At 64.5% G+C, this 85,603-nt stretch carries 79 protein-coding genes and 1 pseudogene (1 of these 80 running past the window's edge); 45 read left to right on the top strand and 35 right to left on the bottom strand.

What is annotated here, in order from left to right; translation table 11 throughout:
* Both PNI01S_RS22265 and PNI01S_RS22260 read left to right on the top strand, forming a co-directional pair.
* A pseudogene (locus PNI01S_RS22265) lies at positions 1-189 on the top strand (acireductone synthase); the annotation flags it as partial.
* Between the two features lie 85 nt (positions 190-274).
* Entirely contained in the window at positions 275-466 is a 192-nt protein-coding gene (locus PNI01S_RS22260; RefSeq protein ID WP_024765432.1) for a PLDc N-terminal domain-containing protein, read from the top strand.
* Positions 467-541: 75 nt separating this feature from the next.
* Here PNI01S_RS22260 and PNI01S_RS22255 read toward each other — a convergent pair whose 3' ends face one another.
* Complete coding sequence (locus PNI01S_RS22255) at positions 542-1,069, bottom strand: dihydrofolate reductase family protein (protein ID WP_084359166.1); 528 nt, start codon at positions 1,067-1,069, stop codon at positions 542-544.
* A 67-nt stretch (positions 1,070-1,136) separates the two neighbouring features.
* Here PNI01S_RS22255 and PNI01S_RS22250 point away from each other — a divergent pair, with 67 nt between their 5' ends.
* Both PNI01S_RS22250 and PNI01S_RS22245 read left to right on the top strand, forming a co-directional pair.
* Complete coding sequence (locus PNI01S_RS22250; RefSeq protein WP_084359164.1) at positions 1,137-1,715, top strand: TetR/AcrR family transcriptional regulator; 579 nt, start codon at positions 1,137-1,139, stop codon at positions 1,713-1,715.
* Between the two features lie 24 nt (positions 1,716-1,739).
* On the top strand, positions 1,740-2,273 hold the full coding sequence (locus tag PNI01S_RS22245; protein WP_243778185.1) for a methylated-DNA--[protein]-cysteine S-methyltransferase: 534 nt from the start codon (positions 1,740-1,742) through the stop codon (positions 2,271-2,273).
* Here PNI01S_RS22245 and PNI01S_RS22240 read toward each other — a convergent pair.
* Entirely contained in the window at positions 2,270-2,746 is a 477-nt protein-coding gene (locus PNI01S_RS22240) for a methylated-DNA--[protein]-cysteine S-methyltransferase (RefSeq protein ID WP_084359160.1), read from the bottom strand. The genes PNI01S_RS22245 and PNI01S_RS22240 overlap by 4 nt on opposite strands.
* A gap of 2 nt (positions 2,747-2,748) precedes the next feature.
* Complete coding sequence (locus PNI01S_RS22235; RefSeq protein WP_084359158.1) at positions 2,749-3,654, bottom strand: DNA-3-methyladenine glycosylase family protein; 906 nt, start codon at positions 3,652-3,654, stop codon at positions 2,749-2,751.
* A 180-nt stretch (positions 3,655-3,834) separates the two neighbouring features.
* Here PNI01S_RS22235 and speE point away from each other — a divergent pair, with 180 nt between their 5' ends.
* The 3 genes from speE (at position 3,835) to PNI01S_RS22220 (ending at position 8,045) form a co-directional block, all read left to right on the top strand.
* Positions 3,835-4,695: a polyamine aminopropyltransferase gene (gene speE, locus PNI01S_RS22230; RefSeq protein WP_084359156.1), complete on the top strand. Its 861-nt coding sequence runs from the start codon at positions 3,835-3,837 to the stop codon at positions 4,693-4,695.
* Between the two features lie 286 nt (positions 4,696-4,981).
* A complete protein-coding gene (locus PNI01S_RS22225; RefSeq protein WP_084359154.1) occupies positions 4,982-7,060 on the top strand; it encodes an LTA synthase family protein in 2,079 nt (692 codons plus the stop codon).
* 199 nt (positions 7,061-7,259) lie between these two features.
* Positions 7,260-8,045, top strand: coding sequence for a sulfite exporter TauE/SafE family protein (locus PNI01S_RS22220; RefSeq protein ID WP_024765440.1), 786 nt, complete (start codon positions 7,260-7,262; stop codon positions 8,043-8,045).
* A 140-nt stretch (positions 8,046-8,185) separates the two neighbouring features.
* On the opposite strand, the gene PNI01S_RS22215 is transcribed toward PNI01S_RS22220, so the two are convergent.
* The gene (locus tag PNI01S_RS22215; RefSeq protein ID WP_037017623.1) at positions 8,186-9,202 is read right to left on the bottom strand and encodes an AraC family transcriptional regulator; all 1,017 of its coding nucleotides are present in this window, start codon (positions 9,200-9,202) and stop codon (positions 8,186-8,188) included.
* A gap of 130 nt (positions 9,203-9,332) precedes the next feature.
* On the opposite strand from PNI01S_RS22215, the gene PNI01S_RS22210 reads away from it, so the two are divergent.
* The 6 genes from PNI01S_RS22210 to PNI01S_RS22185 all read left to right on the top strand — a co-directional run bounded on the left by PNI01S_RS22210 (position 9,333) and on the right by PNI01S_RS22185 (position 14,722).
* The gene (locus PNI01S_RS22210; RefSeq protein ID WP_084359152.1) at positions 9,333-10,808 is read left to right on the top strand and encodes a flavin-containing monooxygenase; all 1,476 of its coding nucleotides are present in this window, start codon (positions 9,333-9,335) and stop codon (positions 10,806-10,808) included.
* Positions 10,792-11,739: an alpha/beta hydrolase gene (locus PNI01S_RS22205; protein ID WP_084359150.1), complete on the top strand. Its 948-nt coding sequence runs from the start codon at positions 10,792-10,794 to the stop codon at positions 11,737-11,739. Before PNI01S_RS22210 ends, PNI01S_RS22205 begins: the two co-directional genes overlap by 17 nt.
* Positions 11,736-12,497 (top strand): SDR family oxidoreductase, encoded by a 762-nt coding sequence (locus PNI01S_RS22200; protein WP_084359148.1) that lies wholly within the window; start codon positions 11,736-11,738, stop codon positions 12,495-12,497. Before PNI01S_RS22205 ends, PNI01S_RS22200 begins: the two co-directional genes overlap by 4 nt.
* A 33-nt stretch (positions 12,498-12,530) precedes the next feature.
* Entirely contained in the window at positions 12,531-13,214 is a 684-nt protein-coding gene (locus tag PNI01S_RS22195) for a VIT1/CCC1 transporter family protein (RefSeq protein WP_084359146.1), read from the top strand.
* A gap of 277 nt (positions 13,215-13,491) precedes the next feature.
* A complete protein-coding gene (locus PNI01S_RS22190) occupies positions 13,492-13,830 on the top strand; it encodes a ribonuclease E inhibitor RraB (protein ID WP_024765445.1) in 339 nt (112 codons plus the stop codon).
* A 187-nt stretch (positions 13,831-14,017) separates the two neighbouring features.
* A complete protein-coding gene (locus PNI01S_RS22185) occupies positions 14,018-14,722 on the top strand; it encodes a type 1 glutamine amidotransferase (RefSeq protein ID WP_065327620.1) in 705 nt (234 codons plus the stop codon).
* 160 nt (positions 14,723-14,882) lie between these two features.
* On the opposite strand, the gene PNI01S_RS22180 is transcribed toward PNI01S_RS22185, so the two are convergent.
* The 5 genes from PNI01S_RS22180 to ydcS form a co-directional block, all read right to left on the bottom strand.
* A complete protein-coding gene (locus tag PNI01S_RS22180; RefSeq protein WP_084359144.1) occupies positions 14,883-16,307 on the bottom strand; it encodes a gamma-aminobutyraldehyde dehydrogenase in 1,425 nt (474 codons plus the stop codon).
* A gap of 151 nt (positions 16,308-16,458) precedes the next feature.
* Positions 16,459-17,280, bottom strand: a complete 822-nt coding sequence (locus PNI01S_RS22175; RefSeq protein WP_084359142.1) for an ABC transporter permease — start codon at positions 17,278-17,280, stop codon at positions 16,459-16,461.
* Entirely contained in the window at positions 17,270-18,172 is a 903-nt protein-coding gene (locus PNI01S_RS22170; RefSeq protein WP_084359140.1) for an ABC transporter permease, read from the bottom strand. Before PNI01S_RS22170 ends, PNI01S_RS22175 begins: the two co-directional genes overlap by 11 nt.
* Positions 18,169-19,188, bottom strand: a complete 1,020-nt coding sequence (locus tag PNI01S_RS22165; RefSeq protein WP_024765450.1) for an ABC transporter ATP-binding protein — start codon at positions 19,186-19,188, stop codon at positions 18,169-18,171. The genes PNI01S_RS22170 and PNI01S_RS22165 overlap by 4 nt, the downstream gene beginning before the upstream one ends.
* Positions 19,189-19,463: 275 nt before the next feature.
* Entirely contained in the window at positions 19,464-20,636 is a 1,173-nt protein-coding gene (gene ydcS, locus PNI01S_RS22160) for a putative ABC transporter substrate-binding protein YdcS (RefSeq protein ID WP_089285848.1), read from the bottom strand.
* A 350-nt stretch (positions 20,637-20,986) separates the two neighbouring features.
* Here ydcS and PNI01S_RS22155 point away from each other — a divergent pair, with 350 nt between their 5' ends.
* The 4 genes from PNI01S_RS22155 to PNI01S_RS22140 all read left to right on the top strand — a co-directional run bounded on the left by PNI01S_RS22155 (position 20,987) and on the right by PNI01S_RS22140 (position 24,972).
* Positions 20,987-22,399: a circularly permuted type 2 ATP-grasp protein gene (locus PNI01S_RS22155; RefSeq protein WP_084359138.1), complete on the top strand. Its 1,413-nt coding sequence runs from the start codon at positions 20,987-20,989 to the stop codon at positions 22,397-22,399.
* A 2-nt stretch (positions 22,400-22,401) separates the two neighbouring features.
* Positions 22,402-23,352, top strand: a complete 951-nt coding sequence (locus PNI01S_RS22150) for an alpha-E domain-containing protein (protein WP_084359136.1) — start codon at positions 22,402-22,404, stop codon at positions 23,350-23,352.
* Entirely contained in the window at positions 23,349-24,158 is an 810-nt protein-coding gene (locus PNI01S_RS22145; RefSeq protein ID WP_037010443.1) for a transglutaminase family protein, read from the top strand. Before PNI01S_RS22150 ends, PNI01S_RS22145 begins: the two co-directional genes overlap by 4 nt.
* A 79-nt stretch (positions 24,159-24,237) precedes the next feature.
* Positions 24,238-24,972 (top strand): proteasome-type protease, encoded by a 735-nt coding sequence (locus PNI01S_RS22140; RefSeq protein WP_084359134.1) that lies wholly within the window; start codon positions 24,238-24,240, stop codon positions 24,970-24,972.
* 247 nt (positions 24,973-25,219) lie between these two features.
* On the opposite strand, the gene PNI01S_RS22135 is transcribed toward PNI01S_RS22140, so the two are convergent.
* Positions 25,220-26,023, bottom strand: coding sequence for a cytochrome c (locus tag PNI01S_RS22135; protein WP_084359132.1), 804 nt, complete (start codon positions 26,021-26,023; stop codon positions 25,220-25,222).
* 688 nt (positions 26,024-26,711) lie between these two features.
* Between PNI01S_RS22135 and PNI01S_RS22130 the strand changes: the two genes are divergently transcribed.
* The 4 genes from PNI01S_RS22130 (at position 26,712) to PNI01S_RS22115 (ending at position 31,981) form a co-directional block, all read left to right on the top strand.
* Complete coding sequence (locus PNI01S_RS22130) at positions 26,712-27,917, top strand: acetyl-CoA C-acetyltransferase (RefSeq protein WP_084359130.1); 1,206 nt, start codon at positions 26,712-26,714, stop codon at positions 27,915-27,917.
* Between the two features lie 161 nt (positions 27,918-28,078).
* The gene (locus PNI01S_RS22125) at positions 28,079-30,223 is read left to right on the top strand and encodes a 3-hydroxyacyl-CoA dehydrogenase NAD-binding domain-containing protein (RefSeq protein ID WP_065084139.1); all 2,145 of its coding nucleotides are present in this window, start codon (positions 28,079-28,081) and stop codon (positions 30,221-30,223) included.
* A 246-nt stretch (positions 30,224-30,469) separates the two neighbouring features.
* Positions 30,470-31,024, top strand: a complete 555-nt coding sequence (locus tag PNI01S_RS22120; protein ID WP_084359128.1) for a cysteine hydrolase family protein — start codon at positions 30,470-30,472, stop codon at positions 31,022-31,024.
* Between the two features lie 204 nt (positions 31,025-31,228).
* A complete protein-coding gene (locus PNI01S_RS22115) occupies positions 31,229-31,981 on the top strand; it encodes an amidotransferase (RefSeq protein WP_024765457.1) in 753 nt (250 codons plus the stop codon).
* A 181-nt stretch (positions 31,982-32,162) separates the two neighbouring features.
* On the opposite strand, the gene PNI01S_RS22110 is transcribed toward PNI01S_RS22115, so the two are convergent.
* Together PNI01S_RS22110 and PNI01S_RS22105 are read right to left on the bottom strand one after the other, a co-directional pair.
* Entirely contained in the window at positions 32,163-33,134 is a 972-nt protein-coding gene (locus PNI01S_RS22110) for a magnesium and cobalt transport protein CorA (protein WP_017516914.1), read from the bottom strand.
* Positions 33,135-33,226: 92 nt separating this feature from the next.
* Positions 33,227-33,448 (bottom strand): hypothetical protein, encoded by a 222-nt coding sequence (locus tag PNI01S_RS22105; RefSeq protein WP_084359126.1) that lies wholly within the window; start codon positions 33,446-33,448, stop codon positions 33,227-33,229.
* 284 nt (positions 33,449-33,732) lie between these two features.
* Here PNI01S_RS22105 and PNI01S_RS22100 point away from each other — a divergent pair, with 284 nt between their 5' ends.
* A complete protein-coding gene (locus tag PNI01S_RS22100) occupies positions 33,733-34,236 on the top strand; it encodes a macro domain-containing protein (RefSeq protein WP_084359124.1) in 504 nt (167 codons plus the stop codon).
* A gap of 106 nt (positions 34,237-34,342) precedes the next feature.
* Here PNI01S_RS22100 and PNI01S_RS22095 read toward each other — a convergent pair whose 3' ends face one another.
* Both PNI01S_RS22095 and PNI01S_RS22090 read right to left on the bottom strand, forming a co-directional pair.
* Positions 34,343-34,534: a hypothetical protein gene (locus tag PNI01S_RS22095; protein WP_024765460.1), complete on the bottom strand. Its 192-nt coding sequence runs from the start codon at positions 34,532-34,534 to the stop codon at positions 34,343-34,345.
* A 157-nt stretch (positions 34,535-34,691) separates the two neighbouring features.
* A complete protein-coding gene (locus PNI01S_RS22090) occupies positions 34,692-35,381 on the bottom strand; it encodes a crotonase/enoyl-CoA hydratase family protein (protein WP_038803681.1) in 690 nt (229 codons plus the stop codon).
* 237 nt (positions 35,382-35,618) lie between these two features.
* Between PNI01S_RS22090 and PNI01S_RS22085 the strand changes: the two genes are divergently transcribed.
* Positions 35,619-36,893: an aq_1923 C-terminal domain gene (locus PNI01S_RS22085; protein ID WP_024765461.1), complete on the top strand. Its 1,275-nt coding sequence runs from the start codon at positions 35,619-35,621 to the stop codon at positions 36,891-36,893.
* 22 nt (positions 36,894-36,915) lie between these two features.
* Positions 36,916-37,200 (top strand): GNAT family N-acetyltransferase, encoded by a 285-nt coding sequence (locus PNI01S_RS22080; RefSeq protein WP_024765462.1) that lies wholly within the window; start codon positions 36,916-36,918, stop codon positions 37,198-37,200.
* Between the two features lie 228 nt (positions 37,201-37,428).
* On the opposite strand, the gene PNI01S_RS22075 is transcribed toward PNI01S_RS22080, so the two are convergent.
* Positions 37,429-38,505, bottom strand: a complete 1,077-nt coding sequence (locus PNI01S_RS22075) for a 3-deoxy-7-phosphoheptulonate synthase (RefSeq protein WP_024765463.1) — start codon at positions 38,503-38,505, stop codon at positions 37,429-37,431.
* Positions 38,506-38,685: 180 nt separating this feature from the next.
* On the bottom strand, positions 38,686-39,105 hold the full coding sequence (locus PNI01S_RS22070; protein ID WP_024765464.1) for a PilZ domain-containing protein: 420 nt from the start codon (positions 39,103-39,105) through the stop codon (positions 38,686-38,688).
* Here PNI01S_RS22070 and PNI01S_RS22065 point away from each other — a divergent pair.
* The 5 genes from PNI01S_RS22065 to cysB all read left to right on the top strand — a co-directional run bounded on the left by PNI01S_RS22065 (position 39,104) and on the right by cysB (position 43,090).
* A complete protein-coding gene (locus PNI01S_RS22065; protein ID WP_084359122.1) occupies positions 39,104-39,490 on the top strand; it encodes a YbbN family protein in 387 nt (128 codons plus the stop codon). The genes PNI01S_RS22070 and PNI01S_RS22065 overlap by 2 nt on opposite strands.
* Positions 39,490-40,437: a putative 2-dehydropantoate 2-reductase gene (locus tag PNI01S_RS22060; RefSeq protein WP_084359120.1), complete on the top strand. Its 948-nt coding sequence runs from the start codon at positions 39,490-39,492 to the stop codon at positions 40,435-40,437. The genes PNI01S_RS22065 and PNI01S_RS22060 overlap by 1 nt, the downstream gene beginning before the upstream one ends.
* A gap of 17 nt (positions 40,438-40,454) precedes the next feature.
* Positions 40,455-41,366 (top strand): 5'-nucleotidase, encoded by a 912-nt coding sequence (locus tag PNI01S_RS22055; protein WP_065084144.1) that lies wholly within the window; start codon positions 40,455-40,457, stop codon positions 41,364-41,366.
* Between the two features lie 96 nt (positions 41,367-41,462).
* Positions 41,463-41,948: a universal stress protein gene (locus tag PNI01S_RS22050; protein ID WP_038803683.1), complete on the top strand. Its 486-nt coding sequence runs from the start codon at positions 41,463-41,465 to the stop codon at positions 41,946-41,948.
* A 167-nt stretch (positions 41,949-42,115) separates the two neighbouring features.
* Entirely contained in the window at positions 42,116-43,090 is a 975-nt protein-coding gene (cysB, locus tag PNI01S_RS22045; RefSeq protein WP_024765699.1) for an HTH-type transcriptional regulator CysB, read from the top strand.
* Between the two features lie 179 nt (positions 43,091-43,269).
* Here the strand turns inward: cysB and PNI01S_RS22040 are convergent, their stop codons facing one another.
* Positions 43,270-43,614, bottom strand: a complete 345-nt coding sequence (locus tag PNI01S_RS22040) for a hypothetical protein (protein ID WP_024765700.1) — start codon at positions 43,612-43,614, stop codon at positions 43,270-43,272.
* Between the two features lie 85 nt (positions 43,615-43,699).
* On the bottom strand, positions 43,700-44,434 hold the full coding sequence (locus PNI01S_RS22035; RefSeq protein ID WP_037007390.1) for a phosphoadenylyl-sulfate reductase: 735 nt from the start codon (positions 44,432-44,434) through the stop codon (positions 43,700-43,702).
* A 189-nt stretch (positions 44,435-44,623) separates the two neighbouring features.
* Here PNI01S_RS22035 and thrH point away from each other — a divergent pair, with 189 nt between their 5' ends.
* Entirely contained in the window at positions 44,624-45,241 is a 618-nt protein-coding gene (gene thrH, locus PNI01S_RS22030; protein WP_024765701.1) for a bifunctional phosphoserine phosphatase/homoserine phosphotransferase ThrH, read from the top strand.
* Between the two features lie 88 nt (positions 45,242-45,329).
* On the opposite strand, the gene pabB is transcribed toward thrH, so the two are convergent.
* On the bottom strand, positions 45,330-46,673 hold the full coding sequence (pabB, locus tag PNI01S_RS22025) for an aminodeoxychorismate synthase component I (RefSeq protein ID WP_084359118.1): 1,344 nt from the start codon (positions 46,671-46,673) through the stop codon (positions 45,330-45,332).
* 162 nt (positions 46,674-46,835) lie between these two features.
* Here pabB and PNI01S_RS22020 point away from each other — a divergent pair, with 162 nt between their 5' ends.
* The 7 genes from PNI01S_RS22020 to PNI01S_RS21990 all read left to right on the top strand — a co-directional run bounded on the left by PNI01S_RS22020 (position 46,836) and on the right by PNI01S_RS21990 (position 57,657).
* On the top strand, positions 46,836-49,544 hold the full coding sequence (locus PNI01S_RS22020) for a winged helix-turn-helix domain-containing protein (RefSeq protein WP_084359116.1): 2,709 nt from the start codon (positions 46,836-46,838) through the stop codon (positions 49,542-49,544).
* Between the two features lies 1 nt (position 49,545).
* Positions 49,546-52,269 carry a helix-turn-helix transcriptional regulator gene (locus tag PNI01S_RS22015; RefSeq protein ID WP_038803685.1) on the top strand — a complete coding sequence of 908 codons (2,724 nt, stop codon included), beginning with the start codon at positions 49,546-49,548 and terminating at the stop codon, positions 52,267-52,269.
* Positions 52,270-52,499: 230 nt separating this feature from the next.
* Positions 52,500-52,955, top strand: a complete 456-nt coding sequence (locus PNI01S_RS22010) for a DUF6160 family protein (RefSeq protein WP_024765703.1) — start codon at positions 52,500-52,502, stop codon at positions 52,953-52,955.
* 78 nt (positions 52,956-53,033) lie between these two features.
* Positions 53,034-53,795, top strand: a complete 762-nt coding sequence (locus tag PNI01S_RS22005; RefSeq protein WP_024765704.1) for a C39 family peptidase — start codon at positions 53,034-53,036, stop codon at positions 53,793-53,795.
* Positions 53,796-53,843: 48 nt separating this feature from the next.
* On the top strand, positions 53,844-54,848 hold the full coding sequence (locus PNI01S_RS22000) for a transporter (protein WP_024765705.1): 1,005 nt from the start codon (positions 53,844-53,846) through the stop codon (positions 54,846-54,848).
* 18 nt (positions 54,849-54,866) lie between these two features.
* Complete coding sequence (locus PNI01S_RS21995) at positions 54,867-56,465, top strand: outer membrane protein transport protein (protein ID WP_024765706.1); 1,599 nt, start codon at positions 54,867-54,869, stop codon at positions 56,463-56,465.
* A gap of 10 nt (positions 56,466-56,475) precedes the next feature.
* The gene (locus tag PNI01S_RS21990) at positions 56,476-57,657 is read left to right on the top strand and encodes a MalM family protein (protein WP_024765707.1); all 1,182 of its coding nucleotides are present in this window, start codon (positions 56,476-56,478) and stop codon (positions 57,655-57,657) included.
* Between the two features lie 176 nt (positions 57,658-57,833).
* On the opposite strand, the gene PNI01S_RS21985 is transcribed toward PNI01S_RS21990, so the two are convergent.
* The 6 genes from PNI01S_RS21985 to ppsR all read right to left on the bottom strand — a co-directional run bounded on the left by PNI01S_RS21985 (position 57,834) and on the right by ppsR (position 64,655).
* Positions 57,834-58,820 carry an alpha-L-glutamate ligase-like protein gene (locus tag PNI01S_RS21985; protein WP_024765708.1) on the bottom strand — a complete coding sequence of 329 codons (987 nt, stop codon included), beginning with the start codon at positions 58,818-58,820 and terminating at the stop codon, positions 57,834-57,836.
* Positions 58,821-58,823: 3 nt separating this feature from the next.
* Complete coding sequence (gene rloB / locus PNI01S_RS21980) at positions 58,824-60,359, bottom strand: osmotic stress tolerance membrane protein RloB (RefSeq protein ID WP_038803686.1); 1,536 nt, start codon at positions 60,357-60,359, stop codon at positions 58,824-58,826.
* Between the two features lie 4 nt (positions 60,360-60,363).
* Positions 60,364-60,906 carry a retropepsin-like aspartic peptidase RloA gene (gene rloA / locus PNI01S_RS21975; protein ID WP_024765709.1) on the bottom strand — a complete coding sequence of 181 codons (543 nt, stop codon included), beginning with the start codon at positions 60,904-60,906 and terminating at the stop codon, positions 60,364-60,366.
* Positions 60,907-61,189: 283 nt separating this feature from the next.
* Positions 61,190-62,083 (bottom strand): DUF2950 domain-containing protein, encoded by an 894-nt coding sequence (locus PNI01S_RS21970; protein ID WP_084359114.1) that lies wholly within the window; start codon positions 62,081-62,083, stop codon positions 61,190-61,192.
* Positions 62,084-62,093: 10 nt separating this feature from the next.
* Positions 62,094-63,674, bottom strand: coding sequence for a DUF3300 domain-containing protein (locus PNI01S_RS21965; protein ID WP_065084148.1), 1,581 nt, complete (start codon positions 63,672-63,674; stop codon positions 62,094-62,096).
* Between the two features lie 162 nt (positions 63,675-63,836).
* Positions 63,837-64,655, bottom strand: a complete 819-nt coding sequence (gene ppsR, locus PNI01S_RS21960) for a posphoenolpyruvate synthetase regulatory kinase/phosphorylase PpsR (RefSeq protein ID WP_017516884.1) — start codon at positions 64,653-64,655, stop codon at positions 63,837-63,839.
* 166 nt (positions 64,656-64,821) lie between these two features.
* Here ppsR and ppsA point away from each other — a divergent pair, with 166 nt between their 5' ends.
* From ppsA to PNI01S_RS21920, 8 genes are all read left to right on the top strand, one after another.
* Entirely contained in the window at positions 64,822-67,191 is a 2,370-nt protein-coding gene (ppsA, locus tag PNI01S_RS21955) for a phosphoenolpyruvate synthase (protein WP_038803688.1), read from the top strand.
* A 65-nt stretch (positions 67,192-67,256) separates the two neighbouring features.
* A complete protein-coding gene (locus tag PNI01S_RS21950; RefSeq protein ID WP_065084149.1) occupies positions 67,257-68,231 on the top strand; it encodes an alpha/beta fold hydrolase in 975 nt (324 codons plus the stop codon).
* 96 nt (positions 68,232-68,327) lie between these two features.
* Complete coding sequence (rraA, locus tag PNI01S_RS21945; RefSeq protein ID WP_024765711.1) at positions 68,328-68,816, top strand: ribonuclease E activity regulator RraA; 489 nt, start codon at positions 68,328-68,330, stop codon at positions 68,814-68,816.
* Between the two features lie 101 nt (positions 68,817-68,917).
* Positions 68,918-69,916 carry a divalent cation transporter CmaX gene (cmaX, locus tag PNI01S_RS21940; RefSeq protein WP_024765712.1) on the top strand — a complete coding sequence of 333 codons (999 nt, stop codon included), beginning with the start codon at positions 68,918-68,920 and terminating at the stop codon, positions 69,914-69,916.
* Positions 69,917-69,970: 54 nt separating this feature from the next.
* The gene (locus PNI01S_RS21935) at positions 69,971-70,219 is read left to right on the top strand and encodes a hypothetical protein (RefSeq protein WP_024765713.1); all 249 of its coding nucleotides are present in this window, start codon (positions 69,971-69,973) and stop codon (positions 70,217-70,219) included.
* Positions 70,220-70,221: 2 nt separating this feature from the next.
* Complete coding sequence (locus PNI01S_RS21930; protein ID WP_024765714.1) at positions 70,222-71,046, top strand: mechanosensitive ion channel family protein; 825 nt, start codon at positions 70,222-70,224, stop codon at positions 71,044-71,046.
* A 73-nt stretch (positions 71,047-71,119) separates the two neighbouring features.
* Positions 71,120-71,710 carry an RNA polymerase sigma factor SigX gene (sigX, locus tag PNI01S_RS21925; protein WP_024765715.1) on the top strand — a complete coding sequence of 197 codons (591 nt, stop codon included), beginning with the start codon at positions 71,120-71,122 and terminating at the stop codon, positions 71,708-71,710.
* A 108-nt stretch (positions 71,711-71,818) separates the two neighbouring features.
* Complete coding sequence (locus PNI01S_RS21920; protein ID WP_024765716.1) at positions 71,819-72,880, top strand: OmpA family protein; 1,062 nt, start codon at positions 71,819-71,821, stop codon at positions 72,878-72,880.
* 67 nt (positions 72,881-72,947) lie between these two features.
* Here PNI01S_RS21920 and cobA read toward each other — a convergent pair whose 3' ends face one another.
* From cobA to PNI01S_RS21870, 10 genes are all read right to left on the bottom strand, one after another.
* On the bottom strand, positions 72,948-73,685 hold the full coding sequence (gene cobA / locus PNI01S_RS21915; RefSeq protein WP_024765717.1) for a uroporphyrinogen-III C-methyltransferase: 738 nt from the start codon (positions 73,683-73,685) through the stop codon (positions 72,948-72,950).
* A gap of 36 nt (positions 73,686-73,721) precedes the next feature.
* Positions 73,722-76,436, bottom strand: coding sequence for a nitrate reductase (locus tag PNI01S_RS21910; protein ID WP_084359112.1), 2,715 nt, complete (start codon positions 76,434-76,436; stop codon positions 73,722-73,724).
* A 35-nt stretch (positions 76,437-76,471) separates the two neighbouring features.
* Positions 76,472-76,801, bottom strand: coding sequence for a nitrite reductase small subunit NirD (gene nirD, locus PNI01S_RS21905; protein WP_084359110.1), 330 nt, complete (start codon positions 76,799-76,801; stop codon positions 76,472-76,474).
* 56 nt (positions 76,802-76,857) lie between these two features.
* Complete coding sequence (nirB, locus tag PNI01S_RS21900; RefSeq protein ID WP_084359108.1) at positions 76,858-79,308, bottom strand: nitrite reductase large subunit NirB; 2,451 nt, start codon at positions 79,306-79,308, stop codon at positions 76,858-76,860.
* 272 nt (positions 79,309-79,580) lie between these two features.
* Positions 79,581-81,245 (bottom strand): bifunctional protein-serine/threonine kinase/phosphatase, encoded by a 1,665-nt coding sequence (locus tag PNI01S_RS21895; protein ID WP_084359178.1) that lies wholly within the window; start codon positions 81,243-81,245, stop codon positions 79,581-79,583.
* 147 nt (positions 81,246-81,392) lie between these two features.
* Positions 81,393-82,604, bottom strand: a complete 1,212-nt coding sequence (locus PNI01S_RS21890) for a nitrate/nitrite transporter (protein WP_084359106.1) — start codon at positions 82,602-82,604, stop codon at positions 81,393-81,395.
* Between the two features lie 319 nt (positions 82,605-82,923).
* Entirely contained in the window at positions 82,924-83,352 is a 429-nt protein-coding gene (locus PNI01S_RS21885) for a thioesterase family protein (RefSeq protein ID WP_024765720.1), read from the bottom strand.
* A 98-nt stretch (positions 83,353-83,450) separates the two neighbouring features.
* Positions 83,451-84,143 carry a polysaccharide lyase family 7 protein gene (locus PNI01S_RS21880; RefSeq protein ID WP_065084155.1) on the bottom strand — a complete coding sequence of 231 codons (693 nt, stop codon included), beginning with the start codon at positions 84,141-84,143 and terminating at the stop codon, positions 83,451-83,453.
* Positions 84,144-84,366: 223 nt separating this feature from the next.
* Positions 84,367-84,945, bottom strand: coding sequence for an ANTAR domain-containing response regulator (locus tag PNI01S_RS21875; RefSeq protein ID WP_084359104.1), 579 nt, complete (start codon positions 84,943-84,945; stop codon positions 84,367-84,369).
* 2 nt (positions 84,946-84,947) lie between these two features.
* Positions 84,948-85,603: the 3' portion of a CmpA/NrtA family ABC transporter substrate-binding protein gene (locus tag PNI01S_RS21870; RefSeq protein WP_084359176.1), read on the bottom strand. 547 nt of this gene lie beyond the right edge of the window; the window shows 656 of its 1,203 coding nt (coding positions 548-1,203); its start codon lies off the right edge, out of view; its stop codon occupies positions 84,948-84,950.

Below are 85,603 nucleotides of genomic sequence, written 5' to 3'. Positions count from 1 at the left end.
TACCGCCGCATCGCCGCCGCCATCGGTCTGCCGGGCGAAGACATCCTCTTCCTCTCCGACATCGTCCAGGAGCTGGATGCCGCGCAGCAGGCCGGCCTGCAGACCATCGGCCTGGCCCGCGAGGGTGGGGGACTGGAAGGCCACGACACGGTGGCAAGCTTCGCGCTGATCGACCCGGCGCGGGTTTGACCCCTGCCTTGAATGCACGCCCGCGCCGCTGCGGCGCGGGCAGCTATGCTGATCAGGCCGACATTCTCATAGAAGGATCTTCCAAATGGGCTCGACCCTCAGTGGCCTGATCAGCCTGATCATCTTTGCCCTGGATATCTGGGCGATCATCAACGTGGTGAAAAGCAACGCCGAGATGCCGATGAAGATCATCTGGATCCTGGTGATCGTCATCCTGCCGGTTCTCGGCCTGATCATCTGGGCGGTGGCAGGGCCGCGCGGCAACGTGCGGGTCTGAGCGCCATCCCGACTCCCGCAGGAGCGGGCCATGTTCGCGATAGCGCCCATGGAACGCTCCTGCAGGTCGACAGCCTCAGTCGAACCGGTAATGCATCCGCACGCAGCCCGGCTCGATCACCTTGGCCGACAGCAGCGTCGGCGACACCCGCAGCCCGGTGGCGGGGAATAGCGCAAAACCGCCGCCGATGATCTCCGGCATCACATAGATCTCCAGCTCATCCAGTGCCCCGCGCTCCAGGAAGGCCATCTGCAGCTGGCCGCCGCCGAGCATCCATACGTCGCCATCTTCCAATGCGCGCAGTTCCCCGATCAGCGCGTCGACATCGCTGCGGGTTTCCAGCGGGTCCTTCGGGTCGTCGATGGGGCGCGAGGTCACCACCAGCACGCGCTTTGCGCCATAGGGCCAGGGGCCGGGGTCGGCCGCGAGGAAGTCGTAGGTCGCGCGGCCCATGACCACGGTGCGGATGCGCTGGAGGAACAGGGTGTAGTCATGTTCGCCCAACTGCAGCTGGTCATGCCTGAACAGCCAGTCCAGCCCGTGTTCGGGCGTTGCGATGAAGCCGTCGAGGCTGGTGGCGATGTAGCCGAGAATTCTGGCCATGTTGCGTTTCCCTGGATAAGCTTTGTGCCAATATATAAATGAATGTTCATTTATAAAAGAGATTGGCATGGCTCGAACCAAGACAGTAAGCGACGCAGCGATACTCGACGCCGCCATGCAGCTGATGGTGCGCGCAGGACCGGAGGCGGTGACCTTCGCCGCCGTGGGCCGCGAGGTCGGGCTTTGCGCCGCGACACTGGTGCAGCGCTACGCGACCAAGGCGGATTTCCTCCGCGCCGTGTTGCTGCGCGCCTGGGACCAACTGGATGAGCAGACCGCCCGACTCGACGAGAGCACCGAGTTGAGCCCGGAAGGCGCGATTCGGATGCTGGTGGCGATGTTTCCGGTGGGCGAGGGTGAGACCGATTACGCGGAAGGGTTGCTGATCCTGCGCGAGGACATGCGCGATCCAGTGCTTCGTGAACGTGGTGCACGATGGGGCGCGTCGTTGGCCGCGGCATTGGGGCGGCGATTGAGCGATGATCCGCAACGGCAGCCGATTCTCGGCCGGCTGATGGCCAGCCAGTGGCAGGGTGCGCAGCTGTGGTGGGCTTTCGAACGTCGAGGCGATCCGGCGAGTGCCATCGGTGACGAGCTGCGCCGTTGGTGCGATGTCGTGCTGAAGGCGGAGAGGGTTGCGGGATAAGGCGCCGCGATGGAGACTCGTTCGATGCATTACTGCCTGATCGAAACAGACCTCGGCTGGTTCGGGCTCGCCTGGAGCCCGCAGGGAATCACGCGCGCCTATCTGCCGGGGGACTCCGTGCACAGCGTGCGCGAGCGCTTCGACAAGCTCGGCACCGAGACTGCCCAATGGCCTGCATTCATCGATGAAGCGCGCCGGTTGATCCTCGGTTATGCGCAGGGCGAAGCGGTGTCGTTCGAGAGCTTGCCGCTGGACCTGTCCGGCCAGAGCGATTTCCACCGCCGCGTCTACGACGACATTCTCCAGCTGGGCCGTGGGGAGACCACGACCTATGGCGAGATCGCCCGGCGCCTGGGCGATGTCGGCTTGTCCCGCGCGGTGGGGCAGGCGATGGGGTCCAATCCGATCCCGTTGATCATTCCCTGTCACCGCGTGCTTGCCAGCGGCGGCAAGACCGGTGGCTTCTCCGCGCCGGGTGGCAGTACGTCGAAGATGCGCATGCTGGCGCTGGAGGGTTTTCAGGACCCGCAGGCCGCACAGACCTCCTTCGATTTCTAGGCCTTTTCCAGCGCGCCCTCCAGGCGCAGCAACAATTCCTTGCGCGGCAGGCCGCCGGCGTAGCCGGTGAGGCTGCCGTTGCTGCCGATCACCCGGTGGCAGGGAACGATGATGCTGATCGGGTTGGCACCGTTGGCCGCGCCCACCGCGCGGATGGCCTTGGGCCGGCCGATCCGCCGCGCCAGTTCCGCATAGACAGTGGTATAGCCGTAGGGAATCTCCAGCAGCGCCTGCCAGACCTGGCGCTGGAACTCGGTGCCACCGGTGTTCAGCTTCACGTCGAAGCGCTGGCGCTTGCCGGCGAAATATTCGTCCAGCTGACGCGCTACGTCGTCCAGCAGCGGGCTGCCTTCGCGCCAGTCCGGCTGAGGGTAATGGCGCACCTCCAGGTCCATGTAGAGCATGCGCAGGCCGCCTTCGTCGCCGGCCAGCAGCAGGCGGCCGGTGGGGCTGTCGTGGTAACGGTAGTGCATGGTCATCCTCCGGTGCGGCCGACCTGGGAATAGGCGTGCCACAGATAGACGGCGGCATAGGCGCGCCACGGCCGCCAGGCTTCGGCGCGACGTTGCAGCTCGCGGGCGGTGATGCCTTCCGCGCCCCACACCGGCGACTTGAGCAGGCCCAGGTCGGCGGCGGGGAAGGCGTCCGGATCGCCGAAGGCGCGCAGGGCGACGTACTCCGCCGTCCACGGACCAATGCCGGGGAGGGCGCAGAGGCGCTGTACCAGGTCGTCGGCGCCGTCGTTCACGTGCAATTCCAGCGCGCCGCTGGCGCAGGCGGCGGAGAAGCGCTGCAATGTCTCCACGCGCTTGCCGGGCATGCCGATGCCGGCAAGGTCAGCTTCGGCCAGGGCCTCGGGGGTGGGGAACAGCCGCGTTGGCCGGCCTTCACAATCGCCGGGCAACGCTTCGCCCAGGCGCTGCACCAGGCGTCCGACGATGGTGACGGCGGCCTTCACCGTGACCTGCTGGCCGACGATGGCGCGCACGGCCTGCTCGAACGGGTCGAAGGCGGTGGGCAGGCGCAGGCCGGGCGCCTGCAGTAGCAGTGGGGCGAGCAGCGGGTCGGCCTGGAAGTGCTCGGCGATCTGCAGTGGGTCGCTGTCCAGGTCGAACATCTTGCTCACCCGCGCCGCCAGCGGTTGCGCATGCTGCGGCGCCAGGTGAATGTCCAGTTCCAGTTCGGCGCTGTCTTCCAGCGGGCGAACGCTGAACCAGCCGATATCGCCGCCCACGCGCACACTGCGGGCATAGCGGCGCGGCGACAGGCATTCGACGCCGGTCAGGCTGCGCAGGGCGAAATGCTCGTGGAACTGCTGCCAGTCCCAGGGCGCACGGTAGGGCAGGCGAATGAGTTGGGGAGTGGGGGGCGTGTTGGTCATGGGGCGACATTACCCGTTGCCGGCGATGCTGTCCTCCCGCGCCTGACTTTCAAATTCCCCAGGAAGGCTGGCGCCGACGGCAGGGTTCGACCTGTCATCGATGGGCACGTAGAATGCGCGCCTCTTTCGGGGCGGCCCGGCCGTCCCCTCCTATTGTCTTGTCCCGACGGGAGCGCACTCATGCACGATTACCAGGAAACCCTCTACGACGGCTATGGCCAGCGTTTCAGCGTCGACAGGATGCTCCACGAGGTGCGCACCGAGCACCAGCACCTGGTGATCTTCGAGAATGCCCGCATGGGCCGGGTGATGGCGCTGGACGGCGTGATCCAGACCACCGAGGCCGACGAGTTCATCTACCACGAGATGCTCACCCACGTGCCGATCCTCGCCCATGGCAACGCCAGGCGCGTGCTGATCATCGGTGGCGGCGACGGCGGCATGCTGCGCGAGGTGTCCAAGCACGCCAGCGTCGAGCACATCACCATGGTCGAGATCGACGGCACCGTGGTCGACATGTGCAAGGAGTTCCTGCCCAACCATTCCCAGGGCGCCTTCGACGACGCGCGGCTCAACCTGGTGATCGACGACGGCATGCGCTTCGTCGCCACCGCCACGGAGAAGTTCGACGTGATCATCTCCGATTCCACCGACCCCATCGGCCCCGGCGAAGTGCTGTTCTCGGAGAACTTCTACCAGGCCTGCCATCGCTGCCTGAACGACGGCGGCGTGCTGGTGACCCAGAACGGCACACCCTTCATGCAACTGGACAGCGTGCGCAATACCGCCGGCCGCATGAACGGCCTGTTCGCCGACTGGCACTTCTACCAGGCGGCGGTACCGACCTACATCGGCGGTTCGATGACCTTCGCCTGGGGTTCGACCAACCCGGCCCTGCGCCACGTCGACGTGACCACCCTGGCCCAGCGCTTCGCCGCCAGCGGCGTCCAGACCCGCTACTACAACCCGGCTATCCACCAGGGCGCCTTCGCCCTGCCGCAGTACGTGCTGCAGGCCATCGGCAAGCCGGCCAACGACTGATCGTCGTGCAAGCGCGGGGACAAACCCCGCGCCACGACATTTTCTTCACGCGCTCTATGGCACTCTGCCAGCCCTTGGGCGGTCCCACATGCGCCGATTCACCCTTGCATCATCCCGAAACGATTGGCATGCCAGGCTTAATGTCCGCTTAAGCGGCGCACTTTAGAATGCGCCGCCGCTGCTTTTGCGGTGTAATGCCGCAGCCTTTCGCGCTCGCGCGGGCAGCCGCTCTGTCCGGCAATGGCGATGCGCCTTCGACCCCGAACGTTCACAACGGAACCTAGAAATGGGCCAATCAGAAGTCCTGTCCAACCGCCAGACCGGTGCGAGCCTCACGCGGCCCACCCTGTCCGGCCACCTGGCGTTCACCGCGCTCAGCGTCCTAGCGCTGATGGTGATGTTCACCCTGCTGCGTGTTGCGCTGCTCATCTACAACCGCGAGCTGATCGGCAGCACCCCGGCGTCGACCTTCGTCGAGGCCTTCATCACCGGCATGCGCTTCGACATCCGCGCGGTGGTCTACATCGTCGCCCCGCTGGTGTTCGCCATCGCCAGTGTGCGCGCCATGGGCTGGCGCTGGCTGTGGAAGACCTGGCTGACCATCGCCGCGAGCATCACGCTGTTCCTCGGCGTGCTGGAAATGGATTTCTACCGCGAGTTCCACCAGCGCCTGAACAGCCTGGTGTTCCAGTACATGTCCGAAGACCCGAAGACGGTCATGAGCATGATCTGGTACGGCTACCCGGTGGTCCGCTACCTGCTGGCCTGGGCCTTCGCCACCTGGATTCTGTACCTGCTGTTCCGCGGCATCGACCGTGCGACCCGTCCGCAGGCTTCCGGCCCATCTGCCGCTGCCTGGTATATCCGCGTGGCCGTGCTGCTGATCGTGATCGTGCTCTGCGTGCTGGCCGCTCGCGGTACTCTGCGCCAGGGCCCGCCGCTGCGCTGGGGCGACGCCTTCACCACCGACTCGATGTTCGCCAACCAGTTGGGCCTGAACGGTACCCTGAGTCTGATCAAGGCCGCCGAGAGCCGCTTCCTGTCCGAAGACCGTGACAATATCTGGAAAGCCACCCTGCCGGTGGACCAGGCGCGCGACGTGGTGCGCCAGATGCTGGTGATGCCGGACGACAAGCTGGTCGACGCCGATGACGCCGCCGTGCGCCGTGACTACACCCCGCCGGCCGATGGCACACTGCCGATCAAGAACGTCGTGGTGATCCTCATGGAAAGCTTCGCCGGCCACTACGTCGGTGCGCTGGGCGGCAAGGGCAACATCACGCCGTACTTCGACAAGCTGAGCAAGGAAGGGCTGCTGTTCACCCAGTACTTCTCCAATGGCACCCACACCCACCAGGGTATGTTCGCCACCATGGCGTGCTTCCCCAACCTGCCGGGCTTCGAGTACCTGATGCAGACGCCCGAGGGCGGCCACAAGTTCTCCGGCCTGCCTCAGCTGCTGTCGGCGCGCAAGTTCGAGGACGTCTACGTCTACAACGGCGACTTCGCCTGGGACAACCAGTCCGGCTTCTTCGCCAACCAGGGCATGACCTCGTTCATCGGTCGTAACGACTTCGTCAACCCCGTGTTCTCCGACCCGACCTGGGGCGTGTCCGACCAGGACATGTTCGCTCGCGGCAACGAGGAACTGGACAAGCTCGAAGCCACCGGCAAGCCGTTCTATGCCCTGCTGCAGACCCTGTCCAACCACGTGCCTTATGCACTGCCCAAGGACCTGCCGGTGGAGCGCGTGACCGGTAACGGCAGCCTCGACGAGCACCTGACCGCCATGCGTTATTCCGACTGGGCGCTGGGGCAGTTCTTCGAGAAGGCGAAGAAATCGCCCTACTACAAGGACACCCTGTTCGTGGTCGTCGGCGACCATGGTTTCGGCAGCCCCGAGCAGCTGACCGAGATGGACCTGTTCCGCTTCAACGTGCCGCTGCTGCTGGTTGCTCCGGGCATCCAGGAGAAGTTCGGCGCTACCCGCGACACGGTTGGCACCCAGATCGATATCGTGCCGACCATCATGGGCCGCCTGGGCGGCGAAGTGCGCCACCAGTGCTGGGGCCGCGACCTGCTGAACCTGCCGGCCGGCGACAAGGGCATCGGCGTCATCAAGCCGTCGGGCAGCGAACAGGTGGTCGCCGTGATTTCCGGCAACCGCATCCTGATCCGTCCGAAGGAAGGCGACATCCGCGTGTATGACTACAAGCTGGGCAGCGACTTTGGCGTGAAGCGCGTGGATGGCGCGACCGACCAGGAGAGCCTGCGGGTACGACTGGAGTCCTTCATCCAGACTGCGACCAAGAGCCTGCTGGACAACACCGCTGGCGTGGTGGACGGCAAGCCCGACGCGAAGTGATGAGGTAGTTCAGTGAAAAGGGGCCTTCGGGCCCTTTTTTCATGGGCAAGGGTTTTGCCTTTTATTGGAGCGAGGGTGCCATGCGGTAACACGAGGAAGTTATAAAGTAAGACCACATCGGTCTAAAGGATTATAAGAAAAGTCAGTATCCTCCCGGCCACACCACGAGGTGATCAGTTTCGCCAGTCAGGACGCGTAGATGGATTTCGGCAATATCGGGTTTGTAGTCGCGGGTCTTGTCGTAGGCTTTATCGTTGGGATGACCGGTGTCGGTGGCGGTTCGCTGATGACGCCCATCCTGCTCTGGTTCGGTATCAACCCTGCCGCCGCGGTAGGCACCGACCTGCTCTATGCCGCTATCACCAAGTCCGGCGGCGTCCTGGTTCACCGCAAGAACGACAACATCGACTGGCGCATCACCGGCTGGCTGGCCCTGGGCAGCGTCCCGGCTGCCGCGTTGACGTTGCTGTTCCTGCACAGCCTGCATACCGACACCGCGGCCATGAACGCGGTGATCAAGAACGCCCTGGGCGTCGTGCTGCTGCTCACTGCGCTGGCCGTGCTGTTCAAGAAGCAGGTGCTGGCCTTCGCCCAGCGTCACGCCGGGGACAGCTTCCACTTCAGCGGCCCCCGGCTGAATACCCTGACCGTGATCACCGGCGCCATCCTCGGCGGCATGGTCGCGCTGACGTCCATCGGCGCCGGCGCCCTGGGTACGGTGGCGCTGTTCATCCTCTATCCCTTCCTCGCCACCCGCCGTCTGGTGGGCACCGAGATCGCCCACGCTGTGCCCCTGACCCTGGTCGCCGGCCTCGGCCATGCCAGCATGGGCAACATGGACTGGGGCCTGCTGGGCTACCTGCTGATCGGCTCGCTGCCGGGCATCTACTTCGGCAGCCACCTGGCCGGGCGTATTCCGGACGGCGTGCTGCGCCCGTGCCTGGCGATCATGCTGGCAATGATCGGCTACAAGCTGGTCTTCTAAAAAACCGTCTACGATCTGCTGCGCGTCGGCCGTAGGGCGTTGGAAAGCGCCCTCAGATGCTCATTTACAGAACGTAAACTCCGCTCTTCGGGCGTTCTCCGCCTACCACGGCTCTGCTCGCAAGATCGTCAGCAGATTTTCTAACGGCGGCGGAAACGCCCCGGCGTCACGCCTTTCCAGCGACGGAAGGCGTGGATGAAGTTCGACACCTCGCCGTAGCCGAGTCGCTCGGCGATTTCCTCCAGACGAATTGCCCCCGTGGCCAGCAATTCCTCGGCCAGCGCCTGGCGCACCTCGTCGAGCAGCGCGCGATAGCTGCTGCCTTCGCCTTCCAGCCGGCGCCGCAACGTGCGCGAGGTCATGTGCAACTCATCCGCCAGTTGCTCCATGTCCGGCAGCCGCCCCGGCGTGCCCAGCAGGCGGTCGCGGATCTGCCCGGAAAGCCCGGTGCGTACCTGGCGCCGGGCGAGCAGGGCGCGGCATTGCTCCTCGCAGCGCCGCGCCACTTCCGGATTGGCGCCCGGCAGCGGCATTTCGAGAATGTGGCTGTCGAAGACGATGCGGTTTTCCGTCTGGCCGAACAGCGGTTTCACCCCCAGTTCATCGATATAGGGCTGCAGGTCGGCTGGCGCCTCGCGGCGGAAAAGCGCCTGGCGAATCGGCGGCGGCTGGTTGGTGAGGTCGCGCTGGATGCGCAGCACACCGCCGCCGTCGCGGTCGATGAGGAAGTCGCGCAGGTCTTCCGGCACGGACGTGTCGTCCAGCACCAGGTGCGCTTCGCCGTCGTGTTCCTCCAGGGTCATGCGGTGGAAGGCATAGGTCAGGTCGAGGTAGCGCAGGCCCAGGTGCGCGGCACTGAGGAAGGTCGAGCTGCTGAGCATCGCGAAGCCCCAGATGCCGTAGGCGTTGAGGTGGTAGCGCAGGCCGGCCTTGAGCCCGATGCCGGGGCGCTGGCCGATGTGCCGGTTGATGTTGCGCAGCAACTCCAGTTCCTGGGTGGCCTCCACCTCGGCGCCGGGATCGGCGAGCACGCCGATGTCCAGTCCGGTGCGGCCCAGGCACTGTTCCAGGGTCATGCCATGGTCGAGGCCGAACTGGGTCATGAGCTGCACGCTGATGGCACTGCGCCGGGGGGAGCAGGCTGGGGTAGCAGGCATCGAAACCTCGGGAGTCAGGGTGACCGAAAGTCACAATTTTCTGTCCGACTATGCCATAACCCGTGGCGGGAAGTCGCACTAGGATGTTGTCATCCGCCGCTGCGCGGACATCAGAACCGGGAGCACAACAATGACAACATCATCCCGTCGATCGGCCGCCCCGCGCGTGCTGATCATCGGTGCCGGCTTCGCCGGCCTGGGGTTGGCGATCCGCCTGCAAAAGGCCGGGATCGACGACTTCCTGATCCTCGAAAAGGCCGCCGACGTCGGCGGCTGCTGGCGCGAGAACGTCTATCCGGGCGCTGCCTGCGACGTGCCTTCGCACCTGTATTCCTTCTCCTTCGAACCCAAGGCCGACTGGTCGCGCAAGTTCGCGCCCCAGGCGGAAATCCTCGACTACGCGCGGCACTGCGCCGATAAATACCGCCTGCGCGAACGCATCCGCTTCAACTGCGAGGTACGCGAGGCAAACTTCGATGAAGCCGCCGGTGAGTGGCGCGTAACCTGCGCAGATGGCGAAGAGCTGCGCGCGCAATCGCTGGTCTGCGCCCTGGGCCAACTGAGCCGCCCGTTGATCCCGAAGCTGCCGGGGATCGAGCGCTTCCAGGGCAAGGCCTTCCATTCCGCGCAGTGGGACCATGGCACGCCATTGGACGGCAAACGCGTGGCCGTGGTCGGGACCGGCGCCAGCGCCATCCAGTTCGTCCCGCAGATCGCGCCGAAAGTCGCCGAGTTGCTGCTGTTCCAGCGCAGCGCCGCCTACGTGATTCCCAAGCCGGATCGCCCCTACGCCGGCTGGGAGCGCCGCATCAAGTCGCGCCTGCCCTGGCTGCAGCGTCTGGATCGTGGGCTGAAGTACGTGCAGCACGAGGCGCGGGCGCTGGCCTTCACGGTTTTCCCGCCGATGATGAAATTCATGCGGATCAGCTTTCACCTGCACATGCGCAAGAGCATCGCCGACCCTCAGCTGCGCGCGCGGCTGCAGCCGGATTACCCCATGGGCTGCAAGCGCATCCTGATCAGCAACGACTACTACCCGGCGCTGGCGCGCAGCAACGTGAAGCTGGTCGATACCGGCATCCGTGAGGTTACTGAAGACGCCATCGTCACTCGCGACGGCCAGCGTCATCCGGTGGATACGATCATCTACGGCACCGGCTTTGCCGCCACCGAGTTCCTCGCGCCGATGCGCATCACCGGCCTCGCCGGGCGCGAGCTGAACCAGGCCTGGAGCGACGGCGCCGAGGCGTACAAGGGCATTAGCGTCAGCGGCTTCCCCAACTTCTTCATCCTCTACGGACCGAACACCAACCTGGGGCACAACTCCATCATCTACATGCTGGAGAGCCAGTTTCCCTACGTACTCGGCTGCCTGCAGCGCATCCAGCGCGAGGGCCTGAAGTACCTAGACCTCAAACCGCAGGTACAGCAGGGCTTCAATCGCCAGTTGCAGCACGACCTGCAGCACACCATCTGGGAGCGCGGTTGCAGCAGCTGGTACAAGACCGAAAGCGGCCGCAACACCGTCAACTGGCCGGGCTTCACCTTCCGTTACCGCCAACAGACCCGCCAGCCGGAGTTCGCCGACTATGACTGCATCCGTTGAGCCCGTGGTACCGCTGTCGACCCGCCAGAAACTCCTGACCGCCACCCTGCGTGGCACGCTCAACCTGCTGTTCCGCGGGTTGATGGGCCCGCAGTTGCCGGTGAAAGCTCAACGTGCATTGCTGCGCGGGCTGACGGCCGCAACCCTGACGCCTCGCGGCGTGCATCGTCAGCAGACGACGCTGGGCGGTGTCCCGGCCGAGGTCTGGCGTCCCGATGGGGGCGGCGAGGGCAGGGTGATCCTCTACCTGCATGGCGGTGCCTATCTGGTTGGCTCGCCGGCGACCCACCGGGCGATCACCGCCAACCTGGCGCGGCGCTGCCAGGCCGAGGTGTGGGTGATCGATTACCGCCTGGCGCCGGAGCACCGTTTCCCGGCCCAGCGCGAGGACGCGGTGGCGGCCTACCGCGCCTTGCTGGACAAAGGCATCCCGGCATCCGCCATCGCCGTCGCCGGGGATTCCGCGGGGGGCCACCTGACCCTGCAACTGGCGCTGGAGGCGAAGAAGCAGGGGCTGCCGGTGCCGGGCGCGCTGGTGACCTTCTCGCCGGTGACCGATCTCTCCGCCGAGCATCTGCACGCGCCAACGGCCGGCGATCCGCTGATCACCCGCGCCTGGATGGACAGCGCCATGGAGATGTTCTGCCCGCCGGGCATGCCGCGCGCGGACGCACAACTGTCGCCGCTGCATGCTGATCTCACCGGCTTGCCGCCGTTGCTGATCCAGGTCGGCGAGGATGAAGTGCTGCGCAACGACAGCCTGCGCTTCGCCGACGCGGCGCGGCGGCATGGCGTGAGCGTCAGCCTGCAACGTTTCCCCGGCTGCTGGCATGTGTTCCAGGCTCACGCCGGCCTGCTGGACGTGGCCGACCGGGCGCTGCAGGACGTTGCCAACTATCTCGCCGGCCATCTGCAGGGAGCACGCCGATGAATTCCATCCTGATCAGCGGTGCCGCCTCCGGCATCGGCGCCGCTACCGCGAAGCTCTTCCACCGCAATGGCTGGCGCGTCGGTCTGATCGACCTCAATCCCGAGCCGCTGGAGAACCTCGCCGCCGAACTGGATGGCGCCTGGCAAAGGGCGCTGGACGTTACCGATGCCGAGGCCGTAACGGCGGCGGTGAACGCGTTCGCCGAAGCCAACGGCGGCCACCTGCGCCTGCTGTTCAACTGCGCGGGCATCCTGCGCTTCGGGCGTTTCGAGGACATCAGCCTCGCCGAGCACAACCGCATCATCGCCATCAATGTGCAGGGCGTACTCAACTGTTGCTATGCCGCGCTGCCGTACCTCAAGCGCACGCCGGGTGCACAGGTGCTGAACATGGGCTCGGCTTCTGGGCTGTATGGCGTGCCGCAGATGGCCAGTTATTCGGCCTCGAAGTTTGCCATCCGTGGGCTGACCGAGGCGCTGGAGCTGGAGTGGCGCGAGCTCGGCATCCGCGTCGCCGACCTGATGCCGCCGTTCGTGCGCACGCCGATGGTCGCCAGCCAGACCTTCGAGCCCCCGGTATTGCGCCGCCTGGGCGTCACCCTGGTCGCCGAAGACATCGCTCGGGCCGCCTGGCGCCAGGCCCGGAGTGGCGGCGTGCACCGACCCATCGGCGCGATGTTCCGCGCCATGTACTGGTCCGGTCAGCTGTCGCCCCCGGCGATCAACCGCTGGGTGATGGCCTGGCTCAGCCGTGCCTGAGTAGACTGCAGGGGCGGCGAAGGAGGCCGTCCCATGCAGCGAATCCCCGAACCCCAGCCCTCTGTCTGGCAGCGAGTGCTGCAGGACATCACCACACCGTTCGACCGGATCAGCGAGATGACCTACGGGGTGATCATGACCCTGACCATCATCTCGGTGATTTCTGCTGCCAGTGGCGGTGCGAGCCGACAGGACCTGGTCGTCGCCGCATTGGGCTGCAACATCGCCTGGGGCGTGGTGGATGCCCTGATGCTGCTGGTGCGCCTGCGGGTGGAGCGGGTGCACCAGCACGGGCGGCTGCGCGCTTTGCGGGGTGTTTCGAGCGACACCGACTTTCGTGAAGGGCTCGACGAGTTCCTGCCGCCCAGGCTGGTGGCAGTGCTCCACCCGGATGAGCTCTGGAACCTGCGCCAGCGGCTGATGGCCTCGGAACTGGGGACCGGTCAGCCGCGCGGTGGCGGTGCCGCTGTCTGGCTGGCGGCGTTGCTGATCGTGCTGCTGGTGAGCGGCATCACCCTGCCGCTGATCCTGCCGTTGTGGCTGGTGCCGGACGAACTGATGGCACTGCGCATCGCCCAGGGCATCGGCGTGGTCATGCTGTTTGGCCTGGGCTGGCTGCTCAGCCGCTGGTCCGGTGACTCCCCCTGGCCGGGTGCGCTGGGCTTCACGGCCCTTGGCGTTGCCATGACGGGCCTGTGCATCGCGCTGGGCGGCTAGTGCCGCGGGATTGCGCCATCCGCCGCCTGTCGCCGCCGAGCGGAGCAAAGCGTCAAAGTAGCGGCAGGTCGGGCGCCGAGACGCTACGCTGAGAAATGTGGCCGGTATATTTCCGTTGCGCCGCTCGGCGCGTTCGGCGGAGTTGGCCACCATTTCGGGGGACGTTGCGGCATTTGACGTTTCCTGGCGGCACACTGAAGTGCCCGGAACGCGACCGCCAAGGCCGCGTTCGTTGGCGGGGAATACACTCTGAACGTCTCGACAGGAGGTGCGTACCATGGAAAAGCCCCTCTCGGAGGATATCAGCGTCAACGTGTTGCGCCGGATGAAGGAAGGTGGCTTCGATTTCGCACGCATTCATCCCATCGACTTTTTCGCCATCTTTTCCGATGAACAGAACGCCCGCAAAGCTGCCCGGCAGTTTCGCGGCGAATCGCTGAGAACCCAGGTCGAGGCCCGCGATGACGGCGGCTGGAGCCTGCAGATCAGCAAGGTGATGTTCGCCACCCACGCCGCCATCGGTGATTTCGAACACGATCTTGAGGAGGTCGTGGTGCCACTGGGCGGTATTCTCGATGGATGGGGCGTGACCCAGGAGGTCACTTCCCTGCGCTAGCAGCACGTCGTTGAGCCGCCTTTCATGGCGGCCGATCTTCTACCCGCGAAACCAGACAGCGCGCCGTCGCCAGCAGTGACGGCGCGCTTCTTCACGTCGGCAAAGGCGGCGATGCAAGAAGGACCTTGCGGACACGCCCGGTTCCCCCGGCGCCACCGATGCGGCAGACTGCCGCGCGGAGGTGACCATGACCGATATCCTGATCCTGACCCACGTCGATTTCTGCCCGCCCGGCCATCTGGGCGTGGTGCTCGACCGTCTGCAATTGCCGTTCGACGTCCGCCGTGCCGACCTGGGCGAGTTGCAAGGCTACGACCTGGAACGGCCCAGGGCCGTCGCCATCATGGGCGGGCCGATGAGCGTGAACGACGACCTGCCATGGCTGCGCGACGAGATCGCAGCAATCCGCCGCTTCATCGAGCGCGACGTACCGATGATCGGCCACTGCCTGGGCGGCCAGTTGCTGGCCAAGGCGCTGGGCGCGGACATCCGTCGCCTGCCGTACACCGAACTGGGCTGGCAGCCGATGCGCCGCCAGGAAGGCCAGAGCCCGTGGCTGGCGCACCTGCCCGACGAATTCCCGATCTACCAGTGGCACGGCGATACCTTCGACATCCCCGAAGGCGCCACGCGCCTGCTGTCCAGCCCCTGGTGCGAGAACCAGGGCTTCAGCTATGGCGATCGCATCCTCGGCCTGCAGGGCCACCCGGAAATGACCGAGGAACTGGTGAGCGATTGGGTCAACGGTTTCCCGGAATACCTCGATCCCAGTCAGCCGAGCCAGGAAAGCGCAGCAGTCATGCTCGACGGTCTGCCGCAGCGAGTGGCGGCGATGAACCAGGTGGCGGAAGGGTTCTATCGTCATTGGTTGAAGCTGGCCGGGTTGATCTGATCCGGCGATCTTGGTGCGGCGGTGGGACATCGCGGACAGAGTCCGCTCCCACGCAGGAGCTGGCTTTTCGTAGGAGCGAGCTTGCTCGCGAACAACCCCCGCTGCGGGGCTGGGGTTCGCGAGCAAGCTCGCTCCTACAGTGTCTGCATGTGTGTGCGACTCAATGCTTGAACATGATGTGCCGCGCCACGGTGTAGTCCTCCAGGCCGTACATCGACAAATCCTTGCCATAGCCGGACTGCTTGAAGCCGCCGTGGGGCATTTCGCTGCACAGCATGAAATGCGTGTTCACCCAGGTGCAGCCGTACTGCAGGCGCGCCGCGACTCGTGAGGCGCGTCCGACATCCTTGGTCCACACCGACGAGGCGAGGCCGTAGTCGGAGTCGTTGGCCCAGCGCACGGCCTCGTCCGCATCGCTGAACGGCGTCACCGACACCACCGGGCCGAACACCTCGCGGCGGACGATCTCGTCGTCCTGCTGGGCGTTGGCTACCACCGTGGGTTCGTAGAAGAACCCCTTGCCGCTGACCATCTTGCCGCCGGTGGCGATCTGGATGTGCGGGCTGGCCTTGGCCCGCTCGACGAAGCCGGAGACGCGGTCGCGTTGCGCCGCAGTGATCAGCGGGCCGAGTTCGGTGTTCGGGTCGTTCTGCAGGCCGGTCTTCAGGCTCGATACTGCGCTGGCCAGATCGGCGACGAAGTTGTCGTAGACCTTCTTGCCGGCGTAGATGCGGCAGGCGGCGGTGCAGTCCTGGCCGGCGTTGTAGAAACCGAAGGTGCGAATACCGGCGATCACGTCCTGCAGGTCGGCATCGTCGAAGACGATCACCGGGGCCTTGCCACCCAGTTCCATGTGCAGGCGTTTCACGCTGTCGGCGGCGCTCTTGATGATGGCCTTGCCGGTGCCCACCGAGCCGGTCAGCGAGACCATGCGTACCAGGTCGTGGCTGACCAGCGGCGCGCCCACGCTCGGGCCACGGCCGAAGACCAGGTTGACCACGCCGGCGGGGAACAGCTCGGCGATGAATTCGGCCACGCGCAGGGCGGTCAGCGGCGTTTGTTCCGACGGCTTGAGCACCACGCAATTGCCGGCCGCCAGCGCCGGGCCGAGCTTCCACGCGGCCATCATCAGCGGGTAGTTCCACGGCGCGATGGAGGCGACCACGCCTACCGGGTCACGGCGGATCATCGAGGTGAAGCCCGGCAGGTACTCGCCGGCGGCGGAACCGGGCAGCACGCGGCAGGCGCCAGCGAAGAAGCGGAACACATCGGCGATGGCCGGGATCTCGTCGTTGAGCGCAGCGGCGTAGGGCTTGCCGCAGTTGTCCGATTCCAGCCTGGCCAGTTCCTCGGCGTGTTCCTCGATGCGGTCGGCCAGGCGCAGCAGGAGCATGGCGCGATCCTTCGGCGCGGTCTGAGACCAGCCGTCGAAGGCCGCGTCGGCGGCGCGCACGGCGGCGTCGACCTGGGCTTCGCTGGCCTCGGCGATCTGGCCGATCATCTCGCCGGTGGAGGGGTTGAGGACGTCCAGCTTCGGGCCTTCGCCGGCAACGAACTGGCCGTTGATCAGGAGTTTGGTTTGCATGGGGCTCCTCCTTCAATGGGTTTCCCCTCACCCCAGCCCTCTCCCGGAGGGAGAGGGGGCTGTCCTCTGCACAGTGGTATCCCGCTGCACGGATGCTCCCTCTCCCTTCAGGGAGAGGGCTGGGGAGAGGGCGCTTCGCAAAACGCCAGAGTCATTTCCCGCTCCCTGCCACATCGCTGGTCCCGCGTGTCAGGTAGTACGCGCCGAGTATCGGCAGCATGGTGGCGAGCATCACCAGCATGGCCACCACGTTGGTGATCGGCACGTCGCGCGGGCGGGTCAGCTGGTTGAGCAGCCACAGCGGCAGGGTGCGTTCATGGCCGGCGGTGAAGGTGGTGACGATGATCTCGTCGAACGACAGCGCGAAGGCCAGCATGCCGCCGGCCAGCAGCGCCGTGGCGATGTTCGGCAGGATGATGTAGCGGAAGGTCTGCCAGCCGTCGGCGCCCAGGTCCATGCTCGCTTCGATCAGGCTGAAGGAGGTACGGCGGAAGCGGGCGATCACGTTGTTGTAGACGATCACCACACAGAAGGTGGCGTGGCCGATGACGATGGTCAGGAAGCCCGGCTCGATCCCCAGCGTCTTGAAGGCCGAGAGCAGGGCGATACCGGTGATGATGCCGGGCAGGGCGATGGGCAGGATCAGCATCAGCGAGATGCTCTCCTTGCCGAAGAAGTCGCGGCGGTAGAGAGCGCCGGCTGCCAGCGTGCCGAGGATCATGGCAATCAGCGTGGCGACGCAGGCGATCTTCACCGACAGCCAGATGGCGTCGAGTACGTCCCCGCGCTGAAACGCGATGCTGAACCATTTCAGGGTGAAGCCCTGCAGCGGGAAGCTGTAGGCCGACTCCTCGGTGTTGAAGGCGTAGAGCAGGATCACCAGGATCGGGAAGTGCAGGAACACTAGCCCGCCCCAGGCCGCCAGGCGCAGGAACCAGGAGGGGCGGTCGGTGGAATGTGCATCAGAGCGCATCGAAGGCCCCCAGCCGCTTGGCGATGGAGAGATACACGGCGATCAGCACGATGGGCACCAGGGTGAAGGCTGCCGCCAGCGGCATGTTGCCCACTGCGCCCTGCTGCACGTAGACCATGGTGCCGATGAACAGCCCGCTGGGGCCCACCAGTTGCGGGATGATGAAGTCGCCCAGGGTCAGGCTGAAGGTGAAGATCGAGCCGGCCACCACGCCGGGGAAGGCCAGCGGCAGGATGACCTGGAAGAAGGTCTGCCGCGGGTGCGCGCCGAGGTCGGCCGAGGCTTGCAGCAGCGTGGGCGGCAGACGCTCCAGGGCGGCCTGGATCGGCAGGATCATGAACGGCAGCCAGATGTAGGTGAACACCCAGAAGCGCCCGATGTGTGACGTGGACAGGGTGTTGCCGCCCACGCCGGGCACTTCCAGCAGCAGGTTGAGCAGGCCAAGCAGGTGCAGGTGCTCGATCACCCAGTAGAGGATGCCGCCCTTGGCCAGGATCACCGTCCAGGCGTAGGCCTTGACGATGTAGCTGGCCCACATCGGCAGCATCACGGCGATGTAGAAGAAGGCTTTTTCCTTCGGCCCGGCATAGCGCGCCATGTAGTAGGCGATGGGGAAGGCGAGGATGGCGCTGGCGATGGACACGGCGATGGCCATGCCCAGCGTGCGCAGGACGATGTCGTAGTTGGCCGGGTTGAACAGTGCCTGGTAGTTGGCCAACGTCAGGTCCGGCGTCACCGCCATGGTGAAGTCGTCGAAGGTGTAGAAGCTCTGCCACAGCAGGGCGAACAGCGAGCCGATGTAGATCACGCCGAACCACAGCAGCGGCGGGATCAGCAGCATCAGCAGGTAGAGTGTGCTGCGCCGGTAGAGGAAGGTGGAGATCGCCCTCATGACGGCGGTTCTTCCAGCAGCGGCACCAGCGCGCTACGCGCCCAGGAGGCGGTCACTGCGTCGCCGGGTTTCGGGCGCTGTTCCTCGCGCTCGCCGTTGGGCAGCGCGGCGACCAGGCGCACACCGTTCTCCAGTTCGATCTCGTAGCGGCTGCTGGCGCCCATGTACTGCACGTCGAACAAGGTGCCACTGACCTCCAGTTCGCCCTCACCGGCGCGGCCGAAGCGCACGTGTTCCGGGCGCAACGAATGTGGGCGGGACTCGCCGAGCAGGCGTTGGGCGAGATCGCCGCGCAGCACGTTGGCAGTACCGACGAACTCGGCGACGAAGCGCGTGGCAGGGCGACGGTAGAGGTTGCCCGGAGTATCGACCTGTTCGATGCGGCCCTTGTTGAACACGGCCACTCGGTCGGACATGGACAGCGCTTCGCTCTGGTCGTGGGTGACGAAAATGAAGGTGATGCCCAGCTGGCGTTGCAGTTTCTTCAACTCCACCTGCATCTGCTCGCGCAGCTTCAGGTCCAGTGCGCCGAGGGGTTCGTCCAGCAGCAGCACACGCGGGCGATTCACCAGGGCGCGGGCGAGCGCCACGCGCTGGCGCTGGCCGCCGGACAACTGCGCCGGCTTGCGCTTGCCGTATCCGGCGAGGGCGACCATCCCCAGGGCTTCCTCGGCGCGGTGGTAGCGTTCGGCCTTGGCCACGCCTTTCACCTTCAGGCCGTAGGCGACGTTGTCCAGCACGTTCATGTGTGGGAACAGCGCGTAGTCCTGGAACACCGTGTTGACGTCGCGCTCGTAGGGCGGCAGGCCCGCGGCTTCGTTGCCGTGGATGCGGATGGACCCGGAGGTGGGTTGCTCGAAGCCGGCGATCAGCCGCAGGCAGGTGGTCTTGCCGGAGCCGGACGGGCCGAGCATGGAGAAGAACTCGCCGTCGCGGATCTCGATGGACACGCGGTCGACGGCGCGCACCTCGCCATAGTGGCGGCTCACGTCGGTGAACTGGACGGCTGTGGTCATGCTGCGGGCTACCTGCGTGGCGGGGGCTGCATCAGAAAAGGTAGCGCATGGGGGCGGGGGTGCTTGCCGACTTGTGGGTGAGGTGGGGCATTTGTAGCGGCGACTGTTTTCTGGAGAGGTTTGTGCCAACGCATCCCCTCACCCCCAGCCCTCTCCCTCAGGGAGAGGGAGCCGTCCGTGCCGGCTGATGGCAAGGTTTCATCCTGCACCGAACGGTTCCCTCTCCCGCTTGCGGGAGAGGGTTAGGGTGAGGGGCTTTTGATCCGGCAGGGGGATCACCTCCCACCCATGATCGCAATGTAGTCCTGCGTCCAGCGGCTGTACGGCACGCACTGCCCCTGGGCGCACTTGGCCTGCGGGGTCTTCCAGAAGGCGATGCGGTCGAACTGGTCGTAGCCATTGCTCGCGCAACCCTGGGCGCCGAGCAATTGGCTGCCGGTGCAGCCGGCGGGGGCGGCGGGCACCGAGCCGAACCAGGCGGCGACATCACCCTGAACCTTGGGTTCCAGCGACCAGTTCAACCACTTGTAGGCGCACACCGGGTGCTTGGCGTCCACGTGCATCATGGTGGTGTCGGCCCAGCCGGTGACGCCCTCGGTGGGGATGGTCGAGGAGATCGGCTGCTTCTCGCCCTGCAGCGCGTTCACCTGGTAGGGCCAGGAACCGGAAGCGGCCACGCCTTCGTTCTTGAAGTCGCTCATCTGCACCGTCGCATCGTGCCAGTAGCGATGGATCAGCTTCTGCTGTTCGCGCAGCAGCTTGAGGGCGGCGGCGTACTGTTCCTCGTTGAGTTCGTACGGGTCCTGGATGCCCAGCGCGGGCTGGGTGGTCTTCAGGTAGAGCGCCGCATCGGCGATGTAGATCGGGCCGTCATAGGCCTGCACGCGGCCCTTGTTGCTCTTGCCGTCGGGCAGCTTCTGCTCGCTGAACACCACGCTCCAGCTGTCGGGCGCCTTGGGGAAGACCTTGGTGTTGTACATCAGCACGTTCGGCCCCCATTGGTAGGGCGTGCCGTAGTGCTGGCCATCCACCGTGTGCCAGGGCGCGTCCTGCAGGCGCTTGTCGACGTTCTTCCAGTTGGGCACCAGGGCGATGTTGATCGGCTGCACGCGCTTGCCGTAGACCAGCCGCAGCGAGGCATCGCCGGACGCGGTGACGAGGTCGTAGCCACCCTTGGCCATCAGGCTGACCATTTCGTCGGAAGTGGCGGCGGTCTTCACGTTGACCTTGCAGCCGCTGTCCTTCTCGAACTGGCTGACCCAGTCGTAGTTCTTGTCGCTCTCGCCGCGCTCGATGTAGCCGGGCCAGGCAATGATATCCAGCGCCCCTTCGGGGTTGCCGAGCTGCTTGAGTGCTTCTGCCGCCTGCAGCGAGGCGCTGGAGAGCAGGCTGACGCCGGCGAAGGCCAGTGCCGCGGCTTTCACTAAGGACAATTGCACGGATGACATGGACGGACTCCTGTTGTTCTTCGTGTGGGAGCCACTGCGGAACCAGCGCGCAGAAAAATGGCACCTCCGTTGACCGCTGCATGTCCATAGCGAATGGGCACGCTCTTGCAGCGTAGTTCCGGCCCCGGAGGCTGACAAGAAAGCCTCCGGCACCCCGCAAAGGCCCGCCGCATGGCGCTTGCGGCCCCAAACGGGGCGGGCCGGGGTGGCTGGCCGGGAAAAGTGCACCAAGCGGGTGCGTGGCCTCCGGGCAGCCTTTGCAAGTCATTGAACCAACAGGAAATCGACCTCTGGCACGGGCCTTGCGATGGCCTTCGCAGCCGAGGACGAGCGGCAACAAGGAGTAGAAGATGGCTCGGGTGTTCTATGACGAAATGCATGACGCCGCTGGCGCCTGCCGACCGCACTACACGGAGTTCGCCCGCTGGCTGGCGGACATGCCCGGCGAGCATCTGCAACAGCGCCGTCGCGAGGCCGACCTGCTGTTCTATCGCGCCGGGATCACCTTCACCCTCTATGGCGACGACCAGGGCACCGAATGCCTGATCCCCTTCGACACCATCCCGCGGAGCATTCCCGCCAGCGAATGGAAGATCATCGAGGCTGGCTGCATCCAGCGGGTACAGGCGCTCAACCTGTTCCTTGCCGACCTCTACCACGACCAGCGCATCCTCAAGGAAGGCCTGATCCCGCCCGAGCAGGTGCTGGCCAACGACCAGTACCAACTGGCGATGCAGGGCCTGGACGTGCCCGGCAATGTTTACGCGCACATCGCCGGCATCGATCTGGTGCGCGACGGCAACGGCGCCTACTACGTGCTCGAGGACAACCTGCGCACCCCCAGCGGCGTCTCCTACATGCTGGAGAACCGCAAGATGATGATGCGGCTGTTCCCCGAGCTGTTCTCCGCCCAGCGCATCGCCCCCATCGACCACTACCCGAACCTGCTGCTGGATACCCTGCGCAACTCCAGCCCGCTGGATAACCCCAGCGTGGTGGTGCTGACGCCGGGGCGTTTCAACAGCGCCTACTTCGAGCACGCCTTCCTTGCCCGCGAGATGGGCGTGGAACTGGTGGAAGGCGCCGACCTGTTCGTCCGTGACGAGCGCGTCTACATGCGCACCACCGCCGGCCCGCAGCAGGTGGACGTGATCTACCGGCGCATCGACGACGATTTCCTCGACCCGCTGGCCTTCAACCCCGACTCCATGCTCGGCGTGCCCGGCCTGCTGGCCGCCTACCGTGCCGGCAACGTGGTGCTGGCCAACGCCATCGGTACCGGCGTGGCGGACGACAAGTCGGTCTACCCCTACGTGCCGGAAATGATCCGCTTCTACCTCGACCAGGAGCCGATCCTGCACAACGTGCCGACCTGGCAATGCCGCCGCCCGCAGGACCTGTCCCACGTACTGGCGCACCTCCCCGAACTGGTGGTGAAGGAAGCCCAGGGCTCCGGCGGCTACGGCATGCTGGTCGGCCCGGCGGCTACCACGGCGGAAATCGAAGCCTTCCGCGCGCGGCTGATGGCGCGGCCGGAGGCCTACATCGCGCAGCCGACGCTGAGCCTGTCGACCTGCCCGACCTTCGTCGAGAACGGCATCGCCCCGCGGCACATCGACCTGCGGCCCTTCGTGCTGTCCGCGCCGGACAACGTGCGCCTGGTGCCGGGCGGGCTGACCCGCGTGGCGCTGCGCGAAGGCTCGCTGGTAGTGAATTCGTCACAGGGTGGCGGCACCAAGGACACCTGGGTGGTGGAGGACTGATCATGCTGAGCCGTACCGCTTCTGATCTCTACTGGATGTCGCGTTACCTGGAGCGCGCCGAAAACCTCGCGCGCATGCTCGACGTGTCCTACTCGCTGTCGCTGATGCCCCAGGACGGCCGCGGCGATGGCCTGGAAGAGCTGGCCATGCCGCTGCTGATCACCGGCAACCTCGACGCTTATCTCGCCCGCCACGGCGAGCTCCACGCCGAGCGCCTGCTGAACTTCTTCGCCCTGGATGCCCAGAACCCCACCAGCATCTATTCCTGCTTCGGCGCCGCCCGCGCCGGGGCGCATGCGGTGCGCGGGCGCATCACCACCGACATGTGGGAAAACATCAACGCCACCTGGCTGGAGATGCGTGATATCGCCCACCAGGGCCTGCTGCGCTACGGCATCAGCCACTTCTGCGAATGGGTGAAGGACCGCTCGCACCTGTTCCGCGGCGCCACCTTCGGCACCAGCATGCGCAACGACGCCTTCCACTTCATCCGCCTGGGCACCTACATCGAGCGCGCCGACAACACCTTGCGACTGCTCGATGCGCGGCATCAGGTGCTGGGCAAACACAGCGCCGGCCCGGCGGAAGGTTCCGCCCGTGGTTACTACCAGTGGACGGCATTGCTGCGCGCGCTCTCGGCCTTCGAGGGTTACACCGAGCTTTATCGCGATGCGCTGAACGCACGGAACATCGCCGAACTCCTGCTGCTGCGCGAGGACGTCCCGCGTTCGCTGCTGGCCTGCGCCGAGGAACTGCGCCAGATCCTCGCCAGCCTGCCGGGCGCCAACGGTCGGCCGGCCCAGCGCATGGCCGCCGAACTGGAGGCACGGGTGCGCTACACCGGCATCGACGAGGTGCTCGGCGCCGGCCTGCACACCTGGATCACCGACCACATCGGGCTGGTTCGCCAGCTCGCCAACGCCATTCACAGCTCGTACCTGGAGGCCGCATGAAACTCTCCATCCGCCACGACACCACCTACCGCTACGAAGACCAGGTGCGCGCGAGCATCCAGTACCTGCGCCTGACCCCGCAGGAAAGCGAGCGCCAGCACGTCCTGGACTGGCAACTGCACCTGCCGCGCCCGGCGCACCCGCAGCGCGATGCCTACGGCAACATCCTCCATGTGCTGACCCTCGACGAGCCCCACGAGGCCATTGCCATAGCCGCTCACGGCAACGTTGAAATCGACGTGGAGAACGAGCGCGAGCACGATCACCTGTCGCCGCTGCCGTTCCTGCGTGGCACGCGCCTGACCCAGGCCGACGGCGCGCTGCAGGAGTTCGCCCGTGCCCAGTGTGCCGAGCGGCGCGACCGCAAGGCGATGATCCGCCTGATGCAGGCGCTGAACGAGCGCATCGCCTACGTGCCCGGTTCGACCCAGGTGGACAGCACCGCCGCCGAAGCCTTTGCGGCCGGGCAAGGGGTCTGCCAGGACCATGCCCACGCCTTTCTCGCCTGCCTGCGCTATCTGAGCGTGCCGGCGCGCTACGTTTCCGGCTACCTCTACACCGACAGCGAAGAGCACCTCGCCAGCCATGCCTGGGCGGAGGCCTGGCTGGACGACGCCTGGTACAGCTTCGACGTGACCAACGTGCTGGACCGTCCTGAACGCCACCTGAAACTGGCGGTGGGCCTGGACTACCTCGACGCTTGCCCGGTGCGCGGCATGCGTCGGGGTGGCGGCGGCGAGCAGATGCACGCCCGCGTCACCGTGGCGCCTGGGCATCTCCAGCAGGCCCAGCAGATGCAGCAATGAGCGGGCGTGGCGAAAGACCGGGCACCGGCTTAAGATCGGTGCCAGCTTTCCCGTTCCCTGAACCTGCCATGAGAACGCCATGACCTATTGCGTCGCCATGAACCTCGCCCAGGGCCTGGTCTTCGTTTCCGATTCGCGCACCAACGCCGGCGTCGACAACATCGCCGTGTTCCGCAAGCTGCACATCTTCGGCACACCCGGCGAGCGCCTGATCGTGGTGCAGAGCGCCGGCAACCTGGCCACCTCGCAATCGGTGATCAGCACGCTGCGCCTGCGCATGGGCAGCGACGGGCCGAACCTGGGCAATGTCGAGAACCTGTTCGAGGCGGCCCGGCTGGTGGGCTCGACTCTGCGCGAGGTGGTCGATCACGATGAGAACATCGGCCAGAACCAGGGCGTCGACCTGGGTAGTTCGTTCCTGGTCGGCGGCCAGATCGGCCAGGAAGTGCCGCGTCTGTTCAACGTCTATCCGCAGGGCAACTTCATCGAGTCCTGCCGCGACACGCCTTACTTCCAGATCGGCGAAAGCAAATACGGCAAGCCGATCATCGACCGCGCCATGAGCTACGCGACACCGCTGGAACAGGCGCTGCGCTGCGCGCTGATCAGCTTCGACTCGACCATCCGCAGCAACCTCTCGGTGGGCATGCCGCTGGACCTGCTGGTGTATCGCGAAGGCAGCCTGGAGGTGCCGGCGGGGTATCGTATCCAGGAGGGCGATTCGTATTTCGAGGGCATTCGCGGGCAGTGGGGCGCCGGGCTACGTCAGTTGCTTGGCGAACTGCCGGCGCCGCCGGGGGATTACTGGCACTGACGTTTCGCTGCGGGGCGGGTTCGCGAGCAAGCTCGCTCCTACAGGGATGCATCGGTGCAGGGATGTAGGAGCGAGCTTGCTCGCGAACAGCCGCTACGCAGGCCTTGCCGATCAGCCCCAGGCGTTAACCTTCCGTCCCGCCAGACGATTCAGTAGGTAGGGCGGATAACCTGGAACAGGTTATCCGCCGATATCGATAAGGCGGATAACGCTGGCGCGTTATGCGCCCTACAAAGAGCCCCGGCTTCTAGCCGCCAACCTTCACCTTGCGCCCCGCCATGTGCTTCAGGTAAGCGACGATCTCATCCAGCTCCTTGTCGCTGATCGCATCCGTCGCAAACCCTTTCATCCGCGCTTCCGGCCAGTGCCGCAGGCTCTGCGGGTCGCGGATGTACCGCTTGAGATAGCCCGCGGCGAAGTATTCGGTCGGGTTGTGTGGGATGTTCAGGTCCGGACCGAACTGCGAATCCCCGGCACCGTTCAGGCGGTGGCAGGCCAGGCAGTTCTTCTGGAACTGGACAAAACCGTCCTGCACTGGCTTCGGTGCGCTCTTCGCCGGCAGCAGCGCCGGGAAGCGTTCGGCCAGGGGCTTCAGGTAACGGATGCTGGCAACCTGGAACGGCCACTGCTCCGGGCCTATGCCGGCGGCCTTGGGATCGCTCCACACAAGGTAGAACGGCCCGGCGGACGGCTTGCCGTCGCCGAGTTTCGGCCAGGGCCTATCGGCTTCCTCGATGGCCAGCCAGGCGCGCGAGCCTGTGTTCTCCAGCAGCGGCGCGGCTGGCAGCTCGGCGGCGAATCCATCGAGGGCCACCGCCTGCAGGTGATCACCGGGCTTCACGCCTTTGAGCAGCGCGGCCAGTGGCACCGCGCGGTAACGCATGGTGCGGTTGTAGGAAACGTCGGCGGGAATCTCGATGTCCTGCGCCTGGGGATCGGCCAGCAATTGCTCACTGGTCAGGCTGTGCTTGCCATCGGGCAGTTCGAGGGTGAGCGTCGCGGCGAAAGCGGTGGGGCAGAGCAGGAGCAGCGTCAGCAGCAGTGGGCGCATGGTCGCATCCGTGGCGGAGTGGGCCGCGGAACATTAGCAGAGGAGTGGGCGCCGCAGGAGATGGGTGGCTCCCGCGCTGCGTTGACCGTGGCGCGCGGATGGCGGCACGCGGTACGCAGCGACGGGGTAGCCGGGTGTTGGCCCTAGCCGACCAGACGACTCAGATTGGGGATGATCAGTACAACGGTGGTTGCGAAGACGATCAGGCTTGCCTGACGCCACTTTCTCGATTGTTTGTCCATGATGTCCTTCCGCCTTTCTTGTTCTTGGCACGGCCACCCACGGCCTGTTGATAGTGGCGCGCATGCCTTGGCTTCTGGTTACTCCCGCCGAGCCGGCAAAACCCGGCAACGGCACTTTTCGCATCATCTGCACGCTTTTCATTCACTGCATAACGGAGTCTAAGCCTAGTGCTGCGCGGGCTTAGACCATCTTGCAGCAAGTGATGCAGCTTCAGGCATATTCCCTCTATATGACTGGAACGTGACAACGCGGTTCAGCTTTTCGACCGCTCGTCCGTTCCCGCCGAAAACCCCTTTCCAGAGCTTTCGGCTCGATCACCTCCGATCGGTCGCTGAGCGTGGCGGTCAATTTCGCTGAGCGCTGCGGTCATTGCTCCCTGCCGATACGCCGCTAAGGTAGGCCGACACGCCACGCCTGCGTGACGACAACTCTAAGAGAGAACGCCATGACCGAAGCATTCATTTACGACGCGGTGCGTACTCCCCGCGGCAAGGGCAAGAAGGACGGCGCGCTGCACAGTGTCAAGCCGGTCAACCTGATGGCCGGCGTGCTGCGCGCACTGCAGCAGCGCAACCAGCTGGATACCGCCCAGGTCGACGACATCGTCCTGGGCTGTGTGACCCCGGTGGGCGACCAGGGCTCGGACATCGCCAAGACCGCTGCGCTGGTGGCCGACTGGGACGAGCAGGTCGCCGGCGTGCAGATCAATCGCTTCTGTGCCTCGGGTCTGGAGGCGGTCAACCTGGGCGCTATGAAGGTGCGTTCGGGCTTCGAGGACCTGGTGGTGGTCGGCGGCGTCGAATCCATGTCCCGCGTGCCCATGGGCTCCGACGGCGGCGCCTGGGCGCTGGACCCGGAAACCAACCTGCACACCAGCTTCGTGCCCCAGGGCATCGGCGCTGACCTGATCGCCACCCTGGAAGGCTTCAGCCGTGCCGACGTCGACGCTTTCGCCCTGCGCTCCCAGCAGAAGGCCGCCAAGGCCCGCGCCGAAGGACTGTTCGCCAAGTCCCTGGTGCCGGTGACCGACCAGAATGGCATCGTCCTGCTCGACCATGACGAGTTCATTCGCGGCGACTCGACCCTCGAAGGCCTCGGCGCGCTCAAGCCCAGCTTCGAGATGATGGGACAGATGGGCTTCGACGCCAGCGCGCTGCGCAAGTACAGCTTCGTCGAGCGCATCGAGCATGTACACACGCCGGGCAACAGCTCCGGCATCGTCGACGGCGCCACCGCCATGCTCATCGGCTCCGAAGCCAAGGGCCGCGAGCTGGGCCTGAAGGCCCGCGGGCGCATCGTCGCCACCGCGGTGACCAGCACCGACCCGACCATCATGCTCACCGGCCCCGCGCCGGCAACCCGCAAGGCGCTGGCCAAGGCTGGGCTCAAGGCCGAGGACATCGACCTCTATGAAGTGAACGAAGCCTTCGCCTCGGTGGTGATGAAGTTCATGAAGGACATGGGCGTGCCGGAGAGCAAGGTCAACGTCAACGGCGGCTCCATCGCCATGGGCCACCCGCTGGGCGCCACCGGCTGCATGATCCTCGGCACCCTGCTGGACGAGCTGGAGCGGCGCAACCTGCGCTACGGCCTGGCCACCCTCTGCGTGGGCGGCGGCATGGGCATAGCCACCATCATCGAACGTATTTAAGGATCGATCATGGGCAACTGCGCTCGGCCATGCCGCGTTGGAAGCTCTCCGGGAATGCTCATTGGCTACAGCCAACTCCGCTTCCCGAAGAGATTCCGCCCTGCCTGACCTTCGCTCGTGACGCCCCTGAAGCGATCCCCCAGCATGGGAAGAAAACAAAAATGACTGACGCCATCCGTTACGAGAAAGGCCAGGACAACATCGTCGTCCTGACCATGGACATGCCTGGCCAGAGCGCCAACACCATGAACGGTGTCTACCGCGAGGCCATGGCCGCCACTGTCGCGCGCCTGGAAGCCGAGAAGGACTCGATCGCCGGCGTGGTGATCACCTCCGCGAAGAAAACCTTCTTCGCCGGTGGCGATCTCAATGAACTGATCAAGGTCACCAAGGCGGACGCCAAGGCCTTCTACGAAGGCATCCTGGTGCTCAAGGGCCAGCTGCGCCGCCTGGAAACCCTCGGCAAGCCCGTAGTTGCCGCCATCAACGGCGCGGCGCTGGGCGGCGGCTGGGAAATCTGCCTGGCCTGCCACCACCGCATCGCCCTGGACGAAAGCCACGTCCAGCTCGGCCTGCCGGAAGTCACCCTGGGCCTGCTGCCCGGTGGCGGCGGGGTAGTGCGCATGGTGCGCCTGCTGGGGCTGGAGAAAGCCCTGCCGTATCTGGCCGAAGGCAAGAAAGTGCGCCCGGACCAGGCGCTCAAGGCCGGCCTGATCCATCAGTTGGCCTCCAGCCGCGACGAGATGCTGAGCAAGGCCCGCGAGTGGATCGCCGCCAACCCGGCCGCCAAGCAGCCGTGGGACAGCGCCGGCTACAAGATCCCCGGCGGCACGCCGTCCAGCCCGGCCGTGGCACAGATGCTCGCCATCGCCCCGTCCGTGCTGCGCGACAAGACCAAGGGCTGCTTCCCGGCACCGGAGAAGATCATGTGCGCTGCCGTGGAAGGCGCCCAGGTGGACTTCGATACCGCGCAGCTGATCGAGGCGCGCTACTTCACCGAGCTGACCACCGGCCAGGTGGCGAAGAACATGATCGGCACCTTCTGGTTCCAGCTCAACGAGATCAACGCCGGCAAATCCCGTCCGCAAGGCATCCCGCCGCAGCAGACGAAGAAGGTCGGCGTCGTCGGCGCCGGCATGATGGGCGCGGGCATCGCCTACGTCTCGGCCGCCGCCGGCATCGAGGTGGTGCTCAAGGACGTTTCCGTCGAAGCGGCGGAAAAGGGCAAGGCGTACTCCGCCGGCCTGCTGGACAAGAAAGTCGGCAGGGGCCAGATGACGGCCGAGAAACGCGACGCCTTCCTCGCCCGCATCAAGCCGACGGCCAGTGACGCCGATTTCGAAGGCTGCGACCTGATCATCGAAGCCGTGTTCGAGGACCGTGGCCTGAAGGCCAAGGTCAGCGCTGCTGCGGAAACCGCCGCGCTGCCGGACGCGGTGATCGCCTCCAACACCTCGACCCTGCCGATCACCGGCCTGGCCGAAGCCGTGGCGCAGCCGCAGAAATTCATCGGCCTGCACTTCTTCAGCCCGGTGGACAAGATGCCGCTGGTGGAAATCATCCGCGGCGCGAAGACCGACGACGCCACCCTGGCCCGGGCCTTCGACTACGTCCTGCAGATCAAGAAGACCCCGATCGTCGTCCATGACAGCCGCGGCTTCTTTACCTCCCGCGTGTTCGGCACCTTCACCAACGAAGGCCTGGCCATGCTCGGCGAAGGCGTGTCGGCGGCGATGATCGAGAACCAGGCGCGCCAGGCCGGCATGCCGGTAGGCCCGCTGGCGATCAGCGACGAAGTCTCCATGAGCCTGATGACCCATATCCGCGAGCAGACCCGCAAGGACCTGGAAGCCGAAGGCAAGCCATTGCCGAAGCATCCGGCCTTCGCCGTGGTGGACCTGATGGTCAACGAGTACAAGCGCCCGGGCAAAGCCGCCGGCGCCGGTTTCTACGACTATCCGGCCAACGGCAAGAAGCATCTGTGGACTGAGCTGAAACAGCGCTTCGAGAAGGCTGACGCGCAGATTTCCGCCGAGGACGTGCGCGACCGCATTCTCTTCGTGCAGGCTATCGAGACGGTGCGCTGCGTGGAGGAGGGCGTGCTGACCTCCACCGCCGACGCCAACATCGGCTCGATCTTCGGCATCGGCTTCGCGGCCTGGAGCGGCGGTGCGCTGCAGTTCATCAACCAGTACGGCCTGAAGGACTTCGTCGCCCGCGCCCAGTACCTGGCCGAGCAGTACGGCGAGCGCTTCCTGCCGCCGGCGCTGTTGCTGGAGAAAGCGGCGCGGGGCGAAAGCTTCTGAGTCGGTTCCTTCGAGAGCCCCTCACCCTAACCCTCTCGCGGAGGGAGAGGGGACCGTTCGGCGCAGGGTGAAACCGTGGCATCAGCCGGCACGATCCGCCCCCTCTCCCTCTGGGAGAGGGCTGGGGTGAGGGCAATCGACTTGCACGGACTTTCAACCGCTCTCTAAAACCGGCCCGCATGGCCGGTTTTTTCTCGTCTGCGCAGCCCATAGAATGGCGTCTTTCCGCCCATCAGGACCGCACCGATGACCGCTCCCGCCCTGTTGATCATCGATATGCAGAACGGCATGCGCACCAGCCCCGAGTCGCGCAACAACCCGCAGGCCGAACGGCGCATCGGTGAGCTACTGGCAGCCTGGCGCCAGGCTGGCTGGCCGGTGGTTCACGTGCGGCACATTTCTCGTACACCAGGCTCACCGTTCTGGCCCGGCCAGCCCGGCGCGGAATTCCAGCCGGAGCTGGCGCCGCTGAGGCACGAGCACGTGGTGGAGAAGAACGTCCCCGACGCCTTCATCAACAGCGCCCTGGAACGCTGGTTGCGCGTGCGCGGCATCGAATCGGTGGTGATCTGCGGCGTGAGTACCAACAACTCGGTGGAATCCACGGCCCGCACCGCGGGCAACCTGGGCTTCTCTACGCAGCTGGCGGCGGATGCCTGTTTCGCCTTCGACAAGCGCGATTTCAACGGCGTGCTGCACAGCGCAGAGGAGGTCCACGCCATGTCCCTGGCCAACCTGCAAGGCGAATACGCGCAGGTAGTGGACGCGAACTCGGTTCTGCGCGAGCGGTCATTGGACTGAATCCTTGCCAACCGGCCGTCACCCTTGTGCGCCGGTGCAATTGAAGGAAGTCGGTTTTTCCGGTATTTCCCCTGAAATTCCTGCACAAGAATCGGCTTCGGCATCTTGTGCGGTGAAAAAATAGGGCGTAATTTTCACGCGCGTTTCATCAGTGTCAGGATAACCACTCTTATCAGCCGCCAACCCCCCAGGAATCACCCCTGCATGTCGTTGCACATCTGCATTCTGGAAACCGACATCCTCCGCCCCGAACTCATCGATCAGTACAAGGGCTATGGCTGGATGTTCCAGCAACTGTTCGCCAAGCAACCCGTTCCGGCCGAGTTCAAGGTCTACAACGTGGTGGAAGGGCATTACCCGCCCGATGATGAGAAGTTCGATGCGTACCTGGTGACTGGCAGCAAGGCGGACTCCTTCGGCACTGATCCCTGGATCCAGACCCTCAAGGACTACGTACTCAAGCTCTACCAGCGCGGCGACAAGCTGCTGGGCGTGTGCTTTGGCCACCAGTTGCTGGCGCTGGTGCTGGGCGGCAAGACCGAGCGTGCCAGCCAGGGCTGGGGCGTGGGTATCCACGACTACCGCATCGAGGAGCAGCCGGAGTGGATGAGCCCGTCGCTGGGTGATGGCCTGACCCTGCTGGTCAGCCACCAGGACCAGGTCACCGAGCTACCCCACGGCGCGCGCCGCATCGCTTCCAGCGATTTCTGCCCGAATGCTGCCTACGCCATCGGTGATCAGGTGCTGTGCTTCCAGGGCCACCCGGAGTTCCAGAGCGACTATTCCCAGGCGATCCTGGAACTGCGCAAGCACATCTTCAGCGAGCCGGTGTTCCAGTCCGGTATCGATAGCCTTGCGCGCCCGCACCAGGGGACGGCGGTGGGTGAGTGGATGATGCGCTTCGTCCAGCAGGGCAGCGACGAGAAGAAAAGAGCCGAGAAGAAAAGCGCGGCCTGATTTCTGCCGTGCTGACTGAAAACGCCGCTCAGATGAGCGGCGTTTTCGTTTGTGCAGATGTCAGGCTGAACAGTTTTTGTAGGATGGGTGGAGCGCAGCGACACCCATGCAGGCCGATGCGTGTATCGCTGCGTTCCACGCCATCTTACGTTCCGCGTCGCCGAATGGCCGCCGATGGTCTCTATAGCCAATCCGCCTGCTTGAAGCTGATGTATAGCCCGACGCAGCCCAGCGCCAGCAGCCCCATGATCAGGAAGTAGCCGTAGTGCCAATGCAGTTCCGGGATGTATTCGAAGTTCATCCCGTAGATACCGGCCACGGCGGTGGGGAAGGCGAGGATGGCCGCCCAGGCAGCGAATTTGCGCTGCACCACGCTCTGCCGTGAAGACTCCAGCGCCAGCCCGACTTCGATGGTCTGGCTGGCGACATCGCGCAAGGTAGTGAGGTCTTCCAGCAGGCGGTTCACGTGGATCGCCACGTCGCGGAAGTAGGGCCGCATCTGCTTGTCGATGAAGGGGAAGTCCAGGCGCTGCAGTTCCTGGCAGATTTCCACCATGGGCGCGGCGTAGTGCTTGAGCTTGAGTACCTCGCGGCGCAGGCCGTAGATTTTCTCGATCTGCTCCTGGGTCAGTGACTTGCGCAGTACTTGTTGCTCCACTTCCTCGATCTCCTCGCGTATGGCCTCCACCACCGGTTCGTAGTTGCTCATCACGAAATCCAGCAGGGCGTAGAGCACGAAGTCGGTGCCATGGGCCAGCAGCAGCGGCCGGGCTTCGCAGCGTTGCCTGACCTGGGCATAGGACTGGGAGAAACCATGGCGTGCACTGATGATGTAGCCGATGCCGGCAAACAGGTGGGTTTCGACGAACATCAGCCGGCTATCGGCGCGGATCGGCGAATAGATGACGATGAACAGCGCATCGCCGAAGGTTTCCAGCTTCGGCCGGCTGTGCTTTTCCAGGGCGTCGGAGACAGCCAGTTCGTGGAGATTGAACTGCCGTTGCAGGTTGAACATTTCTTCCGGCGTTGGCTCCTGCAGGCCGGTCCAGACGAAGTGATCGGGCTGGCAAGCCCAGCGATAGCCGTCCTCAAGCGGGATGTCGGAAACCTTGCGGCCCTTGCTGTAGACGGCGGAAGCGATGACTCGGCCCATGCTGAAACCCACGCTGCTATCGGATCGGTCGGGAATCGTTCTGCAGGATTTGAGTGTTGGCCAGCCTGGCGAGACGCGCCAGTGACGTGCAGTCAGGAGTGGGGAGTGAGGGCGGCATGGATACCTTGCAGCGCGACGGGCACCGCCTGGTTGAATCGCTCGAAGAGCCCGTTGCGGTCGACATTGTCCACTGGAGCACGGCGGGCGCCGTCGAAGCCGGCAGTGAGCGCCGTGACCACCAGGATCACGATGGTGTAGAGCCCCAGGGCAGCGAGGGCGCCGTTGCGGGCATAGCGGTGGGCTTGGCGGTTCATGCTGGCGACTCGGGTTCCGGGATGGGATGGCCCAGTGTCGCTTTGGTTATTTCGATTGAATAACGATGATGGTTGGTTCCCGGTATCAGGCGAATTGATAGATGGCGGTGCAACGGCCAGGCGCAAGGCTGCGGGTGGCGGGACCTCGTCGGATGTTTCCGGGACTCTGGCGGTCTTCATGGCTGCTTGACCCTCGTCAAGGAGGGGGAGGCTACCGGGCGTAGCTTGGATATCAGGTGGTGGCGCGAAGCTGCCACGGACACCCCGGACGCAAGGAACTCCCCATGATTCGATACGTTGAAGGCGACATTCTGCTGAGCAAGGCCCAGGTCATCGCGCACGGCATTGCGCCGCAGGACCATTTTGACAGCGGCCTGGCGCTGGACTTGCGCGAGCGCTGGCCGTCGATGGTTCGCGACTACCGTCATGCGTCGCACTCGAATGCGCCCAAACCGGGTGCGATCTGGATCTGGTCGGGCGTGGACGCCGATGGCTCCACCCGCTGCATCGTCAACCTGCTCACCCAGGGCATGCAGGGCGAGGGGCGCGGCGCAAAGCCAGCCGGAGCGACACTGGAGAATGTCAGCCATTGCCTGAAGGATTTGGCCAAATACCTGCAGAGCGAGCGCATCGAAAGCGTGGCTCTGCCCTGTCTGGCAACAGGGGTTGGCGGGTTGGAGTGGAAGGAAGTCAAGCCGCTGGTGGAGCGTTACCTGGGAGACCTGGCCGCCACTGTGTGGGTCTACGAGACCTACCGCCGGGGAGTCGAGGCCGCCGAAAGGCCCTGAGGCTGCGTCATCGACTCTGAAAAGCCCGGCTTCAGGCCGGGCTTTCGGCTTCGGGCTCGACTGCATGACGTCACCTGCTGCAGGCGGCTGGAGGGGCGTAAAGGTCTTAGCCCTGCTTGGCAGCGGCTTCGACATTCACCTTGCTGGCAGACTGCTCGGACTGTTGCTGCTGGATGGCGGCCTGGGTCATGTGAACCATGCGGTCCTGCATCAGCGGGGACTCTTCGGCGAAGCTGGCTTGAGCGGCAAAGGCAGTAGCGGCGGCCAGAACGCTGGCGGCGATGATGTTAAGTTTCATGATGAACACCTCCGGTTGGTTTTGCTTGGGTTCATCTATAGATTAATGCGTAATAATTTTTGAAAAATAGCAAACAGGATTAATCAGTGTTGCTTTTTGGGTAATAATTTGGGCATGAAAAAGCCCGGCACAGGCCGGGCTTTGCGTTCTCAGGCGATCAGGCCAGGTGGTTCTTGTCCAGCTCGATGGACTTGTCGAGGGTTTCCAGCAACTGCTTGCGCACCTTCAGCTTGGTATTGCGGTGGGCAGTCATGTTCAGCTTCTTCAGGTGCTGTGCGGCTTCCAGGGCGGCGGCCTGGAGCTGTTCTGCCGGCACCACCTTGTCGAGGAAGCCGGCATCCACGGCGTCACGCGGGTTGAACATCTCGGCATTCACCACCGAGCGGGTGAAGGCGGAGCGGCGCAGGCGATCACGGGCCAGCTCAATGCCGACGTGGTGCATGGTCATGCCGATGGCCACTTCGTTCAGGCCGATCTGGAACGGACCATCGACGCCGATGCGGTAGTCCGCCGAGAGCAGAATGAACGCGCCTTTCGCTACTGCGTGGCCGGTGCAGGCGACGATGATGGGGAAAGGGTGGGAAAGCATGCGGCGCGCCAGGGTCGAACCGGCAGCGACCAGATTCACGGCGTTTTCAGGCCCGGAGGTCATCACCTTGAGGTCATAGCCGCCGGAGAGGATGCCGGGCTGGCCGGTGACGATGACGATGGCGCGGTCCTTCTCCGCCTGGTCCAGGGCCTGGTTGAAGGCTTCGATGACCGCGGGAGAGATGGCGTTCACCTTGCCGTTGTTCAGGGTCAGGGTGGCGATGCCGTCTTCGAATTGGTAGCTGATCAGCTCACTCATGGCAGAGAGTCCTGGGTTGGAGTCCGTGGGTTGAAGTGGGCCAGAACATACTGACGCGGACCTGGAGCGTAAAGCGTTTTGACTGACTGGTGGGTCATCCAGCGGCCACTAAATTCGGGCGATATCTGTGCGCTGTGCACGCAAATTCTCGCAGCTCTCATAGAGAGGTCGAGGGTGTGCTGTTAAGCTGCCACTATCCCTGCGCCCCGCTCTCGCACAATCCAGGATGTGCCTTCCATGTCGAAGATTCTCAAGTGGTCCCTCTTTGCCGTCGTCGCGATCGCCCTGATCATCAAGGCGTCGCTCTGGCTCTCTGTGCGCAGTGTGGTGAACGACGCAATCGCTCGTGTTTCGCCATTCATGGAGATCACCTACGGTGGCATTTCCTCGTCCTTCGACGGTCGGGTGGGGCTGCAGAATGTGGTGATCAGGGTGCCAATGGCCGGTGACAGCCTGAAGGTTTCCCATGCACAGTTGAAGTTCAATGGCCTGCGCGAACTGCTCAGCTTCAAGGAGCGCCTGGGCGAGGGCAAGCTGCCGGAGCAGATGGCGGTGGACCTGAAGGGCGTTGAACTGCAGATTCATGGCCCGTTCATGCAGTCGCTGTACGCCCAGCCGGCGGAGAAGAGCGCCTTCACCGCCATGAGCGAAGTGGCCTGCGGCAACGTACGCAACATCGGTGTCGATGAGTTGCTGCAGATGGGTTACCGCACCCTCGAATCGGACATCGAGTTCTCCTACCGCCTGCAGCCGGGCGCGCAGACCCTGACCTTCGACCTGCGTAGCGACACCCGCGACATGCTGGACATGCACACCAGCATGACGCTGATGAACGTCTCCGAGCGCCCGGGCGATATGCGTGTGAACCCTCCGCGGGTGTCTCAGGTCGTCGTCGAGATGAATGACAACCAGTACCAGCGCCGAGTCAGCGAATTCTGCCGGGGCAAGCTGGGCGTGGACCAGAAGGCGTATACCGCGCTTTCGCTGGAACAGTTCGACAAGGCGCTGCGCCAACAGCGTATCGCCCTGGACAAGCCGGTGCTCGAGGCTTACGGCCGTTACCTGGAAGACCCGCGCTCGCTGCGCGTTGAGCTGACCCCCAGTGAGGGTATGGCCTGGGACGGCCTGCAATTTTTCGAGCCCAAGGATGTGATTCAGATGCTGCATCCGGTCGTCTTAGTAAACCAGCAGTCGGTTACACCGCTGGGATTCGCCTGGGTCGACCCGCTGAAGAAAAAAATCACGCCGGAAAGCCAATATCAAATGGTTTCGGCCCAAGAAACGGTTGAGTCGCAGGCCAGAACGCAGCAATATGAGTTCGTTAGCGTTGAAAGCCTTGTCCAGTACACCGGCAAGCGCCTGCAGTTCATCACGTTCGATGGTGCCTATTACCAGGGTGTGCTGCACAAGGTGGAGAACGGTCGAGCCTATATCACGGTCCTGATGGGGACCGGCTCGGCAGAAATGTTCCTCCGCCTGAACAAGATCAATCAGGTGCGGGTCATGTTGTGAGGCCCCCGGAAGGAGAGAGCAAGTGAGTGAGTCGTTGTCCATCCAGCATGATGAAACCAGCCACCAGTTCGTAACGACTGTTGATGGTCATCGCGCCTATCTGGCCTACATGGATCTGGGCAAGCAGACGCTCGACATCTATCGCACTTTCGTTCCGGACAGCCTTCGCGGCCGCGGCATCGCCGCCGCCCTCACCGAACACGCGCTGCAGTTCGCCGAGCGCAAGGGCTACAGCGTAATCCCGTCGTGCTCCTATGTGGAGCGTTACCTGGAGCGCCGCCAGCGCCACACTGATACTGCGCTCTGATCATCAGGGCGCAGAAATGAAAAGCCCGGCCAATGCCGGGCTTTTTTATGCCTGATGGAATTCCATTTCCGGCAGAAGTTCTGTAGGAGCGAGCATGCTCGCAAACGGTGTTTCTACCCAGCGTCAAGCGATTCGCGAGCAGGCTCGCTCCTACAAAAAGCACCGGTGCAGAATTTGCCAAAGAAAAAGCCGGGCATCTGCCCGGCTTCTTCCTATCCGCTCGAAGCGTCAGCCGCGCTGGCGCTTGGGCAGGACGTCCTTGAGCTTGGCATGCATGCTGCGCACGGCCTTCTCGGTGGTGTCCCAGTCGATGCAGGCGTCGGTGATCGACACGCCGTATTTCAGCTGGCACAGATCCTTCGGGATTGGCTGAGCGCCCCAGCCCAGGTGGCTTTCGACCATCAGGCCGACGATGGAATTATTACCTTCGGCGATCTGGTTGGCGACGTTGTCCATCACCAGCGGCTGCAGGGCCGGGTCCTTGTTGGAATTGGCGTGGCTGCAGTCGACCATCACGTTGAGCGGGATCTTCGCCTTGGTCAGTTCCTGCTCGCACAGGGCGACGCTGACCGAGTCATAGTTCGGCTTGCCGTTGCCGCCGCGCAGCACCACGTGGCCGTAGGCGTTGCCCTTGGTGGTGACGATGGAGACGCCGCCTTCCTGATTGATGCCCAGGAAACGGTGCGGGCTGGAAACCGACTGCAGGGCGTTGATCGCCACGGTCAGGCTGCCGTCGGTGCCGTTCTTGAAGCCGACCGCCGAGGACAGGCCGGAGGCCATCTCGCGGTGGGTCTGGGATTCGGTGGTGCGCGCGCCGATGGCCGACCAGCTGATCAGGTCCTGCAGGTACTGCGGGGAGATCGGGTCGAGCGCTTCGGTGGCGGTGGGCAGGCCCATCTCGGCGAGGTCGCGCAGCAGCTGGCGGCCGATGTGCAGGCCGTCCTGGATCTTGAAGGAGTCGTCCAGGTACGGGTCGTTGATCAGGCCCTTCCAGCCGACGGTGGTACGCGGCTTCTCGAAGTACACGCGCATCACCAGGAACAGGGTGTCGGAGACTTCCGCGGCCAGCACCTTCAGGCGCTCGGCGTATTCGTGGGCGGCCTTGATGTCGTGGATCGAGCAGGGGCCGATCACCACGAACAGGCGGTGGTCCTTGCCGTCGAGGATGTCGCGGACGACCTGGCGGCCATTGGCGACGGTGCGCAGGGCGGCATCGGTCAGGGGGATTTCGCGCTTGAGCTGCTCCGGCGTGATCAGTGTCTCGTTGGAGGCAACGTTAAGGTCGTCGATCTGTAAATCAGCCATCGTGGTACTCAATCAGGTCACGGGTGCCGGCCGCCAGAAATCCCCGTGCGATGGGGCGCAGGCAAATGTGTCGCTAAGGGGAACCCGAACCTTAACCGTTCAGGCGTGACCTCGACAATGGCTCGATGCAGGAAAGTGCCCGCAACACGGGCATTTGCGCAACTTTCTGCGCGACGTCGATCAGACCGCGCAAAACAATGGGAAGTCCGCGGCGTTCTGCGCGATCCACTCCAGTGCCAGGTCCTCGAAAGGCAGGCTGTTGCCGCTGGCCCGCTCCCGCTGGCGGCGGTACTGCTCGATCTGGCAGACCTGCTCCACCATGCGTGCCCGGAAAAGCGTGTCCTCGTCGATGAAGGCGATGCCCACGCGATAGTCGCTGGCCTGCTTGCGGCTCCAGGCGATGATGCCGGGGTAGCGGGCGGAGTCGCCCAGCAGGGGGATGCGCAGTTCGATGGAGGTGCCGCGGCGAAAGCCCCGTGGCGAATTGCACGCGACGCCGCCCAGGCTGATATTGTGCAACCGCTGGCGCGGCAGGAAAGTCTGTTTGCGGATGACCAGCTCGACCGGAAAATCGCAAGGGTGACGCAGGAACTGACGCATGACGGAACGCTCCGACTGCAATCTTTATAGTGGTGGCACCTTGAGTATAGTGCCGGCCCTGGAGCTGACCGACCTGGATGCCGACCGCCGGCTGCTGGAGCTGCCGGGCGTGTCGCTGCTGATTTTCACTGGTGAAGGCTGCTCCACCTGTCGCTGGGCGCGGCAGGCTCTGCCGCAGTTCCACCTGCCGGTGGCTCGCCTGTGCTGGATCGATGCCGGGCACAGCGGCGGCCTGGTCGAGCGCTACGAAGTCTTCCACCTGCCTTCCCTGTTCCTGGTGCGTGACGGCCACTTCCTGGGCGCTATCCATGCCCCCCTGCGCCCCGAACCCCTGATCCAAGCCCTGCGCGATGCGCTGTCGCGCCCTGCTGAGGAGTTGCCTTGATGAATCTGCGAATCGGCATCATCGGAACCGGCGCCATTGGCGGTTTCTACGGCCTGATGCTGGCCCGTGCCGGCCACGACGTGCATTTCCTGCTGCGCAGCGAATACCCCGCTGTCGCGCAGAACGGTCTGCGCCTGAACAGCCAGGTGCATGGCACGCTGAGCCTGGCGCCAGTGAATGCCTATGCCGACGTGGCGAAGATGCCGCCCTGCGATTGGCTGCTGGTGGGCGCCAAGACCACCAGTAACGCCGACCTCGCGCCGCTGATCATTCAGGCCGCTGCACAGGGGGCGAAGGTCCTGCTGCTGCAGAACGGCCTCGCCGTGGAAGACCAATTGCGGGCTCTGTTGCCCGAGCACATCCATCTGCTGGGTGGACTGTGCTTCATCTGCGTGCATCGCGCCGAGCCGGGTGTGATCGAGCACCAGGCCTTCGGCGGCGTCAACATCGGCTATCACTCCGGCCCTGCCGACGAGGCCGAGGCGCGCCAGGCGATAGTGGAGGAGGGCGCCGCACTGTTTCGCAGCGCGGGCCTGGACTCCAACGCCATGCCCAACCTGGAGCAGGCGCGCTGGCAGAAGCTGGTCTGGAACATCCCCTACAACGGCCTCTCCGTGCTGCTCGACAGCGGCACGCGGGCGATCATGGACAACCCTGACAGCCGCGCCCTGGTCGCCGAGCTGATGGAAGAAGTCATCGCCGGCGCCGCCGCCTGCGGGCATTCGCTGCCTCCGGGCATTGTTGGCGCCATGCTCAGCTCCACGGATGCCATGCCTGACTACCTGCCGAGCATGTACCATGACTTCGCCCAGCGCCGACCGCTGGAGCTGGGCGCTATCTACGCGGCGCCACTGGAAGCTGCACGCCGGTCCGGGTGCGAACTGCCGAAGATCGAGGCGCTGTATCGCGGGCTGCGCTTCATCGACGCGCGCAACCAGGCTCGCTGACGAACGCCGGGGGAAGCATGGCAAAAGGGTTGGGCGACAAGCTGGTGGTGGCTATTTCCTCGCGGGCGCTGTTCGATCTGCGGGAAAGCCATCAGGTCTATGAAAGCGAGGGTGTCGAGGCCTATCGCCAATACCAGATCGCCCGCGAGGACGAAGTCCTGCCGCCAGGCGATGCATTTGCCTTGGTGCAGAAGCTGCTGGCCCTCAATGGCGGGACCGACAGCGCGCCGGTGGAGGTCATCCTGGTCTCGCGCAACAGCGCCGACACCGGCCTGCGCGTGTTCAACTCCATCCAGCATTACGGCCTGGGCATCTCGCGCGCCGCCTTCGTCGGCGGTCGCAGCCCCTATCCGTACCTCAAGGCGTTCAACTGCCACCTGTTCCTCTCGACCCACATCGAGGACGTGCGCAACGCATTGGATGCCGGCTTCGCCGCGGCAACCATCCTCTCCGGCGGCACCCGCCGGGAGGCCAATGGCGAGCTGCGTTTCGCCTTCGACGGCGATGCCGTGCTGTTCTCCGACGACTCCGAACGCGTCTACCAGCAGGGCGGGCTTGAAGCCTTCCAGACCCACGAGCGCGAGTCCGCCCGCGAGCCGCTGGGCGGCGGGCCGTTCAAGCCCTTCCTGGCGGCGCTGAACCGTGTGCAGCAGGCCTTCCCGCAGGAGTCCTGCCCGATCCGCACGGCTCTTGTCACTGCGCGGTCCGCCCCGGCCCACGAGCGGGTGATCCGCACGTTGCGCGAGTGGGATATCCGCCTGGACGAATCGCTGTTCCTTGGTGGTCTGGACAAGGCCGCTTTCCTCGAAGCCTTCGCCGCGGACGTGTTCTTCGACGACCAGCCGATGCACTGCGAGAAGGCTCGGGAAGTGGTAGCCACCGGCCATGTCCCCCATGGTGTGAGCAACGAGAAGCAGGTCGCCGGATAGCCGCTGGGCCGCGACATCCGGCCTTCTCGGAGCGATTCGCGTTCTCCTGCTACGCTGCTGGATAGGCCCCGCCGCGCAGGCAGTCGAGGAGGCCGCATGATCCGATCGATTCTTTACGCCACTGACCTCGGTCTCTACGCCCCCTATGTCCTTCAGCACGCACTTTCTTTGGCCCGTGCCTACGGAGCCGAGGTGTATGTCGTGCACGCGGTGGAGCCGCTGGGGCTGTTCGCCGAGTCCGTCCTGCAGACCTATCTGGACGAAGGCACGCTGAACGAGATGCGCACCCATGGCCTGGCCAACGTCATGGGCAGCATCGAGCAGCGGGTGATGGAGGGGTTCCGCGACGAGTTGGGGGAAGCGCGCCAGGATGCCGAACTGATCCGCTCGGTGCGCGTGGTGCAGGGGGATGCGCCGATGGTGATTCTCGATGAAGCCAAGCGCCTGGGCGTCGACATCATAGTCGCCGGCAGCCACAGCCACGGGGAGGGGCTGAACACGCCACTGGGGCGCACCGCCGGGCGACTCGTGCAACTGGCCGAGGTGCCGGTCTACCTGGTACCGATGCTGCAGCACCGTTGAGGGCTTTGTGACGATACGTCGGGCAAGCCCGGAATTTGTGTAGGGCTTTAGACGAATGGCATGCAGGGCAAAAAAAAACGTCTAGTTTTATTCCTTAAACCATTAATATGGTTATAAAACGACAAGCCCCTGATCGCGGGTCGCGACATTCATTTCGAGGAAAGTCCATGAAGCTTCAGCAACTGCGCTATATCTGGGAAGTCGCGCACCACGATCTGAACGTCTCCGCTACCGCCCAAAGCCTCTACACCTCCCAGCCCGGCATCAGCAAGCAGATCCGCCTGCTGGAAGACGAGCTGGGTGTCGAAGTCTTCGCCCGCAGCGGTAAGCACTTGACCCGCGTTACCCCGGCCGGTGAGCGCATCATCACCACGGCCGGCGAGATCCTGCGCAAGGTCGAAAGCATCAAGCAGATAGCCCAGGAGTTCTCCAACGAGAAGAAGGGCACCCTGTCCATCGCTACCACGCACACCCAGGCGCGGTATGCGCTGCCTGGCGTGATCAGTGGTTTCATCAAGCAATATCCGGACGTCTCCCTGCACATGCACCAGGGCACGCCCATGCAGATCGCCGAGATGGCCGCCGACGGCACCGTCGACTTCGCCATCGCCACCGAGGCCCTGGAGCTGTTCGGTGACCTGATCATGATGCCCTGCTATCGCTGGAACCGCTGCGTGATCGTGCCCCAGGGCCACCCGCTGACCAAGGTGCCGAAGCTGACCCTGGAGCTGCTGGCCGAGCAGCCCATCGTCACCTACGTGTTCGGCTTCACCGGCCGCTCCAAGCTGGACGAGGCCTTCAACCAGCGCGGCCTGGTGCCCAAGGTGGTGTTCACCGCGGCCGACGCCGACGTGATCAAGACTTACGTGCGCTTGGGCCTGGGCGTCGGCATCGTCGCGCACATGGCAGTCGATCCGAAGCTGGATAGCGATCTGGTGATGCTCGACGCCAGCCACCTGTTCGAATCCAGCGTGACCAAGATCGGCTTCCGTCGCGGCACCTTCCTGCGCGGTTTCATGTGCGACTTCATCGAGAAGTTCGCCCCCCACCTGACCCGCGACCTGCTGGCCAAGGCCGTGCAGTGCCATAACAAGACCGAGCTGGATGAGCTGTTCGACGGTATCGAGCTACCGGTCTACTGATTGCGTTCATAGCAGCGAGAAGCCCGGCATCTGCCGGGCTTTTTCATATCAGCCTATGCGCTAGCGCAGTATCGGGAATGCTCGGGCGCGTGCGATCCGAACCGTCGGCCATGGGGAAGCTTCCTTGTGTCTCAGGGGCGGGAAGAACTGGCCCATCAAGAAAGCGTCAAGGCTGAGGTTTACAGGCGATCCAGATCGTCGCGCCGCGCCAGTTCAGCGAGGGCCTCGCGTGAGTCCAGCGGTAGCTCTCCACGGCCTTCGAGCACCTCGTGGAGGAAGCTCATGAACACCGTGTAGACCACCTCGCGGCCGTCATCGTGACGAACCACGAAGAACGGTGCGGTGTCCACGCCGTACTGTGCGGCAACCAGCCAGCCGGTGCTGGCGGGGTTGCGCTCGTCGGCGACCAGGGTGCGGTCGATGCGGCTCAGGTAGCCGCCCTTGACCAGGCGTTCGTGGACTTCGCGGCACTTGCGGCAGTCCTGGCCATCGGCCAGGACCTTTTTCACCAGGGTGATACGCATGGGATCGACTCCGCCGCAGGCGTGGAGGAGTCCGATCCTGTGCTGCGGGTAGACAAGGAATTTTCCGTCAGTCGAGGGTAAGGCTTCAGGCCTTGCTGATCAAATTACCGGCGTGCAGGCCACACTCTTTCTGCGTGGCTTCTTCCCACCACCAGCGGCCTTCGCGCTCGTGCTGGTTCGGCAGCACGGGGCGGGTGCAGGGCTCGCAGCCGATGCTGATGAAGCCGCGCTCATGCAGGCTGTTGTAGGGGATTTCCAGCATGCGGATGTAGGCCCAGACGTCTTCGCTGCTCATGTTGGCCAGCGGGTTGAACTTGACCAGCGGCTTTTCCGGAGTGGAGAAGGCTCCGTCCAGCTCGACCACGGCGACCTGGCTGCGGGTGCCGGGGCTCTGGTCCTTGCGCTGCCCGGTGGCCCAGGCGGTCACGGTGGAGAGTTTGCGCTTGAGCGGCTCGATCTTGCGGATGCCGCAGCACTCGCCGTGGCCGTCCTTGAAGAAGCTGAACAAGCCCTTTTCCTTGACGAACGGCTCCAGCAGGCGAGGGTCCGGGGTCATCACCTCGATGGCGATACCATAGTGCTCGCGGACCTGTTCGATGAAGCGATAGGTCTCCGGATGCAGGCGGCCGGTGTCCAGGCTGAATACCTTGACGTTCTTGTTGAGCTTCCAGGCCATGTCCACCAGCACCACGTCCTCGGCGCCGCTGAAGGAAATCCACAGGTCGTCGCCGAAGTGCTCGAAGGCAAACTTCAGGATGTCCTGTGGGGATTTGCTGGCGTAGCTCGCGGCGATTTCCGCGATATCGAACGGGAGGCTCATCAGGCGGTATTCCTAGTTTTAATGGCGCAGTGCGCTCTGTGGGCGCGATGGTAGCAAAGAGGGGGATATGCCCCTAAATAACCATCAGGAAGGTCGACTGATGTGTTTGGGTATAAGTGCCGCGTTGCGCCGCTTGGAGCGAGCGGCTAGAGTGCCGCCTCTCAAGTCAATCCTGCGGGGAAATCGTTCGTGGAAATCGCCTGTCTCGACCTGGAAGGGGTTCTGGTTCCGGAAATCTGGATCGCCTTCGCTGAAAAAACCGGTATCGAAGCGCTCAAGGCGACGACTCGCGATATTCCGGACTACGACGTGCTGATGAAGCAGCGTCTGCGCATTCTCGACGAGCACGGCCTTAAGCTGTCCGACATCCAGGAAGTGATCGCCACCCTGAAGCCGCTGGAAGGCGCCGTGGAGTTCGTCGACTGGCTGCGCGAGCGCTTCCAGGTGGTGATCCTTTCCGACACCTTCTACGAGTTTTCCCAGCCGCTGATGCGCCAGCTCGGTTTCCCGACCCTGCTGTGCCACAAGCTGATCACCGACGAGACTGATCGCGTGGTGGATTACCAGCTGCGCCAGAAGGATCCGAAGCGTCAGTCGGTCATCGCCTTCAAGAGCCTGTACTACCGTGTCATCGCCGCTGGCGATTCCTACAACGACACCACCATGCTCTCCGAAGCCCACGCCGGCATCCTGTTCCACGCGCCGGAAAACGTGATTCGCGAGTTCCCGCAGTTCCCGGCGGTGCACACCTATGAGGACCTGAAGAAGGAATTCCTCAAGGCGTCCAATCGCCCCCTCAGCCTGTAAGACCGGCTGTGATGAAAAAGCCCCGCGGATGCGGGGCTTTTTCTTATCGGCTTCTTTTTCTGTAGGTAACTGGCAATCCCAGCGAGCCTCACAGGCTTTCCAGTGTGCGCAGCAGCACGCCCACCTTGGTCAGCGACTCCTCGTATTCTTCCTCCCAGTTGGAGTCGGCCACGATGCCGCCGCCGGCCCAGCAACTGGCCTGGCCGTCCTTCACCAGCACGGTACGGATGGCGATGGAGCTGTCCATCTCGCCACGCACGTCGAGATAGAGCAGGCTGCCGCAGTAGATGCTGCGCTGGGTCGGCTCCAGTTCATCGATGATCTGCATGGCGCGAACCTTCGGTGCGCCGGTGATGGAGCCGCCGGGGAAGCTGCCTTCGAGCAGGTGCAGCGCATCCTTGTCGGCCGCCAGTTCGCCGCGCACGCTGCTGACCAGGTGGTGGACATTGGGGTAGGTCTCCACTGCGAACAGCTCGGGTACACGCACGCTGCCCGGCCGGCAACTACGGCCCAGGTCATTGCGCAGCAGGTCGACGATCATCAGGTTCTCGGCGCGGTCCTTCTCGCTGGCGAGCAGGGCTTCGGCGTTGTTCCGGTCGGCCTCGGGGGTATTGCCGCGCGGGCGGGTACCCTTGATCGGGCGGGTTTCCACCTGGTTGCCGTGAAGCTGGATGAAGCGCTCCGGCGACAGGCTGAGGACGGCGCCTTCAGGCAATGCCAGATAGCCGGCAAACGGCGTAGGACAGGCCTCGCGCAGCGCGCGGTAGGCCAGCCAGGGGGAGCCGCTGCAGGGGGCGCGGAAGCGCTGGGTGTAGTTAACCTGATAGCAGTCGCCGGCCAGGATATAGTTGTGCACTCGCTCCAGCGCTTCGCGGTACTGATCGCGACTCAGGTCCGGCCGGAATGGCGCACCCAGCCGGAAGGGCGGCAGGGCGTCGCCATCATGAGCCGCTTCGAACAGCCTGATCAGGCGCTCCCGCTCGTCCGCCGCCAGCGCCGGATGGAATACCAACCGGCTGCTGCGTTCCTCGTGGTCGGTGAGCAGCGCCCAGGCATACAGGCCCAGGCGCGCATCGGGCAGGGCGAGATCATCCAGGTTCGGTTCGGGCAGGTGCTCGATGCGCCGGCCAAAGTCATATCCGAGATATCCGATCATTCCGCCGACGAATGGCACATCGACAGTGTCGGGTACTCGAGCTTCGCCCAGGCTCTGCAGGGCGCTTCTTACTCGAGCGAAAAAGCGGTTGGCCGATTCTCCGGCCAAAGGTGCCAACTCTGCCAATGGCCAGGCGCTCAGAAGGTCATAGCGTCCACGTGTGGCAATGGGTCGACCGGCGTCCAGGAGGACGGCGCCGGGTGCCCGATGGATCAGGGCGAAGCGTTCGCCCGGGTCTTCCTGGTAGGGAAGCGGGTGCAAAAAACAGTCAGGCATGGGTAACAGCGTGCAGGCAAATGAGGTGATCAGGTCGGCTGAAGTATCGATCCTAGAGCTATTTCTTCAGTTTACGTAGGAAGGGCATTCTGATAAGAAGTGACGAATCCCACGCGGACGATGCTCCGTACCAACAACGATAATGACATAGGGATACAGGCCGTGGATGTAGTGCTCGAACCCGCAGCCGGCAGCCTTCTGCGCTCCAGATTAACACCCCCTCGGGTGCCTGCTGATTATTTGATTCGTCCCGCGGTACAGAATGCCCTGGACCGTCATCCTTATGCCTCGATACTGCAGTTCTGCGCGCCGGCCGGTTTTGGCAAGACCACCGCGCTGGCGGCATTGGCCGGCAAGCGTGCGAGCGAAGGCCACCAGGTCGCCTGGCTCTCCCTGGAGAGTGACGACGACGATCCCGGCCGTTTCTGCCTGAAACTCATCCAGGCGCTGGCCACTGCCGTGCCGGGCATCGGCGAGGATGCGCTGGGCTACGTGCGCAACACCATGCGCGTGCCCGTGGTCGCGGTCATGGAAAGCCTGCTGATGGACCTCTCCCGCGACGAGCGCAAGGTCCTGCTGGTACTCGACGACCTGCATGAGATCACCCATTCCGACGTCTTCGCCGGCCTCAATCGCCTGGTGCAATACGCGCCGCCCGGCCTCACCCTGGCCATCGGCAGCCGTTCCCAGCCGCCGCTGAACCTCGCCACCTGGCGCGCCAAGGGCCTGCTGCTGGAAATCGGCCAGGACGAGCTGCGCCTGTCCCGCGACGAAACCCGCGAATACCTGGCCCGCGATGGCCTGCAACTCGAAGATAGCTGCCTGCAGTCGCTACACAACCAGACCGAAGGTTGGATGGCGGGGGTGCACCTGGTCAGCCTGTGGTTGCGCCAGCAGTCTGGCGCGCCGGAGGACCTCAAGCTGCTCAGCAGCGACAAGGCGGCGGTGGGCGATTACCTGCTGCGCGCGGTGTTCGAGCGCCTGCCCGCCGATGTGCAGGACGCACTGCTCTCGCTGGGGATTGCCAATCGCCTGAACGGCGACCTGGCCAATACCCTGACCGGTCGCCAGGATGGCCAGGCGCTGCTGGAGCACCTGGACAGCATGCAGCTGTTCCTCCTGCCGCTGGACCGGGATCGCCAGTGGTACCGCTTCCACCAGTTGTTTGCCGACTTTCTCCGGGCCCGCCTGCGCGAGCGCGACCCGGAACGCTTCAAGCAACTGCACTTCAACGCCAGCCTGTGGTTCACCAATCACCACATGCCGACCCTGGCCATCGAGCACGCCTGCCTCGCCGAGGATCCGGAGATGCTCGCTGCGCTGGTGGACGGCTGCGGCCTGGAGCTGATCAACCGTGGCCAGCTGTACCTGATTTCGCGCTGGCGCAAACATGTGCCCAACGAGATCGCCGAGCGCTACCCGATCCTTGTGCTCAGCGACGTCTGGACCCGCGCCACGGAGCTCAGCCTGCCCGAGGCCAACCGCATGATCGACGAGCTGCTGGCGCGCTGGGGCGACTCGCGCGGCAGCGGCCCGATGGGCAACCAGTACCTTTCGGCACTGGCAGTGAAGGCCGTGCTGGCGCTGCAGAAGGATGACCTGGAGCAGTGCATCACCCTGGCGCGCAAGGTGGAGAGCCAGCTGGGTCAGAACTCGGCGTTTCTCGAGGGAGCCATCCTGCTGATCGCGGCCTTCGCCCAGGTCGTGCGTGGCCAGGCGGAGCAGGCACGTCGATTGATGGGGTTGGCGCAGCAGCGCAACCACTTCCTCGACGGCCGCTACCTGCACATGCAGCAGTGCACCATCGAAGTGGTGCTGGCGCTGGAGCAGGGCCAGGTCAAACAGGCGCAGATGCTCATCGAGCGCGTGCGCGAGCAGGCCATGCCGCTGTTCGACAAGCGCTCCCAGGCGCTCGCCCTGCCGGCCATCGCGGAAGCGCTGACCGCCTACTACCGTACCGAGCTGGACGGCCTGGAAGAGCGGCTGCGCTGGGCGCTGGGTCGGGTCGATGTGGTCAATCCCATCGACCTCTACGCCCAGGGTATGCAGTGCCTGGCGCGCATCCAGCGCCTGCAGGGGCGCGGCAAGGAGGCGCTGGCCACGCTGGGTCTGATGCAGACCCTGGCCTCGCGCAACCAGTCCTGGCGCTTCTTTGCCATGGCAGTGGGCGAGGAGATCAACCTGATCCTCCAGGAAACTGCCACTGATCGCTGCAAGCGCGCCGAGCAGCGCCTCAAGGCCATCGACTGGGCCAAGCTCGCCAGCCACTACAAGCAGATGCCGTTCAACCCGGTGCTCTGGGTACAGGGCATCAGCCGGGTTCGCCTGCTCCAGGCGCGCGGGCACTTCAGCGAGGCGCTGCACGAAATCACCCAACTGCGCGGCATGCTGCAGCCGGGCTGGCACGGCCTGCAACGGCTGCGCCTGGACCTGCTGGCGGCCTTGAGCTACCAGCGCCTGGGCTATCAGGAGCGCTCCCACAGCCTGCTCGGCCAATGCCTGGTCGGCGCCGAGCGGGAGGGGGTGCGGAGCATTTTCATCGAGGAAGGCGAGGGGATTCGCCAGTTGCTGCAGCAGCTGGAATCCACCGAGCGACAACCGGCACTGCAGGTCTTCATTCGCGGAATGTTGACCGTCTGGCCGGGGCAGGAAGCACGCAGGTCACCCGAGGTGCTCGAGGAAGGTCTGACCGACCGCGAGCGCGAGGTGGTATGCCTGGCGGCCCAGGGACTCTCCAACGAGGAGATCGGCCAGCAGCTGTCGCTGGCCCTGGGCACCGTCAAATGGCACCTGCACAACATCTACGAGAAGCTCAAGGTGCGCAATCGGACCCAAGCGATACGCCGTGCCCGCGAGCTGAGTCTGCTCTGACATGACGACCCTGACCACACTGCCGCAGCAGCCCATGCCGCTGCTGCGCACCAAGCTGTTCCCGCCGCGCACCGACAGCGATTCGCTGCTTCCGCGCCGCGCCCTGATCGATCGCCTGTACGCCAATCGCCAGCAGCGCGTGCTGATCCTCAGTGCACCGGCCGGCTTCGGCAAGAGCACCATTCTCAGCCTGTTCCGCCAGCGCCTGATGCAGAGCGGGGCACGGGTCGCCTGGATGTCCTGCGACGAGGGTGACAGCGAGCCGCAGCGACTGGTGCAGTACCTGGTGGCGAGCATTCGCAGTGTCGAGGCGGACTTCGGCACCAACACCTCGAACCTGCTGCAGTCGGACATGACCCTGCCGCTGGAAGGCATCATCGACGCCTTCCTCTCGGATCTCAGCCGCCTCGACGGGCCGCTGTACCTGTTCCTCGACGACTTCCACCAGATTCGCCACCCGGCCCTGGCCCACGGCGCGCGCTACCTGATCGAGCACCTGCCGGACAACATTCGCCTGGTCACCAGCACCCGTTATCGCCCGCGCTTCCTAGTGGACGAGCCGGGCCTGGCGCCGTGGGCCTTCTGCCTGAGCGGTGACGACCTGCGCCTGACCCGCGAGGAAACCGACACCTTCCTTACCGAACTCAAGGGCCTGGCGCTGAGCGACAGCGAGCTCAAACTGCTGCACAAGCGCACGGAAGGCTGGATCACTGCGCTGCATCTCGCGGCGCTGGCGCTGGCGCGCAATCCGGATCGCGCGGCGCTGCTCAAGGGGCTCTCCGGTACCGAGCGCGACCTCGCCGATTACCTCGCCGAGGACGTGCTGCGCAGCCTGCCCGAACCGCTGCAGCAGTTCCTCGACCAGACCTCGGTGCTCGACGAGTTCTGCGCCGAGCTGTGCAATGCGCTGACCGGGCGCCGGGATGGCCTGGACATGCTGATGCGGTTGCAGAATGAGCAACTGTTCATCATCCCGCTGGACGACCAGCGCGAGTGGTTTCGTTATCACCACCTGTTCGCCGAGTTCCTCCAGGGCCGCCTGGCGCGCAACTCCGACCCGACACCGCTGCTGCACGCCGCGGCTCGCTGGTGCGAGAGTCGCGACATGGCTGACCGCGCGATCAAGTACGCCCTGCGCGCCCGTGACTATGCGTTTGCCGCCGACCTGCTGGAGCGCCAGGGCGCCAAGCTGATCGCCGGCAACCGCGTCTACGGCATTCTCGGCATGCTCAGCAGCATTCCTGCCGAGGTGATCCGCGAACATCCGGTGTTTCAGATCTTCTACGCTTGGCAGCTGGCCTTCGAGCAGAAGTTCGCCGAGGCCGAGGCGCTGATCGAAGAGCTCAGCGTCCGGCTGCTGCAGGGCCAGGGCAAGGTGCGCCACTTCGGCATGGCCGAGTTGCTCGCCGTGGCCCAGGTGCTGAAGGCGCTCGTGCTGCTCTACCAGGACAAACTGGAGGCTTGCCTGAAGGTGGCGCGCCAGTGGCTGGCGCTGGTGCCGGGCAGCCAGCCGGTGTTTCGCGCCAGCCTGTCGTGCATCCAGGCGGCTGCGTATGCGCTGCTGGGTGACTATGCCGAGGCGGCCAACGCCATCGGTGTTGCCCGTGATTGCCTGCGCATGGCCGATAGCGAATACCTGCAGGTCGTGGTCAGCATGATCGAAGCGCTGATCTGCAAGGAACGCGGCGAACTGGAGCGCGGCCGGACCATTGCCGAAAGCGCGCGCAGCCGAGTGGAACGGGTTTTCGGTCGGCGCAGTCGGGTCGGCGGACCGCTGTCCCTGGCCTATGCCGATTTGCTGTATGAGCAGGATCGCCACGCGGCGATTCTCGCCGAATTGCCCTTGGCCACCACCTGGCGCGATGTCGCCACGCCGGTGGAGCTGATCAGTCGTGGTCAACTGGTGATGGCCAGGGCGCGTTTCTTTGCCGGTGAAGCCGAACAAGGGTTGGCCCAGCTCGACGAATGGTTGGTTGGCCTGCAGTCGCCGGGCTATGAGCGTGTGCATGCGTTGGCCATGAGCTGCAAGGTGCAATTGCTGCTGTGGATGCGCCGGCCGAACGAGGCCGAGCGTGTGTGCCTGCAACTGGCGGGGCATCTCTCCGGGCTCAACGCCGAGCGCTATGCCGACGCTCACTCCGCACTGGTGATGGCCGAGGCGCGCCTGGCTCTGTCAGAGCGCCATGCCGAGCGTGCCCAGCAGCGTCTGGAATCGTGCCTGGCGGGCTTTACCTCACTTTATCAGCGCGACCGGCGGCTGCGTCTTTCGCTGTTACTTTCTGTGGCGTATTGGCAGAAAGGTAACAGCGAAAAAGCCTTCGCTTTGTTCGCTCCCACCCTGGAAGAAGCCTGGAACCTGGGCTACCGGCGGCTGTTCCAGGACGACGCGCTGTGGCTGCTACCGCTCTGGGATGCCTGGAAGGTAGCTGAACCCAAACGTGCCTCGGCCTGGCAGGGGGTTGCGGAAATGCTTCGCGAGCAGTGCCGAAGGCTGTCTGTCGATCCGGAAAGTTTCGAAGAAAATCAGGATGTTAGCCATCGAGAGCGGGAGATTCTGCGGCTCGTGGCGGCGGGCTTGTCGAACCGCGACATCGCCCAGGCGGTGCATTTGTCGGAGGCCACCATCAAGTGGCATCTGCACAACCTGTTCGCCAAGCTCGGCGTGCGCAGTCGGACTCAGGCGGTTCTCAAGGGAAAGAGTCTGGGATTGCTGAGCGAAGCTTGAGTCAGACGGTTCGTTTGCGCCATCCCTTGGATGGGCTGGCAGGTTCACGGCGGGTCAGTAGCTTGGAGATCAGGACGCGAAGCTTCGTGCTTCACGAATCCATACCTGCGGCGCCTAAGGAAGAAGTCGTGGGTCTGGAAGATCGGCAGCAGCCGGTCAACCTGCAGCGGGGTAGGACGCCCCTTGCAGTGCCTGGGGCAACCCCACCTGAACACTGGAGATTTATAACAATGAAAATCAAGCAACTGGTTCTTGCAAGCGCAGTTCTGGCCGCTCCGTTCCTGGCACATGCCGACATGAAATCCATGGATGACGCTGCACTGTCCGGTATCACCGGCCAGGATGGCATCAGCATTTCCGGTACCTTCAACGCCTCCATCGGCGCCATCACCTACAAGGACGCCGATGCCGGCGGCGGTTCCCTGGTCCTGCAGGGTATCCATCTGCCGAGCGTGACCATTGCCGACAACGCCCCGATGACTGTCGACGTGGTGACCACCAACATCACCCCGTCCGGTGGCGGCACCGCTGTTGCAACCCAGCAGCTCGCCATCGGTCTGCCCACCGTGACCGGCGACGTTACCATCGACGCCGTCAAGGTTGGCACCACTGGAGCCAGCATTGGCTCGCTGACCGTTTCCAACCTGAACCTGGCTGGTTCGACCGTGAAGGTCTGGGGTCACTGATCCCGAGGTTGTACGCGCGGTAACCCTTGCCGGCGCCTGCCGGCAAGGTTTTTCCAGGATTGAAGCGAAGGGGGCTGGATGTTCGAGATTCTGCTGGGAAGCCTGCTGGGTCTGTTCGGTTTTACCCAGGCGGTGGATACCAAGCCGCAGCAGCAGGGCACAGTGAATATCTCGCAGCCGCTCACGCCCAACGGACCGTTTCGCGAGTCGGTGCAACTTGAACCGATGAGCCAGGTGCAGTTCCGCAACGTTATCCGCCAGGCCTATGACTACAGCTGTGGCTCGGCGGCACTGACCACGCTGCTGGATTACTACCTGGGCCGCAATCTGGAAGAGCGTCAGGTCATGGAAGGCCTGATCAAGTACGGCGAGGCCGACAAGATCGTCCAGCGCCGTGGTTTCTCGCTTCTGGACATGAAGCGTTATGCCGCTGCACTCGGCTACAAGAGTGGCGGCTTCCGTGCCGAGTTCTCCGACCTGGACTCGCTCGAACACCCGGCGCTGGTGCCGATCCACTATGCCGGCTTCAAGCATTTCGTCGTGGTCCGCGATGTCTACAACGACCACGTCTTCGTTGCCGATCCTGCCTTGGGCAACATCAGTTTCACCCGCGCCCGTTTCGAAGAAATCTGGGACCAGAACGTGCTCTTCGTCATCTACCCCAGCGGCCAGGAGCCCAAGAACGCCCTGGAGCTGCGCGAGGCCGACCTGCGTCTGGTGGATGACCGGACCGTCAGCCTGCTGGCATTCCGCGAATTCCCGGAGATGAGCAAGCTCACCCAGAACCAGATTGGCGAAGCCGCCACGAAGGGGGATGTTCAGTACATCCGGCGCAAGTGATCGCCCGATCGGCCCAGACGAATAAGAACAAGACCAGGGGATAGCAACATGGATTTCAAGGGGTTTGCGTGCGTTGCCGCTCTGGCCTTGCTGGTAAGCACCAGCACCATCGCCGAAGAAGCGACAACCGAAGACGCGCGTGACGCGCTGGCCAAGAAGGACACCGATGCCGACAGCGCCAAGGCGCTGGAGCAGGTGTTCCAGGCCGCCGAGAAAAGCTACACCCTGCTCAAGAAGGGTGAGCGCCAGCTGACCTACGGCTTCGACTACACCCTGATGCGCGACACGCGCCTGCAGGCCGTGCGCAGTGGCGAGAACGTCTACAGCGTACTGGCCCAGAGCGAGGCGCAGCACACCTTCACCAATTCCTTCACCTTCGACTACGGCATCTGGGACAACCTGACCTTCAGCATGCGTCTGCCCTTCGTTGCCAAGTACGACACCGAGCGTGACATCCATGCCTACAGTCTGGGCGACGTTTCCGCGACCCTGCGCTGGCAGCCCTGGGCGGCGCGTCGCGGCCGGCCGGTCACCACGCTCTACGCAACCCTCGGCCTGCCCACCGGCGACAGCCCGTACAAGGGTAACGTGCAGGACGACGTTTCCACCGGCAACGGTTTCTACAGCCTGGGCGCCGGTGCCAACATGTCCTACGTGATCGACCCGGTCGTGCTCTACGGCTCCCTCGGTTACACCTACAACATGAAGGTCGACGACATCCACCAGAACCAGTACGGCGAAGAACTGGAGAAGGTGGTGCCGGGCGATACCCTGAACTTCGCCATGGGCATGGCCTACGCACTGTCCTACGACGTTTCCCTGGCCACCTCCTACCAGATGGCCTACTCGTTCAAGAACAAGTACTACTTCAACGACCGTACGGTCGAGGCACCCGAGCAGACCAGCGCGATCATGAACTTCTCGCTCGGCCTGCGAACATCGCCGGACTACATCGTCAACGTGAACGCCGGTTTCGGTCTGACCGAAGACTCGCCGGATGTACTGCTGGGGGTTTCCCTACCCCTGGATATCCAAGGCCTCAAAGCCCAGTAACCGACGAGCGACTACCACATGACTATGCGCATTTCGCCCCTCGCGGTGGCGATGGCAGGGGTGGGGTTTGGCTGGGCGACGCTCGCCAACGCCCAGTTGGCCAACGACCTGACCATCGGCAACCCCAAGGCCATGGCCATGGCCAACGCGGTCACGGCCGACTCCACCGGCATCGACGCGGTGCACTACAACCCCGCCGCCCTGACCAAGCTCAAGGGTCGCCAGACCCAGATCAAGCTGATCACCGGGGTCATGGACATCCGCGCTGGTTTCAAGGCACCGCCGGACTATGGCTCCGCCGCATTCGGCCTGGACGACGACCCGGTGGCCGGCCAGAACAGCCGTACCCTGACCCCGACCATGTACCTGCCGGGCCTCGGCGGCATGACCGACATGCCGCTGCTGGTGGCGCCACTGGCGGGGCTGTCGATCAACCCGCCCGGCTCCAAGTTCACCTTCGCCACCAACGTCTACGCGCCCCAGGCGCTGGGCTATTCGCGCGACTCCGACAGCGACCCGGCGCGCTACGAAGGCCGTCGCGTCTCGCTGCAACGCATCACCTACTTCTCGCCCTCGGTGGGCTATGAGGTCAACGACACGCTGTCGGCGGGCCTGTCGATCGGCTTCTCGCACCAGGCCATGGCCCTGGATACCGACTTCCGCAACCCCGGCCTGCTCACCGGCCTGCTGCAGACCCTGCACGACACCACCTGCGTGCCGGGCGCACAGGAAATCGTCGAATTGGTGTTCAACGTCTGCGGTGGTCGCATCGGCCCCTACGATTCGCTGGCCAACCTCAAGCTGGACATGCAGCAGACCCTGTCGCCGAGCTTCAACCTCGGCGTGCTCTGGGAGCCCTACGACTGGTTCGCCTGGGGCGCGACTTACCAGAGCGAGTCGCGCATGCACCTCAAGGGCAAGTACCGCGTCGACTACACCAAGGACTGGCAGGGCTTCTGGTCCGGCATGCAGAGCTCCGTGTTCGGCGCCTTCCTCAGCCCGCTGTTCCCCTATGGCAATGCCGAGGAAGAGCACGGTGTGGCGACGCTGAACATGGTCAACCCGGACAGCTTCTCCACCGGCATCAAGGTGCGTCCGTTCGACAAGTGGCAATTCAACTTCGACCTGAAGTGGACTGACTACAGCGACTGGAACAAGCTGGAAATCGAGTTCGACAAGGAGCTCGACCTGCTGCGTATCGCCAAGAACTTCGCGCCCAACGGCGCCACCGACCACAGCATCATCCTCGACCGCGGCTACCAGGACACCTGGAGCTACGCCATGGGCATGCAGTACGACGTCAACGACCGCCTGCAACTGCGCGCCGGTTACGAGTACCGGCCCTCGGCGATTCCCAAGGACAAGGCGGATGCCCTGGTGCCCATTGGCGATGCCAACCTCTACGGCCTGGGTCTGGGCTATCAGTGGGACAAGGACACGGTGATCGACCTGGGCTTCAACTACTTCGTCTCCAAGCAGAGCATCAAGGCGGGCACCAGCTGCAACCTGAACTGCACCGGCATCGACAACCTGGTCTACAACCCTTATGCCGGACTCGATGTCAGCACCACGGTGAAGGCCTACGTCTTCGCCATGACTTACCGCACCACCTTCTGAGGGCATGAACATGGGCAGGCTGACCCTCCTGATCTCCTGCATCGCCGCCGCCGGCCTGAGTGCGTCGGCGCAGGCCGCCAGCGGCCGCTACCTGTCGTGGGTCGACGACAGCGGCCAGGTGCACAACACCTTCGTCGACGACAGCTATGCCAAACAGCAACGCCAGGCGGACAAACGCATCGACCGGAGCGACCGAGCGCGGTTGATCGACGTCAGCGCTACCCAGTGGCCGGGAAGCCGGCCAGCGGGGGAGAGCAAAAGGCGCTATTTCACCTGGGTCGATGCCCAGGGCAACCTGCAGAACAGCTTCTACGCCGCCGGCCAGGTCGCGCCTGGGCGTGCCGACTATGTGCTGCCCAACGGTGATCATTCTTCCGAGTACATCGATGCCGAGTCCTATGAGGACCGCGGCTTCGTCCGCAGCGAGAACGGCAGCCCTTACTTCACCTGGGTCGACGACAAGGGCCAGGTACGCAACTCGCCGATCACTGCGCAGCAGCGCGGCGAAACCTTCCGTCGTGGCGAACAGGGCGGCAGCCAGATCGCCTTCACCGAAGGCCGTCAGATCGACCTGAAAACACGCCCGAGCAACTTGCCGGGGCTCGATGGTGCAGGCGAGCAGACCGACGCCATGAAGGCACTGCTCAAGGGCAGCGGCAAGACCCTGGACGATCTCTACGTCGACCTGCAGCGGCGCTGCTGCGACCAGATGGGCGAGGGCGACTTCACCGAACTGTCGGCCGAGGAACCGCGTTATGAGGAGCTGAACAAGTTCTCGCCGAGCTTCGACTTCCCCATGGGCAAGAGCTACTACGTGGCGATGAAGTTGCCCAGCTCCCAGCGCGTCTACGGCCTGCGCGTGCGCAGCTTCGCCAATCACCAGGTGGTCTACCCGTCGCTGCTGTTCCTCGACGAGCAGAAACGCCCGACCCGGCTGGTGAGCGACGCGGTGTACAAGCTCAATCCGGAAACCTGGTACCGCTATGCGTTTATCGAGGGGACCATCCCGGTGCGTGCGAACCAGGGCGAGCGCTACGTGCTGTTGCTGACCACCGATGAGGACCGCAGCCTGCAGACTCTGGATAACAAACCGTACAAGCGCCCGCTGGAGAACCTGGCGGTGAACGAGGCGGGGATGAAGGTGCGCGATCACGGCGACCAGGGGGGCTTCGAGCTGGCGGTGGTGCGCTGAGCTGAAGCTCTTTGTAGGACCGAGGGGGACGCCTAGTTATTGCTCGCGAACCGCCCGACTGCGGAGTTGCCGGGGGATCCGTTCGCGAGCAAGCTCGCTCCTACAGGTAGATAGCGCAGCGACTACCCCATGAAAAAGCCCGGCATTTGCCGGGCTTTTTCCTGGGGCAGGGCGACTCAGACTTCCTTCGGATGAACATGGCCGAACAGCTGCTGGGAGAAGCGCACGCGCTCCTCCACAGTCTCCTTCACGCCCTTGGCTTCCAGCTCGGCGATATGCGCCTCCACGGCATGGGTGCGCAGGGTCAGGCCGCAGTCGTTGGCGATCTGGATGTTCAGGCCGGGCCGGGCGTTGAGCTCGAGGATCAGCGGGCCCTTATCCTGGTCCAGCACCATGTCCACGCCGATGTAGCCCAGGCCGCATAGCTCGTAGCAGCCGGCGGCGAGCTTCATGAAGCCGTCCCAGTTCGGCAACTGCACGCCGTCCACCGCATTGGTGGTGTCCGGATGCTTGCTGATCTTGTTGTTCAGCCAGGTGCCGCGCAGGGTCAGGCCGGTGGCCAGGTCCACACCCACGCCGATGGCGCCCTGGTGCAGGTTGGCCTTGCCGTTGGACTGGCGGGTCGGCAGGCGGAGCATCGCCATCACCGGGTAGCCCATCAGGACGATGATGCGGATGTCCGGCACGCCTTCGTAGCTGATGCTCTTGAAGATCTGGTCCGGGGTCACCCGGTACTCGATCAGCGCGCGGTCGCGGTGGCCGCCCAGGGAGTACAGGCCGGTGAGGATGCTCGACAGCTGGTGCTCGATTTCCTCGTGGCTGATGATCCGCCCGGAGACCGTCTTGTAGCGTTCCTCGAAGCGGTCGGCGATTACCAGGATGCCGTCGCCGCCGGCGCCCTGCGCCGGCTTGATCACGAAGTCGCTGCGCTCGCCGATGATTTCCGGCAGGCGTTCGATCTCCTTCTCGGTGGAGATGATCCCGTACATTTCCGGTACGTGGATGCCCGCTTCGATGGCGCGCTGCTTGGTGATGATCTTGTCGTCGACGATCGGGTACAGGTGCCGCTGGTTGTACTTGAGCACGTAGTCCGCGTTGCGTCGGTTGATGCCCATGATGCCTTTGGCTTCCAGGGCTTTCCATCGCTTGATCAGGCCGAACATGGCTTAGTCCTTGAGGAAGGCTTTGAAGCGGAACAGTTCGGTCAGGCGGTAACCGCGGTAGCGACCCATCGCCAGCATGAACGACACCAGGATCAGCAGCACGGCCGGGAAGGTGAACACGAAGTACACCAGTTCCGGTACGCGCATCAGGATGTGCGCCAGGGCGGCGGCGAACAGGGTGCCGATGGCAGCCTTCATGGCGTGGGCGGCGCCGCGCTCTTCCCAGGTGATCGACAGGCGTTCGATGCTCATGGTCAGGATCACCATCGGGAACAGGGCGACCGACAGGCCGCTCTCGAAGCCGAGCTTGTGGCTGAGCAGGCTGATAGCGGCGATCATCACCACCACAAAGGTCAGCACCACCGACAGGCGCGGCAGCATCTGCAACTTCAGGTGTTCCAGGTACGAGCGTAGCGACAGGCCCAGGGCGGTGATCACCGTGAACAGGCCGATGCCCCACTGCAGGCCGGTCTCGCGGAAGGCCAGGGCGATCAGCACCGGGGTGAAGGTACCCAGGGTCTGCAGGCCGATCAGGTTGCGCAGCACCAGGATCACCAGCACGCCGAACGGGATCATGATCATGATCTGGAAGGTCTGCTGGGTAGACAGCGGCAGGCCGTACAGCGAGTATTCGAGGAAGGCCGCGTCGGTGTTCTCGTCCGACAGCTTGGCCAGGCGGATGGCGTTCATCTCGCTGCTGTTCAGGCTGAAATTGACCGTCGCTTTCTTGCCGCCTTCGATGGACAGCAGGCTCTCGTCACCCAGCCACCATATCAGGCGGTCGTTGGGCAGGCCGCGTTCGCCGGTTTCCGGGTTGAAGTACAGCCACTCCTTGCCGTTGTAGCTGCGCAGCCAGAGTTCGGGTTGTTGCGGCTGGTTGGCGACCAGGCGGATGGTGTGCACACGCTCCAGCGGCACGTGGGCCACGGCGAGCAGGGTCTCGACCACGTGGGAGCGCTTGTCCAGGCTGGTATCGCCGGCCAGCAGCAGCTTCACGTTGTCGTCATTGAGGTTGTTGGCGCGCTTGATGGCTTCGCTGACGAAGGTCTCGACATCCGCCGAGTGCTGGCGGATGGGCGCGATCAGCGCTTCGGCGGCGATCTTGTCCGGGCCTTCGAGCGGCAGGCTGTCGCGGAAGATCGGGCCTTTCTCCTTGGCTTTTTCGCCGCTGGCGCCGGCATAGCGCTTGGTCAGCACCAGGCGGTAGTAGAGAGTCTGCTGGCCGCTGGCGCGGCGCGAGGACCAGGTCACCTTGCGGTTGCCGTCCGAGCGGTTGATGCCCACGCCGTAGTTGTTGGAGACGAAGCTCTCGTTGAGGCTGACGTAATCCTGAGTCAGCGGCGGCACGAACATCTGCACCTTCACCGGGGTCTTCGGCGTGGCGACGAACTCGACTTTGGCGTCGATGTTCCACAGGTCGTCGGTCTCGGCCTCGGTCATGGGAATGCCGAGGACGAAGATCTGGTAGGCAGTGATCGCGACGCCCAGCGTCAGCAGGATGGCGATCAGGACCTTCAGATGCAGGGTAAGAGAGCGCATGGGATTACTCGGCAGGTTTCGCTACGGGTTGGCAGCCGGGCTTGCCGGCAGCGTATTTCAGGCTCGGGTCGACCAGGGCGCCGAAACGCTTTAGCGCGTCGGAGCCGATCAGAAGCGGGTATTGGAAGGCGCTGCGGTCGGTAAGGTTCACTTCGATGGTGCGCAGGGCCTTGCCCATGCACAGCTCCAGTTCGATCACCGGGCGCGCGGTATAGGCCTTGCCTTCGTCAGGGTCGTAGTCGCCGTGGCGGCGCTTGATCTTGCTGATGCGCGCCAGGGGTTTCTCGATGGGCTGGCTGTCGGCGGTGTCGGTGGCCAGGTAGAAGCGCACCCAGGTCTCGCCGTCGCGCTTGAAGCGCTTGATATCGCGGGCGCTGAGGGAGGCGGTCTTGGCGCCGGTATCGAGCTTGGCGGCCAGTTCGATGTCCAGGTCGTTGATCCGTGCGTATTCGTTCAGGCCATAGACGGTCTTGCCGGCAGCGGCGCTGATGCCGGGAAGCAGAAAGATGCTCAGGAAGAGGAGCAGGGCAGTGGGCTTGAGTCTCATGGGCCTTGATGAGTGAGTGGCCGCAAAGCCTTGAAAAGAAACGCCCCGGTCGTCACCCCATATGGCTGTGGCCGGCATGCCGGCCGGCGGGACCTGGTGACGCCAGGCAATAGCGCGGCGAATTCTATCATGTGGTTTTTCGCTGGCGACAGTCGGTTGGCGCCTTGGCAGGGTATTTGTTTCAGGCTAATGACAGGCCGGCGCGTACCTGCCGAACAGCGAGGCGAGTGGCAGACTTTCCCCGTCCCGTCCGACCGCAGGAAGGCCGGACGGGTTCAGGGCGTCAGGGTTTTTCTTCTTGCGCAGTGACTTCGGTCCAACTGCTGTCCGGGTCGAAGCGGCTCATCTTCATGGCGATCTTGCCGCTCTCCGGGCCGAGGTTCTTCGAGAAAATCTCGCCGTCGTGGCTGATCATGAAGCTCATGACACCGCTGTCGCCGTACTTCACCGGCCAGGCGATCAGGGCAAAGCCGCGAGTCATCCTGCCGCCGATCTTATAGTCGTAGGCGCCACCCGGTGCCGATGGCCCCTGGGCGGTGAGGATGCGGTAGTGGTAGCCGTGCCAGCCGTCACCGGGCAGTTCGTCGCCGAACAGCGGGCCGAGCGGGCTCTCCTCGCCGCCTTCTTCCTCGGGCCAGTACAGGCCATCGTGGTATCCGTCGCTGCTGACGAATTTCTGTGCGTATTCCAGGATGCCGTCACCGTTGCGGTCGACCTCGGCGAAGTCCATCTGCGCATCGTGGTAGGCCTGCACGGCTTCCAGGGTCGACTCCTCGTTGCGACCGATGCGGCGGATGCGGATTTCCTCGCCGCCGGCCTTGGCGTTGAATGCCCAGCCTTTTTTCTCCTGCTCGATGGGCAGGGGCAGCGTCCAGGGATCGTTGCCCACCACCAGATGCGCGCGCCTCGCGTTGTCCTTGTGGATTTCGTGCTTGTCCCGATAGTGCGCGAGGAAGGCGTCCACCTCGTCGCGGTCGATACCTTCGGTGGGGATGTAGTTGTGCCAGTCATTGCCGAGCAGGGCAGCGAGGCGCTCCGGATCGGCTTTTTCGGTGCCGAGTGCAGCGATGAAAGCGTCGGCGGCGGCTTCCGGGGTGGGGAAGGACTCCTGCGCCAGCAGGAGGCCGGGCAACGCACCCAGGAGGGCGAGCGCCAGCAGGCGCGATGCGATATGCATGACTCGTCTCCTATCGGCGTCCGCCGCCACGAGGCGCGCGGGCAGGTCGTTGTACGGCATGCCCGGCGCGCGCCGCCTGCGGGCGGCTGGCAGCGGCGCGGCTGACTTGCCCGCGGTTGGCGAGCTCGCGGGTCTGCCGCGGATTGTTGGCGCCGGCGAAGGCGTTGTTGCGGGGAGCCTGGGTACGGGCGTGCTGCTGACGGGCCTGTTCACGAATTTTCTGGTTGTTCTGCGCCCTCGGTCGCTGCTGGGATTGTGCGTTGCGGCTCTGTGCCACGTTCTCCGCGCGCTGGCGGGCCTGGTTGACGTCACGCGGTTCGCGGTTGGCCTGCTGGGCACGCTGGAGGGCCTGCGGGTTGTCGCGCAGATCGCGGGTCGCAGCCTGGGCGCGCTCACGTGCCTGCTGATTGTTCGCAGGCGGTGCGACTCCCCGCTGGGCCAGGCTTTCCCGCGCGCGAGAGCGCTCCTGCGCCTTGGCCGAGTCGAAGCCGCGCATGGCCTCGCGCTGCTCGCCACCGGCAAGCCGGCGGTTGTACTGCTCGCGGCTGCGGGTATCGCGATAGGGCACGCCGTTGCGGTAGGTCGGGTCATGGCGCCAGGCGGTGCGATTGCCGTTGACGGTGCGGTTGCTGTTGAAGTCGCGGTTGACGTTGACGTTCCGGTTGCTGTTGAAGTTGTTGTAATGCTCCACGTCGACGTCGATCTCGTGGTCGTCCCAGTCGCAGTCGCCCCAGAGCGAGCCGACGATGGCGACGCCAGCGCCAAATGCCAGGCCGGTCGCCAGTGCAGTGGCTACCGGGTATTCGGGCGGAGGCGGGTAGTAGACCGGTGGGCTCGACGGATAGGCCCAGGTGCCGTAGACCTGCGTCGGGTTGTAGCTGGGGACGTAGACCACCTGCGGATCGGCCGGCTCGATGATGATGGTTTGCGCCGGCGCCGATTGCTGCACAACCGCGGTACCACCGCTGGGCGCGGGCTGAGCGGGAGCCGGCGACGCCGGTTTAACGGTGACGGTCTGCTGCTCATTCGACTGCAGGTTGCCGGCGGCCTGGGCCTGGCGACGCAGGCGCTGGATGGCGTCCATCACCGCATCAGGCTGGGCCAGGAAGGCATCGCCGACCCGCTGTACCCAGACCGGGTCCTGTCCCAGCGTCGCCAGTACCAGCGGGAAGGCAACCAGCGACTGGACGCTGGGGTCCCATGGCTGATTTGCCACCTGCTTTACGGCGTCGTCGCCACTGACTTTGGGGTTCGCCTTCGACCATGCTGCCGCGTCGGCCACATTGCCAGGATAGGTGGTCGCCATCAGCACCTGCGCCAGCAGAGAGTCGGGATACAGCGCGAGGGGCGCGAGCATCTGGTCCAGTTGCTCAGGGGTGAATACGGCCTGGGACTGTTGCTCTGCAGGGGCAGGGGCGGTGGCTGGTGGCGCGGGCGCAGCAGCCTGGGCCGGGGGCGGCGCTGGCACGGCGGTGGGCTGAGTGTTGGCTGGTGGGCTCGGGTTGGCCGCCTTGGCTTTGGGTGGTTTATCCGAATCGCAACCCGACAGCGCCAGCAAAACGACCAGAACCAGGTACTGACATTCTCGCATGGCGCTCTCCTGTGCCGTTGCAGTGGAATGCCCGCCCCATGACATAGGTCACGGGTAATTCGTGGGTCTGGAGAATGATAGGCGCAGCGGCGAGAAGCTGCCGAAAGATCAACGGCCGGTATGACCGGCCGTCGAGCGGAGAGGCGATGAGTCTCGGAGGGATTACTTCAGGCGGCGCTCGACACCTTTTTCCACCAGGATCTTCGCGGAGATTTCCTCCACCGAGAAATGTGTGGAATTGATGTAGGCGATGTTCTCGCGGCGGAACAGGTTCTCCACCTCGCGAACTTCGAACTCGCACTGGGCGAAGCTGGCGTAGCGGCTGTTGGGCTTGCGTTCGTGGCGGATGGCGGTGAGTCGGTCCGGGTCGATGGTCAGGCCGAACAGCTTGTGCTTGTAGGGCTTGAGCGCATTGGGCAGCTGCAGGCGCTCCATGTCCTCTTCGGTCAGCGGGTAGTTGGCCGCACGGATGCCGTATTGCAGGGCCATATAGAGGCAGGTGGGCGTCTTGCCGCAACGCGAGACGCCGACCAGGATCAGGTCGGCCTTGTCGTAGTAGTGGGTGCGGGCGCCGTCGTCGTTGTCGAGGGCGAAGTTCACCGCATCGATCCGCTCCATGTAATGCGGGTTATGGCCGATGCTGTGGGATTTTCCGACGGAATACGACGAGTCTGAGGATAATTCTTGCTCGAGCGGGGACAAAAAGGTCGAGAAGATGTCAATCATGAAACCGTTGGATTGCGCCAAGACCGAACGGATCTCACGATTGACGATGGTATCGAAGATGATCGGTCTTGCCCCGTCTGCCTCCGCAGCCCGATTGATTTGCTGTACCATGACGCGCGCTTTTTCTTCGGTATCGATGTAAGGTCGCGTCAGTTTGGTGAAGTTGATGTTCTCGAACTGCGCCAGAAGGCTCTGGCCGAGGGTTTCGGCAGTGATGCCGGTGCCGTCGGAAATGAAGAATGCAGTTCGTTTCATGTGCGCTGCGGGCCTTATTAGGTAGGATCGAATCCTGGTTATGATAGGCCCCACGTTTGCAAGGCCCTTTGCCGGGGCATTCTCACCCATTTTTCCGGCTCCGGCCAGAAGGGTGGGGCCGCTCCGACTCGTATGACCTTTTCCAACACTTAGTGGAGAGATCACCTTGGTAGAGTACGTAGTTTCCCTCGATAAGCTCGGCGTCCACGATGTCGAACATGTGGGGGGCAAGAACGCATCCCTGGGCGAAATGATCAGCAACCTCGCCGGTGCCGGCGTTTCCGTACCGGGTGGCTTTGCCACTACCGCCCAGGCCTACCGTGACTTCCTCGAGCAGAGTGGCCTGAACGATCGCATCCACGCGGCGCTCGATGCCCTGGACGTGGATGACGTCAACGCCCTGGCCAAGACCGGCGCGCAGATCCGCCAGTGGGTGATGGACGCCGAGTTCCCCGAGCGCCTCGATGCCGAGATCCGCAAGGCCTTTGCCGAGATGGCCGGCAGCAATGACAACATGGCCGTTGCCGTGCGTTCCTCCGCCACCGCCGAAGACCTGCCGGATGCATCCTTCGCCGGCCAGCAGGAAACCTTCCTGAACATCCGCGGCGTGGACAACGTGATCCGCGCGGCCAAGGAAGTATTTGCCTCCCTCTTCAACGACCGTGCCATCGCCTACCGCGTCCACCAGGGCTTCGACCACAAGCTGGTCGCCCTGTCCGCCGGCGTGCAGCGCATGGTTCGTTCGGAAACCGGCACCGCCGGGGTGATGTTCACCCTGGATACCGAATCCGGTTTCCGTGACGTGGTGTTCATCACTGGTGCCTACGGCCTCGGCGAGACCGTGGTGCAAGGCGCGGTGAACCCCGACGAGTTCTACGTCCACAAGCCGACCCTGGAAGCCGGCCGGCCGGCCATCCTGCGCCGCAACCTGGGCAGCAAGGCCATCAAGATGATCTACGGTGACGAAGCCAAGGCCGGTAAATCGGTCAAGGTGGTCGATGTGGAGAAGGCCGATCGCGCCCGCTTCGCCCTGTCCGACGCCGAAGTGACCGAACTGGCCAAGCAGGCCCTGATCATCGAGAAGCACTACGAGCGTCCGATGGACATCGAGTGGGCCAAGGACGGTGACGACGGCAAGCTGTACATCGTGCAGGCCCGTCCGGAAACCGTGAAGAGCCGTTCCAGCGCCAACGTGATGGAGCGCTACCTGCTCAAGGAAAAAGGCAAGGTCCTGGTCGAAGGCCGCGCCATCGGCCAGCGCATCGGCGCCGGTCCGGTGAAGGTGATCCACGACGTCTCGGAGATGGACAAGGTCCAGCCGGGCGACGTGCTGGTCTCCGACATGACCGACCCGGACTGGGAACCCGTGATGAAGCGCGCCAGCGCCATTGTCACCAACCGTGGCGGCCGTACCTGCCACGCTGCGATCATCGCCCGTGAACTGGGTATCCCGGCTGTCGTCGGCTGCGGTAACGCCACCCAGGCGCTGAAGGATGGCCAGCGTGTGACCGTGTCCTGCGCGGAAGGCGATACCGGCCTGATCTACGAGGGCGAGCTGGGCTTTGACGTTCGTCAGAACTCGGTCGATGCCATGCCCGACCTGCCGTTCAAGATCATGATGAACGTCGGCAACCCCGATCGCGCCTTCGACTTCGCCCAGCTGCCGAACGAAGGCGTGGGCCTGGCTCGTCTGGAGTTCATCATCAACCGCATGATCGGCGTGCACCCCAAGGCGCTGCTGAACTTCGCCAGCCTGCCTGCGGACATCAAGGAAAGCGTCGAGAAGCGCATCGCCGGTTACGACGATCCGGTCGGCTTCTACGTCGAGAAGCTGGTCGAGGGAGTCAGCACCCTGGCCGCTGCCTTCTGGCCGAAGAAAGTCATCGTGCGTCTGTCGGATTTCAAGTCCAACGAATACGCCAACCTGATCGGCGGCAAGCTCTACGAGCCGGAAGAAGAGAACCCGATGCTCGGCTTCCGTGGCGCCTCGCGCTACATCAGCGAATCCTTCCGTGACTGCTTCGAGCTCGAATGCCGTGCGATGAAGAAGGTCCGCAACGAAATGGGCCTGACCAACGTCGAGCTGATGGTGCCGTTCGTGCGCACCCTGGGCGAAGCCTCCCAGGTCGTCGATCTGCTGGCCACCAACGGTCTCAAGCGTGGTGAGAACGGCCTGCGCGTCATCATGATGTGCGAACTGCCGTCCAACGCCCTGCTGGCCGACGAGTTCCTCGAGTTCTTCGACGGCTTCTCCATCGGCTCCAACGACCTGACCCAGCTGACCCTGGGCCTGGACCGTGACTCGGGCATCGTTGCGCACCTGTTCGACGAGCGTAACCCGGCGGTGAAGAAGCTGCTGTCCAACGCCATCCAGGCGTGCAACCGCGCCGGCAAGTACATCGGCATCTGCGGCCAGGGCCCGTCGGACCATCCGGACCTCGCCAAGTGGCTGATGGAGCAGGGCATCGAGAGCGTGTCGCTGAACCCCGACTCGGTCCTCGATACCTGGTTCTTCCTCGCCGAAGGCCAGGCTTGACGTTTCCCTTACCATCCTGAGAAGGGCGGGTGATTTCACCCGCCCTTTTTTGTGCAATAGATTCCATGCAAAGCAGCAGTCAACTCTTTCCCGTCGCGCTCGTGAGCGCCGAACTGCGTGGCGACCTCACCGAGGACGTCTACCGCCTCAAGCCCAATAACAGCCCTGACTCCAGCGTCGAGCTGGCGGTCACCCGTCTCGGCCTTCCAGACGGGCGTCGAGGCGTACCGGTGATTCTGCTGCATGGCAGTTTCTCCAATCGGCGCTTCTGGTTCTCGCCCAAGGGCATCGGGCTGGGTGCCCACCTGGCGCGTGCCGGCTTCGACGTGTGGATCGCGGAAATGCGTGGCCACGGCCTGTCGCCGCGCAACGAGGACTACGACCGTAACCGGGTCGCCGACTACGCGCGCTTCGACCTGCCGGCCATCGCCAATTTCGTGGTCGAGCAGAGTGGCCAGGTGCCGCATTGGCTCGGCCACTCCCTGGGCGGCGTGACCCTCGCCGCCGCCCTGGGTGGTGGTTACCTGGGTGATCAGCAAGCGGCCAGTGCGGCGCTTTGCGGCAGCCAGGTCAGCCGCACCTACTGGCCGCTGAAGTTGCCCCCGGTGGCGTGGAGCGGGCGGTTCCTGCTCAAGCGCATGGGCGGCCTGTCCGGGGCCCGACTCAAGCGTGGGCCGGAGGACGAGCCGCTGGGCCTGGCGCTGGAGGCCCTGCACTGGTACAGCCTGTTCGGCCGTTTCGGCGAGAAGGGCAATGACTGGTGGGCCGGGCTGCAGAAAGTCTCCGTGCCCGTTCTGGCGGTCGGCTCCGATGGCGACATCCAGGACCCGGCCTGGGCCTGCCGCAAGCTACTGGAGCAGTTTGGCTCCGAGGTGCGTGAATATCTGCACCTGGGGCGTCGTCAAGGCTTCTCCGAGGATTTCGGCCACGTTGACATGCTGATCAGCAAGGGCGCCCAGCGCGAAGTCTGGCCACAGCTGCAGCATTGGCTGGAGCACGGTTGCCTGCCAGCGGGGCAGGGCGCTCTGGCGCAGGCTTGAGCTTGGCGTGGCAGGGAGTAGACTGTGACGCCATTGCGGCTTTCGGTCACATCCAGGCCTGAAACCCTGGCGGATTTCATCAAGAGGAGCGTCTCCATGCATTACGTCACCCCCGATCTGTGCGATGCCTACCCGGAGCTGGTCCAGGTCGTCGAGCCGATGTTCAGCAACTTCGGCGGGCGGGACTCCTTCGGTGGCGAGATCGTCACCATCAAGTGCTTCGAGGACAACTCGCTGGTCAAGGAGCAGGTCGAGAAGGATGGCAAGGGCAAGGTGCTCGTGGTGGATGGCGGCGGCTCGCTGCGTCGCGCGCTGCTGGGCGACATGCTCGCCGAGAAAGCCGCCAAGAGCGGCTGGGAAGGCATCGTGGTGTACGGCTGCATCCGTGACGTCGACGTGATCGCGCAGACCGACCTGGGCGTGCAGGCACTGGCCAGCCACCCGATGAAGACCGACAAGCGCGGCATCGGCGACCTGAACGTCGCCGTGACCTTCGGCGGCATCACCTTCCGCCCTGGCGAGTTCGTCTATGCCGACAACAACGGCATCATCGTTTCGCCTAAGGCGTTGAAAATGCCGGAATAATTCGAACCTTCCCACAAGGTTTCGAGTCAATGCCGGGAGCGGAAGCTTCCGGCATTTTTCATGGGGCTGCGTTCACACGATCTGGAGCGAGGGGAGAGGGCATGCAGCAGTACGAAAGCGGCACGGAGCGCGGGTTGATCGACGGCTTCGTGCTGGATGGCCATGGTGGCGGTCGGCGGATCACCCGTAGCGAATTGCCGCTGCTGGACCTCAAGCCCGAGGAAAGCCTCTGGGTGCACTGGGATCGCGGTGTGCCCGAAGCCCAGGCCTGGTTGCGCGAGTCCAGCGGGCTTAACGAGTTCGCCTGCGACCTGCTGCTGGAGGAGGCAACACGACCGCGCCTGGTGGACCTGGGCGGCGAGCGCCTGCTGCTGTTCCTGCGCGGGGTGAACCTGAATCCCGGTGCGGTCCCGGAGGACATGGTCTCGCTGCGGGTCTATGCCGAGTCGCAACGCGTGATTTCCCTGCGCTTGCGTCCGCTCAAGGCCGTGGCTGACCTGCGCGCCGACCTGGATGCGGGGCGCGGCCCCAAGACCGCGTCGGAAGTCGTCCTCTACCTGGCCCATTACCTCACCGATCGCGTGGATACCCTGATCGGCGGCCTGGCCGACCAGCTTGACGCCATGGAAGAAGCCATCGAGGAGGACGAGCGCAGCATTCCCGATCAGCATCAGTTGCGCACCCTGCGTCGACGTGCCGCAGGCCTGCGGCGATATCTCGCGCCCCAGCGGGAGATCTACTCGCAGATGGTCAAGTTCAAGCTGTCCTGGACGGTCGCCGACGACGCCGATTACTGGAACGAGTTGTACAACCGCCTGACCCGCAACCTGGAAGAGCTGGAGCTTGTCCGAGAGCGCATCAGCCTGATCCAGGAAGCCGAACATCGTCGAATTACCGAGCGAATGAACCGCACCATGTACCTGCTTGGTATCATCACCGGCTTTTTCCTGCCCATGAGCTTCGTGACCGGGCTTCTGGGCATCAACGTCGGCGGCATTCCGGGTGCGGATGCGCCTTATGGGTTCGTCGCCGCCTGCCTGTTGATCGGTGGTCTGGCGACATTCCAATGGTGGATCTTCCGCCGCCTGCGTTGGCTCTAGGTGTGACTTTCGAGGTGGTGGGGGCGTCAAGCACCTCACACAGGCGAGGTGCGTATGCACGACCCATTTGAAGAATCCTTGCGCGATCTGCTGCGAATGCCCCCGGAACAGCCGGGCGACGATTCGCGCCTGGACCGCGTGCTCAAGACCGCCAACCGCCAGGTGGGCGCGGGCGATCTGTTCAGCCTGATTGGGCACTGGTTCCAGGCCCTTTCCATCGGCGTGAGCAGTGGCGCCGCACACCTTGCACCCGTCTCGCGCCACGCGCAGAATTCCGCCCCTTCCGCTGACAAGGCCGACTGAACATGCAATTCGACATCTGGACGCAAAGCCTGCTCACCGCGATGAACACCCTGTGGGGCAAGCTGGCCGGGTTCATCCCGAACCTGCTCGCCGCACTGGTGATCGTGCTGCTCGGCTTCGTCGTCGCCAAGCTGCTGGACGCGCTGCTTTCCAAGTTGCTCGCCAAGCTCGGCCTCGACCGCCTGATGGCAGGTACCGGCCTGACCAAGCTGCTGTCGCGCGCCGGGATCCAGGTGCCGGTTTCGACCCTGATCGGCAAGATCATCTACTGGTTCGTGCTGCTGGTGTTCCTCGTCTCTGCCGCGGAGTCCCTGGGCCTGCAGCGTGTCTCGGCGACCCTGGACATGCTCGCGCTGTACCTGCCCAAGGTGTTCGGCGCAGCACTGGTGCTGATCGTCGGCATCCTGCTCGCCCAACTGGCCAACAGCCTGGTGCGTGGCGCTGCCGATGGCGTCGGCCTCGAATACTCCAACGGCCTGGGTCGTGTCGCTCAGTGGCTGGTCATCATCATCAGCATCTCGGTCGCCATCGGCCAGCTCGAGGTGAAGACCGACCTGTTGAACTACATCATCGCCATCGTGCTGATCACCATCGGTCTGGCCGCTGCGCTGGCGCTGGGCCTGGGCAGTCGCGAAGTGGCGGGGCAGATTATCGCGGGGATCTACGTGCGTGAGCTGTATCAGGTCGGACAACAGGTGAAAGTGGCGGATGTCGAAGGCATCATCGAGGAAATTGGTACCATCAAGACTATTCTGCTGACAGACGAGGGTGAGCTGGTGTCGATCGCCAACCGCATCCTGCTCGATCAGCGTGTGACCAGTCGCTGAAGATGATGACCGATTGCCGGTCCGGCTTCCCGAAAGCCGCGCCGGACGCTGACTTGACCTGGCCCGACCCGACTTGAACAAGCCGCAATCATTGTCCTTGCGCTATGACCCGCGCCAGCTCACCGATGAGGAGCTGGTGGAGCGTTCTCACGAGGAGCTTTACCACGTGACACGGGCCTATGAAGAGCTGATGCGCCGCTACCAGCGCACGCTGTTCAACGTCTGTGCGCGCTACCTGGGCAACGACCGGGACGCCGATGATGTGTGTCAAGAGGTCATGCTCAAGGTGTTGTATGGTCTGAAGAACTTCGAGGGCAAATCGAAGTTCAAGACCTGGCTGTACAGCATCACTTACAACGAGTGCATAACCCAGTATCGGAAGGAGCGGCGCAAACGCAGATTGCTCGATGCGCTGAGTCTGGATCCAGTCGAGGAGGCATCTGAAGAGAAGTCTCCGAAAGTCGAAGAACGGGGTGGGCTAGACCGCTGGCTAGTTCATGTCAATCCCATTGATCGGGAAATCCTAGTCCTTCGATTTGTAGCTGAACTGGAGTTCCAGGAGATCGCCGATATCATGCACATGGGGCTTAGCGCCACGAAAATGCGCTACAAGCGTGCACTCGATCGAATGAGAGAAAAGTTTTCCAATGTGACGGAATCTTAGTCGGGGAAATATTGTCTCTCTGTTTGGGAAGTTCTGATAAACTTGCCACCCAAGTTGTACGGCCTATGGTTGGACAACTTATTGACCACCAAGATGGGGATTTAACGGATGAAACTGAAGAACACCTTAGGCGTCGTAGTTGGCTCGCTGATCGCCACCGCCGCTGTCAACGCGTTCGCTCAAGGCCAGGGCGCCGTCGAAGTCGAAGCTTTCGGCAAGCGCTACTTCACCGACAGCACCCGCAACATGAAGAACGCCGACCTGTACGGCGGCTCGGTCGGCTACTTCCTGACCGACGACGTCGAGCTGGCTCTGTCCTACGGTGAGTACCACGACGTACGTGGCACCTACGAGACCGGCAACAAGAAGGTCCATGGCAACCTGAGCACTCTGGACGCCATCTACCACTTCGGCACTCCGGGTGCTGGCAACCTGCGTCCGTACGTTTCCGCCGGCGTTGGCCACCAGAGCCTGACCAACATCAACTCCGACAACGGTGGCCGTCAGAACCTGACCATGGCCATGATCGGCACCGGTCTGAAGTACTACTTCACCGAAAACTTCTACGCCAAAGCCAGCCTCGACGGTCAGTACGGCCTGGAGAAGCGTGACAACGGTCACCAGGGCGAGTGGATGGCAGGCCTGGGCGTTGGTATGAACTTCGGTGGCGGCGCCAAGCCGGCCCCGGCTCCCGAGCCGGTTGCTGAAGTCTGCTCCGACTCCGACAACGACGGCGTCTGCGACAACGTCGACAAGTGCCCGAACACCCCGGCCAACGTCACCGTTGACGCCAACGGCTGCCCGGCTGTGGCTGAAGTCGTTCGCGTTCAGCTGGACGTGAAGTTCGACTTCGACAAGTCCAAGGTTAAAGAGAACAGCTACGCTGACATCAAAAACCTGGCTGACTTCATGAAGCAGTACCCGTCCACCTCCACCACCGTTGAAGGCCACACCGACTCCGTCGGCACCGACGCCTACAACCAGAAACTGTCCGAGCGTCGTGCCAACGCCGTTCGTGACGTACTGGTCAACGAGTACGGTGTTGAAGGCGGCCGCGTAAACGCTGTTGGTTACGGTGAGTCCCGTCCGGTTGCTGACAACGCAACTGCCGAAGGCCGCGCTGTTAACCGCCGCGTAGAAGCCGAAGTAGAAGCCCAGGCCAAGCAGTAATCGGTCCGAGCTCCTGAGAAAAACCCGGCCTAGGCCGGGTTTTTCTTTGCCTGCAGGAAAGTGAGGCTCAGGCGCTACGGGCTAGTGTTGCCTGCTGCGCAGCGGCTGCGACTTCGCCGACCACCAGGATTGCCGGGCTCTTCAGGGCGAAGTGCTGGGCGTCTTCCAGCATGTCGCCCAACTGGCTGCGGTATTCGCGTTGGGCGGGCAGGGATGCGTTCTCGATCATCGCCACTGGTGTGCAGGCAGCCATGCCGCCTTCGATCAGCCCGTCGCGGATTTCCGCCAGTTTCGCCACACCCATGTACACCACCAGGGTCGTCCCGCCTTCGGCCAGGGCTCGCCAATTCAGCGGACTATCGTCCTGGGTGTGGGCGGTCACCAGGGTCACTCCACGGCTGACGCCGCGTAGCGTCACGGAAATGCCGCATTGGGTAGCGGCTGCCAGTCCGGCGGTGATGCCATTGATCAGTTCGCATTCGATTCCCCTTGCCTTGAGCCAGTCTGCCTCTTCGCCGCCACGGCCAAAGATGCACGGGTCGCCGCCTTTCAGGCGCGCCACGCGGCGACCCTGCCTTGCGTAGCGCAGCATCAGGCGGTGGATGAAGTCCTGTGGTGTGGAGCGGCAGCCGCCGCGCTTGCCGACGGAAATTACCCGCGCGGACGAGCAGTGCTCCAGCACGGCGGGATTCACCAGGTCGTCGATCAGCACCACCTCGGCCTGGGCCATGGCGCGGACGGCCTTCAGGGTCAGCAGATCCGGGTCGCCGGGACCGGCGCCGATCAGCCAGACTTTTCCACTCATGTCGTTTCCCTCAGGCTGCCTTCTTCGCGGCTCGCTTCAGGCGGTCGCCGCCAGCGGCTTGCGGGCCAGCAGGCGCTTGATTTCCGGTACGCAGGAGCCGCAGGCGGTCCCGCACTTGAGTTCGCATTTGAGGCCTTCCAGGTCCAGGCCCTGGTCAATGCCGGCTTGTATGCGGCGTTGGCTGACGTTCAGGCAGTTGCACAATGTCTTATCCGCGGCCGCCCCAGCATTGCCAGGGGCGGCGCTGAGCGGGGCGAGCAGCCAGCGGCGCAGCTCCTGGTCGGCGCGGCCTTCTTTCCACAATTCGCGCAGCCAGGCGCGGGCGGCGGTTTCGCCGGCCAGGCGCAGCGAGACAATTCGCGATTGTTCGATACGCACGCGTTTGCCGACGGTGCGGCGCGGGTCGTCGTAGGCCATGACCGGGCCATCGGACAGGCCGAGCAGAGTATCGATGCGGGCCAGCCACTCCGCGCTGGGTGCCTCGACGTGCGCAGCGCGGATCACCAGTGCCGGTCGCTCGCGGCCGGTGGGGCTGAAGCTGGCGTAGCGCAGGTCTTCGAACAGCGGGCGCAAGGCATCGAAGCGCTTCTGCACCTCGCCTTCCACCAGGGCGAAGAACTGCCAGGGCAATTCGATTCGACTGACCTCGACCGTGGCGTGCTTCAGTTCGGGTTGGCGTGATAGCGGGTCCACGGCAGGCAGGGTCAGGACGTTGATGCCGAGCCCCTTGAGATAGCGGTCGCCCCAGTGCATGGGCAGGAAGGCCTGGCCGGGGCGCAAACGCTCGTCGGCCTGCACCGGCAGCACCAGTTCACCGCGGCGGCTGTGCAAACGCACCAGTTGGCCGTCGCTAAGGCGTCGGCGGCGCAGTTCGTCCGGATGGAGACTGAGTACGGCTTCTTCTACATGGCCGAACAACTGCGGCGCTGTGCCGGTGCGGGTCATGCCGTGCCACTGATCGCGCAAGCGGCCGGTGTTGAGGATCAGCGGATAGCGCGCATCGCGCTTCTCCTTCGGTGCGCGATAGGGTTCGGCAATCAGCCGGGCGCGCCCATTGATGGTGGGGAACTGTCCGTCGCCATACAGGCGCTCGGTGCCGAGCAGCGCGCCGGGGCGGAAGGGCCACTGCTGCGGACCATGGGTGTCCAGCAGCGCGTAGTCGATGCCGGAAAGGTCTAGGTCGCGCTTACCGGTCAGCAGCTTGTATTCGTCGAATAGCGCGGACGGCGATGTGAAATCGAACAGGCTGGGCTCGCCGGGACGCAGGTGTTGCTCCAGGCGGCGGGCGAAATCGCAGACGATGCTCCAGTCCGCCCGGGCCTCACCGATGGCGGGAACGGCCGGGCGCACGTGGCTGATGCGGCGTTCGGAGTTGGTCACCGTGCCTTCCTTCTCGCCCCAACTGGCGGCCGGCAGCAGCAGGTCGGCGTACTGGCAGGTCTCGCTGCTGGTGAAGGCTTCCTGGACGATGATGAAGGGGCAGGCGGCCAGGGCTTCGCGCACGTGGGTCTGGTCCGGCAGAGATTGGGCCGGGTTGGTGCAGGCGATCCACAGGGCCTTGATGCGGCCGTCGCGGACCGCATCGAAGAGTTCGATGGCGCTCAGGCCGGGATTCTCCGGGAGCTTTTCGACGCCCCAGTAAGCGGCGACTTCCGCGCGGTGCTCGGCATTCGCGGCTTCGCGGTGGCCGGGCAGGAGGTTGGACAGGCTGCCCGTTTCGCGGCCACCCATGGCGTTGGGCTGGCCGGTAAGGGAGAAGGGGCCGGCGCCGGGGCGGCCGATTTGCCCGGTAGCCAGGTGCAGATTGATCAGCGCGCTGTTCTTGGCGCTGCCGGCGCTGGACTGGTTGAGCCCCATGCACCAGAGCGAGAGGAAGGCGGGCGCCTGGCCGATCCACTGCGCGGCACGTTGCAGGTCGCCCACGGCGATGCCGCAGATTTCCGCCACGGCCAGCGGGCCGTAGTCGCGCACCAGTGCTTTCAGCTCATCCAGGCCCTCGGTGTGGGTGTCGATGAAGGCGCGGTCGATCCAGCCTTCCCAGAGCAGGATGTGCAGAATGCCGTGGAACAGCGCGACGTCGGTGCCGGGCAGGATCGCCAGGTGCAGATCGGCCGCCTCCGTGGTGTCGGTGATGCGCGGGTCGATGACGATCAGCTTCATTTCCGGGCGTCGCGCGCGGGCTTCTTCCAGGCGGCGGAACAGCACCGGGTGGGCGTAGGCCATGTTGCTGCCGGCGATCATCACGCAGTCGGCCAGTTCGATGTCCTCGTAGCTACAGGGCGGGGCGTCTGCGCCGAGGCTGCGCTTGTAGCCGACCACCGCCGAGGACATGCACAGGCGCGAGTTACTATCGATATTGTTGGTGCCGATCAGGGCGCGGGCCAGCTTGTTGAAGGCGTAGTAGTCCTCGGTGAGCAACTGGCCGGACACATAGAAGGCCACGCTATCCGGCCCGTACTCGCGGATGGTTTCGGCGAAAACGCCAGCGGCGTGTTCCAGCGCCGTATCCCAGTCTGTACGGCTACGAGCCAGGCCCTTGCCCAGGCGCAGCTCGGGGAACTGCGCGCGGGCATCTTCATCGCCGGTGAGGTGCAGGGTCGAGCCTTTGCTGCACAGGCGGCCGAAGTTGGCTGGATGCTGCGGGTCGCCCTGTACGCCCAGGATGCGCTCGTCGTCGTGTTCGATCAGTACGCCGCAACCTACGCCGCAGTAACAGCAGGTAGATGCGGTGGTGCGACGGTTGTTGGTCATGGCGCAGCCTCGCTCTGAATCAGAAGCACGGGAAATCACGCGCAGTGGGCGAGGTTGCCGCGCAGGGCCAGCAGCACGCGGCCATCCTCGACCTTCGCCTCGTGGCGATGGGCGCAGCCCTGGTCGGGAGCCACGGCTTCACCGCTGGCCAGCTCTATCTGCCAGTTGTGCAGGGGGCAGGCCACGCGCTTGCCGTAGATCAGTCCCTGGGACAAAGGGCCGCCCTTGTGCGGGCAGCGGTCATCGAGGGCGAAGACTTCGTCGTCAGAGGTGCGGAAGATCGCGATGTCGCCCTGGGGGCCGGCGATGACGCGCGAGCCCAGCGGGTTGATGTCGTCCAGGGCGCAGATGTCGAACCAGTTCATGGGGTGTCTCCGGCAATCGGGTAGTAAGGGCCCCGATGGTGGGGCCCGGCGGGCACTCAGGCGGGCTCCAGCTGCTTTAGCGGAATCCGTTCGAATTCCTTCTTCAGCGGTTGCTGGGCGATGCGCTCCTGCCACGGGTCCTGCTCCAGCGACAGGGAGAATTGCAGGCGTGCATTGAGCGCCTGGCGGTTCTCCGCGTCGTCGAGCACGGCCTTCCTGATGTGCTGCATGCCGACCCGTTGCAGGTAGTGCACGGTGCGCTCCAGGTAGAAGGCTTCCTCGCGGTAGAGTTGGAGGAAGGCGCCGCTGTACTCGCGCACCTCGTCGGCGGTCTTGAGCTTGACGAAGAACTCCGCCACCTCGGTCTTGATTCCGCCGTTGCCGCCGATGTACAGCTCCCAGCCCGAATCCACGCCGATGATGCCGATGTCCTTGATGCCGGCCTCGGCACAGTTGCGCGGGCAGCCGGAGACCGCCAGCTTGACCTTGTGCGGCGACCACATGTTGAACAGGTCGTGCTCCAGGTCGATGCCCAACTGGGTCGAATTCTGCGTGCCGAAGCGGCAGAACTCGCTGCCCACGCAGGTCTTCACGGTGCGGATGGATTTGCCGTAGGCATGGCCGGAGGGCATGTCCAACTCCTTCCAGATTGCCGGCAGGTCATCCTTTTTGATGCCCAGCAGGTCGATGCGCTGGCCGCCAGTAACCTTGACCATGGGCACCTGGTACTTGTCGGCGACGTCGGCGATGCGCCGCAGTTCGGCGGCGTTGGTCACGCCGCCCCACATGCGCGGGACCACCGAGTAGGTGCCGTCCTTCTGGATGTTGGCGTGGGCGCGTTCGTTGATCAGGCGCGACTGCGGGTCATCCTTCGCCTCTCCCGGCCAGGTGGAGATCAGGTAGTAGTTGAGTGCCGGGCGGCAGGTGGCGCAGCCGTCCGGAGTGCGCCACTCCATGAAGCGCATGGCGGCGCTCAGGCTGATCAGGTGATGGTCGCGGATCGCCTGGCGTACCTGGCCGTGGTTGAGGTCGCTGCAGCCGCAAATGGCTTTCTCGCTCTTGGGCTTCACGTCCGCCGCGCCGCCCACGGTACTGATGAGGATCTGTTCGACCAGCCCTGCGCAGGAGCCGCAGGAACTGGCGGCCTTGGTGTGCTTCTTCACCTCGTCGACGCTGAACAGGCCGTTCTCCTGGATCGCCTTGACGATGGTGCCTTTGCACACGCCGTTGCAGCCGCAGACTTCGGCGCTGTCGGGCATGCTCGCCGCGCTGCTTTGGCCCTGGTGGCCGACGTCGCCCAGACTGCTTTCGCCGAACATCAGGTGGTCGCGGATCTGCGCGACGTTGTGGTTCTCGCGGATCTGCCGGAAATACCAGCCGCCGTCGGCGGTATCGCCGTAGAGGCAGGCGCCGACCAGCACGTCGTCCTTGATCACCAGTTTCTTGTACATGCCGCCGATGGGGTCGGAGAGGGTGATGGTCTCGGTGCCTTCGCCGCCCATGAATTCACCGGCGGAGAACAGGTCGATGCCGGTGACCTTGAGCTTGGTGGAGATCACCGAGCCCTGGTAGCGGGCGAAACCGAGCATGGCCAGGTGGTTGGCGCAGACCTTGGCCTGCTCGAACAACGGCGCCACCAGGCCGTAGGCGATGCCGCGGTGGCTGGCGCATTCGCCCAGGGCGTAGATGCGCGGGTCGTAGGTCTGCAGGGTGTCGTTCACCAGGATGCCGCGGTTGCAGGGCAGGCCGGTCTTTTCCGCCAGTTCGGTGTTGGGGCGGATGCCGGCGGCCATCACCACCAGGTCAGCGGCGATCACTTCGCCGTCCTTGAAGCGGATGGCGCAGACGCGGCCGCTGCCGTCGTCGATCAGCTCTTCGGTGTGGGTGTTCAGGCGGAAGTGGATGCCGCGCGATTCCAGCGCTTCCTGCAGCAGCTTGCCGGCGGTGCGGTCCAGCTGGCGCTCCAGCAGCCAGTCGGAGAGGTGCACCACGGTGACGTCCATGCCGCGTTGCTTGAGGCCGTTGGCCGCCTCCAGGCCGAGCAGGCCGCCGCCGATGACCACCGCGTGGCTACGGGTGCCGGCGGTGTCGATCATGGTCTGGGTGTCGGCGATGTCGCGGTAGCCGATCACGCCCTGCAGGCGGCTGCCCGGCACCGGCAGGATGAAGGGGTTGGAGCCGGTGGCGATCAGCAGGCGGTCGTACTCGGCCTCGGTGCCATCTTCGGCGTACACCTTGCGACGATGGCGGTCGATGCGGGTGACCTTGCGGTTGAGCAGCAGGCGGATGCCGTTCTCGCTGTACCAGTTGAGGTCGTTGAGGACGATGTCCTCGAAGGCCTGCTCGCCGGCCAGCACGGGGGAGAGCAGGATGCGGTTGTAGTTGGGGTGGGGCTCGGCGCCGAACACGGTGATGTCGTAGAGGTCGGGCGCGATCTTCAGCAGTTCTTCGAGGGTGCGTACGCCGGCCATGCCGTTGCCGATCAGTACGAGCTTGAGCTTTTTCATGTCAGGGCTCCGCGTCACGGAAAAATCACGGAAAACAAAAAAGGCGTCCCGCCGGTTACCCAGCGAGGACGCCTTTGTCCAAGTCCCGTTCGATCGGGAAGTGCGAGCCTCTTCGTTGAGGGACGCGCTTTTGTAGATTGTTGAAACGGTTATTGCAGGGGCTGTGCCAACTTGCTCGATCTCCGGTTTCCGGGGCTTTCAGGTAGATCGCCCGGAGAATCGTCGTTTTTGCTGCACTGCGGTGATGCGTTCTGGGCCGAACTGGTGCGCCCTTAGCCCTGGTGCAACAACCAGAGCAGCAACCCCAGGTTGATCGCCAGGGAGGCGAGGGCAACGCCGCGCCAGACTCTCAGCGGCTCGCGCTCCAGCAGGGGGCGCGGACGCGCTGGTGCCTGCCGTTCGCCTTGTTCCAGGGCGAGCAGGCATTCCTCGGCGGTCTCGAAGCGCTGCTGCGGCTGGGCGGCGGTCAGCTTTGCCAGCCAGTCGTCGAGCCAGGCCGGTATATCCGGGCGATAGCGGCTGGCCGGTGCGGGCGTGCCGAAACGCGGATGCTGGAAGGCTTCGATCTCGCCATAGGGGTATTGGCCGCAGAGCAGTCGATACAGCGTGACACCGGCGGCGTAGAGGTCCTGGCGCGCATCCGGCGGCGCGCCCTGGAAGGATTCCGGCGCCAGGTAGCTCGGGGTGCCGGGCAGGTCGTGCGGGTCTTCCTGCGACAATCCGGGGCAGTAGGCGAGGCCGAAGTCCAGCAGGCGCAGTTCGCCGTCGTCGGCCCAATGCAGGTTTTCCGGCTTGATGTCGCGGTGCAGGATGTTGCGCCTGTGCAGTTGGCCCAGGCCACGTAGCAGGCGCTGGGCGAGGTCCAGCCAGTCGGGCAGGTTCAGCGGGCCGTTGAGTTTCAACTGCTCGTCCAGCGTTTGCCCCGGATACTCACGCATCACGTAATAGAGGTGCTGGCGCTGCGGCAGGCTGTGCAGTTCGGGGAAGTAGCGGCCTTGCACGCGACGCAGAAACCATTCCTCCAGCAGCAGCGACTGGGCGGCTTCCGGAGAATCGCGCAGCGCTGGCGGCAAGGTCTTGAGCAGCCAGGGACGATTCTGCCGGTCGCGCACGCGGTAGATCAGCGACTGGCGGGACTGGGCCAGCTTGCCTTCAACCTGCCAGCCCTCGAATTCCTGGCCGTCTCTGAGCGAGGGCGACGCTGGCCAGTGGACGAGTTGGGCAAGGGCGTCGCCGAGGCTCGCGGGCGGCAGTTCGTCCACCTGCAGCAGCAGGGCGCTGGCGTTGTCCTGGCTGCCGGCCAGGTGGGCGGCGCTGACCAGTGCGTCGACGCAGGCTTGCAGGCTCTGTGCGTCCTCCAGCAGGCGCTGGATGGCACCGTCGCCCAGGGCGGCCCAGATGCCGTCGCTGACCAGCAGGAAGCGTTGCCCGGCTTCCAGTTCGCCGTCGCGGTAGTCCACCACCAGGTGTTGGTCGAGGCCCAGTGCGCGCTTGAGCACGTGTTGCATGCCGGGTTGTTCCCAGACGTGATCCTGGGTCAGGCAATCCAGAACGCCTGCGTGCCAGCGGTACAGGCGGCAATCGCCGACATGGGCAAGGGTGAATCGCCGGCCCCGCAGGACCAGCGCGGTGAGGGTGGTGAGCAGCGGCTGGCCGCCGCCGTTGGCCTGCAGCCAGCGGTTCTGCGAGATCAGCAGGCGGTCGAGGGCCTGGGCGACGGCCCAGGTCTCGGGAGTGGCGTAGTAGTCGGCGGCCAGCGCCTGCAGGGTCAGGCGCGCGGCCAGGCCGCCGTCGGCGCACTGGCTGACGCCGTCGGCGATGGCGAACAGGTGCCCCTTGCTGGCGGCCAGTCCGGCGGGCGGGGTGACCACCCGCAGGGCGTCCTGGTTCTCGGCGCGCGGGCCGGTGGCGCTGGCCTGGGCGAAGCTCAGGCGCAGCTCATTGCAGGAGCGAGCTTGTGACCCACAGGGAAGTGGGGAATGCCGAATATTGTCGGGAACAGAGTCGGCCTCGCGAACGCCTTCCTCGGTGACCTCCGCAGCAAGCGGTTCGCGAGCTAGCTCGCTCCTACAAGGGCGCATCGTTCAGACCCGCGCCGCGGTAACGGCCGCGCTGCCCCAGGTGGTACGCCAGCGAGCCTTCACCGCGTGCAGGCCGAACCAGGCCAGTACGCCGAGGCTGGCGAACAGCCAGAGGCCGATCTGGTAGTCACCGGTGGCCTGCTTGATCGCACCCAGGCCGGCCGTCAGGCAGAAGCCGCCGATGCCGCCGGCCATGCCGATCAGACCGGTCATCACGCCGATGGTCTGGCGGAAGCGTTGCGGCACCAACTGGAATACCGCTCCGTTGCCCGCGCCCAGGCTGAGCATGGCCACCACGAAGAGGCTGAGCGCGGCCACTGCGCTGGGCAGGTGGAAGCCCACGGCGGCGATGCAGATAGCGGCGACGGTGTACATCACCAGCAGGCTGCGGATGCCGCCGATGCGATCGGCCAGGGCACCGCCCAGCGGGCGCATCAGGCTGCCGGCGAAGACGCAGGCGGCGGTGTAGTAGCCGGCTTTCACCGGGTCCAGCTCGTACTGGTCGTGGAAGTAGCCGGGCAGGGTGCTGGCCAGGCCGAGGAAGCCGCCGAAGGTCACACTGTAGAAGAACATGAACCACCAGCTGTCACGGTCGCCCAGGGCCTTCAGGTAATCCGCCAGAGACTTGACCGGCGGCCGCTCCGGGGCGTTGCGGGCGAGCAGGGCGAACACCAGCAGGGTGGCCAGCAGCGGGATCAGCGCGAAGCCGAAAACGTTCTGCCAGCCGAAGGCGGCAGCGATGGCCGGGGCGAACAGGGCCGTCAGCACCGTGCCGGAGTTGCCCGCGCCGGCGATGCCCATGGCCTTGCCCTGGTGCTGCGGCGGGTACCACTGCGAGGCCAGTGGCAGCGCCACGGCGAACGAGGCGCCGGCCATGCCCAGCAGCACGCCGAGGATCATCGCCTGCTCCAGGCTGTGGATGCCCAGCTGCCAGGCGCCGAACAGCGCGCAGATGACGATGATCTGACCGAGGATGCCCGCGGCCTTGGGTGACCAGCGATCGGCCAGCAGGCCCATCAGGAAGCGCAGGATGGCGCCGGAGAGGATTGGCGTGGCGACCATCAGCGCACGCTGTTGGGTGGTCAGTTGCAGGTCGGTGGCGATCTGCACGGCCAGCGGGCCGAGGACGTACCAGACCATGAAGCTCAGGTCGAAATACAGGAAGGCGGCGAAGAGGGTCGGCGCATGGCCGGCTTTCCAGAAACTCGTGTTCATCGAACACCTCATCAGCAACGGTTGAGGGCTCCGGTCAGGCGCTCACGTGGCAGCCGCCGGGCTCGGGAAAGGTCCTGCTGAGCCCCTGCGCCGGGGCAAACGAAAAAGGCGTCGCTCCACCCACCGCAAGCTGCGGGTGTGGATGCGACGCCTTTGTCGTAGGTTGGGTAATCGCCGTTGACTACCGCCGCCCTTTACTGAGCAAGGTGCGGGCCAAGGTGACAGAACCCCGACGGATCAGGGCGATGCCGGATGAGGTGGGATCAGCAATGATCCAACGTGGGGCGCTCCGATGGATGGCGCGCGCCCTGCTGGAGCGTCAGGCGATCCAGTTGACGTTGGGGAAGGTGTCGCGGAATGCCGTCGGTATCTCCACGACCTTGCCGATCTTGTAGTCGAAGAACACGAAGCCGGACTTGGCCATCGCCACCAGGGTTCCGTCGGCCGGGCGGGTGATGCGGAAGATGATGTCGCCGCCGTACTTGTTGAAATCCATGACGCCGACCTCGAACAGCAACTGGTCGCGGGCGTGGGCTTCGGCGCGGTAGGTGGTGGCGAGGTCGGTGACGATGATGCCGGTCTCGCGGATGCCGTAGTCGAACAGGAAGCGCGCGCGGGCCTCGGAGATCATCGAGATCATCGAGTCGTTGCCCAGGTGGTTGGCGCCGTTGATGTCGGTGACGCGGACGGTGAGCTTGGTGCTGTAGATGAACAGTTCTTCGGGGAATTCCAGTTTCAGGCGGGCCATGGCGATCTCGGTGGCAAGGCGGCGGGTAGTGCGGATGTGCCGCGCATTCTACGCGCAGTCCGCTGCTCCCGCGCCTCATCAGGCCACTGAATGGCGGGTCAGCGATGCGCCATGTTCAGGTGGAAGACGGTCACCCGCGCACCCTCGCCGCTGTTGCCGTAGTTGTCGTTGATATAGGCCCCGGCCTTGAAGTAGAGCAGTTGCTTGGACCAGGTGGTGCTGAGGATCTTGCGGTAGTAGTTGGCGCGGCCGTCGGAGGTTTCCACGCGAATGGCCAGGTTGCCCACCGAGGTGACGCGCAGGCTGTAGTTGAAGGCCTGATCCAGCGCGATGTTGTCGATCAACGGGACATTGATGCTGGCCCTGTCGTCGGGGTGGTTGCGTACCAGGGCTTCGAGTCGCCCGCTCGCCAAGGTTGGCAGATAGTGGTACTGCAGCTTGACCAGTGGCTCGCCATCGCCGGTATAGGGCGAGCGGCTGTGGATCTGGCCGATGATGATCTTGTTCTTCGATGGCACCTGCTGGACGCTCATGGTCACGCGCAGCTCGTTGTCGCCCTGGTTGTAGTACCAGTTGGCGACTTCGCCGGCGGTGGTTGTCTCGCGCAGTTCACTGCGGGGATAGACGCTGTCGGAGGTGTGCGAGCCGGTGACGGGCACCCAGAAGACCAGCTGGTTGCCGTCTCTCTTGAAGTAGCGGCTCTGGTAGCCCCTGGCGATCTGCTCGGTGGTGACTTCGGTGGGGCGTGGGTCGGTGGGAACGCTGAGGTTCCAGGTGCTGAGGTCGATCATGGGCTTGCCCTTGCTGAGCCGCGTGTGCGGCGAGGTCGGGTGGGCGCCGAGGTGCCTAGCCGGCGGCGGCCACTGCGATGCGCCATCGAACCCTGCCGATGACGCTCCGGGGGCCCGGCCTGGAGCCGGGCGGGCGCAGCATAGGATGTTGCCGGGAGGGCAGGGGCCAGCTTGGCGGCTGGCGAAATGATCGCGCCGTGCCGTCGCTGGCAGATGGCCGGTCTCAGTGCCCGAGCATTTCATGCATCGCGATGATCTGTTCCGCCACCTGCGACAGCTTCTGCTGTCGGCCCATGGCCTGACGGCGCATCAGGGTGTAGGCCTCCGCCTCGGCGCAGCCCTTCATTTTCATCAGCAGTCCCTTGGCCAGCTCGATGCGCTTGCGCTCCGCCAGTTGCTGCTCGCGGGCCTGTAGTTGGGCGCGCAGGGCCTGGTCGCTCTCGAAGCGGGCCATGGCGACGTCGAGGATCGGTTGCAGGCGCTCGGCCTGGATGCCCTCGACTATGTAGGCGCTGACCCCGGAGCGGATGGCCTGGCGCATCACCTGCGGGTCGTGCTCGTCGGTGAACATGACGATGGGGCGTGGCTGGTCGCGGCTGACCAGCACCACCTGCTCCATCACGTCGCGGCCGGGGGATTCGGTGTCGATGAGGATCACATCGGGGCGCAGGGCTTCCACCCGCTGCGCGAGATCGACCGTGAGGCCGGATTCGTCGATCACTTCGAAGCCGCACTCCACCAGGGCAGCCCTGAGGCGCCCGACCTTCTTCGGGGTGTCGTTGATCAGCAGAACGCGCAGCATGCTCAACCTCGTTCCGCCAGGGCATTCAGCTCGAAGCTGCGGGCATAGCCGGCCGGATCGTTACCGTCCCAGAGGCGACCGTCGATCAGGGTGGAGGTGCGCATTTCGCTGTCCGGCACGCTGACACCCAGGGCGCTGGCGGCTTCGCGGTACAGCGCGAACTGCTGGACCTGACGAGCGATGCCGAGGTAGTCGACGTCCTCGCGCAACAGGCCCCAGCGGCGGAACTGGGTCATGAACCACAATCCGTCGGAGAGCCAGGGGACGTTCGCCTGCCCGTCGTTGAAGAAGCGCAGCGGGTGCGCGTCCTGCCAGGCGTGGCCGAGGCCGTCCTGGTGGCGGCCGAGCAGGCGCGGTTCGATGCTGGCGAGCGGGGCGTCGACATAGTCCTCGCTGCTGATCAGCCGGGCGGCGCTGCGCAGGTTGTCCTGGCTGGCTTCGATGAAGCGGCTGGCATCGAGAAGGCTCATCACCAGCGCGCGAGCCGTGTTGGGGTATTGCTCGACAAAGGCGCGGGTGGTGCCCAGAACCTTTTCCGGGTGGTCGGGCCAGATCTGCTGGCTGGTGGCGAGGGTGAAACCCATGCCTTCGTCCACGGCCAGCGCGCCCCAGGGGCCACCGGCGCAGAAGCCGTCGATGCGTCCGGCCCTGAGGTGCT

The organism is Pseudomonas nitroreducens NBRC 12694, from assembly GCF_002091755.1.
In the GTDB taxonomy this organism is placed as follows: Bacteria; Pseudomonadota; Gammaproteobacteria; order Pseudomonadales; family Pseudomonadaceae; genus Pseudomonas; species Pseudomonas nitroreducens.
This window is presented reverse-complemented; position numbering and strand designations above follow the sequence as displayed.

What these genes read in the sequence shown, in the direction of transcription:
- PNI01S_RS22110 (WP_017516914.1), bottom strand. Translation starts at nt 33,134, where the DNA reads ATGGGCCGAGTCATCGCTTCCGCCGTCTACAGCAAGGGCCGCAAGGTT.
- PNI01S_RS22175 (WP_084359142.1), bottom strand. Translation starts at nt 17,280, where the DNA reads ATGCGCTCTGATGCACATTCCACCGACCGCCCCTCCTGGTTCCTGCGC.
- PNI01S_RS22050 (WP_038803683.1), top strand. Translation starts at nt 41,463, where the DNA reads ATGATCCGATCGATTCTTTACGCCACTGACCTCGGTCTCTACGCCCCC.
- nirB (WP_084359108.1), bottom strand. Translation starts at nt 79,308, where the DNA reads ATGAAAAAGCTCAAGCTCGTACTGATCGGCAACGGCATGGCCGGCGTA.
- cysB (WP_024765699.1), top strand. Translation starts at nt 42,116, where the DNA reads ATGAAGCTTCAGCAACTGCGCTATATCTGGGAAGTCGCGCACCACGAT.
- PNI01S_RS22035 (WP_037007390.1), bottom strand. Translation starts at nt 44,434, where the DNA reads ATGAGCCTCCCGTTCGATATCGCGGAAATCGCCGCGAGCTACGCCAGC.
- PNI01S_RS21930 (WP_024765714.1), top strand. Translation starts at nt 70,222, where the DNA reads ATGCAATTCGACATCTGGACGCAAAGCCTGCTCACCGCGATGAACACC.
- PNI01S_RS22180 (WP_084359144.1), bottom strand. Translation starts at nt 16,307, where the DNA reads ATGCAAACCAAACTCCTGATCAACGGCCAGTTCGTTGCCGGCGAAGGC.
- speE (WP_084359156.1), top strand. Translation starts at nt 3,835, where the DNA reads ATGCACGATTACCAGGAAACCCTCTACGACGGCTATGGCCAGCGTTTC.
- PNI01S_RS22125 (WP_065084139.1), top strand. Translation starts at nt 28,079, where the DNA reads ATGACTGACGCCATCCGTTACGAGAAAGGCCAGGACAACATCGTCGTC.
- PNI01S_RS22090 (WP_038803681.1), bottom strand. Translation starts at nt 35,381, where the DNA reads ATGAGTGAGCTGATCAGCTACCAATTCGAAGACGGCATCGCCACCCTG.
- PNI01S_RS22070 (WP_024765464.1), bottom strand. Translation starts at nt 39,105, where the DNA reads ATGCGTCAGTTCCTGCGTCACCCTTGCGATTTTCCGGTCGAGCTGGTC.
- PNI01S_RS22065 (WP_084359122.1), top strand. Translation starts at nt 39,104, where the DNA reads ATGACGGAACGCTCCGACTGCAATCTTTATAGTGGTGGCACCTTGAGT.
- PNI01S_RS22055 (WP_065084144.1), top strand. Translation starts at nt 40,455, where the DNA reads ATGGCAAAAGGGTTGGGCGACAAGCTGGTGGTGGCTATTTCCTCGCGG.
- PNI01S_RS22095 (WP_024765460.1), bottom strand. Translation starts at nt 34,534, where the DNA reads ATGAAACTTAACATCATCGCCGCCAGCGTTCTGGCCGCCGCTACTGCC.
- PNI01S_RS22155 (WP_084359138.1), top strand. Translation starts at nt 20,987, where the DNA reads ATGGCTCGGGTGTTCTATGACGAAATGCATGACGCCGCTGGCGCCTGC.
- PNI01S_RS22010 (WP_024765703.1), top strand. Translation starts at nt 52,500, where the DNA reads ATGAAAATCAAGCAACTGGTTCTTGCAAGCGCAGTTCTGGCCGCTCCG.
- ydcS (WP_089285848.1), bottom strand. Translation starts at nt 20,636, where the DNA reads ATGTCATCCGTGCAATTGTCCTTAGTGAAAGCCGCGGCACTGGCCTTC.
- PNI01S_RS21880 (WP_065084155.1), bottom strand. Translation starts at nt 84,143, where the DNA reads ATGATCGACCTCAGCACCTGGAACCTCAGCGTTCCCACCGACCCACGC.
- PNI01S_RS22115 (WP_024765457.1), top strand. Translation starts at nt 31,229, where the DNA reads ATGTCGTTGCACATCTGCATTCTGGAAACCGACATCCTCCGCCCCGAA.
- PNI01S_RS22260 (WP_024765432.1), top strand. Translation starts at nt 275, where the DNA reads ATGGGCTCGACCCTCAGTGGCCTGATCAGCCTGATCATCTTTGCCCTG.
- cmaX (WP_024765712.1), top strand. Translation starts at nt 68,918, where the DNA reads ATGCAGCAGTACGAAAGCGGCACGGAGCGCGGGTTGATCGACGGCTTC.
- PNI01S_RS22185 (WP_065327620.1), top strand. Translation starts at nt 14,018, where the DNA reads ATGACCGATATCCTGATCCTGACCCACGTCGATTTCTGCCCGCCCGGC.
- PNI01S_RS22215 (WP_037017623.1), bottom strand. Translation starts at nt 9,202, where the DNA reads ATGCCTGCTACCCCAGCCTGCTCCCCCCGGCGCAGTGCCATCAGCGTG.
- PNI01S_RS22140 (WP_084359134.1), top strand. Translation starts at nt 24,238, where the DNA reads ATGACCTATTGCGTCGCCATGAACCTCGCCCAGGGCCTGGTCTTCGTT.
- PNI01S_RS22000 (WP_024765705.1), top strand. Translation starts at nt 53,844, where the DNA reads ATGGATTTCAAGGGGTTTGCGTGCGTTGCCGCTCTGGCCTTGCTGGTA.
- PNI01S_RS22190 (WP_024765445.1), top strand. Translation starts at nt 13,492, where the DNA reads ATGGAAAAGCCCCTCTCGGAGGATATCAGCGTCAACGTGTTGCGCCGG.
- cobA (WP_024765717.1), bottom strand. Translation starts at nt 73,685, where the DNA reads ATGAGTGGAAAAGTCTGGCTGATCGGCGCCGGTCCCGGCGACCCGGAT.
- PNI01S_RS22245 (WP_243778185.1), top strand. Translation starts at nt 1,740, where the DNA reads ATGCATTACTGCCTGATCGAAACAGACCTCGGCTGGTTCGGGCTCGCC.
- PNI01S_RS21875 (WP_084359104.1), bottom strand. Translation starts at nt 84,945, where the DNA reads ATGCTGCGCGTTCTGCTGATCAACGACACCCCGAAGAAGGTCGGGCGC.
- pabB (WP_084359118.1), bottom strand. Translation starts at nt 46,673, where the DNA reads ATGCCTGACTGTTTTTTGCACCCGCTTCCCTACCAGGAAGACCCGGGC.
- PNI01S_RS22170 (WP_084359140.1), bottom strand. Translation starts at nt 18,172, where the DNA reads ATGAGGGCGATCTCCACCTTCCTCTACCGGCGCAGCACACTCTACCTG.
- PNI01S_RS22130 (WP_084359130.1), top strand. Translation starts at nt 26,712, where the DNA reads ATGACCGAAGCATTCATTTACGACGCGGTGCGTACTCCCCGCGGCAAG.
- PNI01S_RS21910 (WP_084359112.1), bottom strand. Translation starts at nt 76,436, where the DNA reads ATGACCAACAACCGTCGCACCACCGCATCTACCTGCTGTTACTGCGGC.
- PNI01S_RS22150 (WP_084359136.1), top strand. Translation starts at nt 22,402, where the DNA reads ATGCTGAGCCGTACCGCTTCTGATCTCTACTGGATGTCGCGTTACCTG.
- PNI01S_RS22225 (WP_084359154.1), top strand. Translation starts at nt 4,982, where the DNA reads ATGGGCCAATCAGAAGTCCTGTCCAACCGCCAGACCGGTGCGAGCCTC.
- ppsR (WP_017516884.1), bottom strand. Translation starts at nt 64,655, where the DNA reads ATGAAACGAACTGCATTCTTCATTTCCGACGGCACCGGCATCACTGCC.
- PNI01S_RS21935 (WP_024765713.1), top strand. Translation starts at nt 69,971, where the DNA reads ATGCACGACCCATTTGAAGAATCCTTGCGCGATCTGCTGCGAATGCCC.
- PNI01S_RS22015 (WP_038803685.1), top strand. Translation starts at nt 49,546, where the DNA reads ATGACGACCCTGACCACACTGCCGCAGCAGCCCATGCCGCTGCTGCGC.
- PNI01S_RS21990 (WP_024765707.1), top strand. Translation starts at nt 56,476, where the DNA reads ATGGGCAGGCTGACCCTCCTGATCTCCTGCATCGCCGCCGCCGGCCTG.
- PNI01S_RS22075 (WP_024765463.1), bottom strand. Translation starts at nt 38,505, where the DNA reads ATGGCTGATTTACAGATCGACGACCTTAACGTTGCCTCCAACGAGACA.
- PNI01S_RS22105 (WP_084359126.1), bottom strand. Translation starts at nt 33,448, where the DNA reads ATGAACCGCCAAGCCCACCGCTATGCCCGCAACGGCGCCCTCGCTGCC.
- PNI01S_RS22250 (WP_084359164.1), top strand. Translation starts at nt 1,137, where the DNA reads ATGGCTCGAACCAAGACAGTAAGCGACGCAGCGATACTCGACGCCGCC.
- PNI01S_RS21965 (WP_065084148.1), bottom strand. Translation starts at nt 63,674, where the DNA reads ATGCGAGAATGTCAGTACCTGGTTCTGGTCGTTTTGCTGGCGCTGTCG.
- PNI01S_RS21950 (WP_065084149.1), top strand. Translation starts at nt 67,257, where the DNA reads ATGCAAAGCAGCAGTCAACTCTTTCCCGTCGCGCTCGTGAGCGCCGAA.
- PNI01S_RS21890 (WP_084359106.1), bottom strand. Translation starts at nt 82,604, where the DNA reads ATGAACACGAGTTTCTGGAAAGCCGGCCATGCGCCGACCCTCTTCGCC.
- rraA (WP_024765711.1), top strand. Translation starts at nt 68,328, where the DNA reads ATGCATTACGTCACCCCCGATCTGTGCGATGCCTACCCGGAGCTGGTC.
- PNI01S_RS22195 (WP_084359146.1), top strand. Translation starts at nt 12,531, where the DNA reads ATGCAGCGAATCCCCGAACCCCAGCCCTCTGTCTGGCAGCGAGTGCTG.
- PNI01S_RS22205 (WP_084359150.1), top strand. Translation starts at nt 10,792, where the DNA reads ATGACTGCATCCGTTGAGCCCGTGGTACCGCTGTCGACCCGCCAGAAA.
- PNI01S_RS22100 (WP_084359124.1), top strand. Translation starts at nt 33,733, where the DNA reads ATGATTCGATACGTTGAAGGCGACATTCTGCTGAGCAAGGCCCAGGTC.
- PNI01S_RS22255 (WP_084359166.1), bottom strand. Translation starts at nt 1,069, where the DNA reads ATGGCCAGAATTCTCGGCTACATCGCCACCAGCCTCGACGGCTTCATC.
- PNI01S_RS21885 (WP_024765720.1), bottom strand. Translation starts at nt 83,352, where the DNA reads ATGGCCCGCCTGAAACTGGAATTCCCCGAAGAACTGTTCATCTACAGC.
- PNI01S_RS22145 (WP_037010443.1), top strand. Translation starts at nt 23,349, where the DNA reads ATGAAACTCTCCATCCGCCACGACACCACCTACCGCTACGAAGACCAG.
- PNI01S_RS21985 (WP_024765708.1), bottom strand. Translation starts at nt 58,820, where the DNA reads ATGTTCGGCCTGATCAAGCGATGGAAAGCCCTGGAAGCCAAAGGCATC.
- nirD (WP_084359110.1), bottom strand. Translation starts at nt 76,801, where the DNA reads ATGAACTGGTTCGACATCTGCGCCCTGGACGACATCAACCCGCTGGGC.
- PNI01S_RS22040 (WP_024765700.1), bottom strand. Translation starts at nt 43,614, where the DNA reads ATGCGTATCACCCTGGTGAAAAAGGTCCTGGCCGATGGCCAGGACTGC.
- PNI01S_RS21995 (WP_024765706.1), top strand. Translation starts at nt 54,867, where the DNA reads ATGACTATGCGCATTTCGCCCCTCGCGGTGGCGATGGCAGGGGTGGGG.
- PNI01S_RS21970 (WP_084359114.1), bottom strand. Translation starts at nt 62,083, where the DNA reads ATGCATATCGCATCGCGCCTGCTGGCGCTCGCCCTCCTGGGTGCGTTG.
- rloA (WP_024765709.1), bottom strand. Translation starts at nt 60,906, where the DNA reads ATGAGACTCAAGCCCACTGCCCTGCTCCTCTTCCTGAGCATCTTTCTG.
- PNI01S_RS22235 (WP_084359158.1), bottom strand. Translation starts at nt 3,654, where the DNA reads ATGACCAACACGCCCCCCACTCCCCAACTCATTCGCCTGCCCTACCGT.
- PNI01S_RS22165 (WP_024765450.1), bottom strand. Translation starts at nt 19,188, where the DNA reads ATGACCACAGCCGTCCAGTTCACCGACGTGAGCCGCCACTATGGCGAG.
- PNI01S_RS22060 (WP_084359120.1), top strand. Translation starts at nt 39,490, where the DNA reads ATGAATCTGCGAATCGGCATCATCGGAACCGGCGCCATTGGCGGTTTC.
- PNI01S_RS22135 (WP_084359132.1), bottom strand. Translation starts at nt 26,023, where the DNA reads ATGCGCCCACTGCTGCTGACGCTGCTCCTGCTCTGCCCCACCGCTTTC.
- PNI01S_RS22240 (WP_084359160.1), bottom strand. Translation starts at nt 2,746, where the DNA reads ATGCACTACCGTTACCACGACAGCCCCACCGGCCGCCTGCTGCTGGCC.
- PNI01S_RS22210 (WP_084359152.1), top strand. Translation starts at nt 9,333, where the DNA reads ATGACAACATCATCCCGTCGATCGGCCGCCCCGCGCGTGCTGATCATC.
- PNI01S_RS21920 (WP_024765716.1), top strand. Translation starts at nt 71,819, where the DNA reads ATGAAACTGAAGAACACCTTAGGCGTCGTAGTTGGCTCGCTGATCGCC.
- PNI01S_RS22220 (WP_024765440.1), top strand. Translation starts at nt 7,260, where the DNA reads ATGGATTTCGGCAATATCGGGTTTGTAGTCGCGGGTCTTGTCGTAGGC.
- PNI01S_RS22200 (WP_084359148.1), top strand. Translation starts at nt 11,736, where the DNA reads ATGAATTCCATCCTGATCAGCGGTGCCGCCTCCGGCATCGGCGCCGCT.
- PNI01S_RS22120 (WP_084359128.1), top strand. Translation starts at nt 30,470, where the DNA reads ATGACCGCTCCCGCCCTGTTGATCATCGATATGCAGAACGGCATGCGC.
- PNI01S_RS22005 (WP_024765704.1), top strand. Translation starts at nt 53,034, where the DNA reads ATGTTCGAGATTCTGCTGGGAAGCCTGCTGGGTCTGTTCGGTTTTACC.
- PNI01S_RS22085 (WP_024765461.1), top strand. Translation starts at nt 35,619, where the DNA reads ATGTCGAAGATTCTCAAGTGGTCCCTCTTTGCCGTCGTCGCGATCGCC.
- rloB (WP_038803686.1), bottom strand. Translation starts at nt 60,359, where the DNA reads ATGCGCTCTCTTACCCTGCATCTGAAGGTCCTGATCGCCATCCTGCTG.